103 protein-coding genes (1 of these 103 running past the window's edge) are annotated in these 115343 nt (G+C 55.4%); 39 read left to right on the top strand and 64 right to left on the bottom strand.

Features of this window, described 5'->3' with window-relative positions; translation table 11 throughout:
* On the top strand, window positions 1–324 hold the end of the coding sequence (locus tag EYQ49_03820; GenBank protein HIG25012.1) for a hypothetical protein. The gene continues 1248 nt to the left of window position 1, outside the view; 324 of the gene's 1572 nt are visible here — the last part of the coding sequence; the start codon falls outside the window, past its left edge; the stop codon is at window positions 322–324.
* A 39-nt stretch (window positions 325–363) separates the two neighbouring features.
* Here EYQ49_03820 and EYQ49_03815 read toward each other — a convergent pair whose 3' ends face one another.
* On the bottom strand, window positions 364–1578 hold the full coding sequence (locus EYQ49_03815) for an acyl-CoA dehydrogenase (protein ID HIG25011.1): 1215 nt from the start codon (window positions 1576–1578) through the stop codon (window positions 364–366).
* A 9-nt stretch (window positions 1579–1587) separates the two neighbouring features.
* Window positions 1588–2760, bottom strand: coding sequence for an MFS transporter (locus EYQ49_03810; GenBank protein HIG25010.1), 1173 nt, complete (start codon window positions 2758–2760; stop codon window positions 1588–1590).
* A gap of 42 nt (window positions 2761–2802) precedes the next feature.
* Here EYQ49_03810 and valS point away from each other — a divergent pair, with 42 nt between their 5' ends.
* Window positions 2803–5436: a valine--tRNA ligase gene (valS, locus tag EYQ49_03805; protein ID HIG25009.1), complete on the top strand. Its 2634-nt coding sequence runs from the start codon at window positions 2803–2805 to the stop codon at window positions 5434–5436.
* Between the two features lie 14 nt (window positions 5437–5450).
* Here the strand turns inward: valS and EYQ49_03800 are convergent, their stop codons facing one another.
* The 3 genes from EYQ49_03800 to EYQ49_03790 are packed head-to-tail and all read right to left on the bottom strand — an operon-like array spanning window position 5451 to window position 6914.
* Window positions 5451–5867, bottom strand: a complete 417-nt coding sequence (locus tag EYQ49_03800; GenBank protein ID HIG25008.1) for a hypothetical protein — start codon at window positions 5865–5867, stop codon at window positions 5451–5453.
* Entirely contained in the window at window positions 5857–6399 is a 543-nt protein-coding gene (locus EYQ49_03795) for a hypothetical protein (GenBank protein HIG25007.1), read from the bottom strand. Before EYQ49_03795 ends, EYQ49_03800 begins: the two co-directional genes overlap by 11 nt.
* Window positions 6400–6407: 8 nt before the next feature.
* Window positions 6408–6914, bottom strand: a complete 507-nt coding sequence (locus EYQ49_03790; GenBank protein ID HIG25006.1) for a hypothetical protein — start codon at window positions 6912–6914, stop codon at window positions 6408–6410.
* A 91-nt stretch (window positions 6915–7005) separates the two neighbouring features.
* Between EYQ49_03790 and EYQ49_03785 the strand changes: the two genes are divergently transcribed.
* Window positions 7006–7809 (top strand): enoyl-CoA hydratase/isomerase family protein, encoded by an 804-nt coding sequence (locus EYQ49_03785; GenBank protein HIG25005.1) that lies wholly within the window; start codon window positions 7006–7008, stop codon window positions 7807–7809.
* On the opposite strand, the gene EYQ49_03780 is transcribed toward EYQ49_03785, so the two are convergent.
* On the bottom strand, window positions 7810–8151 hold the full coding sequence (locus EYQ49_03780; GenBank protein HIG25004.1) for a pyridoxamine 5'-phosphate oxidase: 342 nt from the start codon (window positions 8149–8151) through the stop codon (window positions 7810–7812). It abuts the gene before it with no gap.
* 53 nt (window positions 8152–8204) lie between these two features.
* On the opposite strand from EYQ49_03780, the gene EYQ49_03775 reads away from it, so the two are divergent.
* The 6 genes from EYQ49_03775 to EYQ49_03750 are packed head-to-tail and all read left to right on the top strand — an operon-like array spanning window position 8205 to window position 12879.
* Complete coding sequence (locus EYQ49_03775; protein HIG25003.1) at window positions 8205–8594, top strand: MerR family DNA-binding transcriptional regulator; 390 nt, start codon at window positions 8205–8207, stop codon at window positions 8592–8594.
* Entirely contained in the window at window positions 8594–9265 is a 672-nt protein-coding gene (locus tag EYQ49_03770; protein HIG25002.1) for a hypothetical protein, read from the top strand. The genes EYQ49_03775 and EYQ49_03770 overlap by 1 nt, the downstream gene beginning before the upstream one ends.
* Window positions 9262–10041, top strand: coding sequence for a molybdate ABC transporter permease subunit (gene modB, locus EYQ49_03765; GenBank protein HIG25001.1), 780 nt, complete (start codon window positions 9262–9264; stop codon window positions 10039–10041). The genes EYQ49_03770 and modB overlap by 4 nt, the downstream gene beginning before the upstream one ends.
* A complete protein-coding gene (locus EYQ49_03760) occupies window positions 10038–10661 on the top strand; it encodes an ATP-binding cassette domain-containing protein (GenBank protein ID HIG25000.1) in 624 nt (207 codons plus the stop codon). Before modB ends, EYQ49_03760 begins: the two co-directional genes overlap by 4 nt.
* 9 nt (window positions 10662–10670) lie before the next feature.
* On the top strand, window positions 10671–11447 hold the full coding sequence (locus EYQ49_03755) for an SDR family oxidoreductase (GenBank protein HIG24999.1): 777 nt from the start codon (window positions 10671–10673) through the stop codon (window positions 11445–11447).
* A 7-nt stretch (window positions 11448–11454) separates the two neighbouring features.
* Window positions 11455–12879, top strand: coding sequence for an amidase (locus EYQ49_03750; protein ID HIG24998.1), 1425 nt, complete (start codon window positions 11455–11457; stop codon window positions 12877–12879).
* Between the two features lie 59 nt (window positions 12880–12938).
* Here the strand turns inward: EYQ49_03750 and EYQ49_03745 are convergent, their stop codons facing one another.
* The gene (locus EYQ49_03745; protein HIG24997.1) at window positions 12939–14996 is read right to left on the bottom strand and encodes a S9 family peptidase; all 2058 of its coding nucleotides are present in this window, start codon (window positions 14994–14996) and stop codon (window positions 12939–12941) included.
* Between the two features lie 110 nt (window positions 14997–15106).
* Here EYQ49_03745 and EYQ49_03740 point away from each other — a divergent pair, with 110 nt between their 5' ends.
* Genes EYQ49_03740 through EYQ49_03715 form a run of 6 tightly spaced genes read left to right on the top strand, consistent with a single transcriptional unit; the run spans window position 15107 to window position 23631 of the window.
* On the top strand, window positions 15107–16216 hold the full coding sequence (locus tag EYQ49_03740; GenBank protein HIG24996.1) for a zinc-binding dehydrogenase: 1110 nt from the start codon (window positions 15107–15109) through the stop codon (window positions 16214–16216).
* Between the two features lie 3 nt (window positions 16217–16219).
* Window positions 16220–17449, top strand: a complete 1230-nt coding sequence (locus EYQ49_03735) for a mandelate racemase/muconate lactonizing enzyme family protein (protein HIG24995.1) — start codon at window positions 16220–16222, stop codon at window positions 17447–17449.
* A 58-nt stretch (window positions 17450–17507) separates the two neighbouring features.
* Entirely contained in the window at window positions 17508–18278 is a 771-nt protein-coding gene (locus EYQ49_03730) for an IclR family transcriptional regulator (GenBank protein ID HIG24994.1), read from the top strand.
* Complete coding sequence (locus tag EYQ49_03725) at window positions 18275–19816, top strand: methyltransferase (protein HIG24993.1); 1542 nt, start codon at window positions 18275–18277, stop codon at window positions 19814–19816. Before EYQ49_03730 ends, EYQ49_03725 begins: the two co-directional genes overlap by 4 nt.
* Before the next feature lie 45 nt (window positions 19817–19861).
* Entirely contained in the window at window positions 19862–22303 is a 2442-nt protein-coding gene (locus EYQ49_03720; protein HIG24992.1) for an FAD-dependent oxidoreductase, read from the top strand.
* Between the two features lie 2 nt (window positions 22304–22305).
* On the top strand, window positions 22306–23631 hold the full coding sequence (locus EYQ49_03715; protein HIG24991.1) for an aminopeptidase P family protein: 1326 nt from the start codon (window positions 22306–22308) through the stop codon (window positions 23629–23631).
* Here EYQ49_03715 and EYQ49_03710 read toward each other — a convergent pair.
* The 5 genes from EYQ49_03710 to EYQ49_03690 form a co-directional block, all read right to left on the bottom strand.
* Complete coding sequence (locus EYQ49_03710) at window positions 23628–24944, bottom strand: FAD-binding oxidoreductase (protein ID HIG24990.1); 1317 nt, start codon at window positions 24942–24944, stop codon at window positions 23628–23630. The genes EYQ49_03715 and EYQ49_03710 overlap by 4 nt on opposite strands.
* A 135-nt stretch (window positions 24945–25079) precedes the next feature.
* Window positions 25080–25877 (bottom strand): enoyl-CoA hydratase, encoded by a 798-nt coding sequence (locus EYQ49_03705; GenBank protein ID HIG24989.1) that lies wholly within the window; start codon window positions 25875–25877, stop codon window positions 25080–25082.
* Window positions 25878–25929: 52 nt separating this feature from the next.
* Window positions 25930–28026, bottom strand: coding sequence for an ABC transporter permease subunit (locus EYQ49_03700; GenBank protein HIG24988.1), 2097 nt, complete (start codon window positions 28024–28026; stop codon window positions 25930–25932).
* Window positions 28023–29246, bottom strand: a complete 1224-nt coding sequence (locus tag EYQ49_03695; protein HIG24987.1) for an ATP-binding cassette domain-containing protein — start codon at window positions 29244–29246, stop codon at window positions 28023–28025. The genes EYQ49_03700 and EYQ49_03695 overlap by 4 nt, the downstream gene beginning before the upstream one ends.
* A 204-nt stretch (window positions 29247–29450) precedes the next feature.
* Window positions 29451–30512, bottom strand: coding sequence for a hypothetical protein (locus EYQ49_03690; protein ID HIG24986.1), 1062 nt, complete (start codon window positions 30510–30512; stop codon window positions 29451–29453).
* Between the two features lie 262 nt (window positions 30513–30774).
* On the opposite strand from EYQ49_03690, the gene EYQ49_03685 reads away from it, so the two are divergent.
* Window positions 30775–31581 (top strand): SDR family oxidoreductase, encoded by an 807-nt coding sequence (locus EYQ49_03685; GenBank protein HIG24985.1) that lies wholly within the window; start codon window positions 30775–30777, stop codon window positions 31579–31581.
* 17 nt (window positions 31582–31598) lie between these two features.
* Here EYQ49_03685 and EYQ49_03680 read toward each other — a convergent pair whose 3' ends face one another.
* From EYQ49_03680 to EYQ49_03635, 10 genes are all read right to left on the bottom strand, one after another.
* A complete protein-coding gene (locus EYQ49_03680) occupies window positions 31599–32363 on the bottom strand; it encodes an ABC transporter ATP-binding protein (GenBank protein ID HIG24984.1) in 765 nt (254 codons plus the stop codon).
* Window positions 32360–33148 carry an ABC transporter ATP-binding protein gene (locus tag EYQ49_03675; protein ID HIG24983.1) on the bottom strand — a complete coding sequence of 263 codons (789 nt, stop codon included), beginning with the start codon at window positions 33146–33148 and terminating at the stop codon, window positions 32360–32362. Before EYQ49_03675 ends, EYQ49_03680 begins: the two co-directional genes overlap by 4 nt.
* Window positions 33145–34959 carry a branched-chain amino acid ABC transporter permease gene (locus EYQ49_03670; protein ID HIG24982.1) on the bottom strand — a complete coding sequence of 605 codons (1815 nt, stop codon included), beginning with the start codon at window positions 34957–34959 and terminating at the stop codon, window positions 33145–33147. Before EYQ49_03670 ends, EYQ49_03675 begins: the two co-directional genes overlap by 4 nt.
* Window positions 34956–36083, bottom strand: coding sequence for a branched-chain amino acid ABC transporter permease (locus EYQ49_03665; GenBank protein HIG24981.1), 1128 nt, complete (start codon window positions 36081–36083; stop codon window positions 34956–34958). Before EYQ49_03665 ends, EYQ49_03670 begins: the two co-directional genes overlap by 4 nt.
* 160 nt (window positions 36084–36243) lie before the next feature.
* A complete protein-coding gene (locus EYQ49_03660) occupies window positions 36244–37107 on the bottom strand; it encodes a Fe-S-binding domain-containing protein (GenBank protein ID HIG24980.1) in 864 nt (287 codons plus the stop codon).
* A complete protein-coding gene (locus tag EYQ49_03655) occupies window positions 37104–38819 on the bottom strand; it encodes an NADH-quinone oxidoreductase subunit E (GenBank protein ID HIG24979.1) in 1716 nt (571 codons plus the stop codon). Before EYQ49_03655 ends, EYQ49_03660 begins: the two co-directional genes overlap by 4 nt.
* A 67-nt stretch (window positions 38820–38886) precedes the next feature.
* Window positions 38887–40788: a formate dehydrogenase gene (locus EYQ49_03650; GenBank protein HIG24978.1), complete on the bottom strand. Its 1902-nt coding sequence runs from the start codon at window positions 40786–40788 to the stop codon at window positions 38887–38889.
* 65 nt (window positions 40789–40853) lie between these two features.
* A complete protein-coding gene (locus EYQ49_03645; protein HIG24977.1) occupies window positions 40854–42101 on the bottom strand; it encodes a DUF971 domain-containing protein in 1248 nt (415 codons plus the stop codon).
* Between the two features lie 8 nt (window positions 42102–42109).
* Window positions 42110–43048, bottom strand: coding sequence for an L-carnitine dehydrogenase (locus tag EYQ49_03640; protein ID HIG24976.1), 939 nt, complete (start codon window positions 43046–43048; stop codon window positions 42110–42112).
* Window positions 43045–43941, bottom strand: coding sequence for a 3-keto-5-aminohexanoate cleavage protein (locus tag EYQ49_03635; GenBank protein HIG24975.1), 897 nt, complete (start codon window positions 43939–43941; stop codon window positions 43045–43047). Before EYQ49_03635 ends, EYQ49_03640 begins: the two co-directional genes overlap by 4 nt.
* Window positions 43942–44094: 153 nt before the next feature.
* Between EYQ49_03635 and EYQ49_03630 the strand changes: the two genes are divergently transcribed.
* The 3 genes from EYQ49_03630 to pabB are packed head-to-tail and all read left to right on the top strand — an operon-like array spanning window position 44095 to window position 48319.
* Window positions 44095–45300: a hydroxyacid dehydrogenase gene (locus tag EYQ49_03630; protein HIG24974.1), complete on the top strand. Its 1206-nt coding sequence runs from the start codon at window positions 44095–44097 to the stop codon at window positions 45298–45300.
* Window positions 45301–45302: 2 nt separating this feature from the next.
* On the top strand, window positions 45303–46541 hold the full coding sequence (locus tag EYQ49_03625; GenBank protein ID HIG24973.1) for a DUF1015 domain-containing protein: 1239 nt from the start codon (window positions 45303–45305) through the stop codon (window positions 46539–46541).
* On the top strand, window positions 46538–48319 hold the full coding sequence (pabB, locus tag EYQ49_03620) for an aminodeoxychorismate synthase component I (GenBank protein ID HIG24972.1): 1782 nt from the start codon (window positions 46538–46540) through the stop codon (window positions 48317–48319). The genes EYQ49_03625 and pabB overlap by 4 nt, the downstream gene beginning before the upstream one ends.
* Window positions 48320–48324: 5 nt before the next feature.
* Here pabB and EYQ49_03615 read toward each other — a convergent pair whose 3' ends face one another.
* From EYQ49_03615 to EYQ49_03590, 6 genes are all read right to left on the bottom strand, one after another.
* Window positions 48325–49302 carry an electron transfer flavoprotein subunit alpha/FixB family protein gene (locus EYQ49_03615; GenBank protein ID HIG24971.1) on the bottom strand — a complete coding sequence of 326 codons (978 nt, stop codon included), beginning with the start codon at window positions 49300–49302 and terminating at the stop codon, window positions 48325–48327.
* Window positions 49299–50066, bottom strand: coding sequence for an electron transfer flavoprotein beta subunit/FixA family protein (locus EYQ49_03610; protein ID HIG24970.1), 768 nt, complete (start codon window positions 50064–50066; stop codon window positions 49299–49301). The genes EYQ49_03615 and EYQ49_03610 overlap by 4 nt, the downstream gene beginning before the upstream one ends.
* 8 nt (window positions 50067–50074) lie before the next feature.
* Window positions 50075–52591, bottom strand: a complete 2517-nt coding sequence (locus tag EYQ49_03605) for an FAD-dependent oxidoreductase (GenBank protein ID HIG24969.1) — start codon at window positions 52589–52591, stop codon at window positions 50075–50077.
* Window positions 52592–52761: 170 nt separating this feature from the next.
* Window positions 52762–53568 carry an SDR family oxidoreductase gene (locus EYQ49_03600; GenBank protein HIG24968.1) on the bottom strand — a complete coding sequence of 269 codons (807 nt, stop codon included), beginning with the start codon at window positions 53566–53568 and terminating at the stop codon, window positions 52762–52764.
* A gap of 58 nt (window positions 53569–53626) precedes the next feature.
* Window positions 53627–54454, bottom strand: coding sequence for an EamA family transporter (locus EYQ49_03595; GenBank protein ID HIG24967.1), 828 nt, complete (start codon window positions 54452–54454; stop codon window positions 53627–53629).
* Window positions 54455–54479: 25 nt separating this feature from the next.
* Window positions 54480–55232: an IclR family transcriptional regulator gene (locus EYQ49_03590; protein ID HIG24966.1), complete on the bottom strand. Its 753-nt coding sequence runs from the start codon at window positions 55230–55232 to the stop codon at window positions 54480–54482.
* A 202-nt stretch (window positions 55233–55434) separates the two neighbouring features.
* On the opposite strand from EYQ49_03590, the gene EYQ49_03585 reads away from it, so the two are divergent.
* The 9 genes from EYQ49_03585 to EYQ49_03545 all read left to right on the top strand — a co-directional run bounded on the left by EYQ49_03585 (window position 55435) and on the right by EYQ49_03545 (window position 65558).
* Window positions 55435–56136, top strand: coding sequence for a cobalamin-binding protein (locus EYQ49_03585; GenBank protein HIG24965.1), 702 nt, complete (start codon window positions 55435–55437; stop codon window positions 56134–56136).
* A 36-nt stretch (window positions 56137–56172) separates the two neighbouring features.
* Window positions 56173–56793: a DUF1638 domain-containing protein gene (locus EYQ49_03580; protein ID HIG24964.1), complete on the top strand. Its 621-nt coding sequence runs from the start codon at window positions 56173–56175 to the stop codon at window positions 56791–56793.
* A 4-nt stretch (window positions 56794–56797) separates the two neighbouring features.
* Complete coding sequence (locus EYQ49_03575) at window positions 56798–57115, top strand: hypothetical protein (GenBank protein HIG24963.1); 318 nt, start codon at window positions 56798–56800, stop codon at window positions 57113–57115.
* 12 nt (window positions 57116–57127) lie between these two features.
* Complete coding sequence (locus EYQ49_03570; protein ID HIG24962.1) at window positions 57128–58018, top strand: methyltetrahydrofolate cobalamin methyltransferase; 891 nt, start codon at window positions 57128–57130, stop codon at window positions 58016–58018.
* 1 nt (window position 58019) lies between these two features.
* Complete coding sequence (locus EYQ49_03565; protein ID HIG24961.1) at window positions 58020–60014, top strand: DUF4445 domain-containing protein; 1995 nt, start codon at window positions 58020–58022, stop codon at window positions 60012–60014.
* Between the two features lie 13 nt (window positions 60015–60027).
* The gene (locus EYQ49_03560) at window positions 60028–61566 is read left to right on the top strand and encodes a trimethylamine methyltransferase (GenBank protein HIG24960.1); all 1539 of its coding nucleotides are present in this window, start codon (window positions 60028–60030) and stop codon (window positions 61564–61566) included.
* A gap of 144 nt (window positions 61567–61710) precedes the next feature.
* On the top strand, window positions 61711–63408 hold the full coding sequence (locus EYQ49_03555; protein HIG24959.1) for a formate--tetrahydrofolate ligase: 1698 nt from the start codon (window positions 61711–61713) through the stop codon (window positions 63406–63408).
* A 1-nt stretch (window position 63409) separates the two neighbouring features.
* Window positions 63410–64288: a 5,10-methylenetetrahydrofolate reductase gene (locus EYQ49_03550; GenBank protein ID HIG24958.1), complete on the top strand. Its 879-nt coding sequence runs from the start codon at window positions 63410–63412 to the stop codon at window positions 64286–64288.
* 46 nt (window positions 64289–64334) lie between these two features.
* Window positions 64335–65558, top strand: a complete 1224-nt coding sequence (locus EYQ49_03545) for a cytochrome P450 (GenBank protein ID HIG24957.1) — start codon at window positions 64335–64337, stop codon at window positions 65556–65558.
* On the opposite strand, the gene EYQ49_03540 is transcribed toward EYQ49_03545, so the two are convergent.
* The 11 genes from EYQ49_03540 to EYQ49_03490 all read right to left on the bottom strand — a co-directional run bounded on the left by EYQ49_03540 (window position 65536) and on the right by EYQ49_03490 (window position 77400).
* Entirely contained in the window at window positions 65536–66948 is a 1413-nt protein-coding gene (locus EYQ49_03540; protein HIG24956.1) for a DHA2 family efflux MFS transporter permease subunit, read from the bottom strand. The genes EYQ49_03545 and EYQ49_03540 overlap by 23 nt on opposite strands.
* Before the next feature lie 43 nt (window positions 66949–66991).
* Window positions 66992–67630 (bottom strand): hypothetical protein, encoded by a 639-nt coding sequence (locus EYQ49_03535; protein ID HIG24955.1) that lies wholly within the window; start codon window positions 67628–67630, stop codon window positions 66992–66994.
* A gap of 97 nt (window positions 67631–67727) precedes the next feature.
* A complete protein-coding gene (locus EYQ49_03530; GenBank protein HIG24954.1) occupies window positions 67728–68852 on the bottom strand; it encodes an ABC transporter substrate-binding protein in 1125 nt (374 codons plus the stop codon).
* Complete coding sequence (locus EYQ49_03525) at window positions 68849–69649, bottom strand: ABC transporter permease (protein HIG24953.1); 801 nt, start codon at window positions 69647–69649, stop codon at window positions 68849–68851. The genes EYQ49_03530 and EYQ49_03525 overlap by 4 nt, the downstream gene beginning before the upstream one ends.
* The gene (locus EYQ49_03520; protein ID HIG24952.1) at window positions 69649–70431 is read right to left on the bottom strand and encodes an ABC transporter ATP-binding protein; all 783 of its coding nucleotides are present in this window, start codon (window positions 70429–70431) and stop codon (window positions 69649–69651) included. Before EYQ49_03520 ends, EYQ49_03525 begins: the two co-directional genes overlap by 1 nt.
* Window positions 70431–71291, bottom strand: coding sequence for an ABC transporter permease subunit (locus EYQ49_03515; GenBank protein ID HIG24951.1), 861 nt, complete (start codon window positions 71289–71291; stop codon window positions 70431–70433). The genes EYQ49_03520 and EYQ49_03515 overlap by 1 nt, the downstream gene beginning before the upstream one ends.
* Window positions 71288–72286: a TIGR03842 family LLM class F420-dependent oxidoreductase gene (locus tag EYQ49_03510; protein HIG24950.1), complete on the bottom strand. Its 999-nt coding sequence runs from the start codon at window positions 72284–72286 to the stop codon at window positions 71288–71290. The genes EYQ49_03515 and EYQ49_03510 overlap by 4 nt, the downstream gene beginning before the upstream one ends.
* A 13-nt stretch (window positions 72287–72299) precedes the next feature.
* On the bottom strand, window positions 72300–73787 hold the full coding sequence (locus EYQ49_03505; protein HIG24949.1) for a CoA-acylating methylmalonate-semialdehyde dehydrogenase: 1488 nt from the start codon (window positions 73785–73787) through the stop codon (window positions 72300–72302).
* Between the two features lie 18 nt (window positions 73788–73805).
* On the bottom strand, window positions 73806–75218 hold the full coding sequence (hydA, locus tag EYQ49_03500) for a dihydropyrimidinase (protein ID HIG24948.1): 1413 nt from the start codon (window positions 75216–75218) through the stop codon (window positions 73806–73808).
* Between the two features lie 25 nt (window positions 75219–75243).
* The gene (locus EYQ49_03495) at window positions 75244–76533 is read right to left on the bottom strand and encodes an aspartate aminotransferase family protein (protein ID HIG24947.1); all 1290 of its coding nucleotides are present in this window, start codon (window positions 76531–76533) and stop codon (window positions 75244–75246) included.
* Window positions 76534–76557: 24 nt separating this feature from the next.
* Window positions 76558–77400, bottom strand: a complete 843-nt coding sequence (locus EYQ49_03490) for an acyltransferase (GenBank protein ID HIG24946.1) — start codon at window positions 77398–77400, stop codon at window positions 76558–76560.
* Between the two features lie 111 nt (window positions 77401–77511).
* Between EYQ49_03490 and EYQ49_03485 the strand changes: the two genes are divergently transcribed.
* Window positions 77512–78861, top strand: coding sequence for an aminotransferase class I/II-fold pyridoxal phosphate-dependent enzyme (locus tag EYQ49_03485; GenBank protein HIG24945.1), 1350 nt, complete (start codon window positions 77512–77514; stop codon window positions 78859–78861).
* A 312-nt stretch (window positions 78862–79173) separates the two neighbouring features.
* Entirely contained in the window at window positions 79174–79521 is a 348-nt protein-coding gene (locus EYQ49_03480; protein ID HIG24944.1) for a hypothetical protein, read from the top strand.
* A gap of 180 nt (window positions 79522–79701) precedes the next feature.
* Here the strand turns inward: EYQ49_03480 and EYQ49_03475 are convergent, their stop codons facing one another.
* Together EYQ49_03475 and EYQ49_03470 are read right to left on the bottom strand one after the other, a co-directional pair.
* Window positions 79702–80868 (bottom strand): DNA recombination protein RmuC, encoded by a 1167-nt coding sequence (locus EYQ49_03475; protein ID HIG24943.1) that lies wholly within the window; start codon window positions 80866–80868, stop codon window positions 79702–79704.
* A gap of 331 nt (window positions 80869–81199) precedes the next feature.
* Window positions 81200–82078: an alpha/beta fold hydrolase gene (locus EYQ49_03470; GenBank protein ID HIG24942.1), complete on the bottom strand. Its 879-nt coding sequence runs from the start codon at window positions 82076–82078 to the stop codon at window positions 81200–81202.
* Window positions 82079–82126: 48 nt separating this feature from the next.
* On the opposite strand from EYQ49_03470, the gene EYQ49_03465 reads away from it, so the two are divergent.
* Entirely contained in the window at window positions 82127–83524 is a 1398-nt protein-coding gene (locus tag EYQ49_03465) for an indole acetimide hydrolase (protein ID HIG24941.1), read from the top strand.
* Here the strand turns inward: EYQ49_03465 and EYQ49_03460 are convergent.
* The 13 genes from EYQ49_03460 to EYQ49_03400 form a co-directional block, all read right to left on the bottom strand.
* Complete coding sequence (locus EYQ49_03460) at window positions 83521–84150, bottom strand: class I SAM-dependent methyltransferase (GenBank protein HIG24940.1); 630 nt, start codon at window positions 84148–84150, stop codon at window positions 83521–83523. The genes EYQ49_03465 and EYQ49_03460 overlap by 4 nt on opposite strands.
* A 22-nt stretch (window positions 84151–84172) precedes the next feature.
* Window positions 84173–85027 carry a tryptophan 2,3-dioxygenase gene (locus EYQ49_03455; GenBank protein HIG24939.1) on the bottom strand — a complete coding sequence of 285 codons (855 nt, stop codon included), beginning with the start codon at window positions 85025–85027 and terminating at the stop codon, window positions 84173–84175.
* A complete protein-coding gene (locus EYQ49_03450) occupies window positions 84966–86315 on the bottom strand; it encodes an FAD-dependent monooxygenase (GenBank protein HIG24938.1) in 1350 nt (449 codons plus the stop codon). Before EYQ49_03450 ends, EYQ49_03455 begins: the two co-directional genes overlap by 62 nt.
* The gene (kynU, locus tag EYQ49_03445; GenBank protein ID HIG24937.1) at window positions 86312–87607 is read right to left on the bottom strand and encodes a kynureninase; all 1296 of its coding nucleotides are present in this window, start codon (window positions 87605–87607) and stop codon (window positions 86312–86314) included. Before kynU ends, EYQ49_03450 begins: the two co-directional genes overlap by 4 nt.
* Window positions 87600–88586: an amidohydrolase gene (locus EYQ49_03440; GenBank protein HIG24936.1), complete on the bottom strand. Its 987-nt coding sequence runs from the start codon at window positions 88584–88586 to the stop codon at window positions 87600–87602. The genes kynU and EYQ49_03440 overlap by 8 nt, the downstream gene beginning before the upstream one ends.
* An 8-nt stretch (window positions 88587–88594) precedes the next feature.
* Window positions 88595–89134, bottom strand: coding sequence for a 3-hydroxyanthranilate 3,4-dioxygenase (locus EYQ49_03435; protein HIG24935.1), 540 nt, complete (start codon window positions 89132–89134; stop codon window positions 88595–88597).
* Window positions 89135–89144: 10 nt separating this feature from the next.
* Complete coding sequence (locus tag EYQ49_03430) at window positions 89145–89597, bottom strand: RidA family protein (protein HIG24934.1); 453 nt, start codon at window positions 89595–89597, stop codon at window positions 89145–89147.
* On the bottom strand, window positions 89594–90367 hold the full coding sequence (locus tag EYQ49_03425) for a 4-oxalocrotonate decarboxylase (protein ID HIG24933.1): 774 nt from the start codon (window positions 90365–90367) through the stop codon (window positions 89594–89596). Before EYQ49_03425 ends, EYQ49_03430 begins: the two co-directional genes overlap by 4 nt.
* Window positions 90364–91389 carry a 4-hydroxy-2-oxovalerate aldolase gene (gene dmpG, locus EYQ49_03420; protein HIG24932.1) on the bottom strand — a complete coding sequence of 342 codons (1026 nt, stop codon included), beginning with the start codon at window positions 91387–91389 and terminating at the stop codon, window positions 90364–90366. Before dmpG ends, EYQ49_03425 begins: the two co-directional genes overlap by 4 nt.
* Complete coding sequence (locus EYQ49_03415; protein ID HIG24931.1) at window positions 91386–92324, bottom strand: acetaldehyde dehydrogenase (acetylating); 939 nt, start codon at window positions 92322–92324, stop codon at window positions 91386–91388. Before EYQ49_03415 ends, dmpG begins: the two co-directional genes overlap by 4 nt.
* On the bottom strand, window positions 92321–93016 hold the full coding sequence (locus EYQ49_03410) for a 2-keto-4-pentenoate hydratase (GenBank protein ID HIG24930.1): 696 nt from the start codon (window positions 93014–93016) through the stop codon (window positions 92321–92323). Before EYQ49_03410 ends, EYQ49_03415 begins: the two co-directional genes overlap by 4 nt.
* A 111-nt stretch (window positions 93017–93127) precedes the next feature.
* The gene (locus EYQ49_03405; GenBank protein ID HIG24929.1) at window positions 93128–94273 is read right to left on the bottom strand and encodes an acyl-CoA dehydrogenase; all 1146 of its coding nucleotides are present in this window, start codon (window positions 94271–94273) and stop codon (window positions 93128–93130) included.
* A 9-nt stretch (window positions 94274–94282) separates the two neighbouring features.
* Window positions 94283–95806, bottom strand: a complete 1524-nt coding sequence (locus EYQ49_03400) for an acyl-CoA carboxylase subunit beta (GenBank protein ID HIG24928.1) — start codon at window positions 95804–95806, stop codon at window positions 94283–94285.
* A gap of 96 nt (window positions 95807–95902) precedes the next feature.
* Here EYQ49_03400 and speB point away from each other — a divergent pair, with 96 nt between their 5' ends.
* Genes speB through EYQ49_03385 form a run of 3 tightly spaced genes read left to right on the top strand, consistent with a single transcriptional unit; the run spans window position 95903 to window position 99272 of the window.
* Window positions 95903–96859: an agmatinase gene (speB, locus tag EYQ49_03395; protein HIG24927.1), complete on the top strand. Its 957-nt coding sequence runs from the start codon at window positions 95903–95905 to the stop codon at window positions 96857–96859.
* 2 nt (window positions 96860–96861) lie between these two features.
* Window positions 96862–98064, top strand: a complete 1203-nt coding sequence (locus tag EYQ49_03390) for an MFS transporter (GenBank protein ID HIG24926.1) — start codon at window positions 96862–96864, stop codon at window positions 98062–98064.
* Window positions 98061–99272 carry an aspartate aminotransferase family protein gene (locus tag EYQ49_03385; GenBank protein ID HIG24925.1) on the top strand — a complete coding sequence of 404 codons (1212 nt, stop codon included), beginning with the start codon at window positions 98061–98063 and terminating at the stop codon, window positions 99270–99272. The genes EYQ49_03390 and EYQ49_03385 overlap by 4 nt, the downstream gene beginning before the upstream one ends.
* Window positions 99273–99290: 18 nt before the next feature.
* Here EYQ49_03385 and EYQ49_03380 read toward each other — a convergent pair whose 3' ends face one another.
* Both EYQ49_03380 and EYQ49_03375 read right to left on the bottom strand, forming a co-directional pair.
* A complete protein-coding gene (locus EYQ49_03380) occupies window positions 99291–99761 on the bottom strand; it encodes an Lrp/AsnC family transcriptional regulator (protein ID HIG24924.1) in 471 nt (156 codons plus the stop codon).
* A complete protein-coding gene (locus EYQ49_03375; GenBank protein ID HIG24923.1) occupies window positions 99751–101139 on the bottom strand; it encodes an aspartate aminotransferase family protein in 1389 nt (462 codons plus the stop codon). The genes EYQ49_03380 and EYQ49_03375 overlap by 11 nt, the downstream gene beginning before the upstream one ends.
* Window positions 101140–101619: 480 nt before the next feature.
* Between EYQ49_03375 and EYQ49_03370 the strand changes: the two genes are divergently transcribed.
* Complete coding sequence (locus tag EYQ49_03370) at window positions 101620–102741, top strand: hypothetical protein (protein HIG24922.1); 1122 nt, start codon at window positions 101620–101622, stop codon at window positions 102739–102741.
* Here EYQ49_03370 and EYQ49_03365 read toward each other — a convergent pair.
* The 6 genes from EYQ49_03365 to EYQ49_03340 all read right to left on the bottom strand — a co-directional run bounded on the left by EYQ49_03365 (window position 102738) and on the right by EYQ49_03340 (window position 108110).
* Window positions 102738–103193, bottom strand: coding sequence for a septum formation family protein (locus tag EYQ49_03365; GenBank protein HIG24921.1), 456 nt, complete (start codon window positions 103191–103193; stop codon window positions 102738–102740). The genes EYQ49_03370 and EYQ49_03365 overlap by 4 nt on opposite strands.
* Window positions 103159–103977 carry a xanthine dehydrogenase family protein subunit M gene (locus EYQ49_03360; protein ID HIG24920.1) on the bottom strand — a complete coding sequence of 273 codons (819 nt, stop codon included), beginning with the start codon at window positions 103975–103977 and terminating at the stop codon, window positions 103159–103161. Before EYQ49_03360 ends, EYQ49_03365 begins: the two co-directional genes overlap by 35 nt.
* The gene (locus tag EYQ49_03355; protein HIG24919.1) at window positions 103974–106361 is read right to left on the bottom strand and encodes a xanthine dehydrogenase family protein molybdopterin-binding subunit; all 2388 of its coding nucleotides are present in this window, start codon (window positions 106359–106361) and stop codon (window positions 103974–103976) included. The genes EYQ49_03360 and EYQ49_03355 overlap by 4 nt, the downstream gene beginning before the upstream one ends.
* 12 nt (window positions 106362–106373) lie before the next feature.
* A complete protein-coding gene (locus EYQ49_03350; GenBank protein ID HIG24918.1) occupies window positions 106374–106826 on the bottom strand; it encodes a (2Fe-2S)-binding protein in 453 nt (150 codons plus the stop codon).
* 296 nt (window positions 106827–107122) lie between these two features.
* Window positions 107123–107710: a carboxymuconolactone decarboxylase family protein gene (locus EYQ49_03345; GenBank protein ID HIG24917.1), complete on the bottom strand. Its 588-nt coding sequence runs from the start codon at window positions 107708–107710 to the stop codon at window positions 107123–107125.
* A gap of 154 nt (window positions 107711–107864) precedes the next feature.
* Window positions 107865–108110: an NrdH-redoxin gene (locus EYQ49_03340; GenBank protein HIG24916.1), complete on the bottom strand. Its 246-nt coding sequence runs from the start codon at window positions 108108–108110 to the stop codon at window positions 107865–107867.
* Window positions 108111–108228: 118 nt separating this feature from the next.
* Between EYQ49_03340 and EYQ49_03335 the strand changes: the two genes are divergently transcribed.
* Genes EYQ49_03335 through EYQ49_03320 form a run of 4 tightly spaced genes read left to right on the top strand, consistent with a single transcriptional unit; the run spans window position 108229 to window position 112016 of the window.
* Complete coding sequence (locus EYQ49_03335) at window positions 108229–109380, top strand: hypothetical protein (GenBank protein HIG24915.1); 1152 nt, start codon at window positions 108229–108231, stop codon at window positions 109378–109380.
* Window positions 109381–109384: 4 nt separating this feature from the next.
* Window positions 109385–110542, top strand: a complete 1158-nt coding sequence (locus tag EYQ49_03330; protein HIG24914.1) for an acyl-CoA dehydrogenase — start codon at window positions 109385–109387, stop codon at window positions 110540–110542.
* The gene (locus tag EYQ49_03325; GenBank protein ID HIG24913.1) at window positions 110535–111326 is read left to right on the top strand and encodes an enoyl-CoA hydratase/isomerase family protein; all 792 of its coding nucleotides are present in this window, start codon (window positions 110535–110537) and stop codon (window positions 111324–111326) included. The genes EYQ49_03330 and EYQ49_03325 overlap by 8 nt, the downstream gene beginning before the upstream one ends.
* Before the next feature lie 6 nt (window positions 111327–111332).
* Window positions 111333–112016, top strand: a complete 684-nt coding sequence (locus EYQ49_03320) for a nitroreductase family protein (protein ID HIG24912.1) — start codon at window positions 111333–111335, stop codon at window positions 112014–112016.
* Between the two features lie 37 nt (window positions 112017–112053).
* Here EYQ49_03320 and EYQ49_03315 read toward each other — a convergent pair whose 3' ends face one another.
* Both EYQ49_03315 and EYQ49_03310 read right to left on the bottom strand, forming a co-directional pair.
* Window positions 112054–114138 (bottom strand): amino acid permease, encoded by a 2085-nt coding sequence (locus EYQ49_03315; protein ID HIG24911.1) that lies wholly within the window; start codon window positions 114136–114138, stop codon window positions 112054–112056.
* 47 nt (window positions 114139–114185) lie between these two features.
* Window positions 114186–115163, bottom strand: a complete 978-nt coding sequence (locus tag EYQ49_03310) for an alpha/beta hydrolase (GenBank protein HIG24910.1) — start codon at window positions 115161–115163, stop codon at window positions 114186–114188.
* Window positions 115164–115343 lie beyond the last annotated feature (180 nt).

Here is a 115343-nt window from a genome sequence, read left to right as displayed (position 1 = left end):
GTCCTACAAAGCAACCGAAACCCGGGCGGATTTCGCGAATGGTGCAAAGACGGCGGCCCGCTGGTGTGGCCTCATAGCCCACAAAAATATTCGGCAAAAGAATCAGAACAAGTCCACCATCGAGACGATCTCTACCAGCACCGTGTTTTACCCGTTGATACCCGTGTCGACCCATCGGGCACCATCTTCATGGAAGCCCACCTCAAAATTGCCGGCGGCTTACTTGGCCCACGGCTTTACTTTTATGACGACACCAGCGGCCTCACCGGCAAAGTGCACGTCGGCTACATCGGCGCCCACCTGCCCACCGCACGCTTCGACTAGCCACTGCGTCATGTCGTCTCAGAGACGACATGACGGGGATTACTTGATGCGGATACCTGAAATGGCTCGACTGATCACCAGTTGCTGGATCTGCTCGGTGCCTTCAAAAATATCGTGGATCTTGGCATCTCGATGCCAGCGCTCTACCGGGTACTCCCGGGTATAGCCGTAACCACCCAAAATTTGAATAGCCCGCTCGGTCACCCAAGTAGCAGTACGGCCCGCTTTCATTTTGGCCATAGACCCTTCGGCGTTAACAAAAGCCCGCTGCTTACCCAACCAGGCGGCTTTCCAAACCAGCGCCCGAGACGCTTCGATCTCTGTAGCCATATCGGCCAACATGAAAGCAATACCTTGGTTTTCGATAATGGCTCGACCAAAAGCATGGCGCTCTTTGGCGTACTCCAACGAATATTCAAAAGCCGCCCGAGCCACCCCGATGGCCTGCGCACCCACTGCCGGGCGGGTGGCCTCAAAAGTTTGCATGGCGGCTTGCGAGTTGCCGGGCTTACCCTCTCGCACTCGAGCCAAACGCTCATCAAGTTTTTCTTTGCCACCCAACAAACACCGGCCCGGCACCCTTACTTCTTCCAGCACTACCTCAGCGGTGTGGCTGGCGCGAATCCCGTGCTTTTTATATTTTTGGCCTTGGCTTAAACCCGGCGTATTTGGCGGCACGATAAACGAAGCATGCCCCTTAGCGCGCAGCTCCGGGTCAACCACCGCTACCACCACATGAATGTTGGCAATCCCACCATTAGTGATCCACGCCTTGGTGCCGTTAAGCACCCACTCATCGGTGGCTTCGTCGTACACCGCACGAGTGCGATAAGCCGCCACATCCGAACCAGCATCTGGCTCACTGGCACAAAACGCACCAACTTTTACATCCTGCGCATCGCCGTAGCACTGCGGCACCCACTCCATAACTTGGTCACGAGTCGCCGAAGCAGCAATACCGGCAGCCGCCAAACCGCTGCCCATGATGGCCATGCCAATACCGGCATCACCCCAAAAAAGTTCTTCAATGGCCATCGGGGTGGTGATGCCCGTTTTGTCGTTCATCATCCCCTCAGCTAAAAACTCCCAGCCATACAAACCCACCTCGGCCGCCTGTTGCACTATGGGCCAAGGAAACTCTTCACGTTCATCCCATTCATGGGCCGCCGGGCGGATCACATCAACAGCAAACTCGTGGATCCAGTCACGCAACTGGGTTTGGTCATCGGACAATTTCATCGAAAATTCAGTCATGCCAAGACCCTACGACGCAGAATTGCTTTTTACTTCAGCAGGAACCAACCCCACGGCCACCACGGCCAACAAAGCGGCCACCCAATAAGGAGCCTCCGTTGAGGCTCGACTAAACAACACGCCAGCCAACAAGGGGCCCGCCACCCGCCCCAAAGCCCCCGCACTTTGTTGAACCCCCAGCGCAGCACCACGCCTGGTTTGCCCTACTGCGGTCACCGTGGCCGCCGACAATGACGGGTTGAAAAGCCCTTGACCTAAAACCAGCGCCACCAAAGCCAGCGTCAAGCCCACCCAAGCACCACCCATAGCCAGCAAAGCCATACCCATAGCCATCAACCCCAACGCCAGACGCAACACCGAAAAAGAATCCATGCGGGCATTTACGGGGCCCACCACTCGGGTTTGCACCAACACCAAACCCAAACCAATTAAAGCAAACAAGCCATAAACCGAAGGATCATCAAGTTGTGGGAAACGACGTTCCAGGAACAACGCAAAAGTCGCTTCAAACCCGGCGAAAGCCACCATGGCGATCAAAGCCAGCAGAGCCAAACGCCGCACCTGACCAGCAGAATCTTTTAGACCAGAAAAAAACTTTTGACTACTTTTAGCCGTAGCCACCGGCTTTTGGTTAGGGAGACGGACCAAAGCCACCAACGCATTGACCGCGGCCAACCCAGAAGCAATAAAAAACGGTAACTGTCGCCCCCCCAACGCAGCAAACGAACCCAACAATGGGCCGACCACAAACCCCACACCAAAAGCTGCCGCCAACAAACCCAACAACCGAGGGCGGTCTTGTGGCTCTGCCATGTCGGCCACCGCCGCTTGGCCCACCGCATACGACGAACCCGAAGCCCCATCAAGCAGACGGCCGGCGAACAACACCCACAGGACCCCAGCCAAACCCGTTACCAAACTGCCCAACGCTGAACCAATCAGTGCCGCGATAAGCACCGGTTTACGACCAATGCGGTCCGACAGACGACCCCACAGCGGTGCTGCCACCATTTGGGCCGCCGAAAAAGCCGCCAACAAAGCCGCCGCCAACAAAGGTGAAGCACCAAAATCTTCGGCGTAAAGCGGCAACACCGGAATAATAATGCCGAAACCCACCAAGTCCATAGCCACGGTGGTCCAGATAACACCGAAACCTGGCGGGCGTGAAGAAGAAGAAGGCATGGCACCGGAGGCTAGCCGCCGCTCCGGTAACCTCAAGGCTTCATGAACGATTACTTTCCTAACCCATCACGGCCCGCCACCGTCCCTCCCAAGCCAACCCTCGAAGGGATTGAGCAAGAATGGGACGTCGCCTGGGAAAACCAGGACACTTTTCGCTTTGACCGCAGCAAAACCAGAGCCCAAGTGTTCTCCATTGACACCCCGCCACCCACGGTCAGCGGTTCGCTCCACGTGGGCCATGTTTTTTCCTACACCCACACTGACACCATCGCCCGCTACCAACGCATGCAAGGCAAAGAAGTTTTTTACCCCATGGGGTGGGACGACAACGGCTTGCCCACCGAACGCCGGGTGCAAAACTATTTCGGCGTGCGCTGCGACCCCTCGTTGCCTTATGACCCAAATTTCACCCCTCCCGAAGATGCTGGCGACGCCAAAGTCATAAAAAAACGCCGAGACCACGACATCAGTCGACGCAACTTTGTTGAACTCTGCCACCTACTAACTCAAGAAGACGAAAAAGTCTTTGAATCTCTCTGGCGACAACTCGGGTTATCCATTGACTGGAACCTCACCTACGCCACCATTGATGACCGATGCCAACGCATGGCCCAACGAGCTTTTTTACGCAACCTTGAACGCGGCGAGGCCTACCAGATAGAAGCCCCTTCACTTTGGGACGTCACCTTCCGCACTGCGGTGGCGCAAGCCGAACTCGAAGACCGCCCCCGCCCCGGCGCCTACCACCAACTGCTCTTTCACCTGCCCGAAGGTACCCCCAGCCACCAGGGCCAACCCCACCTCCAAATTGCTACCACCCGGCCTGAACTCTTAGCGGCCTGCGTAGCCCTAGTGGCCCACCCAGACGATGAGCGTTACCAACCCCTGTTCGGCACCACGGTGACCACCCCAATATTTGGTGTTGACGTACCGGTCTTAGCCCACGAACTAGCCGACCCAGAAAAAGGCACCGGCATCGCCATGATCTGCACCTTTGGCGACACCACCGATGTGATCTGGTGGCGCGAACTCAACCTGCCGGTACGAGCGGTCATCAACCGGGACGGGCGCTTTTTAGCCGACCCACCACAAGGGGTCAAGAGCACGGAGGCACAAGAGGCGTACGCCCGACTGGCGGGCAAAACCGTGTTCTCGGCGCAAAAAGAAATGGTAGAAATGCTCACCGCTTCTGGTGAAATGGTTGGCGAACCGGAACCCATAGAGCACCCGGTGAAGTTCTTTGAAAAAGGCGACAAACCACTAGAGATCGTGACCAGTCGCCAGTGGTACATCCGCAACGGCGGCCGCGACACTGACCTGCGGCAAAAGTTAGTAAACCGGGGTGACGAGGTGACTTGGCACCCGGCCTACATGCAAACCCGCTACACCAACTGGGTAGATGGCCTTAACGGTGACTGGTTGATTAGCCGTCAACGCTTCTTCGGCGTGCCTCTGCCGCTGTGGTACCGCTTGGACGACCAAGGCGAACCGCTCTACGACCAAATCATTACCCCCGACCACGACACCTTGCCCATTGACCCTTCGTCGCTGGCTGCCCCCGGCTTTGATGAAAGCCAGCGCGGCCAACCCGGCGGTTTTGTGGGCGACCCCGACGTGATGGACACTTGGGCTACTTCTTCGCTGAGCCCACAAATTGTTTGTGGCTGGGGCGAAGACGACGACTTGTTTGCCCGCACCTACCCCATGGACTTACGGCCCCAAGCCCACGACATCATTCGCACCTGGCTGTTCTCGACCATGGTGCGCTCCCATTTTGAAGAAGACACCGCCCCTTGGCGTCACGCTTCGCTCAGCGGTTGGGTGCTCGACCCGGATCGTAAAAAAATGTCGAAATCCAAAGGCAACGTGGTGACCCCCATGGGTTTGCTAGAACAATACGGCTCAGATGCTGTCCGCTATTGGGCCGCCAACGGCCGCCCCGGCACCGACACCGCTTTTGACGACGGGCAGATGAAAGTCGGACGGCGTTTGTCAATCAAGATCCTTAACGCCAGTCGCTTTGTGCTGGGTTTTGGTGCCGACGACGACCAACCGCTGATTGTTGACCCGGCGGTCATCACCCATGCTTTAGACCAAGCCATGTTGGCTCGTTTGGCTGACCTTGTTGAAGAATCCACCACGGCTTTCGAGGCTTTCGATTACGCCCGGGCCTTGGAACGCACCGAAGCATTTTTCTGGTCTTTTACCGATGACTACTTGGAGTTAGTAAAGACCCGGGCCTACCAAGGCGAGCATGCTGATGCCGAATCGGCTCGCCATGCATTGCGTTTAATCCTGTCTACTTTGCTGCGTCTCTTTGCCCCTTTCCTGCCTTTCGTAACCGAAGAGGTGTGGTCTTGGTGGCAAGACGGTTCGGTGCATCGCCAGACTTGGCCCGCCAGCGAAGCTTTACGACCCATAACTGACGGCACCGACGCTGCGGTGGCTTTGGTGGCCGCCGAAGCACTAGCGGAAGTACGCAAACACAAGACCCTGGCCCAACGCTCTCTGGCCACCCCAGTGATCGCTTGCACCATCACCGTGCCTGCCGATCGTTTAGCGTTTCTAGAACAAGCCTTAGATGACGTTACCTTGGGGGCCCGAGCCACCAACATCACTTTGGTAACGGGCGACCAACTTTCAGCCCAAGTAGAACTCGAAGGCCTCGTTGAGTAGGCCGACGGAAACGTTCACCTTCTCCTAATATCTCGAAAGAGATCAACGAAGTATCCACCTACGGTGACCGTGGTCCACGAGACAAACAAAGTTATTGAACCCACGAGAACTGCCTCTTGATACACCGAAAACACGCCAAGCCCTGATTCTCGCTGAACAAATCTTCCCTCAACGAAAAGATAAAAAATGGTTGATAAAAACCACGGCACAAAAAATTTAACCCACGGCGGCCGTTGCCGTATCGTCCCCACCACCGCCACAAAAATAAGTCCCCCCATTAAGCCCTCCCACACCCCCATGGTTCGCGTAATCAACCGCCACTCTTCAATAGAGCGCTCCACCAACACCTTGGTAACCAAATAAATAGTTGAAGCCACCAACGAATAGACCAACGACTCGCCAACCAGTCGCCAACTCGCCTTACGGACCATTGTGATGAAAATCCACTGAATAACTTAGCGAAGCGGCGGTTACTGCCACGTTGTAAACCACCGCTTTTGCTAAACAATCTGGGAGGAAGGCCGCCCAAACACCGTTTAAACGGTCCCAACAAAGAAACCTGATGTCATCTTCCAAACGCTGATTAGAGGCAAAGATCGTCCCACTCCTCCAGGTATCTAAAGTGGGGTCAATAAACTCTTCAATCCCATAGAATTGCTTCCAGTTAAAGTCATGGCGCTCACAGGCTTTCCACACTGACACCACGCGAGATCCTGAAACTGCCCACCAAGAGATCGGGTAAGAAAACGTATCTGGCGAGTTGCTGCACCGATCAGATCGCCAATCAAAATACCAGTAAGGGTCTATCCAGTTGTTTCGGTGTGCCTGAAATCCGTAAACGTCTAGGGTGCTTCCATAGACCCCACCCACATATTTTGCTTCGTTATATTGATCAGCGCCGGAGGGTTCTTCACATGCCGTGGCCGCCAGCATGAAAGGCAAGCCAACAACTGCAACTTTCAATAATCGCACTACTTAGCGACCTCACTGGGCGATAAGCCAAACACCTCGGGGTGTTCTCTAATGAACTGATCAATACGCTCGTTGCGTTCATTTTCGTAATCTTCCATAGACCCGGCCTTTTCTGTTTCTTTTGTACAGGTCCGGTCGGTTTCTCGCAGTTTTTCATCCGCAGTATCGGCCACTACCGCTGGGTTTACCTCGGCGTAGCCGGCGGCATCCATGCATTCTGCATAAATTTCCATGGCCTTCATGAACACCACCAAATCTGCAGACGACATCTCTACCCCTTGCAGGACGGTGAGGTATTCATTCAAAACCTCCATCATCTCCGTGGGGTCGGAACCGCTTTCTAGCCCCACAAACGCTTCACGAGGGTCCACCAAAAGTTTGTCTCTGGTTTGCTCGAGCACCGTCCTTTGTTCGGCCTCAGACGAATCGCCCAAAAAAACAAACGCCCCCGCTACCACCAAACCTAAAGCAACAAAACCTAACAAACCCCGAGGAAAAACTTTCATTCCCCACCATAGCCCAACCTCTAAACGTCATCTCTGGTATCTCTTTAACGCCAACTAAGCAACCAGGAACTTTCTGGGCCACACTTGGGTCATGACCCACAACACTCCCCCTACCTTTGAACACCTCGCCGTTACCTGTGATGGACGCCGCGGCACCTTAACCCTGACCCGGCCCGACTCACTAAACAGCCTGACCAACGAGGTTATGGCCGAAATAATTGCCGCCGCCGACTGGTTTGACCACCAACCCAACCTGCGGGTAGTAGTCGTCTCTGGTGAGGGCCGGGCTTTTTGCTCTGGGTTTAACGTCACCGCTTTTTCTACCGACGAGCCCTCGCCCGCCGGAGGCCGGACACCCGCTGACACCGGCCGCCTGATGGCCGATGCTTTAGAACGCATGTCGCCGGTGCTTATTGCTCGCCTGCACGGCCATGTTGTAGGTGGCGGGCTCGTGCTGGCTGCCGCTTGCGACCTACGAGTTTGTGCTGACGACGTCCGTTTTTTGATCCCCGAAGTAGACCTCGGCATCCCCCTTGCTTGGGGCGGCATCCCAAGGCTGGTGCGAGAGATAGGCCCCGCCCTTACCAAAGAACTGGTCATGACCTGTCGACCATTTGACGCCGCCGAAGCCAAAGCGGCCGGGTTTTTAAACACCGTGGTGCCTGTTGAAGAACTTGACGACGCAGTTGAGAGCTTGGCCGAAGCTGTCGCTTCCCGACCTCGGGCCGCTGTGTTGGCCACCAAACGTCACACCAATGCGGTGACCGAACAAATGGTGGGCCTAAGTCGTTCCTGGTCAGACGCCGACGGTTTGGCCATCGCCCTCCGGGACCCCGAAAGTCGGGCCGCCCAAGAGGCTTACGTAGAGAAACTTAAAACCAAAAAACGGCCTTAGCTAGCACCCCAATGAAGACGGCGGGCGATGGAGAATGCCCGATACGAAAGAAATAGTTACCTCGGTGGGTTCTTCAGCAGACACCACCGAACCGGTGCCATCAACCAACATGGAATGCGCCCCCACACCGGGTGGCGGAAAAATCAAAGTCACCGGGCCGCCGCTCGCTAAGTTGCGTAGCGTGCCCCCGCCCGGGGTGCAGCGGATCTCCCGGCCCTCCATGGCCACCGGCACGTGCACCACCTTGGGGGTGCCGTCACTCCCTACCGTAATTAAAAAACAGTCGTTGCCGTAGTCGTCTAAACGAGCCGGAAGTTGTTCAATGGTCACAGGAATACTCATAGATAAAGTCTACAACATTGCTGTTTGCAAGTTTTTGGCCTAGATTTTCTTGCATGAACCAATTTAAAATAGGTGAGGCAGCCCAACTACTTGGGGTCAGCGCCGACACCATGCGCCGTTGGGTAGACAACGGCCGATGCAAAGCACAGCGTTCCGTTAGCGGACATCGCCTCGTTAACGGCCCCGACCTGGCCCGCTTAGCCCAAGAACTCGCCGAGGCGCCCGATGACGCCGACCGAACCATGTCGGCCCGCAACCGTTTTACCGGCCTAGTAACCAAAGTCACCAAAGACACCGTTATGGCTCAAGTAGAGATGCAAGCCGGCCCCCACCGAGTGGTATCGCTGATCTCCGCCGAAGCAGTAGACGCGCTCGGCTTGGCCCCTGGCGTTCTGGCAGTTGCCGTCATAAAAGCCACCAACGTGGTCATCGAACGCCCCTAATGCGCAATATTTTTCTCTTATTTCTGCTAGTCGCCGGGTGCGGCAGCAACCAAAGCGATGCCCTCACCGTCTTTTCGGCCTCTTCTTTAACCGACGTGGCCCCCGCCCTTCTCGCCCAATCCGACCAAGCCGGCACGCTGGTGTTTGGCGGCTCCAATCATCTGGCCGTCCAAATAGCCGACGGCGCACCCGCCGATGTGCTGCTTACCGCCGACCTTTCATTGCTGAGCCTCGATGCCGCAACCCACCACACCTCGGCCTTTGCCCAAAACCATCTGGTGTTAGCCGTGTCCATCGGAAACCCCTCCCACCTCACCGGACCGAAAGACCTTGCCCGCCCCGAATTAGCCATAGCCATCTGCGCAAAAGAAGTCCCCTGCGGAAAAGCCACCCTGGACCTCAACTACCCCATAGCGGTCGACACCTACGAAACCAGCGTGCGTTCCGTGGCCACCAAGTTGGCCATGGGAGAAGTGGACCTCGGCGTGGTTTACGCCACCGATACACAAGCCCAACCCAGCATCGAAACCCTCTGGCCCCTTGAAGCCACGTGCCCATGCGTCACCTACCACGCCATAGCGCTCACCGAACAAGGAGTACCTTTTGTAAAATCCTTGGGGAAAGAAAAGGCCCAAGCATTGCTAGCCAGTTACGGGTTTTCTCAGCCATGAAACGCTTCATGGTTTCTGTCGCAGGGCTCACCGTAGCTCTCCTTGCCCTCCCCTTGGTGGGGTTACTTCAGCGCATGCCGTGGTCGTCGCTGGGCAACCCGCTTACCAACCACGGCACGCTTGAAGCGCTAAAAGTTTCACTTACCGTCAGCCTGTTGGCCACCATCATGGTTTTTCTTCTCGGCACCCCGCTGGCCTGGGCCATAGCTCGAGTTTCGGTACCGGGTCGACGATTCATTCGAGCCCTCATCATGTTGCCCATGGTGCTGCCCCCTGTGGTGGGCGGCACCGCTCTGCTTTTTGCATTAGGGCGACAAGGGTTGGTTGGTCAATGGCTCAACCAGTGGTTCGGCATCACCTTGCCTTTCACCTTGGCCGGTGCGGTGGTAGCCGCCATTTTTGTGGCTTTGCCCTTCTACGTCATCGCCGTTGAAGGGGCGTTACAGTCGGCAGGCCAACACCTTGAAGATCTCGAAGACATGGCCGGCACCCTTGGGGCCAGCCCATGGAATGTTTTGCGCCGTATCACCTACCCCCAAGTATTGCCCGCCATGGGCGCTGGCCTCGCTTTAGCTTGGGCACGAGCTCTCGGCGAGTTTGGCGCCACCATTACTTTTGCTGGCAACCTTCCCGGCCGCACCCAAACCTTGCCTCTGGCCACCTTTTTAGCTTTAGAAAACAACCCCGAAGAGGCCCTTGTTTTAAGCCTGATTTTACTGGTGGCCTCCCTCGGGGTACTCATTGGTTTGCGCGATCGCTGGATGCCCTCCTCATGACCGCCCTCACTCTGGTCGGAGAAACCCGCATCGGCACCTTGGAATTAGCCGTTGACCTGCAAGTCGAAGCCGGAGAAACACTGGCCATCTTGGGGCCCAACGGAGTAGGAAAAACCAGCCTGCTTCGGGTAATAAGTGGGCTCTTGCCCCTCACTACAGGGGCCCTTTACCTGAACGATCAAGTGGCCGACCAACCAACAAGTAAAACTTTTTTACCCCCGCACCTTCGCTCTGTGGGGTGGGTACCTCAAGGTCGATTACTTTTCCCCCACCTTACCGTTGTCGAAAATATTGGCTTTAGCCCGCGGGCCACCCCCGCTCGGGTGGCGCAACTCATTGAGGCTCTCAGCCTCTCCGCATTGGCCGAACGTAAACCCGCAGCTTGTTCAGGCGGGCAAGCCCAACGAGTTGCCGTAGCCCGGGCCTTAGCCGCCGACCCTCGCATTTTGCTCCTCGATGAACCCTCCACCGCCTTAGACACTGAGTCGCAAGAACTCATCCACCACGTTCTTTCTTCTCTTGACCAGGTGGCGACTTTGCTGGTGACCCACAACCTTGACGAGGCAAACCGTCTCGCTGACTCCACCGCCACCTTTTCTAATGGGGTACTCAGCAAGTAGGTTTTACTTATGAGCCCCACCCATGCCCTCGATCTTTTTCGCCTCGACGACCGCGTGGTCATCATTACCGGGGCCAGTTCAGGGCTCGGCGAACGTTTCGCCCGAGTGGTGGCCGGGGTAGGCGCCAAAGTGGTGCTGGCCGCTCGCCGAGTGGACCGATTGGAGCACTTGGCCGCCGAACTCCCCGACGCCCTCGCCGTGCCCTGCGACTTGTCTGCCCCCGGTGCTCCACAAAACTTGATCGACGCCGCCTTGACCCACTACGGGCAGATCGATGTGGTGATCAACAACGCAGGTATCTCTCGAGTAGTACCAGCCCTCGATGATGACCTTGATGATTTTCGCCGAGAAATAGAAATTGACCTCATCGCCCCCTACGAGTTGGCTCGGCGAGCAGCTCGCTGGTGGGTTGACAACAACCACCCCGGAGCGATCATTAACTTGGGTTCCGTCCTTGGGTTAGTAGCCGGAGGAAAACTCCGGGTACCCGGTTACGCCGCCGCCAAAGGCGGGCTGCACCAACTGACCCGAGAACTCGCCGTGGAGTGGGCAAGAAAGAGCATCAGGGTCAACGCCCTCGCACCCGGATGGTTTGAAACCGAAATGAACTCTGACGACATGTTTCACTCCGATACAGGAAAAGCATATGTAGCGAGCGGCGCACCTATGGGGCGAGGAGGCCAAGCCCACGAACTCGACGGAGCACTACTGTTATTGGCCTCCGACGCCGGCTCCTACCTCACCGGGCAAATACTTACCGTTGACGGCGGATGGACCGCCGTTTAACCTCACCATGGTGTTCGACCGCCAACTGCTCAGCCATGATGCCCTCGGCCTCTCTGCGCTCGTTCGAAGCGGTGAGGTCACCCCAGAGGAACTCTTAGAGGCAACGACCGCCCGCGTTGAACGCCTCGACGGAATACTAAAAGCCGTCATAACCAGTTGCCCAGAGCGAGCCCTAAACCACATAAAACAAAGAAATCCTTCAACACCTTTCGCGGGCATACCCACCTTTCTAAAAGATCTCGTTGACCTTGAAGGGGTAAGGCGCACCGACGGTTCACGATCCATGCTGAACAACATCAGCACAGAATCAGCGGCCTGGGTTACCGCAGCCGAAGCAGCAGGACTCGTAATGGCCGGCAAAACCAATACCCCAGAATTCGCCTCTATGACCGTGACCGACAACGACGCATTCGGCGCCACCCTTAACCCATGGAACCCAAACCTCTCTGCAGGCGGATCCAGCGGAGGCGCAGCAGCGGCAGTGGCTGCTGGCTACACACCAATTGCGCACGGTACCGACGGTGGAGGATCAAACCGAATCCCCGCATCTTGGTGTGGCGTATTTGGGATGAAACCCAGCCGAAAACGTTTAGCTTCCGGCGAGTTAGACGGTTCTCACCCAGTATTTAAAACCCACTCAACCCTCAGTCGCACGGTGCGCGACAACGCTGCCGTGTTTCTTTCCACTCAAAACACCAGCCAAGGCCCGCAAAAAAACCCCTACCCGATCCTTAGCGCATTCAACCCACTTGGCGCCCGACCGCTACGCATCGCCTTCACCCTCGAAGACCCATTTGGCGACCAACCCGACCCAGCAATCCGAACCGCTTTAGAGAACACTGTCCAACTCTGTGAAGCCCTCGGCCACCAAGTAACCACGGTCAAACACCCAGTAGATGGCGAGAAATTTTTTGCTATGTACTCCGGAATATTCCTAAGCCGCACCACCGGATTAATCGAAATGATCGAACAAGCAAGCGGGCTTCCTATTGAAAAATCCGGCCTCCTCACCCGTTGCACCATTGACTTCGTACGCAGCGGCGATGCGCTTCCCCCTGGTGCTGCCCAAACAGCCGAAGCCGACCGAATTGTTTTAGAAACAACCATGGCCAAGTTCTTCACCGACCATGACGTTTGGCTAACCCCAGTCACCCCTCACCTACCAACGACTGCCACCGATTGGCTTTCCTCTCACCCCTTCGACGAGCAACGCACCCAATGGTCAATGGGGTCACTACCCATCGCCAACGCCATCGGAGGGCCAGCCATGTCGGTTCCCCTGTGGTGGGATGAAAACACCGACCTTCCCATAGGCTCCCACTTTTCAGCCGAACCAGGAGCCGACGAAATGCTCTACGCTCTCGCCTTTCAACTCGAAACAGCCCGACCGTGGGCCCACCGATGGGCTCCCACCTCAGCCAAATACCTTTAAGAGCTCTCGTCAACAATTACTGAACCGCAACCGGCTTGCGTTGCAGTTTAAAACAATGCTCACCCTGGGCTCGTTTCCCCGCCAGCATCGAGCGACCGGCGGAGAAAATCTAACTGAACCAGCAGCAAATTTTCGGCGACTTCTTCTTGCGGGGTCATGTGGGTAACCCCCGACAAGGGCAACACTTGATGCGGCCGGCCGGCAGCCAACAAGGCTTGCGAAAGTTTCAAAGTATGGGCCACCACCACATTGTCATCGGCCAAACCATGTATAAGTAGCAACGGGCGGGTCAGTTTGGCGGCTTCACGGCAAAGGTCGGTGCGTTCGTAATTTTCTGGCTCGCTATCGGGATGCCCTAAATATCGTTCGGTGTAGTGGGTGTCGTAAAGTCGCCAATCAGTAACCGGTGCTCCGGCTATCGCAACATGAAAAACATCTGGTCGGCGAAGGACCGCCAAGGCCGCTAAATAGCCGCCGAACGACCAGCCTCGTATCCCCACTCGGTGGAGGTCAAGTCGCTCATCTCGGTTCGCCAAGGCTTGCAGCGCATCCACTTGATCATCAAGCACCGGGCCCGCCAAATCGCCGCGCACTTCTCGCTCCCACTGTGGCCCTCGACCGGGGGTTCCTCGGCCATCGGCCACCACCACGGCAAACCCCTGGTCGGCAAACCACTGAGAAGTCAAAAACTGACCACGAGATCGTTGCACCCGTTGTGCATGGGGGCCACCGTAGGGGTCGAGAAGAACCGGCAATGGAGACCCGTCATGGTCGCCGGGGAACAACACTGCAGCATGAATGTTTCGTTCCCCCACTACATAAAAACTCGGGGCAGGTGACACCAATGGCTCTTCGGCAAAGGAGGCTACGGTGTGCCCGCTTACCCTCAAAGAAGAACCAGCAAGGCTCGTTTCATGCCGGGCTATTACTCCGCCGGCAGCCACCGCCCAACACACACCTTCAGTAACGGACACTGGCTCAACAGACCCGTCCTTACCCACGGTTACCACAGCAACATCCAGCGGATTAGTTGAGGACGCCACCATCAACCGGTTGTCTACCAGACCCAATACTTGGCGTATTTGCCGGCCGGGGGGCGACAAGGTTTGCCCGTCGACAACCAAGCACCGAGTGTCTTGACGATCTTCCACAGTGAGAAGAGACCCCTCCCACCAACGAGGTACCCCGGGAACCAACTCCACCCACTGTTCGTCGGTGACTCGGTATCGTTCCTCGGTTTCGCCGGTGCTGGGGTCCATCGTGAGCACTGCCATGGTGCGCTGATCACGGGTCTGCACGGCAAGCAATGGAAGACCATCGGTGTCCCAACGCACTGATGAAAGGTACTCAAACTCTTCGCTAGCCCAGTCAACATCTTTTCGGGTGCCGTCAAGCCTTACTACGGACAGGCCCACTTTGGCATTGGCGGTACCGGCGGCCGGGTAGCGCATGGGTTGCGGTGATTCATGGGGAGCCACCGGAGCAGAAACCCACCATTGTTCAACCGAAGCTTCTTCAACCCGAGTCACCAATAGCGACCCACCATCCGGTGCCCACCAATGCCCTCTGCTGCGGCCCATTTCCTCGGCGGCCACAAACTCTGCTGACCCCCAAGACACTGTTTCGGTCGTACCAGAAATCAAACCATGGTCACCGTTTGCACCGGTGATGCGTAAGCCTTGCCCAGACACATAGGCCACTGCGGTTCCATCAGGGCTAAGCCGTGGATCAAAAACTGGACCCCGTGTAGCGAGTTCCACCACTCGGGTTTCTTCAACATCAACGAGGAATACTCGTCCCGCTAAAGCAAAACATGCCCTGCTGGCATCGGGCAAAGCATCATAAGCCACAATGCCTTCACCCACTTCTCGAGCTCTTTCTCGACGAGCCGTCTCGGCCGCCGAATTAGCCCCCTCTTCTAAGAGTTTTGCGGGGTCAACCACCAAACGCTCTTCGCCGGTTTGTGGGTTCATTGACCATAAAGCATTTATCGGGTCGCCGCCTCCAGCGGACCGTAAAAATAAGACTCTTTTGCCAGTATTTCCCACGGTGACCGTGCGCGGCGCTCCGCAACTAAACCGACGAGTGCGAGCATGTTGTCGAGGAAAAGTATCCACAACCTATGGTGCCACATCTCTCACCCCCGCGCCATATGGGGTCTGGCCCAAGTGTCGCAAAATAAGGGTGGGCTAGACGGGCGGTAAAGGCGAGGGTATTATTCGCAACAATGAGAGAAGACTCGGGCACTAAAATACTGGCTGCGGTACATCGCTCAGTTGGCCACCCAGCCACTCTAGAAACGGTGAACCTGGCCAAACCAGAGGACAACGAAGTCCGGGTACTCGTCGATGCATGCGCTATTTGCCACTCTGACCTGATGTTCATTGATGGCGGATGGGTTACTGAATTTCCCACTGTTTTTGGTCACGAAATTGCTGGCCGAGTCGTCGAGACTGGCTCGTCGGTTACCGGCCTGACTGCCGGCACTCCGGTGGTGGTTTCACTCATCGCCACCTGCGGGCAATGCCTCCCCTGCCAGCAAGGCCACGATGTGGCCTGCGAAAACCCGCCCCCCAGCAATCCCCTCACCGACGCAAACAATCGCACCGTTACCAAGGGCCTCAACACCGGAGGATTCGCCGAACAAGTGGTCGTACACCGCTCCCAAGTAGTGGCCGTCCCACCCGAAATGCCCGCCACCTCAGCCTCGCTCCTCGGGTGCGGGGTGCTCACCGGAGTCGGGGCCGCTCGCAACACCGCAAACATCCAACCAGGAGAAACGGTAGCCGTAGTGGGCTGTGGCGGAGTCGGCATGGGGGTCATCCAAGGCGCCCAGTTAGCCGGAGCCACCGTCATCGTGGCCCTCGACCCCCAAGCAGACAAACGCTCCCTGGCTCTCACCATGGGAGCCACCCACACCGCCGACCCTCTAAACCAAGACCCGGCAGAAGCCATTAGCCAAGCCACCGGCGGACGCCTTGCCGACCATGTTCTTCTCGCCACCGCCGCCCCAACCGCCCTAAACAGCGCACTGGCTTTGCTGGCTCCCATGGGAGCGCTCACTCTGGTCGGTATGCCCGCCGACGGCGTGACCCTGACCATTGACCCCAGCGCCTTGGCCGGCTACAACCAACGCATCCTCGGCTCCAAAATGGGTACCGCTCGACTCAACCGAGACATCCCCGCCCTCGTAGCCGATTATTTTGCCGGCCACCTAAAACTTGACCAACTGGTGAGTTCTACCTACCCTCTAGAAGACCTAGAACAAGCACTGGACGAAGTACGCAGCGGTTCCGCCCTGCGCACGGTCATCGTGTTCAACCAACCCGAGGCATAACCCATGAAAATCACCGAAGTCGAAACCTTCGTGGTAGGCAACCCGCCACCCCGCCACGGCGGCCGCTACTTCATTTTTGTTACCTTGACCACCGACCAAGGGGTCAAAGGCGTCGGCGAAGCTTACGTAGCAACGGTTAACCCTCACCTGGTAGCCGACATGATCCAAGACGTAGCTCAACGCTGGCTAGTTGGCCACAGCCCATTCAACGTGGAATCTTTTTGGCGAAGGGCCTACACCAGCGGTTACAGCGGCCGCCCCGACCCCACCCTCTGCGGGGCAATCAGTGCCCTAGAAATAGCTTGCTGGGACATCATGGGTAAAGAAACCGGCCGCCCCGTTTACGACCTACTAGGCGGCCGAGTGCACGAAGGGTTGCGCTCCTACACCTACCTTTATCCGCCCAACGAAGACGCCTACGCCCCCAAAGACGGACCGAATCTTTACGTTGACCCAGCACAAGCAGCGGAACAAGCAATAGTTGAACTTGAGAAAGGTTTTACGGCAATCAAATTTGACCCCGCCGGCCCTTACACCGCTTTTGACGGCCGGCAACCTTCCCTTGAACGCATCGATTTGTCGGCCCGCTACACCGCAGCTCTGCGAGAAACAGTAGGCACCCGAGCCGACTTGTTGTTCGGCACCCACGGGCAGTTCACCCCCTCCGGAGCGCTCCGCCTCGCGCAGCGCCTCGAAGCCTACGACCCCTTATGGTTTGAAGAACCCGTCCCGCCCGACCATGTTGAAGGCATGGCTCAAGTAGCACGCGGCACCAGTATCCCAATAGCCACCGGCGAACGCCTGACCACCGTTACCGAGTTCGCGGCGGTACTCCAGGCTGGCGCAGCACAAATTTTGCAACCAAATTTGGGTCGCAGCGGCGGCATTTTGCAAGGCAAGAAGATTGCTTCGCTGGCCGAGGTTTATCAAGCCTCGTTAGCTCCTCACTGCTACTGCGGCCCGGTGGTAGCGGCGGCCAACATTGCTTTAGCGGCCTGTTCGCCGAACTTTTTAATCCTCGAATCCATCGGCACCTTTGACGGATTCCACGCCGAGTTATTAGAAACACCTATCCGGTGGGAAGAAGGCATGGTCATTCCGTCAAAAGAACCAGGCCTCGGGGTGACCTTGAACGAAGACGTGGCTCGAGCCAACCCATACAACGGACACGATTTACATCTTGAACCAGCTGTCGACCCTCCTCCCGTAACGGAAAATCTCTCCACCCCTTAGTTCCCGCATAGTGGGAACCAGTTGACAGATTCCCATACACCGGTAATCTTTGCAGATCATGACCGCCGTGCAAAGCGTCGAACGCTCCCTCCACCTGCTGCGAGAAATCGCCGAAGAACCGGGACGCCTCGTTGAACTCGCCGACCGCGTCAACCTGCCCACCAGCACCACAGCCCGACTACTGGCCACCCTCGAAACCAACAACGCCATAGAACGCAACAGCGACGGCGTTTACCGCATCGGTGGGCTCATAAAAACCATGGGACGCGTCGCCGAACCTGGAATCAACCTCGAAACAGCCGCCCAACCTCACCTCCTTGACCTCTCCAGCCAATTCGACGAAGCAGCCTGCATCGCCGTACTCATTGGCCGTAACACCGTCACCACCCAACAAGTAGATGCCCCCAAACCCGTCCAAGCAGAAGACTGGACCGGCACCCGAGTCCCCCTCCACGCTGGATCCGCCGGACTAGTCATCATGGCCACCTGGAACGACCAAGAAGTGGCCACCTACCTCCAAGGCAACCTCTCCACCCACACCGAACACACCGTCACCGACCCAGACACTTTACTCAAACGCATCCACCGCGTTCGCCGCATCGGTGCCGTCTGGACCCACAGCGAATACGTGCCCGGCCTCTCTAGCTGCGCCGCAGCAATCTGCGGCCCCAACGGCCGAGCTATCGGCTCCCTTTACGTTTATGGGCCAAGCTACCGTTACCCCCTTTCTGGAGAAGCCCGCACCGTGGCCACCACCATCCGCGACCGGGCCCGTCAAATATCAGCCAGCCTCACCCAACAACCAGAAATAGTAAAAAAAGCCTCATGACCGAACCCCGCCGTACCCGCCGAGGCGCTCGCAGCAGTCGTTCCAAAACCGTTGATATCCTGGCCAAACAGCCCCCCTTTGAACAACCACGCATGCGTTTCGACCCCCTGCGGGCCGTCTCCGAAGACGAACTCGAAGCAATTCACCAAGCCTCACTTCGGGTACTAGCCGAAACCGGTATTGACTTTTTAGACGAAACAGCCCGCCAACAACTCGCCGACGCCGGGGCCGAAATAGACGGCAACCGGGTCCGTTTCAGCCCTGAACTGGTCATGCAACTCATGACAACCGTGCCCGAACAGTTCACCCTGCACGGGATACGCCCCGAACGAAGCCTCCAGATGGGCGGCAACGCCATCGCCGTTACCTCAGTGGCCAGCCCCCCTTTTGTTACCGGCTTAGGGCGCGACCGGCGAGACGGCAACCGAGAGGACTACCGCAACCTGATCAAAATGAGTCAAGTCATGAACTGCATCCACACCTCGGCCGGCTACCCAGTGGAACCCATGGACCTCCACCCCTCAATACGGCACCTTCAAGCCACCCACGACATGATCACCCTTTCCGACAAGCCACCTTTCGTATACAGCATCAGCCGACCCCGCAACCAAGACGCCATCGAAATGACCCGCATCGCCCGCGGCATAGACCACGAAACCATCAACCAAGAAACCTCTATTCTCTCCGTCATCAACACCAGTACTCCCCTGCGCTACGACACGGTGATGCTGCACGGCATTCAAGAAATGTCGGCCCGCAACCAAGGGATCGTCATTACCCCCTTCACCCTGGCCGGGGCCATGGCCCCCATCACGGTGGCAGGCGCCCTCGTGCTCCAAAATGCCGAAGCCCTCGCCGGCATGGCCTACACCCAAGTCGTCAAACCGGGCGCACCGGTCATCTACGGAGGGTTCACCTCCAACGTTGACATGCGCTCCGGGGCCCCCGCTTTTGGCACCCCCGAATACTGGAAAGCCTGCCTAGTGGGCGGGCAACTCGCTCGGCGCTACAAAGTGCCCTACCGGTCATCAAACGTCAACGCCTCCAACAGCGTGGACGCACAATCAGCCTACGAAAGCGTGATCTCCCTATGGGGAGCCGTCATGGGCGGAGTCAACCTTTTACTCCACGGCGCAGGCTGGCTCGAAGGCGGCCTCTTAACCTCCTACGAAAAAATGGTTATCGACGGCGACATCCTCAACATGATTTCCGAAATGCTCAAACCCATCACCATCGATGACGCCACCCTGGCCGTAGAAGCAATCGCCGAGGTCGGGCCCGGTGGCCACTTCTTCGGCACCAGCCATACCCAAGAGCGCTACACCACCGAACACTTTCAACCCATGGTGTCCAGTTGGAAAAACTTCGAAAGTTGGGACGAAGACGGGCGCATCGAAGCCCCCGAGCGATCCACCAAAATCGCTCAACAAATGATCGACGCTCACCAAGAACCCCCCATGGAACCGCAAATACGAGCAGAACTCGACGAATTCGTAGAACGCCGAATCGCCGAAGGCGGCGTCGAAACCGATTACTAGCCCTCAATCAGCAAACAACTTTTATCTAAGCAAACGGAGAACGACATGAAAACCCATGCTCAAGCAGTAGTTATCGGCGGCGGCGTCGTCGGCGCCAGCATCCTCTACCACCTCACCAAAAACGGGTGGAACGACGTGGTGCTCGTAGAACGCAAAGAACTCACCGCTGGCTCCACCTGGCACGCCGCCGGTGGCATGCACACCCTCAACGGCAACCCCAACGTGGCCGCTCTACAGCGCTACACCGTGCAGTTATACAAAGAACTTGAAGAAATTTCTGGCGTGGACTGCGGCCTCCACCTCACCGGCGAAATGATGCTGGCCGACACCGAAGACCGCATGGACTGGCTCCGCATGACCCACGCTCGCGGCCAATACCTGGGTATGGAAACCGAAATCATCTCGGTTTCTGAAGCCAAAGAAATGCTGCCCATCATGGACGAAAAACACTTCGTAGGCGCCCTCTGGGACCCCGTGGGCGGCCACGTAGACCCCTCCGGCGTTACCTATGCCTACGCTAAAGCTGCCCAAATGGCCGGGGCAGAAATCTATCGCAACTGTTGGGCCCAAGACCTGGTGCAAAAAGCCGACGGCACCTGGGACGTAGTAACCGAAAAAGGCACCATCAATACCGAAAACATCGTCAACTGTGGCGGCCTGTGGGCCCGCGAAGTAGGCCGCATGTGCGGAATTGAGCTCCCAATTTTGGCTATGGAACACATGTACCTCCTCACCGAAGAGATCCCCGAAATCAAAGACTGGCTCGACGCTACCGGCGGCCACGGGCGCGGGGCTGTGGACTTCGGCGGCGAAATCTACCTCCGTGCCGAAGCCGGAGGCCTGCTGCTCGGCACCTACGAAAAAGCTTGCGTCCCTTGGTCAACCAAAGAAACCCCTTGGGACTTCGGGTCGCAACTCCTTACTCCCGACATCGAACGGCTCGCCCCCTCACTCAAAGTTGGCTTCGACCACTTCCCCATTTTTAACGACGTGGGCATCAAGCAAGTAATAAACGGCCCCTTTACTTTTGCCCCCGATGGCAACCCAGTTATCGGGCCGGTACGAGGGCAACGAGGCCACTGGGTCGCAGCCGGCATCATGGCTGGTCTAAGCCAAGGGGGCGGCGTTGGCCTGACCATGGCCAACTGGATGACCTCCGGCGACCCGGGCCACGACATTTGGGGCATGGACGTCGCTCGCTTTGGCGACTGGACCACCCCCGGATACACCCAAGCCAAAGTCATGGAAAACTACAGCAACCGTTTCCGCATTGCCTTCCCCAACGAAGAACTCCCCGCCGGGCGACCCTTGCATACCTCACCCATCTACGGCCGACTCAACGACGCCAACGCCGTATGGGGCGCCGGCTACGGGTTAGAAACCGCCTTGTGGTTCCAACGCCCTGGCGAAGAAGCGGTAGAAGACGTGACCTTCAAACGCTCCAACGCTTTCAAGGTCGTTGCTGAAGAAGTGTCCGCCGTACGCAACGGAGTGGGGCTCATCGAAACCACCGGGTTTGCCAAACATCAATTCAGCGGCCCCGGGGCACGAGAATTTCTTGACTACCTCATGAGCAACACCATCCCCAAAGCGGGGCGCATGGCCCTAACCCCCATGCTGAATCATCAAGGCAACTTGATCGGCGACTTCACCGTGGCCACCTTGGCCGACCCATTTGACGGTAGTGAAACCTTCACCGTGTTTGGCTCTGGCGTAGCCGAGGGCTACCACGAGCGCTGGTTTATTGAACACCTGCCCCAAGACCGGTCGGTCACCTACCGGGCACTGAGCCACGAAATGACCGGCCTTTCTATCGCCGGACCAAAGGCACGAGAAGTACTGGCCGCAGCATGCGACGATGACGTCTCTAACGAAGCATTCCGTTTCTTAGATTTCCGCCGCCTCAACATCGGCATGATCCCCACCATGACCGGCCGCATCACTTTCACTGGCGACTTGGGTTACGAAATCTGGGTTCCGGCCTCTTTGCAGGTGCAACTCTTTGACCTCCTTATGGAAGCGGGCGCTGCACACGGCATCAAGCCTTTTGGCCTTCATGCCTTGAACTCCATGCGTTTCGACAAAGGGTTCGGTTCCTGGGGCACCGAATTTCGCCCTGTTTACACCCCTTGGGAAGGCGGCTTAGGCCACTTCGTGAAACTCAACAAAGGAGATTTCATCGGCCGAGAAGCCGCTACACAAAGCCAAGAAAACCCGGCACGTCAACTCTCCACCTTCACCATTGAAGCAGTAAACGCCGATGCCTTAGGCGACGAACCGATCTGGCACAACGGCAAAGTTGTGGGCTGGCTTACCTCCGGGGCCTACTCGCATGGCTGCCAGGCTTCTATGGCTCTGGGTTATCTGCCTACAGAGCTCTGCCAAGAAACCGAAGGATTCGAAATTGAAGTACTGGGTGTCCGCCGCCCCGCTACTCGGTTGGACGAACCACTCTTTGACCCCTCTGGGTCACGCATGCGAGGCTAGTTTTGCCCGCCCCCCGCACCGCTGGCGCCCAAGCTCGTCTTCGCCAAATGCTTGACGACCCTGCCCATCAACGGGCCGGAGGCGAAGGACACCGGGTGGTTATGGGACCGGGAGAACCAGCCTTAAGTGAATGGTCCGCTGCGGGGCTCACCCTGCCCGACCTCACTGCGTTAAGGCACTACCGGTTGGCGCGTATCCGTGAACAACTGGTAGCCAACGACCTCGCGGGGGTGCTGCTTTTTGACCCCCTGAACCTGATGTACGCCACCGATGCACCAAACATGCAACTCTGGGTGGCCCATAATCAGGCCCGCTGGGCATATGTGGCTGCCGAAGGACCCATGGTGCTTTGGGAGTTCACGGACTGTGAGTTTCTCTCCGCCCATAACCCTTTGATCACTGAGGTGCGGCCCATTACTTCGTTTACTTATTTTTTAGCAGGGCAACGAGCTGAAGAACAAGCAAACCGCATGGCCGCCGAAATAGCCGACCTCGTACAAACCTACGGCGGAGGCAACAAGCGGTTGGCCGTCGATGTCACGCCTCCACTGGGTTCCGCAGCGCTCATAAACGCTGGCCTGACGTTGACCGATGGTATGCAAGTAATGGAACGAGCCCGAGCCATCAAAGGGCCGGACGAGCTCTTAGCCATGCGCTGCGCCATTGAAGCCACAAGGATCTCTTGTCAAAAAATGTTTGATGCTTTGCGTCCAGGTATTTCTGAACAGGAACTTTGGGCCGTGCTCTGGGCCGAAATGCTCACTCGGGGCGGTGAATGGATGGAGTGCCGACTTTTAGCAGCCGGGCCCCGCACCAACCCCTGGTTTCAAGAATGCTCCAGCCATGTCATCTCCGAGGGAGAACTCGTCGGCTTCGACACCGACCTCGTGGGCTCTTACGGCATGATGACCGACATTTCTCGTACTTGGCGATGCGGCGACGGCGACCCCACCCCACAACAAAACTTCGTCCACCAAATAGCCGTTGAGCAGATGGAACGCAACATCGAACTTCTTACCCCGGGGCGTTCCTTCTACGACCTAACCCACAAATCCTGGGTGCCTTCCACCGATGACTACCGCCACTATTCGGTGCTTTACCACGGGGTCGGGCAATGCGACGAATGGCCTTCCATAATGTTCCCCTCCAGTTGGGACCAGTTTGGCTACGACGGGGTGCTCGAACCCGGCATGGTGATGACCGTGGAATCCTATGTAGGGCCTTATGCCGGAGGCGAAGGTGTAAAACTAGAAAACCAAGTGTTGATCACCGAAACCGGTTACGAAAACCTCACTCCGTGGTCGTTAAGTTTGACGGAGTTTTGTTAACCGTTGACCGAAAACGATGAGTCGGGGTTGATCTCTCGGTTGCGAGAGAAAAAGCCCAAGTCCATTTCCAACCCGGTGTAGCGACCCTTTACTTTGAGCGGTTCAGCGTCATGGTCGTGCCCGGCTTCTACTGCCGTAATGAGTTCTGCCATACAGTGCCCGGCCACCCCAGCGTTTTTGTATTGGTTGCCACTGGTTCCGATAGCAATATAGAAACCGTCAAGATCGGTGCGGTCGTAGATAGGGATCCAATCATCGCTGACGTCGTAGAGGTCAACTACCCCTTTCTTTTCGTGGGGCAGGCCGAGCCCTTCAACACGTTTAGCGCAACGCAACACCTGGGCTTCCCATTGATCTTGGTGAATCTCTTGATCGTAGTTATCTGGGTCTACCCATTCTTTTTCATCGCACTCTGGGTCTTCGCTGCCTATCAGAATATTGTTGCCCGTTTCTGGGCGAAAGTAAACCGCTGAGTCTCCATCTGAAACATGCATACCGTCGGTTTCAAAGTTGAAGCCTTCGGGCGAAGGGACGTGGTGCACTTCGTGACGCAATGCTTTGGTGCCGATGTTCATGGTGCTGGCTAGGCCAGCCAAGTCGTTTATCAAATAAGAGTGTGGCCCGGCCACGTTGACCACTACCGGGGCGGTGATTTGCGTACCGTCATCAAGTTCAACCCCCGATACGCATCCCCCCTCTTGGTTGATAGCCACAACTTGGCGATTAAAGACAAAAGTCGATCCTTTTGCTTCGGCAGCCCGTTGCAAATTATGGGTAGAAAGTTGCGGGTCGCTTACATAACCCGAGTCGGGGGTGTAAAGCGCACCAATGATCCGCTCGGTTGGTTCTACCCAAAAAGCATCATCATCGGGGCGAGCGGTTGGGCCAAACACCCCGTCGGTCAGCAGAGGGAGCCGCTCTTGTAATTTCTCCACGCTCCAATGTTCATGCGGGATGTTCAACGACTCAAGAAGCGGCACAACTTTTTCATGATGACCGCCGGGGGCTTCAATCATGACCGTACCGGTTTGGTGAAAGGCCACCAAGCCAGATTCGTCAACACCGGGGCCTCCTAAATAGTTGCTCCAGTCAACCCAATAGTGCATGCCTTCATAAGCCATAGTAACTCCCTGATAGGTGGAGTAACTGAAGCGCACGATGGCGCAGGAGTTGGAGGTAGAGCCATAACCGGCGGCCGGCAACTTATCTACGCTGCAAGTTTTCCATCCTCGCTGCGCCAACTCGAACGCTACAGCAGCACCGATAACACCGGCCCCAATGATTACTGCGTCGTACTGATTTTCTTCAGTCATGAATCTCTCTCCCTCAAATGCTTATGGACAGAGCCTGACAGACCCACCAGCAATCGGCACCTTAAACGCTAAAATTCCCACCATTCGGCAAACCAACCTGCTTACCTCGGGTCTGACCCCAGGTAAGCAGGTACCTTAAGAGCCGGTGAATTTGGCGGACCGTTTTTCGAGCCACGCTTGGCCTGCTTCACGAACATCGTTGGTGGCAAAATTGGTTGATTGTGCCTGGCCTTCGGCTTCCAACGCTTGGCTCATAGAGGTCTGCGCTCCGTTGTTCAAAAGGGCTTTGCTCATAGAAAGCGCCAGCGGCGGGCCAGCAGCAATTCGTGTCACCACATCGTTAACGTAAGCATCCAACTCGGCTTCCGGAACCACCCGGTTCACCAAACCAATGCGATCGGCCTCCGTGGCGTCAATCACCTCAGCCAGCAAAGCCAACTCTTTGGCCCGATGCAAACCAACCCGGCGGGGCAAAACCCAGGACCCGCCAAAATCAATAGTTAGCCCCCGGCGGGCAAAGATTTCAGAAAAACGAGCCGTGTCGGCGGCATAAACTAAATCACACCCTAAGGCCAGGTTGAGGCCCGCTCCGGCCGCCACTCCGTACACCTTGGCAATAACCGGGTGTTGGATTTCATGCAGGGCCTGCGCTGAAGCTTTGATCATACGTAAGTTCCGCAGCGGGACCGAAGGCTCTTCACCGGTCGCTCGAGCAGCTTGCGCGCCTACATCAGCACCTGAGCAAAAGTTTCCCCCGGCGCCGTCAATCACCAGCACCCTAATTGACGAGTCGGCGTTTACTTGGCGGCAAATTTCACCAAAGTCAGCAAACATTTTGCTAGTCATGGCGTTCATTGTTTTTGGCCGGTTAAGCGTGAGGGTAACGATGTCGCCCTCACGCCCTACCAAGAGTTCTTCGGTACCTTTAATCATGAACAAAATCTAACATTGCCCATCTCGAAAGCTTCCATCGGCCCCATAGCAACTAGGCGGATGTTGCCAGAACTTTTTTAATTTCTGGAGACAAATGAGCATCGTCGTAGACCTTATTGCGATGGAACTCTTTAAGTAGCGACTTTGAGGTAGCCAGCAAAAAGAACCCTCCCAGCATGGTTAAAAAGGCCCCGGTGCCGGTCACAATGAGGTTCTCTCCTACTCGCAAGAGCGCTCCCACCCAAATGACTCCGATCATTGTTACTCCGAGGCCCACGGCGGCCACCAAAGCGCTCCAACGCCAACGCAAATGTTCACTGGTTCCAAATACGCCCGCAGCAGGGAAAATCATTAATGCTCCGATGATTCCGCCGACCAAAGTAAACCCTCCCAGGCCACCCCCGTCTTCGTTCCATCCGTCCAAGATAATCAAGCTGCTTAACCGGGCTTCGTTGTATATGCGGCCTACGGCCAAAGTATTCAAGGCAGCCGAAGAAGGATCGTCCACTGCTTCTTGTCTTAGTTCCTCCACCCTGACCTGTTGGTCTTCTGTCAATTGGCCCGACAAACGTTCATCAAAGGTCCAGCCTGAAATAGTGCCAATGCTGATCATTATCAAAGCAAAGAACCCGGCAACGACCTTGCCCCAAGAAACATTAAGGGTAAGGGGCCGCAATGCTGCGTACTGGCCCGCCCAAAGAGCATAAATTGAGCCACCAACCGCGGCCCCCGATGCCAGCAAAGCAACGTAGATTCCTATGCCGTAACTGTAACTAACCGTATCTGGAGCAGTTCGAACAAGGAAATAGGTTAAAGCCGAGAAAAACATCGCTGCCGAAAGAAGTACCGCACCATCGGGGCTAAACCACCGTGACCCACTCCCCGGCTGACGCTCAAAAACAATCGCTATAAGGAGCAACAACACCCCACAAGCCAGTACCGCATAACCGGCCATTGAGCCTCCCGAGGCGGCCAATCCGTTAAATGATTCCCCGGTTAAGTCAAGGTCACTAAAACGAGCATGGCCGCTCAAACGGCCTGCACCGCTACCCCAGGTAAGGAATACCGAAACCACCGCCAGCAAGCCACCGACTCCCGCTATACGCATACCCACTTTTTCGGCCGCATTGGCCGGAGCATCGTTATCAGCGTTTGAAGGCTTCGCTGCGGCACTCTCGCCACTCGGCAACAATGCTTCTGGGTCAGACCGATGTGACCAGGCACGATGAATACGAGAAAAAAGGTTGCCGGTGTCTCCCTCTTCTGGTTGAGAAAGGCGGTCCAAAATTACCGCCACCAAAAACAATGCCAAGCCTGAAGCGGCCGAAGCCGCAATATCAAAGTTTTGCACCGCCTTGTAAACCAAACGGCCTAAGCCGCCCGCTCCCATGATGGCCACAATGCCGATCATGGCGATAGACATCAAAAGAGTTTGGTTTAAGCCAGTCATGATCGCTTGGCGGGCCAAAGGCAACTGCACATGAGTGAGGACGCGAAACTCCGAAGCACCAAAAGCTCGACTGGCTTCCACCACCTCTTCGGGCACCTGTCTGATCCCCAGGTTGGTAAGGCGTATCAACGGAGGCAAAGCAAAGACCATGGTGACCATGGTTCCCGGAACCACCCCGATGCCCCAGAAGAAAATAACCGGCAACATGTAGACAAAAGCGTGGACCACTTGCATGGCATCCAAAATTGGTCGCACAGCATTCCACACCGCATCTAGGCGGCCAGAAGCAACCCCCAAAGGAATACCTACGAGGGCGCAGAGCAGGACCGCCACCAGCACCATGCCCACAGTTCGTACTGTTTCTAGCCAATATTCGGTGCCCAAAAGCCCGCAAAGTGCCAGAGCCAAACCGGCATAAACCCCAATTTTAGGGCTTCTCACCAGCGAGCCAATAATGGCGATAGCCAAGACAACCCAAATCCACGGAATGACCGCTAAAAAATTATCTACAAAGTTTTTCAGCAGGAAAGTAAAGGGCCACTCAATGGCGTCAAGTAGCCAAGTCATGTTGGCGTCAATCCAGTCAACCATTTGGTCAATCCACTCTCCAAAAGGGATCTCCCACTGGTCAAGAATATCTGAGTCAAAAACGCTAACCGATCCAGCCTTCGTCTGCATTACCGCTAACAACCGGATCATAGAAATACCTCCCGCTCGAATCCATCTATAAGTTGCTCTACCCGACCCATTTCTTCCATAATCTCTCGCGGTTCAAGTTCGCCGATCAAGCAGCCTTTTTCGTTTATGACGGCTATAGGGAGGCCACGACCGCCCGCCGCATAATTCTCATTCAGGCGTTGAGAAGCCAAAGTGGTTTCATAATCGGCCCTTAAAACATCCCTCAAGTTCGTCGTCCCCTGAGCCAGAGCCACCCCAGCATCGGCCTTCGTTAAAAGACCAGTAGGTCGCCCGTCGGTATCGATCACAAACCCGCCGTCACGCTTACCAAGAGCGGTCACCGCCTCGGCCACTGTGCTGTTGGAATCTATAATCATTGCTTCTTTCATAACCTCGTCAACGGCTATGACCCGGCCCTGATCTACATCTTGAACAAATTCGGCTACATAGGCGTTGGCCGGCTCGGTCAGGATTTCTTCTGGGGTACCGATTTGTACCACTTTGCCGTCACGCAAAATACAAACCCGGGTACCGATGCGTAATGCCTCGTTGAGATCATGAGTAATAAAAAGAATGGTCTTGTGGAGTTGACTTTGGATAACCATGAGTTCGTCTTGCATTTGCCGACGAATAAGCGGGTCAAGAGCACTAAATGCTTCATCCATAAGCAAAATTGGTGGGTTGGAGCAAAGCGCACGAGCTAAGCCCACCCTTTGTTGCATGCCACCCGAAAGTTCAGAAATGTTGTTGTTGGCATAAGCCTCTAAGCCCACCATGGCTAAGGCCTCCATCGCTGCTACCTCACGTTCACGGCGATCAACGCCTTGCACCTTAAGCCCATAACTGGTATTTTGGATAACGTTTATATGAGGGAATAAGGCAAAGTGTTGAAACACCATGCCCATTTTCTCTCGACGGAATTCCTGGAGGGCTTTACCCTGCAAGGCTTGAACATCCACACCTTCTACGGTTACCGACCCGGAGGTGATGTCGTGCAGTTTATTTACCGTACGGATAGCCGTGGATTTACCAGAGCCAGACAAACCCATTACTACAAAAATTTCGCCACGCTTTACATCAAAGGAAATGTCAGACATACCCACCACATGACCAGAGAGACGCTGAACCTCATCTTTGTGCACACCCGCACTACTCAAGTCAAATGCTCGACCTCGGGGATCTGGCCCAAAGATCTTGTAAACATTTTTCAGAGAGATTGTCGTCTCGCCGGCTTCACTCATTTTTCCCCCAAGTAGTAATTTTCGTTAACGGCGCTGGTGGTCAGATAGGTCGTGGTTAGCAGAATAGCACTCTGCCTGTGACTGATGACACACCATATTTACATTTTTTTCTTCTCCCACAATGCAGGAGCGTTTAAACGCAAAGTGGAGCGAGGCCGTAAAGCCTCGCCCCACTTCGTTTAAATAAACACCTAGTTACTCGAACTAACCTTTGGCCTCCGCTACCCAGCCGGCAACTAAGTCAGCGTTATCGGTCATCCACTGCGTAGCAAGTTCTACTACATGTGCTTCAGAAGCATCACCATTGGATTGTTCAACCTGAAGGATTGAAATATCAAGAATGGATGGACGAATAAGAGGGAACAAAGCCCGCAAGACTGGGTTGGCATCCAGCGTCGCGGTGCGAGCGCTGACCTGAATATCGGCAGCTTCCCAACCAAGTTGGCAAGGCTGGGTGCAGGTGTCTGCGCCCAAACCAGTGAAGCCTTCACCCTGTGCGTGGTTTTCGCCACCAGTTTTACCTAATGGGTTTGAATCATCGAGGACGTTCTCTACAGAAATCCACAAGACATCAACACCGGGAACCATCTCTACTACGTAAGACGCAGGCGTCCAGGTGTAGATAATGGCTGCTTCGCCGGCGTTTACCCGACCGACAAACTCAGCAAACATTGCGTCATAATCAGCTTTGGTCTCAACCAAGTTGTCCCAACCTGAGAAAGCAATCATGTTCTCAATGATGTCGTCGCAAGTCCAGTCCTCAGGGCAGCCCAAGATCTCGCCAACGCCGTCACCATCAGTGTCGAGGTCCGAGTACAACGCTTCGTCGCTGTTGATCTGGTCAATGGAAACAACGTTGTTTTCTTCAGCCCATGACTTAGTAACCAAGAAACCCTGAACACCCGAGTCTTGGAACAAGCCGTCCATTGGTTCTACATGGTCAGCGACCAAAGAACCGTCAGGTAATTCGTTTTCGTACCAGGAGAAGTGACCTGGGTACCAAGAGTTGGCCCAAAAGTCACAAGTACCATCAGCCATGGTCAAGTAGGCATTAGCTGGTCCAAGTTCAATTACCGATGGATCTGAAACCGTAAATCCAGCTTCTTCGACAATTTGGCGAACGATCTCTGCTTGAATGTAACCAGAGGCCCAGTTGGCGCGACACATGGTCAACTCGCCGCCGGCCTCATCATCCGATCCGCAAGCACCCGCGATTAACGCGAAGCCCAGCAGAACGGCAGTCAAAAGACTTACACGTTTTTTCATTATAAATTACCCTCCATAGTGGTTATGACGCACACCCTTTGCTAAATCGATCTGCTTTTCGGCGAGACCCAGCTATCGCAGCGATGTGACCGTAGACACTCTAGTTGATTTTTTTCCAAATGGAAAGTGGTAAACAACTTTTCCCACAATGTGAAAAATGCTGCCCATTGTTGCTTTCGCCCAACAGCGCCCCCTACTTCTCTTCTTGGACCTATCATGCGCAGAAGAACCTAACTCGCTCAATGATTAAGGACAGCACATCATGACCTATAGCCATCAAGGGAAAGTCGTCTTGGTAACCGGAGCCGGAGCAGGCATTGGGCAAGCCATCGCCCAACGTTTTGCCGAAGCAGGTGCACATGTTGTCGTTAACGACGTAACCCTCGCTACCGCCCAAGCCACCACCGGCGTCATTACCGCCGCCGGGGGGACCGCATTGGCCATCATGGCCGACGTTTCAAACAGTCAGCAGGTTGCCGAAATGTTTGACCAAACCCTCGAGGCCTTTGGCACCCTCGACGTTTTGGTGAACAACGCTGGCCTAATCGGCCCCATGCGCCACTTCTTTAACGCCGATGAAGACTGGTGGCGCAAAATAATAGACGTCAACCTCACCGGCCACTTTCTTTGCTCTCAAAGAGCGGCCCGCATCATGGCCAAAAAAGGCCACGGGGTCATCATCAACATGTCTTCGGGTGGCGCCACCCGAGCCCACCGAGCTTTTTGCGCTTACGACGCCTCCAAAGGTGGGATTGAAGCCCTCACCCGAGCCATGGCCCTCGACCTTGGCCCCTACGGAATTCGCGTCTGTGCCCTCATGCCGGGCTCCATAGACACAGAAAACATGGATGAAGCCGCCCGTCGGCTTCGCGGAGAAAACATACCTTTGGGCTACCCCGGTACTCCCGACGACATGGCCGGTCCAGCCTTATTCTTGGCTTCCGACGACGCCGCCTACATCACCGGCGATGTACTAAAAATCGACGGCGGCATGCTCTCACAACAACGCTCGGCCACCGTAGACATCATGCCCCCCAGTGGCTTTCCTAAACTCGAAGACCTGGACTAGCCAAGGCTCAGCGGCCTTTAGGCCTCACCGAGGTAAGCAGCCCGCATTTCTGGATTAGCCAGCAACGCTTCGGCAGAATCATTCAACACCACCATGCCGGTCTGTAGCACCCAGCCACGGTCAGCGATAGAAAGCGCCATGTTGGCGTTTTGTTCCACCATAAAGATCGCCATGCCTTCGTTGTTGATTTTCTCAATCAACTCAAAGTTTTGTTGCACCAAAGCCGGGGCCAAGCCCATTGAAGGTTCATCCATCAACAACACTTTAGGGCGAGACATCAAAGCACGACCAATGGCCACCATCTGCTGCTCGCCACCAGAAAGAGTCCCCGATTTTTGCGTCAAACGCTCTTTTACACGAGGAAAAAGATCGTAGACATATTCGAGGTCTTCTTTAATCCCGTCTTTATCGTTACGCAGGTAGGCCCCCAACATGAGGTTCTCCAGCACCGACAGGCGTTTAAAAAGGCGACGGTTTTCGGGGACCATGGTCACCCCGTTAGACACGCGGTAACTGGTCGTCTGGTTATTTACCACTTCGCCATTAAGCACCACTTCACCCGATGTTGGTTTCACCATGCCCAAAAGAGCCTTTAGTGTTGTGGTTTTGCCGCTGGCGTTTCCGCCCAGCAAACAAACCAACTCTCCGGGGTAAATTTCAAGGTCTACATCTTTAAGAATATGGACAGCCCCGTAATGAGTATTTACCTTACGGAATTCTAAAAGAGCCTGCCCTTTGTCAGAAGACGAAGGGTTTGTTGAGGTGCTGGTTTCTGTGCTCACGATTTATTCTCCACAGGGCGGCCAAGATAAGCCTCGACCACATCGGGGTTAATGGACACTTCGTCATAACTTCCTTGGGCAATTGGTACCCCATGATCAAGAACAACCACTCGGTCGGAAACATCACGCACCACCCGCATGTCGTGTTCGATCATGACAATGGTGAAACCCCACTCAGAACGCAAGCGGCCAATGAGTTCCGTCAACTCGGCCGTTTCTTTGGGGTTCATCCCGGCAACCGGCTCATCAAGAAGCATCAACCGTGGGCGAGTAGCCATCGCTCGAGCAATTTCCAAACGACGACGGTTGGCGTAAGACAACATAAAAGCAGGTTGATCAAGCCGATAGCCAACAAGGCGAGAACCAAAGAAACTTAAAATCTCTTTAGCATTCTCGCGAATCTCTTCTTCTTCTTTTTTGAAGGCCTTGGTTTGGAACAACGCCCCAATCACGTTTTGGGAAGTACGGCAATGCTGAGCCACCATGACGTTTTCCAGAATGGTCATGTTAGGGAAAAGGCGCACATTCTGGAAAGTACGAGCAATACCTAAGGACGTCACCTGGTTGGGGTCAAGGCCACGGATTGACTCATCTTCAAACAAAATGTCTCCCGAAGTGGGCTCCACCAAACCAGAAATCGTGTTGAAGAAGGTGGTCTTACCCGCACCGTTAGGGCCGATGACGCTAACGATTTCCCCTTCATCAATATGAAAGTTCAAACCCGACAAAGCATCCAGGCCGCCAAAGGTCACCTGAAGCTCTCTAATTTCAAGCAAGTGGCTCATACAGATGCCCCCTCTCCCTCGGCCGACGTAGTCTGCTCATCAGACCCCTCGGCTTCATCGTCGCCCTTAAACCAGGCATCCTGCAAGAACTCGTCTTGGTGGAGTTCCTGGCTTCGTCGAGCACTCGGCACCAAACCTTCTGGGCGCTTCAACATCATAAATACCAGCAAAGCCCCGTAGATAAGCAACTTCAACTGACCGAACTCTTGGAGTAACCCAGGTTGCCTTGGGCCACCTAACACCCCAATCAGCACAAAGGATCCGACGAACACCCCGGGGATGGAACCCATGCCACCCACAATTACCACCACCAAAATAATGATGGAAACCAAAATCATGAAGCTGTTAGGGAAGACCGAACCAACACGAGCCACCATGACCGAGCCAGCGAAAGAAGCCAAAATTGCTCCCACCACAAAAGCCATAAGTTTTGAGTTCACCGTGTTAATACCCATAGCTTCTGCCACCTGCTCATCTTCACGAATGGCCATCCAAGATCGACCCAAGCGAGAGGCCTGCAGCCGCCACGAAATGTAAACTGCCAAAGCGCTAAATACGAGGACTAGGTAGAAAACCCCCTTCGGGTCGGTCCCTGAAATAGTAAGGAAACCCAGATCAACACCGGGCACGTTGGTAATCCCCTGCGCCCCACCAAAATAAGGCTTCAAGAAGTCGGACATGAAGAGCAAACGAATGATCTCACCAAAGCCCAAAGTCACAATGGCCAAATAATCACCGCGCATACGAATAACTGGTGCCCCAATAGCCAAACCGGTTATACCGGCCAGCACCACCGCGATCAACATGGCCGGCACAAACCCAATTTCTGGAGCAAACCAAGGCGACTGCGGCGAGGTAAGCACCGCAGTTGCATAGCCACCGACGGCGAAGAAAGCTACGTAGCCAAGATCCAAGATGCCGGCCAAACCAACCACAATGTTCAACCCCAAAGCCAAGAGAAGAAAAATACCCACGTTAGCCAGCAAGGAGTTGACGTAACCCCCGGCAAACATAGGCAATATCACTACCGCAGCAGTAACTAAGGCAAAAAGAACCATCGACTTCTTCTTACGTTGCACCTCGTCAAGGGCACGGAAATTCGCTTTAGCTTTTTTGATCCGGCCTTTTGACAATACAGAAACGGCCGCCATCAAAATAGCCACAATAATTGCTGACTTATTCGTCAAACCCCCACGCTTGGCGTAGACCAAATCCACCAACCATTCCAAACGAAACCCTTCAGAAAAGTCGTCAATAGCGTCTTCTAAAATCGCGATAGAGATCATGCCCAGGATCGCTGAAGAAACAATGCGCCTCAGCAACGGAGTGAGTACATGGAGTGACGCACCGGCCATGCCTAAAAATGCACTGGCTGCCATCCAGCCCAAAATACCGGTGCCGACGCCCCGGCCCGTAGTCAACAATTCAAGAAGGTTCGGGCCCCAGTTCACCAACGGGTCGGTGATATCGAAGTTGTCCATGCCCAAAATGAGCAGAACCAAGCCGAAGCTACCGATCAGGCCGGTCACTAAACCGGTCACTACATCACGTATGCCCGGACGAGAGACCTCCATACCTTCAAGCGCAATATGCGTCGAAGCCACAAAGCCGAACATCACTGGAATCCAGAACAAAGAGACATAACCCAGGCTCAAAGTGGGGTTAATGATTAATCGCAGGTTCAACTTTGCGGGCATGCCGACCAATGAAATAAAGACCAACGTAATGGCACAAATTGCGCCCCAACGAAATATGTTTCGCCAGTCTTGGTCAAGTATTTTGGCGGCAGGAGCCATCTTAATTTCCGTCATGGCCGGTCCTCCGATGAAAGTTGCTCTCCGAAGAGCCCGGCAGGCTTAAACAAAAGCACCATCACCAATACGGTGAAAGCCACGGCGTCCTTTAACTGTGTCACCCCGGGAACCCCCAAAGGTTCAAGAATCATCATCGGAGCGATCGACTCTGCGGAACCCAAAGCAATTCCGCCGGTCATGGCCCCTCCAAGGTTGCCGATACCCCCCACCACAGCAGCGGTGAAGGCCTTAATACCAGGCAAGAAACCGGTCATGGGGTGTACCGCCCGGAACAACAAACCGAACATGATCCCCGCTACACCTGCCATGGCCCCGCCCACCCCGAAGGTAGTCACGATGATGCGGTTGACATTAATACCCATAAGTGAAGCAATTTCTTTGTCTTCGGCCACCGCTCGCATGGCTTTGCCGGTTTTAGTGCGTTCCACCAAATACCAAAGACCCGTCATAGAAACCACGGTCACCAGCAACACCATTAGTTTGGTGCCAGAAATTTCAAAAGTAAGAATTGAATATTGCTTCGACAACCACTCAGGCAACTGTGGGTAACTGCGAGTAGACGGGCCGAAGAAGCCCAGCACGGCGTTTTGCAAAAAGAAAGACACCCCGATTGAAGTAATCAGGGGAATCAAGCGAGGCGAGTTACGCAACGGCCGGTAAGCAATGCGCTCCATCAAAATGGCCGTAGCGGTAGCTACCGTCGTGGCCAGCAACAACACAATGACCAAGCAAAGCAAAAAGTTGCTTTCCCACATGCCGTTAGCAGCGAACTTGTGTGAAGCGATATAGCCGGTATAAACACTCACCATGAAGACTTCGCCGTGAGCAAAGTTAATAAACCCTAAAACGCCGTAAACCATGGAGTAGCCCAGCGCAATCAAACCATAAAGCACACCCTGAGAGAGGCCAGAGATAACCAAGCCTTTGAACTGGTCGGCGGTAAGCGCCCGAGCGCCCGGGTTGCGCCACTGAGCGAAAGCATTGGAAGGGTCTATCTGTTGAGCGATAAACGCCACCACCCCGACAACCACCAAACTCACTAACAAGGTTTTAATGACCGTCAAAAAACGATCAACCACTGAAACCCGACTTATTGACTTTCGTTCCTGAACAGCAGTCACTGTTTTATTACCCTCCGGCTACCCGATTGATGTGCCGAACTTCTTTGTTCGAACCATTGAACCCGTTCACTTTCGCTCGACTCTCGCCGTCAAGCAATGTGACCCACGGCACCCTAGCGGGTAAACCGACGGCCCCACGGCAATTTCCACAAACTTTGGCTCATGGTTGAGCGTGTTGCCACCCGAAACGACCCTTAATGCAGAGATGGCCCGAGGTGACCGAGTGATCAGCCGGCGAGGTGACCTTGACAATACGGTCGTCTTGCACATGGAGTTCTAAATTGCAGCCCACGCCACAGAAAGAACACACCGTGGTGGTTACCTCTTGTGCTGCTTGATCCCATGTGCCCTCTTGGCGCATATCATGTTCGGTTTTAAACACCAAAGCCCCGGTAGGGCACACCCCTATGCAGTTCCCGCAATAAACACACGCCGAATCAGGCAGCGACTTATCGAACTCTGTGGAAATATGGGCATCAAACCCACGGCCTGCCGTGGCAATAGCAAAAGTGTGTTGGGCATCATCTCCGCAAGCTTCCACACACTTGTAACACAAAATGCACCGCTCATAATCTCGGACATAAAGGTCATCTTCTACCTTGACCGGTTGAGCCACCGTAGCCCTTTCGTCTACCGGCCCCATGCGGTCCGGGTCGGCCCCGTAGTGATCCATCCAAGCCAAGACTTCAGGTTCGGAACGATCCATTTCTACCGACGAAGCCAAAAGCTCATAAACCATGCGGCGACTGGTACGCACCCGTTCACTATCGGTAGCCACCACCATGTTTTCTTCTACTGGGCGCGAGCACGATGGCACCAAAGTGCGTGAACCTTCCACCTCAACTACACACACCCGACACACATTTACCGGCGTAAGGTTGGCCGCCCAACACAACGTGGGGGTATCAATCCCCTGTTTGGTACAAGCATCCAAAATGGTTGACCCCTGGGGTACCCGTACCTCTTGTCCATCAATGACGCACGACACCAAAGGTCGTGGCGCATTTACTGGCGTTTCGTTCATTGAGTTACCTCCAACAAACCCAAGGCCATGGCTGAGCGCACGGCCGACGCAGCGGCCTGGCCTAAACCACAGATAGATGCATCTTTCATTACTGCTTCAAGATCGCCAAATAACGCCTCATCGGTGGGCAGGGCTTTGCCCCGACCCAACCGGACCAGCACCTCTTCTTGCCGAACCGTCCCTACCCGGCAAGGCACACATTGCCCACAAGACTCGTCACGAAAAAACTGAGCAATACGCCGCACCGTGTCTACTAAGTCGTCTTGGGCCGTAAAGACCATGACTACCCCGGAGCCCAAAGAAACCCCGGCAGCTCGGGTGTCTTCCAAGGTAAGGGGTAAGTCCAATTGCTCAGGGCCCACAAAATTGCCGGCCGCTCCCCCCAACAAGACCGTCCGAATGCTGGCCTCGTCGGTCACCCCACCAGCGGCCTCAATGACCTGACGCAAGGTCACCCCAAACTCGTGTTCATACGTGCCGGGGGTTACCACCCGGCCACTTAAACAAAACAAGCGGGTGCCCGGCGACCCTTTGGTACCCGAAGCGGCATAAGCCGCTCCGCCCAAAAGTACTATCGGCAGCACGTTAAGCAGGGTCTCTACATTGTTGATCGCTGTTGGTTCACCAAACAAGCCGTGAGTAGTGGGAAACGGTGGCTTGTTACGAGGCTCACCCCGGAACCCTTCAATGGAATTAAACAATGCCGTTTCTTCGCCACAGATATAGGCCCCTGCACCGAGACGCAGCGTTACCGTAAATTTGTGGCCAGAACCTGCCACATCATCACCTAAAAGCCCCGCAGCATTAGCTTGGTTAATGGCTTCTTGCAGGCGTTGTGCCGCCACTGGGTATTCGCCCCGTAAATAAATCCACCCTTGTTGAGCACCCATCGACACCCCAGCAATGGTCATCGCTTCTAGCAAAGCAAACGGGTCGCCTTCCATGACCGTGCGGTCCTTGAAGGTGCCCGGTTCTGATTCATCGGCGTTACAGACCACATGCCGAGGGCGGCCTTGCTGGTCGGCCACGGCGCGCCATTTCACCCCGGTAGGAAAAGCCGCTCCCCCGCGACCAGAAAGCCCGGCGGTAGTTATTTCTTCGATGACCCGGTCGCCGCCGAGCTCCAAGGCTGCGCTAAGCGCCCCATAGCCGCCGTGCTCTCGGTAACTCTCAAGAGACTGCGGGTCCACTAATCCAATCCGGGCCAGAAGCGGCAAACCTTCTTGGCCTTGTTGGGGAAGGACCACCGAAGCGGCGGAATCTTGAGCACCCAACGCTGCTTCAACATTTTGCTTAGTGGCTGCCACCACGGAGAGGTCTTGTTGCCCAATACGTTGCACCAACACTGCCGGACCCCGCTCGCACTGACCCAAACATGGGCTGGCCTTTACTTGTTGACCAACCGCGGTGAGGTCATCCATAAGGTCGGTGGCGCCAAATAACCGGCAAGCCACGTCATCGCATACATGGATGAGGTCATTGTTTTCTGGGCTCTCTTGACCCAACAAATGGTAAAAAGTAGCCACCCCGTATGCCTCAGCCGGCGGCACCTCAAGCATCCGGCAGACATAGTCAAGCCCCCCAGGGCTCACCCACCCAGCAGCGTTTTGCAAAGCATGTAGGGCCGGCAACAACAAGGTGCGGCGCTGGTCAGCCCGTTGACGGCCGCCCACCACGTAGCGCTCATCAAGATGCAAGGTGGCCGGACCCATTAAGGCCACCACCTCATCTACCGCTTGCTTTTCAGCGTCCGTTGGAGTCTCGGTACTAAAACGAAGGTCAGACACGGGTGGTCTCGGCAATCTTTTCTACCCGAATAGCGGCCGCTTTAAATTCGGCCGTCCCCGATTTGCTGTCGTACGCATCGCTGGTCAGTTGGTTGATGTCGGCCAATTCGGGAAAATGAAAGGTAGTGAAAGCCAAACCGGTTTGCAGCGAGGCATCAATATCAATGGTCATCTCAATAGAACCTCGGCGCGACGACACTTGCACTCGGTCACCGGCCTGCACTCCTAAAGCCAAGGCGTCAGCAGTAGAGAGGTCTAAGGCCTCACCGGAACGAATCGGCGAGTTGAAGTTTTCGGTTTGCACCCCGGTGTTGTATGAATCCAAGGCCCGCCCAGTGGTTAGGCGCAACGGAAACTCTTCGGTAAGGGCATCCACCGGAGGCTGATGTTCTACACAAGAAAACGGGGCTCGCCGGCCGCTGATGGGTCGCTCCCAAAGCCGACCGTGCAAAAAACGACTCCCGGGGTGATCTTCGTCGGGGCAAGGCCACTGCAACCCACCCTCCTCAGCTAAGCGTTTCCACGACATGCCACCGTGCATGGGTGACACCGTGCGGAGCTCTTCCCACAGTTCTTCCGCCGTGGGATAACCCCAGTCCTTGGCCCCCATGCGTGCAGCCAAATCTGCAATAATGTCAATTTCTTGACGAGCCTGCCCCGGAGGGGTAATAGCCGCTCGGGTTCTTTGCACCCGCCGCTCGCTAGAGGTCACCGTTCCATCGGACTCTGCCCAACCCAAAGCAGCCGGCAAAACCACATCGGCCAGTTGTGCCGTACGGGTCATAAACACGTCTTGAACCACCAACACATCAAGACCCTCCAACATGGCTCGCGCATGCTTGGCATCGGCCTCAGAGTCAGCCGGGTTTTCGCCAATTACCCACACGGCCCGTAAATCTTTTGTGGCCATGGCCTCGAACATTTGCGTAAGGTTTAACCCCACTTCGCCAGTAAAGGTAGTGCCCCAAACTGTTTCGAACCGGGCCCGCAGGGCATCGTCGGCCACATCTTGAAAACCGGGGAGTTTGTTGGGCAACGCACCCATGTCTCCTCCACCTTGCACATTGTTTTGCCCCCGCAACGGCACCAGCCCTGAGCCCCAACGGCCCACGTGCCCAGTAAGCAGCGACAGGTTGGACAAAGCCAACACGTTGTCCACCCCGGTGTGGTGTTCGGTGATCCCCAAGGTCCACATAAGTTGAGCGGTAGCCGCCTGGGCGTAACCGTGTGCTAAATCGGCGATTGCTTCTGCGGGTACCCCGGTTATTTCCGCGGTGTAATCCAGCGTCCATGGTTCGACAAAAGCGGCGAAAGCTTCGAACCCTTCGGTGGCGTGTTCTACAAACTCGTCGTTAACTAAGCCGGCGTGAATAATCTCTCGGGCCACCCCATTAGCTAAAGCAATATCAGTGCCCACGTTGAGCCCCAACCAGGCATCGGCAAACTTGGCCGAAGCGGTACGCCGCGGGTCAATAGCCCACATGCGCGCTCCGTTGCTAATGCCCTTTAAAAGATGGTGAAAGAAAATCGGGTGGGCGGCCCGAGCATTGGAGCCCCACAGCACGATGGCTTCAGTTTCTTCAATCTCTTGATAAGAGGAGGTTCCACCCCCTGCTCCGAATACTGTCGCCAGACCGACGACGCTAGGAGCGTGTCAAGTTCGATTACAACTGTCAATGTTGTTGGTCCCGATGATCGTTCGAGCGAACTTTTGGGCGGCGTAGTTCACCTCGTTGATGGTTTTTGAACAACAAAACATGCCGAAAGCATCTGGCCCATGTTGATCAACCACCGAGCGAAAACCGTCAGCCACCCGATCTAACGCTTCATCCCATGTGGCTTCACGCAATTGGCCATTTTCTCGCACCATCGGGGTGGTTAAACGCTTGCCCATAATCTTCCAATCTTCGTTGACCGGCGGGCCGAGGCCCTTCAATGTTGCCGCAGACTAGCGCAGAATTAAACCCGGGGGGCCTTTTTCTTACTCTCAAAAGAAGAAAAAACTTGTTCTTGTTTCTCATGGCGTTCCAAAAGGCGAATGCTGGAACGCAGTTCGTCTCGATCGAGGTAACAGCCCCGCAAATGCCGGTGTCCACTCCCTGTTTCGAAAGCCGTACGAGCATGCAGGGCCCGACGATTATCAAAAATTAAACAGTCGCCTGGCTCGAGACGGAAATGAATTTGAAAACGTTCGCTGTGGCTTATTTTTTCAAACAACTGGTAAGCGGCATACATTTCTTCTACTAAATCAAACGGGGCAATCAATGGGCCCCGTAACCAACTCCCGGCCCGAACCTCAAAAAGGTGGCCATCGGCGTCAAGACCAATCATCGGGGCGCGCCACCGATAATCGCTGGTGCGACTGCGGTTGGCAAAATCCCACGGAACGGTGGTCAACAAAGTGAACGCCCGAGGGTCCACTTGACGAATTTCTTCCGCCACTCGAAACCCATCTACCAAAAAACTGAAACCACCCTCCACGCTGTTCGCCAAACAGTGCAATAACTGCAACCCCGGTTGATACTCGCGGGTCGGGAGATCAGTATGCGGGGGAAGCCCGATGCCGGTATTGGAGTTACTTACCGGGTCAGCTTCTACCTTCACATCAAAAAGTCCACCAAAGTTGGTGTGGCGCACCACCCCAATGCGGTCTGCGACCTGCCCTACTGCTTCGGTGGTGGTAGGCACCCCGTGCAGTAAGGCACAAGCATCGTCACGGATAGCTTTTAACCATGCCAACTCAACGCTTTGGTCGATGCAAACCGCATCCCAGGCAAACCCGTCCGGGCGTTGACGAGTTGAGCCATCCCACACGGTGGGGGAAACCCAGCGGTCGGCTTGGCTCTGGGCCGAGGAGCAGTAAGCCCGCAACCATCCTGGGTGAAAAACGCTTCGATGTTCTTCGGGTGCCCACTCCACCACCAAAGCACCTTCTTTGTTTAACCCCACCGTGGCCGGGTGCAAATCAACGGGTGCCTGAGAAACTTCGTAGGTTTGTTCCATGGTGTAGTGGTGTACACAACACGGGCAATTATCGCGTAGCCACAGAGCATGAAACTCGCTGACCCGGCTGTCGCTCCACCGCAGCGTTACTTTTTGGCCAGCCACTTCCGCCGCAGTTAGGTGGTGTTCTATGGGGTAAAGCGAAAAATCCCCGGTGGGCAGGTTATGGGGTGCCGCAAGCAGCGCCCGGTCTTCAGGTTCCATCTGTTCTCCTAATCTCCTGCTCGTAAGGCTTGTAAAATCTTGACCAAGCCACGGTCTCGTTCTTCGACCAAGTCGGCCACCGTGCGGCCTGCCGCCTCATCAAGGCAGCCTTCAACCACTGCGTCACGAAGTTCAGTCGTGAGTTCAGGAGCCACCAGCCTGGTCCACGGCGACTGCAGGGACGGCCCAAAGTGGTCAAGCATGTGGGCCATGCCGCCCTCCCCGCCCGCTAAATGAAAGGTCAACATGGGGCCCATCAAAGCCCACCGCAGCCCCGGGCCGGCAGTAATAGCTAAATCTAATTGTTCGACTGTGGCTTCACCGTTGGCCACCATATGGAGCGCCTCACGCCACATGGCTTCTTGTAAACGGTCCGAGACAAACCCTTCGACTTCTTTATCTAAGCGCATCACCGTTTTCCCGGTGGATTCATAAATTTTCACCGCTCGGTCCATAGCGGCGCTGGAGGTTTGCGGTCCCGCCACCACCTCTACTAGGGGCAACAAATACACCGGGTTGAAGGGATGGCCCACCACCACGCGTTCCGGGGCATGCCGGCATTGCTCCGTCATATCGCTAATCAAATACCCTGAGGTGGATGAAGCAATAATCACTTCCGGACCACATAACTGGTCAAGTTCGGCCAGCAAACCTTGTTTCAGTTCCAAGCGTTCGGGAGCGTTCTCTTGCACCAGCAGGGCTCCGCTTACCGCCTCCTCAGTGGTGGCACAAAAAGTTACCCTGCTGCGGTCAGCGCCCGCAGCAAGACCCAGTTGCTCCATGGCCGGCCACGCTAAATCTAAAAACTCTTCGAGGCGCTGCTCGCCTCCCGGAGCCGGGTCCCAAGCCTGTACGTCGTACCCCTGGCCTAGAAAATGTGCTGCCCAGCCGCACCCAATGACCCCCATGCCAATGCAGGCCACGGTTGACGAAGATTGATTGCTCATCGGGTCAACTGCAACGTTTCACGAGCCTCGGCCGCTGTTTGCGCCCGAGCCCCCATGAGTTCAATGATATTCACCGCCTTAGCTACCAACTGTTCATTGGTGGCTAACACGCCACGCTCCAAATAAAGGTTGTCTTCGAGGCCCACCCTTACGTGGCCGCCCAACATGACGGACTGAGCCACCATGGGCATTTGCATCGCTCCCAAACCAAAAGAGGTGAACTCGGCTTGTTCTGGCAAACGATTTACCATGGCTTGCAAAATACCCACATCCATAGGGGTGCCGTAAGGAATAGACAAGCAAAGTTGCAACCAGTACGGCGCATCAACCAGCCCCTCAGCAATCATGGTTTCAGCAAACCACAAGTTCCCCGTATCAAAAACTTCAAGCTCCGGTTTTACCCCAAGTTCACGCACCCGTTCGGCCATAATGCGCAACATGTCCGGTGTCGAAACATAAACCGCATTCCCGTCACCAAAGTTGAGCGAGCCACAATCCAACGAGCAAATATCCGGGCGGATAGCTTCCACATGAGCTAACCGCTCGGCCCCACCTACCAAGTCGGTCCCGGGTTGCCAATCCATAGGGTCATGATCGGGACCCACGTTGAGGTCTCCACCCATACCGGCGGTCAAGTTGACCACCACCTCTTGATTCTCGGCGCGGATGCGCTCTACCACCTCTTGGTAGTAAGCCACCGTGCGGGCCCCTTGGCCAGTTTCGAGATTGCGTACGTGACAATGCACAATGGCCGCACCGGCAGAGGCGGCCGCTAAAGCCGAATCGGCGATGGCTTCGGGGGTTACCGGCACATGAGGGCTTTTGCCCGTAGTGTCTCCCGACCCCGTAACTGCACATGAAATAATGACCTTCCGGTTCATGGACCGACCCATCACAACTCCTCGCTTTGGGGGTTTTCGCCGAAGCAAAACCCGTTCCTCTTGCCATTGTTCGTTCGAGTGTCTAGAGTTTCTCTAACCCGATCCGCAGAGACTACCCCGCTTCCCGCATCACGTGTGCCGGGAGCGGCGTGTCAAAGGAACCTTATGAAAATTCTTTTCGCAGACGCTCTTCCAGAATCTTACGTTGATGCCCTCCGGCAAAGGGGGGACGATTGCTTGGTTAACACAGATCTCGGCCCCAACGAGCTTTTTGGAGCACTCGATGGGATGGATATTTTGATCGTCCGCAGTACCGAAGTCACGGCGGCCGCCATAGAAAGCGCCAACCAGTTGGGGCTTATTGTGCGGGCCGGTGCGGGCACCAACACCATTGATTGCCAAGCGGCTGCCGATGCCGGGGTGTATGTCTGCAACGTGCCGGGAACCAACTCGGTGGCCGTAGCAGAACTCACCATGGGGTTGCTGGTAGCCATTGATCGTCATATTGCCCAAGCCACCGCCGATCTCCGCAACGGTCAGTGGAACAAAAAAACTTACAGTAAAGCCGACGGCTTGCTCGGCAAAACGATGGGTATTATCGGTCTCGGGGAAATCGGCTTGGCGGTGGCCGAACGGGCCCGATCCTTTGGCATCACCGTGGTAGCGGAACGAAAAACCAACCGATCTGCCGGCGTGGAAATGCGCATCCGCTCTCTGGGCATCCGGTTAGTTGACGACCTCTCTGCGTTGCTTGACGAATCTGACATTGTTTCGCTCCATGTCCCCGGAGGGCAAGCCACCCAAGGGTTGGTCGACGCCGACTTTTTGGGCCGCATGAAAGACGACGCTATTTTGCTCAACACCAGCCGAGGAGAGGTCGTGGATGAAGAAGCTCTACTTCATGCGCTAGAAACCACTGGTTTGCGCGCTGGTCTCGACGTCTTCTGCAACGAACCGGGTTCAAGTACCGGCTCCTTTGCTTCGGCGGTTGCTGCTCATCCCAAGGTGACCGGCACCCACCATATTGGTGCCTCTACTCAACAAGCTCAAGATGCCACATCGGCGGGAACCATTGACGTTATTGAGGCTTACCGCAGTGGTGAACTCATGAACTGCGTCAACATGGCTGATGCCCGGGTTGGTACTTACACCATCACCATTCGCCACTTCGACCAGGTCGGCGTACTCGCCGAAGCTTTACGGGTGCTTCGAAACGCCCGGGTAAACGTACAAACTATGCAAAATAAGGTGTTCCTTGGTTCGAACGCTGCGGTGGCTTTAATAGATGTGGGCGGTGAAATTACCGACGAAATTTCCCAAGAACTCAACGAACTTGACAACGTTATTCAAGTTCAGATTCGCAAGCGATAAGCATGAGCGTACTTCGCCCCTTCCCTGGCCTTTTAGTAAAACCCGAGTGGGCCGACCGGGTAACTACCGGCCCTTACGATGCTTACTCCCCCGCTGAGCGGGTGGCCATCATCGCCGACAACCCCTACAGTTTTCTTCACGTGACCCGTTCACGTGAAGACCTTCCTTTAGAACAACGTGACGATATTGGCAACCTGTTGGCCAGTTGCGCTGAAGCCATGCAACGGTTGCATGATGCTGAGGCTTACCGCTGTTACGACGAACTTTCGTTGTTCCTTTACCGCATGACCATTGACGGTCATCAACAAACCGGCATCATGGGTTTGGTGCCAGTAACCGAAGACGACGACCGGAGGATTTTGCGCCACGAAGCGGTGCGCCCTGGTCGCACCGATTTACTGGCTCGCCATCTTGTTGAAGTTGGGTCTTCATCAAGCCCGGTTTCGTTGACCTACCGCAGCGATTCAGCGCTCGAAAAAGAAGTCCATCGTTTGTGTAATAGCGAACCCGCCCTTGTTTCAACCAGCGATGGTGTCGATCAAGAAGTGTGGGTGGTTTCTGGCCCAGAGGCTCAACATCTGGCTGATTTGGTTGGAGACCGCACCCTTTATGTCACCGACGGGCACCACCGTTTAGCGGCCGCCGCTACCGCACGTGACCTTTTTGACGGAGTTGGTGGCCCGCTGGATTGGACCCAAGTGGTTTTGTTCCCCGACACCGAAATGCTGGTCTTGCCTTTTCATCGGCGTATCCACGACCGCCAAGAGCGCACCGCTCAGCAACTTTTCGCTGACCTTGCAGTCATCGGAACCCTGATCCCGAAAGAAAATGCTGAGCAGGCCCGCCCAGAACACGGTCAAGTTGGGATATTCATCAACGGCTCATGGTTCTGCATGGACCTTCCGGAAGCCCGTGGAGCATTGGCTGTTGACCAACTCGACGTTTCCCGTTTGCAACACGGTGTGTTGAACCCGGTGTATGACATCAAGGACCCTGGGAATGACCCCTCCATTGATTATCTTCCCGAACCGGTTGGTTTGTTTGCTTTAGAGACCCGTTGCTTAGATGACAACGCCACCGGGTTCGTCATGCACCCCACCTCGGTCGCTGAGTTAATGGCGGTGGCCGATACTGGCGAACGCATGCCGCCAAAATCCTCTTACTTTGAACCCAAACCTCAGTCAGGGGTTTTCATTCGTTGCTTGGATCGTGAACCGGGGTGGGAAGCCCCCTACGGATGAGCCAAGCGGCCGTCCGGCAAGCGTTGTTGCAATACCCGCTTGACGGGGTACGGCAATGGTTGTCTTTTACCCAACCGCTTTATGTCATCGGAGCCGACGAACTCCACGAGGTTCCTTCAGCATTAGCAGCCGCTGAACAGGCCGTTGCTCAAGGTAATTGGGTGGTAGGCATGGTTTCTTACGATGCGGGGCCAGCCTTTGACCAAGCCGTTCGGTCTGCCCGAATGCGGCGGGTTCCGCTGGTTTCTTTTGGCGTTTTTTCTGCCCCACAACGGGAAGACCCACCTACCCAAAGTGGGGGCTACCAAGTTGGGCCATGGGTGGCCAATCGGTCTCAACCGGCCTACCTAACCACCATTCGTACTATCCGAGAGCTCATTGGGGCCGGAGAAACTTACCAAGTCAATCATACGGTGCGCTTACGGTCGCCTTTTTCTGGCGATCCGAGAGGGCTGTTCGGTGATCTGGTGCGTGCCCAACAAGCCGACCATGCGGCTTATCTGGACCTTGGTGACCGTGCGGTGTGTTCGGTTTCACCGGAACTCTTTGTTTCTAGAGAAGGGCGCCAACTCACCGCCCGGCCAATGAAAGGCACCATCGGCCGCCACCCTGATCCTCTTTGGGATGCCTTGGCCGCTGAACATTTGGCCCGTTCCGAAAAAGATCTAGCCGAAAACACCATGATTGTCGACATGGTGCGCAACGATTTGAGCCGCATCGCCGATCTTGGTTCCGTCAAGGTTTCAGCTTTGCACACCGTAGAGAGTTACCCCACCGTGCATACCATGACCTCAACGGTGACTGCCGAATCGGATGCTTCGGTAGCGGAGGTGTTTAGTGCTTTGTTTCCTCCGGCTTCTATTACCGGGGCACCAAAAGTACGCACCACGGAGATCATTGAGGCCCTCGAAGGCGACGGCCGAGGGGCCTACACCGGGGCTATCGGGGTTATGGCTCCTGGCGGTGACTTCGAGTTCAACATTGCCATCCGCACCGTATGGGTAGATCTCGCCCAAGGTCGAGCGGAGTATGGGGTAGGGGGTGGCATTGTCTGGGATTCCGACCCCGATGAAGAGTGGCGAGAGGTTGAACAAAAGACTCGTGTCCTGAACCGGGCCCGCCCTGATTTTCGCTTGTTAGAAACCATGCGCTGGGACCCCACTCATGGCGTTGATTTACGCTCGTTGCATCTTGAGCGTTTGGTTGCTTCAGCGCAACACTTTAGTTTTGACTTAGACCTTGAAACGGTCAACCATGTTTTAGATGAGGTGGCCGCTGAGGGGCCCCACCGTTTGCGTTTGCTGGTGGCTCCTGACGGGGCGGTCGAGCTTCAAGTTTTAGACCTTCCGTTGACTGAAACTGAGCCGTGGTTGGTGCCTTTTAACACCCATCCGGTGCTTAGCGAAAACGAATACCTTTTTCACAAAACCACTTATCGAGATGTATTTACTCAAGCCCGGGAACAGTTCCCTCAAGCCCCTGATGTGGTGCTTTGGAACGAGCGGGGAGAACTCACCGAAACCACGACCGGGAACTTAGTAATTGAGATTGACGGACGGTTGGTGACTCCCCCGATCTCTTGTGGGCTACTACCTGGCACTTTTCGAGCGCATTTGCTGGCCCAAGGGGTCATAAGTGAAGCTCCTATTTTACGTACTCAGGTGACCGCAGAGACAAAAGCATGGATGATTAACTCGGTACGCCGCTGGGTGCCGGTGGTCTTTGATTTTTCTTCTCGCTCTACAGAGAGCGCTAAAAAATCCTCTCGGCAAAGCTGAACGCTTTAACCTTTGCGGCGTTCGATTTCTTCTAATATTGCTGGTATTACTTTATGCAGATCGCCGATTACCGCGTGACCGGCTTTGGTCACCATATTGGCTTCGGCGTCGGTATTGATAGCCAAAATGTTTTTGGCCGCCATGGCGCCCACCCAATGCTGGATGGCGCCTGAAATACCGTTAGCGATATAAATTTGCGGGGCAATTCGGGTACCGGTTTGTCCAACTTGGTCAGAGTGAGGGCGCCAACCGTTGTTGGTAACCGCTCTTGAGCAGCCCACAACCCCACCTAATGCTGCGGCCAATTCTTCAAGGGGTACGAAAGCGTCGGCAGAGCCCACCCCGCGACCGCCACCTACCACTACCGGGGCGGTGGCCAAAGTAATTCCTTGGGTGAGTACCACCCGGTCGGTTACCACGGTGCGAGCCAGAGCGCTCTCTAGTTCAGGTGTGAACACGGCCACGGCCCCAGCAGCAGGATTGGCGGCCGGGGCGGCTTCACAACTGTGATGGGTCACCGAAACAATTTTGACGCCGTCGGTTTCCAAGGTGGCGTCTTCAAGCAACGAGCCACCCCACTGCACACGAGTCATTTCCCATTGCTCAGAGTTCGGGGTTACGTCTAGACAGTTGGCGACGAAAGGTACGTCTAAGCGGGCGGCTACCTGGGCCATTACCTCGTTGCCTCGGTCGGTGCCGCAAGCCATCGCTGCGGAAACATCGACGGATCGAACCAATTGAGTGAGCGCTTCGCCCCAAGCTTCAGGGCCGAAGTCGGTCAAGATCTCGTGGTTAATCACGTGTATGGTTTCGGCACCGTAGGCCGCCAACTGTGGGCTGGCTTCTTGCGCTCCTTGGCCTATGACTACGGCGTGGCAGGCCATACCGGCGGTGGAAGCCAACTGACGCCCAAAAGTCAGGGCCTCTAGTGAGGCCTCGGCCAAGATGCCGCGATCGTGATCGCAAAGAATTAACAGGGTCATGACAGCACCCCAAGTTCTTCTAACAAGTCAACAACGGCCGGGGCCGCCTCGGGGCCTTCGCCAAGAATTACTGTAGTGGAGGCCGCTTCTTCAGGGCGATGCAATCGGCGTCGCTTTTGGCCGCCCGGTTCGGAGGTAGGTTCGGTGGCTTCTATTACTGCTTTTTTCGAAGCCAAGCGACCCTTCATGGTTGGGTAACGAGGCAAGTTGATACCTTCTTTAATACCCAAAACGGCCGGGGTGGGTATTTCATAAACTTCGAAACCTCCGTCTATTTCACGACGAGCGGTGACCGTGCCTTCGGCTACGTCTATGCCTTTAATACCGTTGACAATGGGGCGGCCCAAGGCGTGAGCAACGCGTACCCCTACTTGAAACCCGCCGGCATCGGCAGATTCGTTGCCGAAAAGTACCAAATCGAATGGCCCTTCGGCCTCTTCAAGGTCGCTGATAGCTTTAGCTAAGGCCGCTGCGGTGCGTTGGGCATCCCAGTCCACTTCGGTTATAGGCAATAAGACGAAGTGGTTTGCTCCCACGCTGGCTGCGTAGCGCAATTGTTCTTCGGCTTCGGCGGGTCCCAAGGTAAGCACCGTGACCTGGCCTTCGTGGGCTTCAGCAATTTGTACTGCTTCTTCCAGCGCACATTCTTCGTGGGGGCTGGTGGTAAAACCAAGGTGAGCGGAATCCACTGCTTGTTCATCGGCCGTAATATTGATGCGTGCTCCGGGCGCCGGCACACGCTTAACACAAACCAAAAGTCGCATGATGGCTCCTAGGACTTGAGACGAGTGTTTTCCGGATCAAAGATGGCACCGGTAGAGCCCACCTTGACCGGGAACAGTTCGTTCATGTACATGACCTGCAGATCGGTACCGGGTGCCGCCAGTTCGGTGGGCAAGTAGGCCATAAGCAGGTGCTTGCCAACAGAGGGACCAAAGCCGGCTGAGGTTACTCGACTGGCTCGCCCGTGGGAGTCCACAATGCGACCGCCATCTAACGTCAAGATGGGTTCGTTCCCACCCTGCATAAAGCGTTGGTGGCCTTGGCTATCGGTTTGGTCTTCTACGGTCAGGGTGCACATTGCTACTTCAGTGGTCCCTTCACGGGCCGCTAGGTAGGCCTCTTTACCAATAAAGTCGGCGGCTTTTACCTTGGGGCGAGCCAACCCGGCTTCTAACGGGTTGTATTCGCTTTCCAATTCGGCGCCCATCAGGCGGTAACCCTTTTCTAAGCGTCCGGAGCTGCCGTAAACGCCGCCGCCGGTGGGGCGAATACCTTGGTCGGCGCCAGCGGCCATGAGGGCATCCCACAAAGCGGGCCCGTTGGCCCAGTTGGTGTAGATTTCCCAACCGGTATCGCCCACGTAAGAAACTCTAAAGAGGGTGCAGGGCAGGCCAGCAATTTCTACGTCTATGACCGAGCCGTAAGGTGATCCGTTTTGTGAAAGGTCAGCATCGGTGAGTTGGCCTAACACGGTCGGGGCGTTGGGGCCCCATAAACCTAAGGTGGTGACCTGTTTGGTGATGTTGGTGAACTTCACCGAACCGTCGAGGGGCATGTGGCGGTTGACCCAGAAAGAGTCACGGCCGCCGTCGAATACCCCGGTGACGATGCGTACCTTGTCTTGGGCGGTGCGCATCATGGTGAGGTCAGAGTGGAAACCGCCGTCGGGGGTTAGCCACGGGGTGTAGATAGAGCGGCCTACGGCGACGTCTACTTTATTTACGGCGAGGTAGTCGGCGTACTGGACGGCCCCCGGGCCTTCGAGTTCGTAGATTTGGAAGGCGCTGAGGTCTACTAGGCCGCAGTTTTCTCGCAGGTTGAGGTGTTCGCCAACGGTGATGGGGCTCCACCACCGGTTGTCCCATTCCACGGTGCGTTCCGAAAGGTCGTAGCGCTCGACAAGGTCGGCGTTGGCGCCGTACCACTGGGGGCGTTCCCAGGTGCGGGCTTGGAAAAACATGGCGTCGAGGTCTTCTTGGCGTGAGAAATAGGGGCCGACGTCGATGTTGCGGCGCCCTTCCCATTGCTCGGCGGGGTGCACGATGCCGTAGGTTTTGATGAAGCTTTCGTCGGCTCGTGACCAGATGTGTTCGTCGGAGCGTTCGCCTTCGTAAAAGCGAGCCAGGTCTGCGCCGTGGGCGTCGATAACTCGGGGGTAGCCGTAGGTCATCCATTCGGCGACTACTTGAGCCATGCCGGGGCCTTCTTTTACCCAAACGGCGGCCGCTGACCAAAGGTTACGTACCTCAATAGTTTCGCCGAGGCAGGGCATGCCGTCGGGTGTTAAAGACAGCAAACCATTGATGGCGTATTTTATTTCGGCGTCGCCAAGCATGTCTATGAGTTCGATGGCTGTTTCCATTTGGTCATCGAAGTCATCGGGGGTGAAGGGCATTTCGGTGGGCGATAAGGCGGCTTCTTGGTTGGAGGGGATTTCATCGGGGTGATGCAAGATGGCCCGGTGGCCGTAGGAGCCGACTTCCATGGAGCCTGAGGATTGGCGCTCGTAACAGAAGGTGTCCATGTCGCGCACGATGGGGTAGCCGATTTCGTTGTTGGTTTCGGCCAAGATGTCCATGGGGCCCACGTCGGCCATTTGGTGCACGGTGGGCACCAAGGGGATGGTGGCTCCGGCCATGTTGGCGATGCGGTTTGACCACACGCCGCAGGCCACGACCACGTACTCGGCTTCGATACGGCCTTTGTCGGTGACTACGGCGCTCACCGTGGTGACGCCGCCTTCGCCTTGGGTGGTTTCGATGTCCAGAACTTCGGTGTTGGCGAATACTTGACAGCCGGCGGTTTCGATGGCTTCTTTGCGCATTACGGTGCCGGTTTCTAGCGAGTCAACGACCGAAACGGTTGGGCAGTAGAAACCGCCCAAGATGACCTCTTCGTTGATGAAGGGAACGAGTTCTTTTACTTCGGCTGGGCTGAGTAGGTGGGCTTCGATACCCCAGGCTTTAGCGGAGGTCATGCGGCGGTCAAGTTCATCCATGCGTTCTTGGGTACGGGCGACTTCGATGCCGCCAGAATCTACTGAGAGGTCCATGTCTCGGTATTGGTCGGCGCTTTGCTCGCCTAGCAGGGCCATTTCTTTATTGTGGTCAACCGGAAAAATGAAGTTTGAGGCGTGGCCAGTGGAGCCGCCGGGGTTAGGAAGAGGCCCTTTTTCTATGAGAACAAGGTCGGTCCAACCCAAGCGGGCCAAGTGACCTACTAAACAGTTGCCGACGATGCCGGCCCCGATAACCACGACTTTGGCGTTAGTGGGAAATTCGCTCATTGAAATACTCCAGTAGGCAGCAGAGACCGACTGTGAGAGGCGACTCTGGTTAGGTTATTTGCAAGATAGGGCACGTGAGCACATAGCCGGTGTCCTGCGGGGATCTTAATCCAACAAAAGTAAAAGTCAACCACATAATGGGAAGCCTGACCACCTAGCGGGAAACTTTTTTATCGGCGGAAAACGGTACGCAGGGTTTCCAAACCACCATCAACCGAGATGACCTGCCCGTTAACAAAACGCGCCGCCGGTGAAGCTAGAAAAACTGCCATAGCAGCCACATCCGCTCCTTCGATAAACGACCGCATGGACACTTGGTCCTGGTAACGCTCACGAATAACCGTTTCAGAGAGACCCAGCGCAACAGCTTCGGCAGCGATTACTCGATCCATGCGGTCACCACCCACCGAACCCGGGCATAAGGTATTCACCCGAATATTGAACTCACCCAACTCCATGGCCAAGGTGGCGCTTAACCCCACCACCGCCCATTTTGAAGCGGCGTAAGGGCTCCGCAAGGGGTAGCCCACTAAGCCCGCCGTGGAAGCCGTATTCAAAATAATTCCGGACTCTTGGGCTCTCATCAACGGGATGGCCCGACGGCAACAAAGAAACATGGAGCGCACGTTGACGGCCATCGTTCGGTCCCACTCGGATACCTCAAGTTCCTCTAGCGCCCCGGTTGGCCCAGCGATGCCCACGTTGTTGCACAACACATCTACCCCACCCATGACCTGCACCGCTTCGTCAAAAAGTTGATCTACCTGGTCAGGGTCCGACACGTCTGCGGCGGTGGCCGTAACTCCGGGAGGAAGGTCGTGGAGTTGCCCCGGCAAGTCAGCAACATGCACTTGAGCCTCATCGTCTAAAAAAGCAGTCACCATGGCCGCGCCAATACCTGAGGCTCCTGCCGTAATCAATACCCTTTGCTGCCCAGTAGTTGAACTCTCAGCAGAATCTTTGTTCGCTCTCGTCATAGATGAATCCTATTCCCTGCTTGGATCCAAGACCGTTGATCCTAAAAAGATGGCGTCCTTAGCCAAAGACAATGAGGGTCAGCGAACCCATAGTGCCCAACAGCCCTAGCCATTGCCAGAGGCGTAGAGTTTCTCCCCGAAAAAGCCAACCACAGGCCACGGTGACGGCGGCGTACTGCGTACCGGCGGCAGCAACTGGGGCGAGGTCGCCATGTTGCAAGCCGTAAAGAAAAGACAATGCGCCTAGCCCGCCCCAAAAAGCGCCCAGGCTGGCTAGCCCAATCGCTCGTCGATCTGGAAATATCGAAACCGTGGCCCGTTTGCTCAAAAAAGCAAAAACTCCAAAACCCACCAACCTTTGCGAAACCATCGGCCAATGCCCGCTCTCTGGAGAGGCCAGGTCAAGCACCACGAAAAGAGCGGCGTAACTGACTCCGGAGAGAGCACTAAAAAGCACGCCCTTTTTTAAGTCGCCCGTAAAATTCGGATCAAAGGTAATGAGCAGTACAGAAAGCACTCCCAAAGCAATGCCACCTAATACTGCTGATGACGGAGCGTTTCCCCAAAGTAAAGAAAACACCGTAGGTAAGGCCACTGAGAGAACAGCAGCCGGAGGGCCCACGACTGCCACGTTGGCCGACTGGTAACCCAAGTAAAGCGCGCCCAACGCAGCCACTCCGATAAACCCGCTGGCCGCTCCGATCAACAAGTCAACGGTTCGCCACTCGCTACCCGCTACCGCTGCTGCGGTGAGAGCAAGAAAAAAACCGCCAAAAAGGAACGCCCCTAACGACTGACTGATGGTGGCACGGTCTGAGGAGTTGCGGGTGAAATGATCGCCCACCCCGACCCCTAGTGCTGCTGCTACTCCATAAATCGCCGACATGTTTAACCCGGCCTTTTCATGTTTTTTAAGGGTGGTATCCCAAGGCTTCAGAGATAATGGCTGCTACTTGAGCTAACCGCTGGCCAATGATTTCTTCCATGGTTTCGTCGGGAAAACGATAGGCCGGCCCGTGACTATGCAACGCACCCATCACCACGCCAGTGTTGTTGTAGAGCGGGGCAGCCACCGAGTTAATGCCTTCAGAGAATTCTTCGTGGGCCCATAGGTAGCCCTGACGGCGAGCAACCTCCAGGCGTGGACGAATCTGCTCAGGGTCGATCACCGTTTTTGAGGTAAAGCGATCAAGCGGCCGATCCAGAAATCTGTCTACTGCATCGTTTGGCCATTGAGACAAAATGACCAAGCCGGCAGGCACCACATGCATGGGTAAACTCACCCCGGTCCAATCTCTTATCTGAACCGGATGGGGAGAATCTGCCTCACCGATATAATGCACGTCATAACCGGCGGGTATAGACAAGCCAACCGTTTCGCCCAGAGCCTCTACGAGGTCAAGCAAATGCGGTTGAGCAACGGCCAAGAGGCTTTGTGTGGGGTCCACGGTGGTGGCCATGGTCAATAAAGCCGGGCCGATTTGGTAAGTGGTGTCGTCGGCTGTGCGCACGATTGCCCCTAAGTCTTCCAAGGTGTAAAGCAACCGAGCCACCGTGCTGGTGGGCAGATCTACGCTGCGGGCCAGGTCACTTATGCCGGCTGGTTTTCGCGTGATTTCTTCAAGAAGGGAGAACGCCCGATCAATGCTTTGTACAGTTTTCATATTTTGCCTCTTTGGGTAACTTTTGGCTGCTTGCCACCATCCGGGAAGTATGGAGATGATGGTGGACGCTTAGTGAAAAGATGAGTAGAGTTCCCACCATATAGGTATTTCCCGCATTATGGGAACATTGCAAAATTCACCACTTTGTGGGTTCGTCTCATAAAGCGGCCAATAGGGCACGTCCCTTATCTACGGAGGAACCATGGTAGAAGAACAACCCGAAGAAGAAATCATCTTAGCCGACCTGTCCGACGAGGACCTCGCCGCCCAAATGCATGACGACCTTTACGACGGACTGGCCGACGAAATTGCCGAAGGCACCAACATTTTATTAGCCCGCGGCTGGGAACCCGGACGGGTACTCAACGACGCCCTAGTAGAAGGAATGCGCATCGTCGGCATCGACTTCCGCGACGGCATCCTCTTTGTCCCCGAGGTACTTCTCTCGGCCAACGCCATGAAAGCCGGCATGGCCATCTTGCGCCCCCTGCTGGCCGAAACCGGCGTAGAACCGATTGGCAAAATCGTTATCGGTACCGTCAAGGGAGACATCCACGATATTGGGAAAAACTTGGTGGGCATGATGCTCGAAGGTGCCGGCTTCGAAGTTATCGACCTGGGCATCAACACCGATGTTGAAGAATTCCTCGGCGCTCTAGATGAACACAAGCCAGATTTCCTTGGCATGTCCGCTTTGTTGACCACCACCATGCCCTACATGAAGGTCGTTATCGACGTCCTCAAAGAGAAAAGCCTTCGCGAGGAATACATAGTCATCGTAGGCGGAGCCCCCCTCAACGAAGAATTTGGCGAAGCCATCGGAGCCGATGCTTACTGCCGAGATGCTGCCGTGGCCGCCGAAACCGCTCAGCGCCTTATCGCCGAGCGCCGCGCCGCTGCTTAACCCTAAGCCATGACCTCCGAAAGCCCAGCCGGGCACATGACCGGCGAACGCACGCTCATTGTGGCTTGTGGGGCCTTATCGCGTGAACTCTTGCAGGTGATAGAGGTCAACAACCTGCCGGGGGTAGAAATAGCGTGCTTGCCCGCCTCTTATCACAACACTCCAGACAAAATTCCTGACGCCGTGGCCCAGCGAGTACGTGCCGCCGCCGGACTTTACGACACCATCTACGTGGGTTATGCCGATTGCGGCACCGGCGGCCGCCTCGACGCAGTCTGCGAAGAACTCGGCGTAGAACGCCTCCCTGGTGCCCACTGCTACGAATTTTTTGCCGGCCAACAAACCTTCGCCCGACTCCACGACGCCGAACCAGGCACCTTTTACCTCACCGATTTTTTAGTCAAACACTTTGACCGCCTGGTCATCAAAGCCCTCTGGCTAGACACCCACCCCGAGTTGCTCAGCGATTACTTTGGCAACTACACTCGTTTGGTTTACCTCGCACAAACTGATAACCCAGACTTGGTGGCTCAAGCCGAAACCGCCGCCCAACGGCTTGGCTTACGTTTTGAACTTTGCCCCACCGGCTACGGAGAACTTGCCACCAGCGTGGTTGAACTGAGTTCCCCCAACCGGCAACCCATAGGAGCGTATTAACACCATGGCCACCGCATTGGTAACTATCTTTTGGCGCGATATCCCAGCGCAGATAACCGCACAAAAAGGCCGCACCCGAGAAAAAGGGCTCCTTGACGCACGTTTTCAGTTAGCCATTGACCAAGCGGCCATGGTGGCGGGCCTTACTGGGATCGACGATTACGTCACCCAATGGCGCCGAGAAAGTCAGCCTTGTAGTGCTGACTTGGCTCAAGAAGTCGCTGACGCCCTGATTCGTGTTGACATCGATTACCCGGCCGAACGAATCAAAAAACTTGTACGCTCCGGCGGCCTTGAACCAACAGAAGATCAAAACTCTTAAGAGGAGAACCTCATGACCGACACCATTCTTAGTTCAGCCAGCAAAGAGGTCGCTATCGGCTTCGGTCGGCCATTCGTCATGATTGGCGAACGCATTAACCCCACCGGGCGCAAACTGTTGGCCGAAGAAATGAAAAACGGTGACTTCAGCCGAGTGGCCGCTGACGCTATAGCCCAAACCGAAGCCGGCGCCCACATGCTCGATGTCAACGCCGGCATTCCCCTCGCCGACGAGCCCGCTCTGTTAGCCCAAGCTATTCAACTCGTACAATCGGTGACCGACCTCCCTATCTCTATTGATTCCTCAATCATTGAGGCCCTCGAAGCAGGCCTCGGGGTCTACCAAGGAAAAGCCTTGGTCAACTCAGTGACCGGCGAAGAAGAAGTCATGGAGCGCGTGTTGCCTTTGGTGGCCCGCCACGGCGCAGCAGTAGTCGCAATATCCAACGACGACACTGGAATCTCCGAAGACCCCAACGTACGTTTTGCCGTAGCCAAGCGCATTGTTGAACGGGCCGCCGACCATGGAATCCCCGCCTGTGATGTGGTCGTTGACCCTCTGGTAATGCCAATCGGCGCCATGGGCACGGCCGGCCAGCAAGTTTTTGCTTTGGTGCGGCGCCTTCGTGAAGAGCTCAAGGTCAATACCACCTGCGGAGCCTCCAACGTCAGTTTTGGGCTACCCAACCGGCACATAATAACCGGCACCTTTTTGGCCATGGCCATGAGTCACGGCATGACCTCGGCCATCATGAACCCCATGCACGCCGAAGTTAAATCAGCAGTAATGGCCGCCGACGTTCTGGCCGGAACCGACTCCGACTGTGCCGCCTGGATACGCGCCAACCGCGATCCCAACGCCCCTACCCGCGAACGCCGTGGAGGGCGTCGCCGCTCATCTTGACATGACCGCCGTCGACGACCACCTCGTTGTTTTTACCCCCTCAGGACGACGCGGCCAAATAACTGCCGGCACCACGGTGCTCGATGCAGCTCGACAACTCGGCGTAGACCTCGACTCTGTCTGTGGAGGTCGTGGCATCTGTGGACGCTGCCAAGTGGAACCGATGTTTGGCGAATTTTCTAAACATGGCATCACCGCTCAACGACAACACCTTTCGGTTTCTTCCATCATGGAAACCAACTATCAGGGCCGCCGTCCCCTCCTGACCCAAAACAATTTGGCTTGCGCCGCCACCGTTTGCGGCGACCTTGTTATTGATGTGCCCACCGAGAGCCAAGTCCACCAGCAGGTCATCCGGAAAGAAATAGACCTTGGCCGTCTCGAACTTGACCCAGTTCTGGTACTTCGCCTAATTGAGATAAAGGCCACCAACAACGACAACCCACAAGAACTCATCCTTGAGGCACTTGAAGAGCAATGGGGACTCACCACCCTGACCATTAGTCCTCTTGTTTCGCAAGAACCAATTTCTTCTGGACTTTGCACGGTGGCCATTCGAGACGACCACCAAGTAGTAGCCCATTGGCCGGGGCTAAAAGACCAAGCACTTGGCATAGCGATAGACGTTGGCTCGACCACCATCGCCGCCCACTTATGCGATCTGGCCACTGGTGATGTGCTGGCCACCGCAGGCACCATGAACCCACAAATTCGTTTTGGCGAAGACCTCATGAGTCGAGTCTCTTACGTCATGATGAACCCCGGCGGAGACACCGAAATGACCACCGCCGTACGTCAATCTCTTAACGACCTCATTGGTGAGCTTTGCCAACAAATTGATGTGTCGCCTCACCATGTCTTAGAAATGGTTCTGGTCGGCAACCCGGTTATGCACCACTTATTTCTCGGCATTGACCCGATACCCCTTGGCCAAGCACCGTTTATTTTGGGTATCGAAAAAGCAGTTGACCGCACCCCGCAAGACCTTGATCTTGACATTCACCCTGCGGGACGCATCCATGTGTTGCCTTGTATCGCCGGTCACGTCGGGGCCGACACAGCGGCGGTCATCTTGGCCACCCGGCCACAAGACAATCCCAAAGATCAGGTCACCTTGGTGGTTGATGTGGGCACCAACGCAGAGATTTTACTGGCCGGCAAAGGCCGCCTGTTGGCCGCCTCCAGCCCAACTGGCCCGGCATTTGAAGGGGCACAAATTACCGCAGGACAACGAGCCACCCCCGGGGCCATTGAACGGGTACGCATCGACCCCGAAACCGGTGAACCTCGTATTCGGGTACTGGGGGTTGACCCGTGGTCGGACGAACCAGGGTTTGTTGAAGCCGTAGCACCAACAGGAGTAACCGGCATCTGCGGCTCGGGAATTATTGAAGTAGTAGCCGAGCTTTTTTTGGCCGGGCTCATGGACGCCGATGGGGTGATCGGCGGAGCAGGCACTCGCCCGAGTTTTCGCATCGAACCCGACGGTCGCACCATGCGCTACGTCTTACATGATCCACAAGACGGCAGCCCTCCTTTAGTTGTTACCCAAAACGATATTCGAGCTATCCAACTGGCCAAGTCCGCTCTTTATGCCGGGATCCGGTTGCTCATGGACCATCTCGAAGTAGATCACCTTGATCACATTGAGTTAGCTGGTGCTTTTGGAAGCCATATAGACACCTTGCGGGCTACAGTTTTGGGGCTTATCCCTGATTGTCTCCCCGACCAAGTGCGTTCGGTGGGTAACGCCGCCGGGGCCGGTGCAGTCATCGCCTTGCTCTCCGGAGCCGCCCGACAAGACATTCAACGCATAGTCACCGAAATAGAAAAAATCGAAACAGCCACCGAACCAGCTTTTCAAGCGCATTTCATTGACGCCATGGCTATTCCTCACCGCACCGCCCTTTACCCCGGCCTGTCTACGCGCATGACCTTGCCCGAACGAACCATTACCGAGACCGGCCCAAGGCGCCGTCGCCGGCACACCCGTTGAAAGGAAGACCCCTATGAGTGAAACTCCCCGTCGTCGATCTGGCGGCCGCTCGGCTCGCCAGGCTGCTCGCCGCGAAAACACCGCAGAGGTCAAGCCCTACCTCACTCGCTCTATTGCCCCGGTGGAGTTAGTTCCTGAAGAAGGCCTGATTCAAATTGAAAAAAACGCCGACACCATTTTGGAAGAAATTGGTATTGACTTTCGTGACTACCCTTCGGCTCTTACTTTATTAAAAAATGCTGGGGCCTCAGTAGATGGCGAAAGGGTGCGCTTTCCCCGGGGCATGTGTCGAGAAATCATTACCGCTAACGCACCAAGCATGTACACCCATCATGCTCGCAACCCAGCGCGAAGCGTGCAAATCGGTGGCGACGCCACAGTATTTGTCCCTGCTTATGGGCCGCCCTTTGTACGCGACCTCGACCAAGGCCGCCGCTACGCCACCATCGAAGATTTTCGAAACTTCGTCAAGTTGGCTTACCTCAGCCCTCACATGCACTCCACCGGAGGAACGGTTTGCGAGCCGGTAGATATCCCCGTTTCTCACCGCCACCTCGACATGGTTTACGCCCATTTGCGTTACGGCGATAAACCCTTCATGGGTTCGGTTACTGCGGCCGAACGAGCGCAAGATTCTATTGACATGGCCAAGTTCGTTTTTGGTGATGAGTTTGTAAGCCAAAACACGGTGATGACCAGCCTCATCAATGCTTCATCGCCTTTATCATGGGATGCCACCATGTTGGGAGCGGCCGAGGCCTACGCCAAAAGCATGCAGGCCACCGTCATCAGCCCCTTTATTTTAGCCGGCGCCATGGCCCCAGTAACGGTGGCCGGAGTCGCCGCACAGACCCTGGCCGAGGCCTTAGCTGGCATGACCTTCGTACAATTAGTTAACCCCGGGGCACCGGTGGTCTTTGGCTCGTTTGCCTCCTCCATGTCTATGCAAACCGGCGCCCCCACCTTTGGCACTCCCGAACCAGCCTTAGTGCTTTTTACCATCGGCGCTTTAGCTCGACGTTTGGGTGTGCCATTTCGTTCCGGGGGCAGCCTGTGTGGATCCAAAATTGCTGATGCGCAAGCAGCGGCCGAAAGCATGGCCACCCTCTTGCCATCCTTATTGGGTGGAGTAAACTTTATGTTGCATTCTGCGGGCTGGCTCGAAGGCGGGCTCAGCATGGGTTACGAAAAGTTCATCATTGATGCCGACCAATGCGGGTTGATGTCCAAGTTGGTGGCCGGTGTTGACCTCAGCGAAAACGGCCAAGCCATGGATGCAATCCGCGAGGTAGGCCCGGGGCAACACTTCTTGGGGGCCGCTCACACCTACGCCAACTTTGAAACAGCCTTTGCTCGCTCGGAGATTGCCAACAACGACAGCTATGAGAAATGGGAAGAAGACGGCAGTTTGGATGCCGCTCAACGGGCCAACGCTATTTGGAAAAAGCAGCTCGCCGAGTATGAGGCTCCTGCTCTAGATGAGTCCATTGACGAGTCTTTGTTAGATTTCATGGCCCGGCGCAAAGAAGAGATTCCCGACAGCTTCGTTTAAAAATTCCCACTAAGTGGGATGTGTATCCCGCTTAGTGGAAATCTTAAGAAAAAAGAACTACACTCGTTAAACCAGTCAGGCCACGCCTGAAAGGCTTAATAACCGTCCTGCGCCTTAGTGCCCTGAAGATTCGAATTGAGAACAATGCCGTTCCCCTCTGACCTAAAAATCGCTCGCGCCGCAAAGTTGCGACCTCTCGTTGATGTCGCCACCGATGCGGGGATCCCCACCGAATATTTAGAGCCCTACGGTGATAGCACAGCCAAGATAAAACTTGAAGCCATTGAGGCCATGAGCGACCGGCCTAAAGCTCGTTACGTAGTGGTCTCCGCCATTACCCCCACTCCCCTCGGCGAAGGCAAAACCACCACTGTGGTCGGCCTCGGGCAAGGGTTCAGCCATATCGGCAAAAAAGCCACCATTGCCATTCGGCAACCATCTATGGGCCCCACCTTCGGCATTAAAGGTGGGGCCGCCGGGGGCGGTTACAGCCAGGTCGTTCCTATGGAACTCCTAAATTTACACCTCACCGGCGACACCCACGCCGTTACCGCCGCCCACAACATGTGCTCGGCCATGCTCGACGCTCACCTTTTTCACGGAAACAAAAGCAACCTTGACTTGCATAACATCACTTGGCGACGCGTAGTCGACATTAACGAGCGTGCTTTACGCAACGTGGTCATCGGCTTAGGCGGGCGCCTTGACGGCATACCCCGCGAAACCGGCTTTGATATTTCTGCCGCTTCAGAAGTAATGGCCGCCCTCGCCTTGTGCACCTCACTCCAAGACCTCCGCACCCGCATGGGTCGCATCGTGGTGGGCTACGACAAAGATGGCAGTCCAGTAACCGCCGAAGACATTGAGGTAGCGGGCGCCATGACGGTGATCCTACGCGAAGCCATCAAACCCAACCTGATGCAAACCCTTGAAGGCACCCCTGCTTTAGTGCACTGCGGCCCTTTCGGCAATATTGCCACCGGCAACTCATCTATCGTGGCCGACCAAATCGGTATCCACACCGGGGACTTCTTACTTACCGAAGCAGGCTTCGGTGCCGACATGGGCGCCGAAAGGTTCTTCAACATCAAGTGCCGCTACTCTGGCATCGCCCCCGATGCCGCGGTGCTGGTGGCTACCGTTCGTGGCCTCAAAGCCCACAGCGGTAACCACAAAATTGTGGCCGGCAAGCCACTTCCCGAAGCCCTCTTGGCTGAAAACCCCGATGAAGTGCATCAAGGTGGCGACAACCTGCGCAAGCAACTGGAAAACATGCAAATCCACGGTGTTTCCCCGGTGGTAGCCATCAACGTTTTCCCCGGCGACTACGACGCTGACATTAAAGCCATTGAAGAAATCGCCGACGAATACGGTACTCGAGTAGCCATCACCACCCACTTTGCCGATGGCGGAAAAGGCGCCGCCCAACTGGCCGAAGCGGTAGCCGAAGCAGCCGATGAACCCTCCAACTTTAAGGTTCTGTACCCCGACGAAATGTCTATCCGGGACAAGATTCGTACGGTGGCCCAAAAAATCTACGGGGCCGACGGTGTGGACTTCTCGGCCAAAGCCAACAAACAAATTGACACCTACGAAGCAAACGGCTTCGGCGAACTTCCGGTTTGCATCGCCAAAACACATCTCTCCATCAGTTCTGACGCTTCCCTTAAGGGCGCCCCCACCGGCTGGACCCTGCCCGTACGCGAAGTACGGGCTTCGGTAGGCGCCGGTTTTGTTTACCCCATTTGTGGTGACATGCGCACCATGCCGGGCCTTGGCTCAAGCCCCGCGGCGGCCAGAATTGACATAGACGAAAACGGTGAAATCGTAGGGCTCAGCTAATATGGGTGGCGCAAAAGCACTCCCCCGCAAAACTCGAGGCGACCAAACGGTTCAGCACCGGTTATTGGAAAACATGACCTATGAGTTGATTCCGCTTAAGAACGTACGCGACCAAGAAGCATTTTTGCCCGCCAACTCCACTATGTCGGTGACCTGCTCGCCCGCAAAAACCATTGACGACACCCTTGACCTTTGTGCCGAATTTGCCGCCCAAGGGCACACCACCATTCCTCACTTCGCCGCTCGCATGGTGGAAAGCCAAGAACATGTGGAGCACATCGTAAAGCGAGTCAACGAACAAGGTATAAAAAAGGTTTTCATTATCGGCGGAGACGCCGACCAACGCGGCCCTTTTTATGATGCGGCCAGCTTCATGCGGGCCTTTTTTGCCCTTAGCCCCAACATCGACACCGTAGGCATTGGCTGCTACCCCGACGGACACCAGGGCATTCCCGACCAAGCGCTTCTTGACGCTTTACGAGAAAAACAAACCCTTATCACCGAAGCCGGTTACCACGGGTATATAGCCACGCAAATGTGTTTTGACCCCAACAAAATCAAATCTTGGCTTAGCGAACAACGAGCCACCGGCCTCACCTTGCCCTGCCATATCGGAGTGCCGGGGGCCATTGACCGCACCCGACTAATAACCATCTCTTTACGTCTCGGCATTGGCCATTCGGCCCGTTATCTCAAAAAGAACAACTCCTCGGTCATTCGCCTCCTTTCACCAGGTGGCTATAACCCCAGCAAACTCCTTGCTCAACTCTCTAACCACGCCAACAAGCTCAACATCACCAACATCCACTGCTTTACCTTCAACGCCGTGGACACCACCGAAGACTGGCGCCTAAAAACCCTCGCCAAAATAAAAAACTAACTTGGCCAACTCGCCATCAAGGAAGCGAACTCGGTAGCGTTTGGCTATGACCACCACGCTTAACCCGCCTTCTTGGAACCCCTTCGACGCAGAGTTTATGGTCGACCCCTACCCGACCTACGCCCGCCTCCGCACCGAAGATCCCGTGCACCGCACCCCACTGGGCATCCTCATCTTGTCAAGATACGAAGACGCATTCCAGTTGCTTCGCGACCCCACCACTTCTGTACAACGCTTCGAAACCGACCGGGAAATCCCCGAACACATGAAGGCCCTGCAAGACCGACGCGAAGAGCGCGGGCCATCAATTTTGGGCCTCGACCCACCCGACCACACCCGCTTACGTAAATTGGTACAACGCACCTTCACCCCTCGGGCCATTGCTCGCATGCGGGACCAAACAGCAGTCATCGTAGACGAGTTACTTGATGAGTTAGCCGACGCCGACCACATTGACCTCATCACTGAATACGCCTTCATTATTCCCTTTATGGTTATCCATCGCATGTTGGGACTTCCCGATACCGACATCTACATGGTGCGCCAGTGGTCGCAAGATTTAGCCCGCACCCTGGAACCCTTTCTTACCCCCGAGCAAGTAGACGCCGCTATAAGCAGCGGTAAAAAAATGGATGAATACTTGCTTGATGCCATCGCCCAGAAACGCAAAAATCCACAAGGTGACCTATTAACTGCGCTGGTAGAAGCCGAAGAAGAAGGCGACCGCCTCGACGAAGAAGAGCTCTTATCAATGACCGGCCTACTCTTTGTAGCCGGCCATGAAACCACCGTCAACTTGATTGGCAACGGGACCCACGCTCTCCTCAGTCACCCCGATCAAATGCGCCTCGTGCAAACCGATCTCTCGGTTGATGAAAACATGGTCGAAGAACTCCTTCGCTACGACAGCCCAGTTCAAACCTCGGGCCGGCGCCTCACCCAAAACACCACAATAAGCGGAGTAGAAATAGCCGCAGACCAGATGGTCCTCACTGCCCTCGGGAGCGCCAACCGAGACGAAACCTTTTGGGGACCCACCGCCAACGACCTTGACGTCACTCGCCCCGAAGCAGGCCGTCACCTTGCATTTGGCAGCGGCATTCACCATTGTCTCGGCGCAGCCTTAGCCCGCATGGAAGGCGAAATCGCTATTACCCGATTGCTCCGCCGCTTCCCCGACCTGGCGCACCACGGGGACCCCGTCATGAATGGCCGCATCATTTTGCGGGGTCGAGAAACCTTCCCCGTTAGCTTGGGGACCCCTGCATAAGTTCCTTTTTAGAAGGGCAAGCGAGCGCACAGAAAATCGACCCACTGGCAAAAGTTACCGCCATAAACAGCCAGGTTCGATCAAAAGCCACCAACGGCCCTTTACTAGTTTGCGAAGTGAATACCGCTACCGCTATGGCGACCCCGGCGGCAAAGCCCATCGACGAGCCCGTGCGCAAAGTTGCACTGGCCGTAGCAAAACGTTGCGGAGGAACATTTTTCATCCCCATAGAAGAAAAAGTAGCGAACGAACAGGCCACCCCGATGCCCAACATAAGGTGAGCCGGAAGCAAAGTAGAGAAATACCCGCCCTCTCCGTTCGCCCGGATAATAAGCCACAGGGGGCAACAAGCGGCCGAAGCGCTGCCGATGACTACCAGCGTTCGGTGGCCCACCCGATCAGCGACTGACCCAATCGGCCCACCCAGCAGCGCTGCTAAAGCCGGGCCAGGTACCACGCCGAAACCTGCCGCTAACACCGACCAGCCCCAAAGTTCTTGGAGAAGCAGTGTGTTGAACAGCACCGTGGCAATAAACGCCGTGGAGAATAATGTTTGCCCCACCGCCGCCGACCAAAAAGCACGGATCCGAAATAAGTTGAGGTCCAGCAACGGGTACGGGTGCGTGGCCGACCGGCGAATCAAAACCAAAACCAACAAAAGCCCCACCAGCGCCGTAGCTAACGTAGAAGGAGAGCCATACCCCCACTCCCCGCCCTGCACTACAGCCACCAACAAAAGCGCTACGCCTAAGGTGCCGGCAGGAACCCCTAACGAATCAAAGCCATCTTCGGCATCCGGGTCGCTACTTTCGTGAACAAACCGTGGAGTCAAAACAAAAATGACCAAACCCACCGGCACGTTGACAAAAAATACCCACCGCCAATTAAAAGCATCAATCAAAATTGCCCCCATGGTCGGGCCAATCGCTGCCCCTAAGGCCGCGGAGGCACCCCAAATACCGATAACCATGGAGTGCCGGTCGGGAGGAAACTCAGGAAGAATCATAGAGAGCGAGGCGGGACTCAAAATAGAAGCCCCTACGCCTTGCAGCACCCGAGCAGCAATAAGAAAACCAGGGCTTGGCGCTACACCCGACAATAAAGAGCCAACCATAAAAACCGCTACCCCAATAAGGAAAAGCTTACGGCGACCTTTTTGATCGGCCAGCCGACCCGAAATTAACAAAAATGCCCCAACGGCCACTGAGTAACCCGAAAGCACCCAAGAAAGGCCCGCTTCGCTCGCCCCTAAGTCTCGACGAATAGAAGGAAACGCCACATTGACAATAGAGATATCTATAACGGTAAGCAATGCCGCGAGGGTGGCCACGCTAAGGGCCAACCAGGCTCGCCGTTCTACCGGTGTTAACTGATCAATGTTTCCGCCCATATACAAGACGCTAGAAGATGGCTACCCGAAATGCCTAGATGGGCTAGCGGCGATATACCCCAAAGCCGGTGAGTTCAACCCAACCGGGCCAAACCCGGTGGCTAAAGAACTGGTAAGACGGCCCTACTCCTAAGGCGAAAACCACCGTACCTACCCCATAGGACCCTCCCAGCAAGATGCCCAAAACGAGAATTCCTAACTCAATGCTGGTGCGCGCTAGGCGAGCGCTGCGCCCTGAATCCATTAAAGCGGTCATCATGCCGTCTCGTGGGCCTACCCCTAAACCTGCCCCTAGATAAAGCATGGAGGCGAGCCCCACCATGACTGGAGAACCAAACATCAACAACAAGCGAACCCACATCGTTGATGGCATGGCAAAAGCATCCATTGTTGCATCAACCACCACCCCAATGATGACCACATTGGCCAAAGTGGCTATCCCTAATGGTTGACGAAAAGCCACCAAAAGAACCAGCATCAACACCCCCACGCCAATGATTACTGTTCCCACTGATCGGTCGATTTGATTGGCTAACCCATCATGAAAAACATCCCAAGGGCCCACGCCAAAATCAGCCAGAAAAAGTAGTGAAATACCTGCACCAAAAAGAACCAACCCTGCAAGCATTGACAAGAGGCGGCCCGCGAGCGGCCCATTAGGCCGTGGGAGACGTTTTTCCATAGAAGATTAAGCCTTTCCTTAAATGGGTAAGCGCGCAAAAGCGGGCGGGAGAGCCAGAAACCTGACCCTACCGCCCGCTTAGTGCGTCAAGCGAAGATTATTCGCCGCCTGCGTTCAAGGTAATGGTGGCTCGTGTCCAACCATTGCCCTTGGTATCAATGTCCTTAGCTTCCAAAATAGCTACCGCAGCTTCGGCATACTCTGAGGTGTAGGCACCCGAGTCCGGAGCAGCAGCCAAAATGGATTCTGAAGTAGCAACGCTGATGGTTTGATCCCATTGCGCTGAATCCATGACTCCTACGCCACCAGCCGATGGCCAAATGAGACCGTTGATCTCATTCATTTGCCAAGCCTGGTGTGAAGCACCCAGTGCTGAACCATTGTTCAACACAATGTCAACACATGCTTGTGCGTTGTCACGGCAGTAAGCCCAACCTTCAAGGGAGCCGGCCACAAAACGAGTGGTGATGTCGGCGTAAGCCTCGTCGGAAAGACGGGCACCGTCAGCCCAAATAGCGTCTTGCAACATGGCGGTACCGACATCGTTCCAGTTGATTACCGAAAGGTCATCTGCGGTGTATAACTCGCCGGTATCCGGGTTGGTGGCTTCCAATACCTGTGCATATTCGTTGTAGATCATGGCTTGAGAGGCATCAATTTCGCCGGTCAACAAAGCCAGCATGTCAAAGGACTGTTGCACCAAGGTGAAGTCGGTTGCTGGGTCTAAACCAGCGCTGCGGGCGCCAGCCAGCAACTCGAACTCGTTACCCCAACCCCAGTTACCAACGGTCTTGCCTGCCAAATCGGCAGGGGTGTTGATACCGGAATCAGCCCATGAAACCTGCAAGGTACCGGAGCGCTGGAAGACCTGCGCCACGTTCACGATGTCCATGTCGCCTTCGCGAGAAACCAAGGCTTTTGGTACCCATGAAATAGCGAAGTCAACGGCGCCCGAAGCAAGTTGCTGCTGAGGCACGATGTCTACACCACCTTCAAGGATGGTCACGTTAAGGCAGTAGTTAGCGTAAATGCCACTATCAACCGCTGCGTAGTAACCAGCAAACTGTGCTTGAGTAAGCCATTGCAATTGCAAACTAATCGAATCAACGGTCTCGCAGTCGCCAGTGCCTACCGCTACGTCGTCAGAGCCGCAAGCTGCAGAAAACAACGACATGGCGGCCAGTAATGCGAGGATACGCATTGTTATTTTTTTCTTATTCATTTTCCCCTCCCGGGTTTATTGTTGGTTATTTCGACTTGGGTGGCCATACGCCACGGTGTGCTCAGGCGTTCGATGAGCACGGCTCCGGCAAAAAGAGCAAGACCAAAAGCGGAGGCCACGGCAATAGCGGCCCAGGCCACGTCATAGCGGGCGAAGGCGGCATTTGAGGTGATGACATTGCCGATGCGGTCTTGTGGGCCACCGAAATATTCGGCCACGATGGCGGCAATCACCGAAAGCGGAGCGACCACTCGCAAAGCGTTGGCAAAAAATGGAAGAGCATTAGGAACGCGCACCTCACGGAGAATAGTCCATTCGCTAGAAGCGTACGAACGCATCAGTTCAATTTCATCAGGGTGCACCTCAGTTAGTCCTTTAGCGGTATTAATAAATACCGGAAAGAACACCACAGCAATTACCACGGCTTGGTTGCTAACTACTCCAGTAATACCAAACCAAGCATTAAAAATGGGAGCCAAAGCGACAATAGGGGTGGCGTTCACCGCCACCGCTAACGGAGTCAGCCCCTCGTTAAGCGAGCGGAAGCGATTGGTGACAAAGGCCAAAACCACCCCAGCGAGTACACCCAACACCAGTCCGCTAAAAGCTATGCGCCCAGTTTCCCAACCGGCATGACTTAAGACAGGCCACTCGGCGAACAACTCAGCCCAGATCGACGATGGCTTGGGAAGCAAAAACTCTCTAATCCCAAAAACTATAATCATGCCTTCCCACAGCAATAAGCCCCCTACCCCCGTCAACAAAGGGGGCCAAAGAGCCGACCAGCGAGAGCGCATTATTGAGCGGCCTCCACGGCCCGAAGTGCTTCACGGATTTTTGTAGCCGTAGAAAAAAACTCTGGGTTTTCACGAGTATCTTCTGTGCGCTGCCCAAGATCTACCTCAATTATTGAATGCACCCGACCAGGGCGTGGTGAAAGCACCACCACGCGATTAGACAAAAAAGCTGCTTCGGGGATGGAGTGCGTAACAAAAACCACGGTGGTACCTGTTTCTTCCCAAATGCGCAGCAATTCAATCTGCATGTGTTCCCGGGTCATCTCGTCAAGGGCGCCAAAGGGTTCATCCATCAGTAGCAATTTCGGCTTGAAAGACAAAGCCCGAGCGATAGAGACCCTTTGCTGCATCCCGCCAGAAAGTTGGCGTGGGTAATGGTTACCAAAATCAGGCAACTTAACAAGGTCTAACATTTCTTTTGATCGGGCCGCTCGGTCGGCTTTTGACCAGTCACGTAACTCCAACGGCAACTCAATGTTGGCCGCTACCTTGCGCCAATCAAACAAACCGGCATGCTGGAACACCATGCCATAGTCCTGGTCCATGCGGGCTTGGTGGGCTGATTTTCCAAACACACTGACCGCTCCCGCTGAGGGTTCCAATAAGTCGCCAATGAGACGAAGCAAAGTAGATTTACCGCACCCTGAGGGCCCAATTAAAGAAACAAACTCACCGGGCTCAATGTTGAGATCAATACCAGAAAGGGCCGCTACCTCATCGACGCTTCCCTCGTTGAAGACTTTTCCTACCTCAGTTACTGATACTGCGTGTTCGCTGCTCACTAAATAACCTCTCTGGTGCGCCGCATAACCCAGCGCTCAGTCAAATTGATAAGACCAAATACAGTTAGGCCTAAAAAAGCCGCCCCGATTACTGATGCATAAAGCCGTTCGGGCGCCACGGCATAGCGTTGGGCGTACTCCAAAATGGCTCGCCCAAGGCCTGTTTTGGTGCCAATGGATATTTCACCCACAATGGCCCCCACGATGCTTAGGGTGCCAGCAATTTTTAAAGCCGGAAAAAGATAGGGACGGGAGGCTGGTAAGCGCAACTTAAACAAAGTAGTGCGCCACGAAGCGGCATAAGAACGCATCAACTCAACATGGTCGGCATCTGGGGATTGCAAACCCCGCAGTCCGCTTACCGCTACGGGGAAAAAGGTTAGGTAGGTGGAAATAAGCGAAATACTCAACAAGTCAGGCATGTTTTGTTGACGGCCCCAAGTAACCACCAACGGAGCTAAAGCAATAAGCGGAATAGTTTGTGACACATTTATCCACGGCAGCAACCCCTTTTCAGCCACCTTCCATCGGGTCATTAACACCGCTAAACCCATGCCGATAGAAAGCCCCAACACGAAACCAATAGATGCCTCTTGAAAAGTAAACCATGCCTTTTTCAAGAGGAACACATACATGGGCAGGGTGTCTCGACCGTCTCGAATGTCGGTGGTCAACTCGCCAAGAATGTCAGCGGCATGCGGCATGATGATGTCGTTGGTGGCGGTTGGTAAACCAAAATTGGTGCCCGGCCAGTGATCATCGGTTTGTTGGCCCATCCACTTATAACCCTCCCAGAGGGCTACCACCACGACCAAAGCCACCACCACGGTCAACACCAGGCGGAGGCGTTTGTTGATCACTGAAAAGCCGGAATAATGTGTTGGCCGTAAGCGTTTAGCGTCTCTTCTTTTTGGTCGTGCATCAGGTACACCGCAAACTGGTCAACGCCCAAAGCACGGAGTTCTTCTAAACGCTCAATGTGCGCTGCCTCGTTGCCCAAAATACAGAAGCGATCCAAAATCTCGTCGGGTACAAAGTCGGTATGTTCAGCACCCGCCCGACCGTGGTCGGCGTAGTCGTAGCCTTTGCGGCCTTCGATGTAATCGGTCAGGGCTTGAGGAACCATGGAACTGTCGGCGCCATAACGACCCACCAAGTCGGCTACGTGATTACCCACCATGCCGCCAAACCAACGAACTTGGTCTCGCTGGTGGGCGATGTCGTCACCCACATAGGCCGGTGCTACCACACAGAAAGTGATGGAATCCGGGTCGCGGCCTGCTTCTTCAGCGGACTGTCGAACGGCGCCGATGGTCCAGGCCGCTATTTGTGGGTCGGCTAACTGCAAAACATACCCGTCGGCTTGTCGGCCACAGAGCGCCAAGGCTTTAGGGCCATAGGCAGCCATCCAGACGGGCAGCGACCCTCCTTGGCGCCAAGGAAACGAGAGGGGTGTTCCGTGATAGTCGACTTCTTCGCCTTCGGCTAAGGCTTTGATGACCTTCATGGATTCTTCCAGAGTGGCCAAGTTGCACGGCTTTTTACCAATAACCCGCATAGCGGAGTCGCCTCGGCCGATACCACAAACGGTACGTTCGCCGTACATGTCGTTTAGCGTGGCGAACAACGAGGCGATAACCGTCCAGTCTCGTGTACCGGGGTTGGTGACCATCGGGCCAATGATCATTTTTTCGGTAGCGGCCAACATGGCGCCATAAATCGGAAACGGCTCTTGCCAAAGCACGTGGCTGTCGAAGGTGTACCCGTGGGTAAAACCTAAGGTTTCAGCCAAACGAGCCAACTCAACCACCCGAGAGGCCGGGGGGTCAGTTTGAAGTACTACACCAAAATCCATTACTAGTCTCCGATCAATCGTTTTGGGGGAAGCCCAGGTCAACGCTGCTGGTTGCGGGGTCGGGCCAGCGGCTGGTTACCACCTTGGGGCGGGTGTAAAAACGCATTCCCTCTGGGCCATACATGGTGGTGTCGCCAAAGAGTGAGTCTTTCCAACCACCAAACGAGTGGTAACCTACCGGTACAGGAATAGGCACGTTAATACCCACCATGCCTGCGTCGGCATCTTGTTGGAACTGACGAGCTGCTCCCCCGTCTCGGGTAAAGATGGCCGCTCCGTTACCGAAATCATTGTCGGCAATCATTTGCACGCCTTCGGCATAGGTGTCTACCCGGACCACGCAAAGCACTGGACCAAAAATCTCGTCGGTGTAAACGCTCATATCGGTGGTGACGTTGTCCAACAAAGAAACACCAATAAACGACCCGTTGCCTTCAAAGGCGAAATCTCGTCCATCGACCACCACATCGGCGCCTGCTTCGGCACCGGCGGCGATGTAACCCGCTACCCGGTCACGATGCTCACAGGTGATTACCGGGCCCATTTCTGAGGCGGGATCATCACCGTGGCCAATAACCAACTTGGACATGCGTTCTTTAATGGCCGGAACCAATTGGTCGGCTACGCCACCCACAGCCACCACCACTGAAATAGCCATGCAGCGTTCGCCAGCTGAACCATAAGCGGCAGAGACTGCGGCATCGGCGGCCAAATTGATGTCGGCATCGGGCAACACGATCATATGGTTTTTGGCGCCTCCGAGGGCTTGTACTCGTTTGCCGTGGGCGGCCCCGGTGGCGTAAACATATTTAGCGATGGGGGTTGACCCGACAAAGCTCACTGCTTTGATATCAGGGTGTTCCAGCAAGCGGTCCACTGCTACTTTGTCGCCGTTAACCATGTTGATGACCCCTGGAGGGAAGCCGGCTTCTTGGGCGAGTTCAACAATGAAGCGAGGAGCAGAAGGGTCACGCTCTGAAGGCTTCAAGATGAACGTGTTTCCGCAAGCCACGGCATTCGGGATCATCCACAAAGGCACCATTGCTGGAAAATTAAATGGGGTTATTCCCGCACAAACCCCCAACGGCTGCCGCACTGAATAAACGTCTACTCCCGTTGAGGCGTGTTCGGTGTGGGTGCCTTTAAGCGCATCGGCTACGCCGCAAGCAAACTCAATGTTTTCAATGCCTCGTGCTACTTCGCCACGGGCATCGTCGCCTACTTTTCCGTGTTCGGCGGTTAAACGACGAGCAATTTCGTCAGCGTTGGCTTCCACAAGGTTGCGAAAGTTGTAAAGCAACTTGGTACGGCGAGCCACCGACACGGTGCCCCACTCTTGAAAAGCTGCTTTAGACGAAGCGACTGCTTGGTCGACTTCTTCGATTGATGCCAAGCCGATCTGGCCGGTTTGTTCACCGGTCGCCGGGTTAAACACTGGTGCGGTGTTTCCCGAAGTGCCCGGTTTGGCTTGGCCATCAACGAGGTGATGAATTTCTTGCATTGGTGCTCCTGAAAATGATTAGTGAAGGTAAGTAGACAAACCACGTTTAAGGTAACTGCCGTCACCTTTTCGGCCGTGATAAGCGTTATCAGAAATAATGACCTTGCCTTTAGACATGACGGTGTCGACTTTGCCGGCAATCTCTATGCCTTCGTAGGCCGAGTAATCCATGTTCATGTGATGGGTGTCTACCGAAATGGTGCTGGTGGCTTGCGGGTCGTAGAGCACAATGTCGGCATCTGAACCGGGGGCGATAACGCCCTTTTGCGGGTAGATACCAAACATGCGGGCCGGGGTAGTGGAACAAGTTTCTACCCAACGCTCGAGGGTCATTTCGCCCATAACCACACCCTGGTAAATGAGGTCCATGCGGTGTTCAACCCCGCCGATTCCGTTGGGGATAGCCCGGAAGTCATCTACCCCAAGGTCTTTTTGATCCTTCATGCAGAAAGGGCAATGGTCGGTGGCCACGATGGACAGATCGTTGGTGCGTAGGCCCTTCCATAAATCGGTTTGGTGGGAGTGGTGCTTGGTGCGCAGGGGCGCTGAACAAACGTAACCAGCCCCGGCAAAACCTGGAGCACCGAGGTGGTCTTCCAGGTTGAGGTACAGGTATTGCGGGCAGGTCTCGGCAAAAACGTTGTGGCCTTTGTCTTTTGCCGCAGCCACGGCTTCGAGTGCTTCGCTCGATGAAAGGTGCACAAAATAAACCGGAGCGCCAGCCACCAGGGCCAATTGAATCGCTCGGAAAGTGGCTTCACCTTCCAACAACGACGGGCGGGTCAACCCGTGAAACACCGGGCCAGTATCGCCACGAGAAGCTGCCTGTTCGGCCAACACATCAATGGCAATACCGTTCTCGGCGTGCATAGAAATAAGCGAGCCGTTGTTGGCCGCTACTTGCATGGCTCGCAAGATTTGGCCATCATCGCTGTAGAAGACGCCGGGGTAAGCCATGAATAGTTTGAAACTGCTAATGCCTTCGCCGACCAAAGTGTCCATTTCTTTTAATGACGCTTCGTTAATGTCGCCCAGAATCATGTGGAATCCGTAGTCCACGGCGCATTCACCTTCGGCTTTTGCGAACCAGGCCTCTAGCGAATCGCGTACATTTTGGCCATAGGTTTGAACAGCAAAGTCAATAATGGTAGTGGTTCCGCCCCAAGCAGCAGCACGGCTTCCCGTTTCGAAAGTGTCGGAGGCGGCGGTTCCACCGAAAGGCAATTCCATGTGGGTGTGGCTGTCGATACCGCCGGGTATGACGTATTTACCAGTGGCATCGATAACCTCTTCGGCGCCGGCTTCGGCAGCTAATGCCGTATCCGAACCGGGTTGCAATAGCGCCACAATGGTTGCTCCATCCACCAACACTTCTGCTGCGTGGCGGCCGGTAGCGCTAACTACGGTTCCATTTTTAATGAGCTTGGTCATGATTTCCCCTCTTTGTCTTGGTTTATTAATCCAATGCTTTTATACAGTCAACTAAAATGTCGCCTGCTTCGTCAATTTCTGCTTCGGTCACCGTCATGGGTGGAGCGATACGTAAAACGTTGCCGTAGAGCCCGCCCTTACCGATTAACAGGCCAGCGACACGAGCTTGTTCAATGATTTGACTAGCCGCTTCAACATTAGGCTCTAATGAGCCGGGCTGCACGGTCTCGATGGCTTGCATCAATCCGCGACCACGGAGTTCGGCCACTACGGTGGAGTCATCAACTGCTGGTTGCAGTTTGGCCACCAAGCGCTCACCCATACGTTTCGAGTTGCCTTGAGTGTCGTTGTCCAACATGTAGTTGATGGTGGCGAGGGCACCGGCGCTACTCAGCGGGTTCCCGCCGAAGGTCGAAAGCGAGTTGCCGGGCAAAGAGTCCATCAATTCGGCGCTAGCCACTACCCCGCCTAAAGCCAAACCGTTGCCCACCCCTTTGGCAAAGGTCAAAATGTCGGGAGTAATGCCGTGAGCTTGGTAGCCCCAGAAATGGTCGCCGGTGCGGCCCCAGCCGGTTTGGACCTCATCAGAGATAAAGAGCACACCGCGGTTGTCGAGTTCTTTTTTCATGGCGCCAAAGAAACCGTCGGGTGGGGTGGCAAAGCCGCCCACTCCTTGAATGGGTTCAGCGATCATGGCCGCCACGTCACCGGAGGTCATCATGTCAAACACTTGGGTCAGGTCGTCGACACAGGCTGTGGTGTAAGCCTCGTCATCGAAAGCCCGGAAAGGGCTCCGCAAGCGGTAGCCGCCGTGGACGTAATTGACCGAGAGCCCGCTCACGCTGGTGGGTGACCAAGACCGTTGCGCAGTAATGGCAATGGTAGTAAACGACCGGCCGTGGTAACTGTTGCGCATAGCCAACACTTGGTTGGACTTCCGATAAGTAGTGGCCAGCATCAAAGCAGCATCATTGGCTTCGGTTCCCGAGGTGGTAAAAAATACTTTGGCATCGGGAATACCCGAAAGGTCAGCAATGAGTTCAGCCAACTCAATCATGGGTTCCGAAAGATAAAGCGTTGACGAGTGCAGGGTTTTGGGGGCCTGCGCTTGAATAGCTTGAGTGACCTCTGGGATGTTGTAACCCAGGCTGGTGGTCAAAATACCACCAAAGAAGTCGAGGTAACGGTTGCCTTCCACATCAAAAACGTGGCGTCCTTCACCGCTATCCAAAGAAATAGGAGGGTTGTAGTACTGGGCCAGCCAAGACGGCAACACCGCCTTATGGCGTGCTAAGAGTTCTGCGTTGGTAGCCATATTTTTCTCCGATGGGTCGTTGAACTACGGTTGAACCAGTGGGTCGTACATGTCGGGGCGGCGGTCACGGTAAAAGGCCCATTGGTTGCGGGTTTCTTCTACTTGGTCAAGGTCAAGGTCTCGTACGATGAGTTCGTTTTCGGTTTCTGAACAAACATCGCCCACGTACTGGCCTCGGGGGTCGACAAAATAAGTGGTGCCGTAGAAATCGTTTTCACCCAAGTCTTCAATTCCTACCCGGTTAATGGCGCCCACGAAGTACATGTTGGCCACCGCAGAAGCGGGTTGCTCAATTTGCCACAGGTACTTAGAAAGTCCACGACTGGTGGCCGATGGGTTAAAGACCATTTGGGCACCGTTGAGGCCCAAGGCACGCCATCCTTCGGGGAAATGACGGTCATAACAGATGTAAACGCCCACTCGGCCTACTGCCGTGTCGAACACCGGGTAGCCCAAGTTGCCGGGACGGAAGTAGAACTTTTCCCAGAAACCTTTGACCTGCGGGATATGGGTCTTGCGATATTTGCCTAGGTAGGTGCCGTCAGCGTCGATGACCGCTGCGGTGTTATACAAAAAACCTTCTTGGGCTTTTTCGTACATGGGCAAAATCAACACCATGTTGTGTTTAGCTGCAAGTTCTTGAAAGCGTTTGGTGATGGGGCCGTCAGGAATGGCTTCGGCGTAGTCATAAAAAGCGGCGTCTTGCACTTGGCAAAAGTACGGGCCGTAGAACAACTCCTGGAAGCACATAACTTGCACCCCATTGGCTGCTGCCTCGGCTACGTATTGCTCGTGAAGTTGAATCATTGATTCTTTATCGCCGGTCCACGCTGCTTGGACCATGGCTGAACGAACGATGTTTGTCATGGGTTTCTCCTCAAAATGTTTCAATCGGGTCTTGCAACATCATTTTCTTTCTGACACACTATGTGCCAATCGGCACACACACAATACCCATTTAGTAACAATCAAAAAAATATGCACAACCTCCTCAACATCATTACCAACTCCGTCACCGACAAAAGCCCGGCGGGTATCGCCGCCGCCGTGGGGCGTTTAATTAGCTCCGGCGAGGTCAGCGGCAACGATCGGCTTCCCACGGTGCGCTCCGTCGCTCAAGCCCTAGGCATTAGCCCTTCTACGGTGACCGATGCTTGGCGTCGTTTGCAGCATGCGGGGCTGGTCACTACTGACGGCCGGCGCGGTACCTTTGTTCGATCGCGCCGTCAACCAGACGACCCTGGCCGTTTTTGGCAAGTCCCTGTTGACCCCGATACTTACCAATGGGATCTCAGCACCGGCACCCCCGACCCCAAATTGCTGCCCTCGCTAGAAACCGCCCTCGCCTCTTTACGCAACGAACTACCCGTTTCGAGTTACCTTGATTGGCCAACCCTTCCCGCCCTGAATGATTTATTGGTTGAACAATGGCCGTACCCGGCCCAATTAATCACCGTGGTTGACGGAGCCATGGACGGTTTAGATCGCATTATTACCAGCAACATAAACTTCGGCGACCGGGTCATCGTTACCGACCCCGGGTTTCCACCAGCCTTAGACATGCTGGAGTTGGCTGGTGCTGAACTCCTCCCAGTGGCCATGGCAAAAGACGGACCCGACCCAGAGGCCTTTGCCGCAGCCCTTGAACTTGACCCTCAAGCGGTGCTCTTACAACCTCGGGCCCACAACCCCACCGGTTGGAATCTTTCTGCCCAACGAGCCGACCAATTAGCCGAACTTCTTGAAGGCCGTGATTTATTAATTATCGAAGATGACCATTCTGGCGAAGTTGCCGGGTCTGACCTCAACTCTTTGGGGAGCCGACTCTCCAACCAGGTAGTACACATTCATAGTTTTTCCAAGGCCTACGGCCCCGACCTTCGACTGGGCGCCGTAGGTGGCCCAGCCAAAATCATCAATGCGCTCATTCACCGCCGCCAACTCGGGCCAGCCTGGAGCAGCCGCTTATTACAGGGGGTTCTCCTTCACTTACTTACCGACCCGGCAGTGGCTCAACTGGTAAACACATCCAGCCATACCTACGCCCAAAGACGCTCGGCGCTGGTGGCGGCACTCGCTGAGCAGGGGGTCAGCATTCCCGGAGAGTCAGGTTTCAATCTTTGGCTGGAGGTCGCTGACGAATCCACGGCCCTCATCAGCTTGGCTTCTCACGGCATTGGGGCCGCCCCAGGGAGCCCTTTTTGCGTAAATAAAAAAAGCGACCACCTCCGTTTAACGGTGAGCACAGTAGACGGGGACTACGACCAGTTGGCAAAATTGTTAGCCGAAGCGGCCCGGGCTTCCGGTGGGCGACGCATCAGCGCCTAGCCTCTAGTCAGCACCAACTTTTCACCCCGCTTAAACAACGAGCTCGATTGTTGGGTATTGATCTTGTTTCGACCGACGAGAACAACGGTCCGCTCTTTGACTGGGATGGCACGTAGATTCAGTGGTCTCAACTTGCATCAATTTCTCGGCCAATAAACTGGGCGGCCATCGGCATACCTTACTTCCCGCGCTATGGGCCCACAGTTGGCACCTTTACGTGCTGCACTTACCTCTCAAGAACAGCGCTGGTTTGACTATGCGGTGGCCACCGAAATTGAACACTGATGACCTGCCCACATTGATGAGTTGGCCATGGCTACTTCATGGGAAGAGGACCAAACGCGAGGAGGCGGCGCCGTTTCGGTGGGTGGCTATCTTCCTTTGTTTCAAGACACGAACACCGATCTTGACATTCGGCTCTCCACGGCAGTTTCGTCAATCAATCATGCTGCCAGCGAGGTTCAGGTGGCAACAAACAGCGGGGAATTCACTGCAGATTCGGTGGTAATCACTTTGCCGTTAGGGGTGTTACCGGCCGGTACGGTTTCGTTTAATCCTGCGTTGCCCCTTAAACAACAATCAGCGGTGGACAACCTCGGTATAGGGCTCATCAACAAAGTGGTTTTAAAATTTAAAAACCGTTTTGGGATACCGGACTGACCTCATTGGTCACATGCCGAATCAACGTGGGCATTTTGTTGAGTGCTACAACGCTATGAAATGGACCGGTAAACCGATTTTGGGTGGCTACAACACTGCTCGGTCAGCCACCAAAATAGAGACTTGGAGCGATGATCAAATAGTTGAAGAAGCGCTTGCGGTAATTAATACTTGGCAGTTTTAGTCTTCACCGACCGGGAGCGCTAGCTCTTCAGACTGTATTTTTTGCGGCAATGCTTCCAATGCTTGTGGGGTAGTCAACTCGTCGCTTCCCACCCCCAGTTCGGGGAACTTGCGCAGCGAAGGCATGAGACGCCCATCTACTGAACCCACCAGTTTGTTGTAGGCATTGACCGCAGTGCTTAGGCCTCGCCCGGTTTTGTCTACATGCTCAAGCAACACACCGACCCGGTTATAAAGTTCTTCGCCCAACTCGGCAATCTCTCGAGCGTTTTCTGAAATACGGGCCTCTTGCCACCCGCGATGCACAGCCCAAAGTAAAGCCAACAGGTTCACCGGCGAAGCCAACAACACCTGCTTGTTCATGGCCTCAGCCAACAACTCGGGACGGGCCCGAGCAGCATCGGCCAGAAACGATTCACCAGGCACAAACAAGATGACGTACTCCGGTGCAGGGCCATCGTTGTGCTCCCAATATTTTTTAGAAGCCAATTCATCTACATGTTTTTTCAGAGCGAGGGCATGGGCCTTAAGTTCTAACTCCACCACCGCGGGGTCAGTAGCTTCTTGGGCTCGGGCGTAAGCCTCAAAAGGGGTTTTGGCATCAATAGCGAGATGAGCACCATTAGGTAGCCGTACCCGAACATCGGGACGCACCCGATTACCTTCTTGGTTTTCTCCTTGTTTTTGTTCTTCAAAATCGCAATAGGCCGTCATGCCGGCCATCTCAATCACATTGCGCAGTTGTTGTTCGCCCCAGGAACCTCGGTAGGTCGGTGAGCGCAAGGCCTGCGACAAAGTCACCGTGGAGGTATTCAACTCGGTGATCTTGGTGCCCATTTGTTTCATCAGCTCATCAACGGCCCCTTTGCGTTCTTTGTTTGATTCCTCCAAGCGCCCAACCTCCTCGGCCAGTTTTTTCATTTCGGCATCAAACGGCGCTTGAAGGCCTTGCATTTTTTGGTCAGCCAAGGTGAGGAACTGTTTGTTGTTTGATTCGAGGGCCGCCGTGGCCACCTCGGACATTTGCGCTTTTACCTCCGCCCCAATGTGGTGGGCTAACGCAGCGTTATCCAACGGAGGGCCGCTGGGTTCTGAAGATTGCCGCAAAGCCCAGACCACTGCGACAAGGGCAACCAACAAAGCAATGACGGTAATGATTTCCATGCCTCAAAGGTAGACGCGGGGTGTGACAATGTCGGGGTATACCTAGTTTTTAGTCCAAGTAGCTGGGTTTATAGTCACGGCGAAGCTCGATAAAGGCTGGCCCTGTTCTTTTCGTAGGGCATTGGCTCGAGCTATCAAAGCAAGTTTCGCTACGGCCTCTCGGCCGGGTAGCCCCACCGAAGAGAACCCGCCTTATTCGTCTACCAATTGCACCCGGTAATCCCGAACAACCTTGGTATCCCAAAACGCCTCATCATCATGCAGGCCTAACTTCGCCTAATATCTCAAACCCAAACTGCGGATCCATGGTCTGACCCAGGCCCGTAGAAGATTAAGCTTCAGCTCGGGCGAACAGGGTGGCCATAGCGTTAATCATGGTGGGCCAAGCCGCTTCGGGAAGTTCATGACCCATGCCATCGATCCACACCAACTCGGCACCCGGCACGGCATCGGCAGTTTCTTGGCCACCTTGCGGAATAACCAAACGATCACCTGTGCCATGAATTACCACCGTCGGAAGATCAACCTGTTGCAAGCCCTCGGTGCGATCGCCGTCAGCAACAATAGCTGCTGTTTGCCGCACCTGCCCCTCCGGGTGCCAAGCTCGGTCAATGCCTTCCGCCACCCGTAGGCGCACCTCATCCTCATCAAAAGGAAACCCGCCGCCCGAGAAAAGTCGGGCTGCCTCAATCCCTGCCACGATGCGCTCTTCGCGAGTTTCTGGGGCTTCACCCATCAACGCAGCCGAAACCTCATCGTCACCAAGAATAAACCGCGGCATAGAGAAAATAGACGTTAACGAGCGAGCCCGCTCTGGGTGGTTGATTACCAAACGCTGGGCAATCATTCCGCCCATGGAAGCCCCCACAATATGCGCCGTCTCATAACCCAAAGCATCAAGCACCCCGATCGAATCAAGCGCCATATCTGCTAACACGTACGGGGCATCAACCGACTCACCGGCTACAGCAGCCCCAAAGATTTCCATCATGTCGGGGTCACCAAGGTGATCCAAATAACTTGATAAACCAATATCTCGATTATCAAAGCGAACCACCCGATAACCCTCATCCGCTACCGCTTGGCAAAGTTCTGCTGGCCAGGTGATCATCTGCGCACCCAAACCCATGATGAACAGTACGGGGGGCGCCTCAGCGTCTCCAAAAGTCTCGTATTCGAAAGTCAAGTTGTTGGCTTCTAACTGTGGCACGGTTACTCCAAGTGGTGTGATCAATGGTCTTAAGGCTATGTTCTCTAAATGAGCGAACAACTATGGCAGCGTACGGCCGGCGAGCTCGCCGACCTTATTTCATCTAAGCAGGTATCAAGTCGCGAAGTCATTGATGCCCACCTTGACCGCATTGGACAGGTCAATGGCCACCTCAATGCCGTGACCGTCACTTTGACCGAACGGGCCCAAACGGAGGCGGATGCTGCTGATGCGGCTATCGCCGCCGGCGAAGACCTCGGCCCACTCCATGGGGTCCCGTTCACCATTAAAGAAAATATTGACGTGGCCGGCACCGCCACCACTAGTGGACTCCCCGTCTTTGCCGAAATGGTTTCCGCGGTTGATGCCCCACTGGTAGAGCGCATGCGTAATGCCGGTGCCGTGCCTTTGGGTCGCACCAACCTGCCCGAACTAGGCTTGAGGGTTTCCACCAACAATCCCCTACGAGGCCTCACCCGCAACCCATGGCACCCCAACCTGACCGCGGGTGGTTCCAGCGGCGGCGAAGGCTCAGCCATTAGTTCAGGCATGTCCCCCATTGGCCTCGGCAACGACATCGGCGGTTCGTTGCGCAACCCAGCCTTTTGTTGTGGCATCGCCTCGTTAAAACCTACCCACGGGCGTCTGCCCCACTTTAGTTCTTTCGAACACGACCAAAATGATCCGCTTTCTTTCTACCTCATGGGCACCGATGGCCCGATGGCTCGCTCGGTTGACGACCTTTGGACAGCTATGGCCATCCTCAACGGTCGGGACTCTCGCGATCCTCGCTCAGTAACCGTAGCCATGGAAAGCCTCGAGGCTCCCCGCAAAGCGGCCATTTTGCGTGAAGTGCCCGGGGGCCCTTGTGACCCGTGGGTTACTGATGCCGTCAACAAAGCTGCCGATGCTTTGGTCGCTGCCGGATGGGAGATCACTGATGCCACCCCGCCGGAGATGGAACGCTGCCAAGAAGTCTGGGGCCACCTACTGTCCCTTGACATTGGAGTGATAATGCAAATGGCTCGCCCCATGCTTAGTGAAGGTTTGGCCGACAGCTTGGACGAAATGGGCGAAAACTTTCCCAGTGAAAGTATGCCGCCGCCCTTAGTGCAAGCCGAGTTCGTACGCCTCAGTCGCTTGTGGAGCACCTTCTTTGATGAAAACCCCGTGGTTATCATGCCCACCTGGACCACTAAACCTTTTGAACACGATGCCGACTTGGATTCAATGGGCATCCCCGGTTTGACCAACTTGTTGCGCTGCATTACCCCACCCAATATTTTAAACCTACCGGCCGCTTGCGTGCCGGTAGGGGTAAGCGAAGGTTTAGCGCAAGGCGTGCAATGCGTGGCCGACCGCTGGCGAGACGATTTAGCCCTAGCCGCTGCCGGGGCCATTGAAGCCCAACTGGGGATTATCACCCCCATTGACCCAGTGGTCTAAAGAGTTTTTGCACCCTGAATCAGTTTGACCGGTACCCCAGCCATGGTGGTCAACTCGCCGGTGGCTTCAATGCCTCGGGCGGTCAACGAAGCAGCGATTTCATCAACCACCACGTTGGTGAGTTCGTCTTCGTGCCCACTGTGGGTGGCGTACAACGGGTGGTCAGGGTGGGTGAAATCTTCATCAAGTAAAATAATGCGGCCACCAGGGGCCAGCACCCGAGCCAGTTCGTCGAAAGCCGCTTCGAGATCTACCCAATGGTGAATAGCGTTGACTGTCCATGCTGCGTTAATGGCGCCATCTTCGGCGGGCAGGTTCTCTGCCACCCCATCGGCCACGGTTATACGACTGCGGGCTCGTTGTCCCAATCGACGAAAAGACAACATCTTTCGCATCATCGGTGAAGGGTCCACGGCAATAACTGTGGCCCCTTTACGAGCCGCCACCACGGTAGCCGGGCCCATACCAGCACCTATATCAAGCACCGTTTCGCCGGCCTGCACGTTTACTAAAGCGGTGACCGCCCGGTTGGTATCAGACTGCCAAAACTTGCGGATCTGCCGCAACCAATGCAGGTTGGCCCGTAAGCCTTTGTCGTGTTCGTGTACATGCTGATGATGGCCCATTCCTCCAGCCTAGAACTCGAATTTAGAACTCGGTGCGGATAATCCAAAGGTCTGGGAAGACGGGGTTAAACAAGGTGGCCTGCAAATATTCCACCCCTAATGACCCGCCGCTGCCCATCTTGGCCCCAATGGTGCGCTGTACCATCTTTACATGCCGGTACCGCCACTCTTGTAACCCCTCATCAAGGTCGGTGAGGGATTCACAAAGTTGGGCGATGTCCGGCCGGTTGCGGTAAGCGTCCAGCAAGATGGCCTGCACCTCAGGTGAAGATTCGGTGGGTTGGGTGACGTCACGGTCCAGGATTTCTTGAGGCACTGCCGAACCTTCGTTAGCCAGGTAACGCAAAAAGGCGTCCCATAGGCTGGGGGCGCCAAAGCGGTCTTCAAGGCGCCGCAACTCTTTGGGCCGGTCGGCAAAGTGGGCCAGATGCTGCGGATCTTTTAAGCCCAGCAGGTACTCCAACTCCCGAAACTGGGCCGACTGAAAACCACTGGCCGAATCTAAAAAATCCCGGAAAGAAACAAACTCCAGCGGAGTCATGGTCTCCAGCACATCAAGTTGCCCGACCAAGGTTTTAAAGATTTTCAAAATACGTTTCAGTTGATGCGAGCCCCGGGCGGGTTCGCCTTCGGTGATGTAGACCGCCAACTGGTCGGCTTCATGGAGCACCTGTTTAAACCAAAGCTCATACACCTGGTGGATGATGATGAACAGCATTTCGTCGTGTTCAGGCCCATCCGAGAGACACTGCTGAAGGTCCAGCAGTTCATCTATTTTGAGGTAATCACCGTAAGTGAGGTCCATGCTTTTCTCCTTAACTGGGTAGCGGTTCGAGGTCAGCCACCAAGGCAGCGGCGGTTTCCCAACACACCTCATCCACTGTGGCAATCCCGGCCGTGAGTTGATCTAAAATCTTTCCCTGAGCCCGAGCCCGGCTTTGGGCCACCGCGTACGGAACGGTGCTGAACATGACCATGCCGTAGCGCGGCACAAACGTTTCGGGCCAACGTTTTTCCATTTCTAGGGCCAACGCTCGCTTCAGCACGTAGCGCTCATCAACCACGCTGGTGCTCATCTCAACATAATTGTCGACCGCCATGTCAGCAATGGCGTCGGTGTCTGGTTTGCGGCTTTGTTCAAAAGCGGCAAAGGCCGTTGCCCAATCGTCAGGGTGCTCTTTGAGAAAACGGTCGAGTTCAATACATGATTCAAACGCCGCATTCATGCCTTGACCATGAAAAGGCACCACCCCGTGTGAGGCATCACCCAGCAAGACCGCACGGTCTTGAAAAGCCCACCCGGTGGTGCGCACGGTAGCCAACAAGCCCAAAGGGTTGGCGGCAAACTGGGCGGTCAGGTCGGGAGCCAGGGCCGCAAAGTCTGCGAAGTGCTGGGCAAAGAAGTCGGTTACTTGTTCGTCGGTAACTAGTTGTTCAAAGGTGTTGCCCGGGCCTTCCACGGGCAAATATATGGTGACGGTAAAAGAGCCGTCGGGGTCGGGCAAAGCGATCAACATAAAGTCTTTATGGGGCCAAATATGTAAGGCCGCTCGCTCGATAAGAAACTCCCCGTGGGGGCCGGCGGGCAAAGTGAGTTCTTTGTAGCCGTGCACTAAAGGCTCCAAAGTTAGTTGACCCCCGTTGGCTTCCAACACCGACTCTCGCACTGCCGAAGCCGAACCGTCGGTGCCAAATACCATGACAAAGGGAACCTCCACCGTTTCTTCACCTCTGGTAAAGGTGAGGAGGTTCTGGTCAAAGTCCACGCCCCGGCAACGCATGTCGAAATGAATGGTTACCCGGCCGGTGGCTTCAGCGGCGTCAAGCAACACACTGTTCAGCGCCGTACGGGACACCGAGCTGATGTATTCATGGGGGCGGCTTCCATAAGTTTGGAGCGATGTTTGCCCGTCTTCGTCGTGGATCATGCGCCCATACATCGGAATCAGCGAGGGCTCCACCTCTTCCATAACCCCAATGGCTTTCAAGGCCTCAATGCCTCGAGTGGCCAAAGCCAGGTTGATGGAACGCCCGGCCGAAATATCGGTGATGCGCATGTCGGGGCGGCTCTCGTAGACCGTGACGGTGTGGCCTTGCCGAGCCAACAAAACGCTCAGCATGGACCCCGCTGGGCCAGCCCCAATAATGGTCAGGTGTTTGCTCATTGCAGCATTTCTTTAAGTATTTGCACAAAGCGATAAATATCAAGAAACGTGTTGTAGAGCGGCACGGGGGCGATGCGGATCACATCGGGGTAACGCCAGTCGCAAGCCACCCCTGCGGCTTCCAATGCTTCGAAGACTTCTCGTCCGGGCCGATGCCCAGGCATGACCCGCAAAGAGAACTGGCAGCCTCGTTGTGCAAGGTCTTGCGGGGTGATGTTTTGTATTTCTGTTGGCAATTCTTGGGCCAACAAGAAATCCAGGTAAGCGATTTGTTTTTCGGTTTTTTCTCGCAAGGGGCCCATGCCGCCTGCTCGGGTAAAGACTTCTAGCGATGACCGAATAGGCGCCATGGCAAACACTGGTGGGTTTGAGGTTTGCCACCCCTCAACGGTGGGTATGGGGTCAAATACGTTTTCCATTTCGAAACGGGTGGCCTTGTTGGTGCCCCACCAGCCTTCGAAACGCGGCAGGTCGGTGCGGGTGATGTGGCGTTGATGCACGAAGCATCCGGCGGTGGCTCCGGCCCCCGAGTTGAGGTATTTGTAGGTGCACCAGGCGGCAAAGTCGGCATCCCAATCATGCAGTTCTAACTCAATGTTGCCTACCGCATGGGCCAAGTCGAAGCCCACCATGGCTCCCACGGCGTGGCCTTGAGTGGCGATGCTTGCCATGTCGAACACTTGGCCGGTGTAGTACTGCACGCCGGGGAACAACACCAAAGCCAGTTGATCGCCGTGTTGTTCTATGGCCGCGGCGATGTCTTCTTCTCTTAGGCAGTCTTCTCCGGGCCGGGGGTCCACGGTGACCAGTGCGCCGGTTGGGTCGAAGCCTCGTTGCCGTATTTGAGATTCCACGGCGAAATGGTCCGAAGGAAAAGCGTGCCCTTCAATAAGGATTTTGAACCGCTGAGCGGTGGGTTGGTAAAAACTGACCATCAACAAATGCAAGTTGGTGGTCAGGCTGTTCATTACCGTGACCTCTTCGGGTTTAGCGCCCACCAGTTCGGCCATGGGGCCAGCCAACGACTCTTGATAAGAGGCCCACGGGTAGTCGGGCTCTTGGTCGGTCACCTCGTGGCCTCGCACTCCCATCTTGCCCCATTTGGCAAACTCTGCTTGCAGATATGCGCCGGTTTGGGCCGGCGGTATACCCAGTGAGTTGCCCACCAAATAGGTTTCGGTTTCTCCTTCTGGGGTGACGGGCAACACGAACTCGTGGCGAAAAGAAGCCATCGGGTCTTGGTCGTCAAGGCGTTGGGCGCAGGCCTCGGTGAGGTCAAAAACTTCAGTCATTTCCTACTCCAAAAAAGTTTGCCGCATTGTCGTAAAGCACTGCTTGGCGAGTTGCGTCGCTAAATAATGGTGACTCTTCGATCATCTTGCCGGGGTGGATTTCTCCCAAAGGAAACGGGTAGTCGGAGCCCATAAGCACCCGCGACTCCCCCATTACATCAAGCAGGAAACGCAAAGTGGTGTCATCAAACACCGCTGAATCCACACTAAAGCGCTCCACATATTCTGAAGGAGGGCGCGGGCAGTCTTGGCGCACAATGTCCCGACGATGCCAAGCGTTCTCTACCCGCCCCAGTTGTTGGGCAAAGTTGCCGCCCCCGTGAGCAAAGCAGATTTTTAGGTCGCGGGGCAGGCGTTCAAAAGCCCCCGACAGAATCAGCGACAAAATAGCTAAATGAGTTTCGGCCGGCATGCCCACCAACCATTGCAACATGTATTTCGGCATCCGTTCTGCCGCCATCATGGACCACGGGTGCACCAGCACCGGAATACCTTCACCAGCACAATGCTCAAGAAAAGCCAACATAGTCGGGTCATCGAGGTTGCGGCCTTCCACATGGTTACCGATGTGCACCCCGACATGGCCGGCGGTCACCGCTCGAGAAACCTCTTGACATGCTCGATCGAGATCTTGTAGCGGCACCTGGCAGAGAGGGCGCAAGCGTTGAGAGTCGGCAGCACACATTTCTAACGCCAAATCATTTATTTGTGCAGCCCACTGGGTGGTTCGGTCGGGGTCACCCACATAGGAAAAGAGAATCGGCGTAGCCGAAATGACCTGAATGTCCACCCCGTTGACGTCCATCTCGGCCAAACGGGCATGCGGATCCCAAAGGGGAGCGTGGACCGGGCGGTATTCCCGATCACCGGCCATAATCATTCCCGCTTGGTCGTTGTCTACCCGCAGCCAAGGGGCATCTTCAACACCTAAAACTTGGGCTTCTTCCCGGCTGACCTCAGGAAAAAAATGCGCATGAATATCTATTTTCACGCTTCATCCCGGCTGGGGTGCAGGTGGCCGCACGAACCACAAGTGCGCTTTTCTTCACTGTCATAAAAAGCACTAAACAGCGGTGGGAGGTCATCCACGATGGAGTTCAAGATGACCTCCGCTCGATAAACCAAGGCAAAGCACTGTGGGCAATACCACTCAAAAGCGTCCGCTGCGCCGGGAGGCCGAGCCGGTTCAATGACCAAACCCACGCTGTTAGCGTCCGGGCGTTGCGGCGAATGACGAGTATGCGCAGGCAAGAAAAACACTTCGCCCTCTTTGATCTCAATATCAATCGGGGGTTGGCCAGATTCTTCGACTATCCGCAAGAACATGTCACCTTCGATTTGGTAAAAGAACTCGTCTACCGGGTCATCGTGATAGTCGGTGCGCACGTTGGGCCCGCCCACTACAAAAGCCATCAGGTCGCTGTTTTCCCAAATCAACTTGTTGTTGACCGGGGGCTTTAAGAGGTCACGATGATCGTCAATCCAGCTTTTAAAATTGAAAGCCTTCAAACTTCTTGCGTCAGGCATGGGCTACTCCTTATTTTTCTTGCGGGTGGTAAGCGACGGCTTTAATTTCGATACGGATCAGCGGGTGAGGTAACTGATGCACAGCCACCGTGGTACGGGCCGGGCCGTCGTGATCAAAAAACTCGCCGTACACCTCGTTGTAGCCAGCAAAATCTTCCATATCAATCAAAAACGACGAGATCTCCACCACATTGCTGAGGTCTGATCCGGCGGCATGCAAGGTGTCGGCAATATTTTCGATCACTGACCGAGTCTGAGCTTTTATGTCGAAAGTGGTTTGGCCAGCAGAGTCCACTTCCGCACCCACAAAAGTGTCGTCGGGGCGGCGAGAACTGGTGCCAGAAACAAAAATAAAATCCCCGGCACGGCGGTAATGCGGGTACTTGCCGCGTGGTTGGGCTTTGCCGGCAATAACCCCCGAATCTTGGACTCCAGAGTTGCTGGTTGAGGACTGGTCGCTCATGAGCCCACTACCCGAAAAGAAATTTCGCCCAAATGCTGCACAGCCAAGGTGACCGTGCTGTTTGCTTCTAGCGGTACCGCTGCCGTAGCGGCCCCCGCTAACAAGATGCTGCCGGCTGGGAGTTCGGCACCGCATTCTTTGGCTAAGCGGGCGGCATCTATCACCGACTGCAACGGGTTGCCGCTAATGGCGGCGCTGCTCCCCACCTGCACTTGTTGCCCGTTGACGCTCATGACCATGCCCAAGTTGGTGGTGTCGTCAAGTAAGTCGGTTTGATTTTGCCAAGGCCCCAGCACATAACCCGCTGACGAACAGTTATCGGCCACTACATCGCTTAACGAAAACTTGAAGTCTCGGTAACGAGAATCAATGATCTCGAGCGCCGGAGCCACCGCATCAACGGCCAACCGGGCTTCGCCGAGCGAGAGGTCCCCAGACACGGTTTTTCCGAGACGAAAAGCCACCTCAGGTTCTACCCGCGGGTGCACATAGGCGGTCAGGCCGGTGGTGCCGCCGTTATCTATGGCCATGGCGTCGGTGAGCACACCAAAGATGAGGTCATCGACCCCCATTTGTTCTCGTTTGGCGGCCGAGGTAAAGCCCATCTTGACCCCGGTAAGGGTTTCGCCACGGTTAACTCGCAGCGCCAATAAAGCCGTTTGCACCTGGTAGGCCTCGGCGATGTCTAACGGTTCGGCGAGTTGGTCAATAGCGGTTGCTTGAGCCTGGGCCGCATCTAACCGCTCGGCTATTGCTTGAATCTCAATCATGCTTGTTCCTTTTTGGCCACCATGTCTAAGGCGATATCCATCAACATGTCTTCTTGGCCCCCAACCAAACGGCGGCGGCCGGCTTCCACCAGCACCTCACGGGTTTCTAGCCCGTGGGCGGCCGCTGCTCGTTCGGCGTGACGCAAAAAGCTGGAGTACACCCCGGCATAGCCAATAGACAAGGTTTCTCGATCTACCCGTACCGGCCGGTCTTGCAACGGGCGTACCAAATCGTCGGCAGCATCCATCAAGGCAAAAAGGTCACACCCGTGGTTCCAACCCAAGCGATCCGCAGTAGCGATAAAAGCTTCTAACGGCGTGTTACCCGCGGCCGCCCCCATAGACGCCAACGAAGCATCAACCCGGGTCACCCCGTGTTCTACGGCGATCACTGCGTTGGCTACCCCAAGAGCCAGGTTGTGATGGGCATGCATCCCTCGCTCAGTTTCCGGTTGCAGCACTCGATCAAAGGCTTCGAAGCGGGCCGCAATGTCGTTCATATGCATAGCACCAGCTGAATCAACCACATAGACGCATTGTGCTCCCGCATCTTCCATTATTTTGGCTTGTTGAGCTAAAGGCTCCGGGTCGTTCATGTGGGACATCATCAAAAAACCCACCGTGTCCATACCCAAGTTGCGGGCTTCGGCTAAATGCTGGAGAGCCACATCGGCTTCGGTGCAATGGGTGGCCACCCGCACCGAGGTGGCCCCGAGGTCATGAGCTTGACGGAGGTCATCAATGGTGCCGATACCGGGCAACAAGAGCACCGTGATACGGGCTTGGGTGACCACCTCGGCCACTGCGCTTATCCATTCAGCGTCGGTGTGCAGGCCAAAGCCGTAGTTAAAACTTGACCCGGCTAAGCCATCACCATGAGCGATCTCAATGGAGTCCACCCCGGCGGCATCAAGCGCCGCGGCGATAGACCGCACAGTGTCGAGGTCATATTGATGATTAATGGCATGCATGCCGTCACGCAAGGTGACGTCAGAGATGTAAAGACGGTCAACGACAGTCACGAGGATGCTCCTTTTCGGGCCGCCACTACTTGTTCACCGGTGCGTAAAGCCGCCGAGGTCATGATGTCTAAGTTCCCGGCGTAAGAAGGCAAATAGTGGGCGGCGCCTTCCACTTCTAAAAACACCGTGACCTTCCAGCCTTCGCTAAACGTGCCGATACCCGGCAACAACAAAGGTTCTTCAATAGCTTCAAACTGTACGTCTTGTTTAAGCCGGTAGCCGGGCACGTAAGCTCGCACATCGGCCACCATGGCTTCCACCGCTTGACGCATCGCTCCTTGGTCGCCGGGTCCGGTAAGGCAAAACACGGTGTCGCGCATGGTCAGCGGTGGCTCCGCCGGGTTCAACACAATGATGGCTTTTCCGTGGGTGGCGCCGCCTATTTTTTCTATTGCCCGCGAAGTGGTTTCGGTGAACTCATCAATGTTGGCTCGCGTACCGGGGCCAGCCGAGCGTGAAGCAATGGAAGCCACGATCTCGGCGTAATGCACTTCAGCATGAGCCGCCAAAGCAGCCACCATAGGAATGGTTGCTTGTCCGCCGCAGGTCACCATGTTGAGGTTGGGAGCTTCAAGGTTGACATCAAGGTTGACTGGCGGCACGACATACGGGCCGATGGCCGCTGGGGTGAGGTCGATTACTTGTTTGCCGTGGGTGGCCAGCACTGCGGCATGGTGGGCGTGTGCCCCGGCTGAGGTGGCATCAAAAACCAGCGAGATATCGGCGAACTCATCTAAAGCCACTAGGCCGTCGATCCCTTCGCTGGTGGTCGCCACCCCCATGCGTTTTGCGCGGGCTAAGCCATCGGACTCCGGGTCGATGCCCGCCATGGCCGTCATCTCCAAAGATTCTGAGAGTCGCTTAATTTTGATCATCAGGTCAGAGGCAATGTTGCCCGACCCGATGATGGCCACTTTGGCTGCTACTTCACTCATTGAAAACTCACGCTTACCTCTCCTACCCCGTTGATATCTATGTCATAGGTTTCACCAGCGACGGCGACCACCATAGGCCCCAAAGCACCGGTCAACACAATTTCTCCCGCTCGCAAAGGCACACCAGTACTGGCTTGGTATTGGGCGAGCCACGCGGCAGCGTTCAGCGGGTGACCTAAGCAGGCGGCTCCGACACCGGAAGAAATAATTTCCTCACCACAGGTAATTTTCATGCCACACAGCAGCAAATCAAGTTCGCCGAGTGCTCTGGGCGTGCTGCCCAACACGAACCCGGCTGAAGAACCGTTGTCGGCCACCGTGTCATAGATTTTGATGTCCCAGTCAGCAATGCGACTGTCCACAATTTCTATAGCCGGCACCACGTAGTCCACTGCTTTTTCTATTTCGGCCACCGTGGGGGCAGGGTTTTCAAGGTCGTGGGCGAGAACTAAAGCTATTTCAGCTTCAATCTTGGGTTGCAAATAGCCGTTGAGATCGACGGCGGCGCCATCGGCTACTTGGGTGTCGGCAAATAACACCCCCATGTCGGGTTGGTCAACGCCGAGTTGTTGTTGCACCGCTGGCGAGGTCAAACCAATTTTGCGTCCCACTGGCTCTCGGCCTTGGGCTACCCACCAAGCGGTGTTGAGGTCTTGGATGCGGTAAGCGGCGGCCACGCTGACTTCAGGCATGCGGTCACGCAGAGGCAAAAGAGCAGAAGCCGTGTAAGCCTCGCGAAGTAAGGCAGCCAGCCCGTATTCACTTTCACTCACTTCTAAATATCTTTTCTCTACACCACCTCGTTACTTTGAGGCGGATTCACCAAGTCCTAAATCCCGGCTAATCACCATACGCTGTATTTCGCTGGTGCCTTCGCCAATTTCTAAGATCTTACCGTCCCGATAATAGCGTGCCACAGCAGTCTCATCCATGAAACCGTAACCACCAAAGATTTGAGTAGCTTCTCGGGTAGCAGTAACCGCCGCCTCGGTGGCATGCAACTTGGCGATAGCGGCTTCACGCTTGTAAGGCCGACCCGCATCACGCAACCCGGCTGCATGGTAGGTAGCGAGGCGAGCGGTATGTAACGAAGTGGCCATGTCGGCACATTTAAAGGCCACCGCTTGATAAGAACCAATGGTTTTACCGAAAGCTTTACGCTGGTTGGCGTAAACCACACACTCTTCAAGGCAAGCGGAAATAAGGCCAACGGCTAACGCAGCAATAGCCACCCGGCCGTCATCCAAGGTGGATAAAAACTGAGCGAACCCTCGGCCGGGTTTACCCAACAAGTTGGCTTCAGGCACCACACAGTCGTTGAACACCAACCCGTGGGTGTCTGAGGCGTGCCAGCCCATCTTGCGATACGGAGGTTCAACAATAAAGCCTTCGGTGCCCGATGGGATAATGATGGACGAGATACCCTCGCTGGTTCGAGCGGTCACCGTGACCAACGAGGTGATGTCGGTACCCGCATTGGTGATAAATGTTTTGGCACCGTTTATCACCCAATGGCCGTCTACTAATTCGGCTCGGGTGGCGGTGGCCCCAGCGTCAGATCCGCCGTCGGGTTCGGTGAGACCAAAGGCCGCTAACCGGCGCCCGGCCACGAGATCGGGCAGCCATTCTGCTTTTTGATCGGCGGTGCCGTATTCGGCCAAGGGGCGTGCCCCCAACGAAACTGCGGCTTCCAAGGTGATGCCCATGGACTGGTCCACTCGACCAATTTCTTCAATGGCGATGCACTGGGTGGTCAAACCGGCGCCGGCGCCTCCCCACTCTTCGTCAAACATGATGCCGCACAAGCCGAGGTCGCCCATGGCCCGCACGGTGTCAGTGGGAAAAATATGGTCGCGGTCCCATTTTTCAACGTGGGGGCGTATTTCTGCTTCGGCGAACTCTCGCACTACGTGGCGAAATGATTCTTGTTCTTCGGTGAACTCCAGCATGGCTGCTCCTTATACCGGGGGGACGCCGTGGCGGCGGCGTGAAAAGTGGCGGTCTTTGCTGGCCGCCAGGGCCAAGCGCAAAATAAGTTCTCGGCGCAGGTCTTCGGGTTGCACCACCGCATCTACGACCAGGTCGGCAGCGAGACGCATCAGGTCGACGTCTTCATCGTATTCATTGCGCCGTTGTTCAATAAAGTCTTCTTGTTCTTGTGGGTCTTCTATGGCGGCAATTTTGTTGGCATACACGGCGTTTACGGCAGCTTCGGCGCCCATTACGGCGATCTCTGCGGTGGGCAAAGCCAGGCAGGCATCGGGCCCGAACCCGGGGCCAGCCATGGCATAAAGCCCTGCGCCGTAGGCCTTGCGTAAAATAACCGACACGGTGGGCACGGTGGCTTCTGACACCGCAGTAATCATTTTGGCGCCGTGACGAATGATGCCTTGGCGTTCTACTTGGGTGCCGATCATGAACCCCGGTACGTCGGCGAGGTAGATGAGTGGCACGTTGAAAGCATCGCACCACCAAATGAAACGGGCCGCTTTGTCGGCTGAGTCTACGAAAAGTACACCGCCGGTTACTGCCGGGTTGTTGGCCACCAAACCCACGGTGTTGCCAGCCAAGCGAGCAAAACCCACGACGAGTTCGGGGGCAAAGAGCGGCTTGATCTCGAAAAACGTGTCGGCGTCTACCAGGCTTTTAATTACCCGCCGTACGTCGTAGCCCTCTTTGTCGTCGGTGGGGATGGTCTGAGCGGTGAGCGGGGTGTCCGGTTCGGCGGGGGCGGCGACCGGTGGGGCCTCTTCCCAACTGGTGGGTAGGTAAGAGAACAGCCAGCGTGCTTGGTCAATGGCATCGGTGTCGTCGACGGCCAAGTTGTCGCCGCAGCCCGAAACGGTGGCGTGCATGCGGGCCCCGCCCATTTCTTCTAGCGTGACTTGTTCGCCCACCACCATTTCGGCCATGCGCGGTGACCCCAAATACATTGAGGCGTTGCCTTCTACCATGATCACGGCGTCGCAAAAAGCCGGAATGTACGCTCCGCCAGCTGCTGAGGGGCCAAACAGGCAACAGATTTGCGGCACCCGGCCCGATAAAGCCACTTGGTTGTGAAAAATGCGTCCCGCTCCTCGGCGGCCCGGGAAGAGTTCTACTTGGTCGGTGATGCGGGCCCCGGCGGAGTCAATGAACCAGAAGATCGGCAGGTCAGTTTCTAACGCTCTTTCGGTTAGGCGAATAATTTTTTCGACGGTCCGTGCCCCCCAGGAGCCGGCTTTTACTGTGGGGTCGTTAGCTACCACCAAGGCGGGGCGTCCCTCTACTAGCCCTCCTCCGGTTACCACGCCGTCGGCCGGCAGATTTTCTGCCAAGGCATTGGCCAGCAGACCGTCTTCGATAAAAGTCCCTTCATCGAACAACAAGGCGACACGCTCTCGCACGGGGAGTTTGGCGTCACGGGCTAAACGCTCAGCACCTTTTTCGGTTACTGCTTGGGCTTTTTTTGTCGCTTCTTGAAATTTGTCGCTCACCAGAATCCTCTCACTCAGGTTCGCAGTCTGCCATAGGAATCCGATGCCTGCATTACCGTATCTTTGTGGCAGACTGCCTTTCAGTAACCCGTTGGAGAAGCCATGGCTGATAACACAAACCCTCAACCTTTGGGCGGGAATGAAATGCCTCGTTACGGGGGCATCGCTACCTTCATGCGCTTGCCTGGCCAGAGCGAACCCAAAGACCTGGACATTGCTGTGGTAGGGGTGCCTTTTGATATCGGCACCTCGAACCGACCCGGCGCTCGTTTTGGCCCACGAGGTATCCGTGACGAGTCGGTGCTCTTGCGGCCCTACAACATGGGCACTCGGGCGGCTCCTTTTGACTCTTTACGCATTGACGACATCGGCGATGTGGCTTCGAGCCCTTTTGACCTTTTAGCAGCCATCGCCGCTATTGAAAAACGTTTCGACCAGTTGCTGACTCATGATTTGATTACTGCCACCATGGGCGGCGACCACACCATTGTGTTGCCTATTTTGCGGGCTATGGCCAAAAAGCATGGGCCGGTGGGGTTGATACATATTGATGCCCATACCGATATAAGCGACACCATGTTTGGGTCCAAGATTGCTCACGGCACCCCGTTTCGCCGGGCGGTAGAAGAGGGCCTGTTGGATTGTTCTCGGGTAGTGCAGATCGGCATGCGGGGTACCGGTTACACCGCTGAAGATTTTGACTGGTCTCGCAAACAGGGCTTTCGTGTGGTTCAAGCTGAAGAGTGTTGGCACAAAAGTTTGACCCCGCTGATGGCCGAGGTGCGAGAGCAGGTGGGCGATGGCCCGGTTTATGTAAGTTTCGATATTGATGGGTTAGACCCGTCGTTTGCTCCGGGTACTGGCACCCCGGAGGTTGGTGGGCTTACCATGCCGCAGGCGTTAGAGATTGTGCGCGGTTGTCGCGGGTTGAACCTGGTGGGTTGTGACTTGGTGGAGGTGGCTCCTATTTATGACACTTCGGGCTTAACGAGCTTGACGGGCGCCAACTTGTTGTACGAAATGCTGTGCGTCATGCCCGGCGTGGTTTACCGAGACTAGTTATGGCCACCGCCGAGCGTTCCGGGCCGAGTTTGGCTCCTTACTATTTGATTTTGTTTGGCCTCACCGCTGGCTTAGGTGGGGTAGTGGTGTTGTTGGCCGAACTTAAAAATGAGTTGGGGTTCTCCAACTTCGGCATCGGGTTAGCTATCTCTTCGGGCTTCGCTACGGCCTTCGTGGCCAGTTTACTGATGGCCCCCTTGGCCGATCGAGGGCGAGCCCCCCTTATGTTGCGAACATCTTTAATTCTGGGTGGGCTTTCTTTAGTGACCTTGGCGGTAGGAGACGAACTTTGGCATTACGTTTTGGGTCGTTCGCTTTATGGTTTTGCTTTGGGCACCGGCGGCCCGGCAGTGCGCCGTACCGTTATTGTGGCCGACCCCAAGAACTTGGGCCGTAATCTGGGCCGCTTAGGGGCCTTCGATGTGGCGGGATTTATGGTGTCTCCGCTGCTGGTTACCGGCATTACTGCAGTGGCGGGGTTTCGTGCTTCTTTTTGGGCCTTAGCGGCATTTTTGTTTCTTTTGCTCCCTGCTTCTTTTAAAGCACAAACAGACAGCGCTCCCCAAGACACCGAGCGTCTTGGTCTCTCTGGGCTTTTACGTATTCGCCGGCTCGTTGGCGCTCTCGTTATGGCCGCCGCTTACTTTGTTTTCATCGGAGCTTTTGAATCGGTGTGGATACTCGAAATGGACTTCCGCGGCGCTGACCAAACCACCATCGGTATTGCTTTAACGCTGGCTGCTCTTCCCATGCCGCTTCTTTCGCCCCTCGGTGGGGTTCTGGCCCAACGTTACGGAGCGCGCCGTTGGGCGGTGGGCACCATGGCCGGCATGGTAATCATTATCTTTTTCTATGGTTTGGTACCCGGGGTGTGGTGGCTGGTGGCCGTCACCACCCTTACCTCAGTAATCGAAGGTTTTGGCTTCCCGACTATTCCCATGTTGGCCTCGGCCGCCGTACCCGAAGAACGCCAGGCGGCCGCTCAAGGCTTGCTCAGCGCCGTTGAGGTAGCCGCCGGTGCTATTTCTTCGCTAACCATTGCTTTTATTTATGGGATGAGCGGCGACACTATTGCGTGGACCGTCACGGTCATTACTATGGCCGTACTGCTAATAATCGGGACGGTGTTAACCCAACCCGAAGATCATAAACGGGTACGCCCTGGTGTGCCTACCGAACCATTGAGGAGACTTTACGAATGAGCGGAGCACTACTTCACCCCTTTTCCCTAGCAGCCCAAGATGAAAGTGATTACATCAACATCGTCCGCGGTGAGGGTTCTACTGTTTACGACGAGGCGGGCAACGGGTACATCGATGGTATTGCCAACCTTTGGCTCTGCCAGGTAGGTTACGGACGCACCGAGATTGTCGACGCCGTCACCAATCAAATGAACCAGATTCACGGCTACAACACTTTTGCTCCGTTTACTAACGATCCGGCTCGTCAGGTAGCAGACATGATTGCTGAACGCTCCCCCCACCCTGATGGGCGCGTGTTTTTGGGTTGTTCTGGTTCGGAAGCGGTAGACACCGTGCTCAAGATTGCTCGGGTGGTTATGCAAAACCGCGGGCAAAGTGACCGGCAAATTATTGTTAAACGCACCAACGGTTACCACGGCACCAACTGGGGTGGCACCTCAGCGCAGGGCATCGCTTTAAACCGAGAAGGCTGGGGCGATTTGGTTCCTCATTTCATGGAGGTTCCTCACGACGATCTTGAAGCGGCCGCCTCGTTGTTTGCCGAACACGGTGACCGCATCGCTGCCGTTTTAACTGAACCGGTGCAAGGGGCCGGCGGGGTGTACCCACCAGTTGACGGCTACCTCGAAGGCTTGCGCCGCTTGTGCGACCAGCATGGGGCGTTGCTTATTTTTGACGAAGTAATCTGTGGCTTTGGCCGAACCGGTTCTTGGTTTGGGGCACAAACCTTTGGCGTTACTCCTGACCTGATGACTTTCGCTAAGGGCGTAACCTCGGGCTACTTGCCGCTTTCTGGGGTCATTGTTTCTCAAGAACTCTCAGAAGAGCTTTCAGAACCGGGCTACCTGTTGCGTACCGGCTACACCTATTCCGGCCACAACGCTGCTTGTGCCGCTGGCGTGGCCAACATCAACATCATGGAACGTGAAGGTCTTGTTGACCGGGCCGACCATATTGGAGCAAAACTTCAAGAAGGGTTGGCTGCATTGGCTAGCGACGGGCTCATTGATTCATGGCGAGGCATGGGTGCCGTCTACGCCGCCGAACTCAACCGAGATACCGTGCCTTTGCGTAACGCCATGATGGCCAATGGGGTCATTATGCGCCCTATGGGCACTTGCCTGGCTATCTGCCCACCGCTGGTTATCACCGATGAGGAAATCGGCAAGATGATTGATGCCTTGGCCGAAGCAGCAAAAACTGTTTAACGGTTTTTTTCGAAAAACTCAACCGGTTCCCCAACTGAAGGTCATTTTTTCCATACGCAAGACGGAGAAAACTTCAGTGCCGGTAACTCCGGGTAGCCCGAGAATCTGGTCGTTGACTAAAGCCAACAGGCTTTCGTTGTTGGCGCACAACACTTCGGCTAACACGTCGTAACGGCCGGCTGTTACCAGCACGTATTCGGCTTCTTCCATGGCCCCGATGGCTGCCGCCACTTGGCGCACGTCGCCCGAAACAGTGACCCCCACCATGGCTTGGGTGGTGAGGCCCAAACTCAACGGGTCGGTTACCGCCACTATTTGAATAACCCCGCGTTCGGTGAGCCGGTTTACTCGTTGGCGTACTGCTGCTTGCGAGAGCCCTACCTTGGGCGCCAATTGAGAAAAAGCCATGCGGCCATCCACTTGGAGTTCGCCAATGATGGCTTTATCTATCTCATCAAGTGAAAATATTTCGCCGCTTTTATCTGGCATTTGACCAGCGTTCCATTTCGGCCATGGCTTCGGTGAGGGCCTGACGCAAGGTGGTGCTGATGAACGCAAAATCATCTGGGCCCGAGATAAGCGGCGGAGAGAGTTGGATAACCGGTTCGCCACGATCATCGGCTCGACAGATAAGCCCCAGTTCAAGCAATCGGTTAGAGAAGAACCCGCGTAGTAAATGCTCACGCTCGGCATCACTAAACGACTCCCGGGTGGCTCGGTCTTTTACTAACTCGATGGCATAAAAGTAGCCAGCGCCTCGCACATCACCCACGATGGGCAGATCGGTGAGTTCTTCTAACGAGGCCCGGAAGGCCTCTTCGTTGTTGCGTACATGGCCGCAAATGTCTTCTTTTTCGAAGATCTCCAAGTTGGCCAGGGCTACCGCACAACTCACGGGGTGGCCAGCGAAGGTGATGCCATGCAAAAAAGCTTCTCCGGTGCCGACGAAAGGCTCCGATACTTTATCGCTGACCAGCAAAGCACCTAACGGCGAGTAACCCGAGGTAAGGCCTTTAGCGGTGGTGATCATGTCGGGCTGGTAGTCGTAGCGCTGGCAACCAAACATGTAGCCGAGGCGACCAAAGGCGCATATGACTTCGTCGGAAACCAGCAACACACCGTATTTGTCGCAAATTTCTCTTACCCGAGCGAAATAGCCGGGAGGGGGTTCAAAACAACCGCCAGCATTTTGTACTGGTTCAAGAAAAACGGCAGCAATGGTTTCGGGCCCTTCAGCCAAAATAGCTTCTTCAATGGCATCAGCAGCGTGCAGGGAACAATGAGGCTCGTCTTGGCAAAGGGGGCAACGGTAGTGGTTGGTTTCGGGAACTTTTATGGCTCCAGGAACCAGCGGCTCAAACATAGTTTTTATGGAATCTAAGCCGGTAATTGACAGCGCCCCCATGGTGGTGCCGTGGTAAGAATAATTGCGGCTTATCACCTTGGTGCGTTCCGGTTCGCCTTTAAGTTTGAAGTATTGTCGAGCGAGCTTCCAGGCAGACTCCACGGCTTCTGAACCACCGGTGGTAAAGAACACCCGGTTGATGTCACCAGGTGCCAGTTCAGCAAGTTTGGCTGCTAGTTCAATAGCGGTGGGGTGGCCGTAAGTCCAGATGGGAAAGTACCCCAGAGTGGCTGCTTGTTCACCCGCGGCACGAGCCAACTCTGTGCGGCCGTGGCCGAGTTGGCTTAAGAAAAGGCCAGAAAGGCCATCAAAATATCGGTTACCTTCGGTGTCCCAAAGGTAACAGCCGTCGCCGCGTTCAATTATCCGCATGCCGTCCACCGAATTGTTGAGTACCGTGAAGTGGCCCCAAAGGTGTGCTTCTGCTTTTTCTACTAATTCTTGATGATCGGTGATGGGCATACTTTTTCTTTCTCTTTGGTGCAAAAAATTAGAAGGGGCTAGTCTCCGAACATGACTGATACTACTGATTCCGTTGCTATCGCGCCAGTAGCGCAACGGAATCAGTCAAATTTACTTGGGTTAGCGATGATTTCTATTGTCTGCGTCAAAAAGGCTTTCCTCAAATGACCGCCGAATCAACCATTTTCACCAACGGGGTTATCCATAGCATGGACCCCGCCCAGCCATCCCCCGACGGGTGGAGGTCCGACAAGGTCGTATCTTGAGCACCGGTCACGGTGCCCCGCCTGCCCTGGGTCGGACATAAATCACGCTCATGGGAACCCGAACCTTTTCGCTGGCTAGGCATGAACACCGGCATCGCCTTAGCGAACCGGGTCGACGCCAGAGAAGCGCAAACTGGGCGGATGACTTGGCACACCAAGGCCATGAGTTACTTAGTGGGGTGACTTTTTCTCTTTAATAAGCCATCATGGGGGCATGACCGCACTTCCCCTGCGGGCCAGCATGGTGGCGCTCATAGTTTTTGGGGCCGCCTGCGCCAGCCCTTCTGAACCCACGCGCCAAAGCGCGGGGCAAGCACTAACCACCACAATCCCCCTTGTTCTAACTACAACCTCAACCAGCGCGGCCCCGATGTCTACCGCCCCGGCCAACACAACCACCCCAGCAACTACGGCCCCACCGGTTGCCACCGCCACCGTACCTGCTGTTGTCATACCCCCGACCACCGTTGGGTTGGTCGCCACCACCGCTCCCCCCACTGGGCCAGTGCCCCATTGGACAGAAAGCCTCCTCAGTCAACTAGTGGTCAGCGAAGCCCCTCCCCCCGTTTCTTATGACCGCGACCACTGGGGGCCGGGGTGGGTCGACACCGATGGCGATTGCCTCTCTACCCGTCATGAAGTACTCATGTTGGAGTCGGCCAGCTCAGTGTTTCTTAACGACAGCGGGTGTTTGATCGCTGGGGGAAGCTGGTTTGGGGCCTTTACCGGAACATGGTTTACCGACCCGAGCGACCTTGATATTGACCATTTTGTTCCTTTGGCCAATGCGCACCGTTCAGGTGGGTGGGCTTGGGGCGCCGACACCAAGCAGCGTTATTACAACGACCTTTCTGACCCCAGCCATCTTATTGCCGTGTCGGCTTCTGCTAACCGGTCCAAAGGGTCACGAGGGCCAGAAGATTGGCGCCCTCCAGACAGCAGTTACTGGTGTACCTATGCCGACACTTGGGCCGACATAAAAATTCGCTGGTCGCTCACCGTGACAGCCACTGAACTGGTTGCTTTAGAAGACATGCTGGCCACCTGCTCAAGCGAACCGACGGTGCTGAACGAAACCCCAGCCGTCATAGACCTCGGCCCACCCATCGACTTAGGCGAACCTGTTGAACTCGGACCAACCACCAGCACCTCAACCATCCCGTCCGAAACCAGCCAGCCCGCCAACCCGGGCAACGCCATGAACTGCAGTGACTTTGCCACCTATCAACAAGCACTAGCTTGGTACGAAACTTATGCTCCGTGGTACGGCGATGTCAGCCGCTTAGATGGCGACGGTGACGGTGAGCCGTGCGAATCGCTTCCCGGTGGGCCTTAACGCCCAGAAGCACGTGCCGTACCTGTTTTGGTTTCACCGTTCATGTCAAACAGGTAACACACCACTTCTCGATCGTCAAGCTCGGCCCAGGTCTCTTGAGAAGGCCGCAAGAAACCTACTTCGTAGATGGAAAACGAGTAATCAACACCTACATAACTGTTGAAATTGTCGAAACACAGCATCGCTGAGTCTTCGTCCACAGTCACCAAAGGAAAATCCCCATCAGGTAATTCTGGCAAAGCAAATATTTCATTGAGATGCGGTTCGGTGCAGTCCACAATGCCAACATTGGAAACATCAACCGCCCCAACGTCATCAACAAAACACTGACCGACACCCAGAGAAAATACGTTCCCTTCTGTAGTACAAGCCCCGGCTAGCAACGCAAAACCCAGCGAAACTAAAAAAGGCGATGTATCAAGCGACACCCGCTTCTCGTAACGCTCGACCAGTCAGCACTTGAACCAAATGTTCACGGTAAGCAGCATCCCCATTGTTGTCTGAAGAAGGGTCTGTGCCGTCTGGTGCACTGGCCGCCGCATCGGCCGCCGTCGCTCCACCGGCCACCGCCGCTTCAACCCCTCCAGCCCGCAACGGAGTCGCCCCCATGTTGACCAAAGCAACCCCGGCGCCACCCTCAGCCACCATGGCTCCCACAATGGCCCAATCTTGGGCTCGCCGGTTGAACTTTTGATAAGCCCAACCACCGGTAGAAACCGGCACCTTAATTTCCGTCAATATTTCATCATCAGCCAAAGTGGATTCAAAAAAACCGGTGAAAAACTCAGTGACTGGTATCTCACGGGTTCCGTTTGGCCCCGAAGCCACCAGAGTCCCCCCCAGCGCCAACACGGCCGCCGGCAGGTCCGAAGCCGGATCGGCATGAGCTAACGAACCGCCAAGTGTTCCTCGATGCCTAATGGCCGGATCACCCACCACCGAAGCCACATGAGCCAACAACGGGCAAACCGCGGCGAGTTCTGCTGAATGCTCCAGAACACTATGGGTGGTCATGGCTCCAATGGACACCGTGTCGCCTTCAATGGAGATACCAGAAAGTTCAGTGATGCCCGCCACATCAACCAGCATGGAAGGCGCCGCTAACCGCAAGCGCATCAAAGGAATCAGCGACTGACCACCGGCCAGCAACTTGGCTTCATCACCGTGCTCCCCTAACGCAGCAATCGCTGCTTCAACAGAGTCGGCTCGGATGTATCCAACGGCGGCGGGGATCATGACACACCTCCTTGAGCGGCCTCAATAGTTCGCCTCACCCGCATGGGTGATGCTGGCATAGCCATTTCGGTCACCCCGAGATGCCGTAAAGCATCTACCACGGCGTTCATCACCGCCGGGGTCGAAGCGATGGTCCCCGCTTCGCCAATACCTTTAACCCCCAACGGGTTAGTAGGCGATGGGGTCACTGTATGGTCAAGTTTCATGTCGATCGTTTCGGCGGCCGACGGCACCAAATAGTCACCTAAGTTGGTAGATCGGCACTGCCCGTCTTCGTCATAAACCGCTTCTTCCCAAAGGGCTTGACCGATGCCTTGCACAATGCCGCCGTGTACTTGGCCTTCGACAATCATGGGGTTGATTTGATTGCCGCAATCATCAACGGCCGCATAGTCGATGATCTCAACCTCACCAGTTTCTTCATCAATCTCCACCAAAGCAATATGTGCCCCAAACGGGAAGGTGAAGTTTGGCGGGTCCCAAGTGACTTCGGCTTGCAGGTTGGGTTCTAACCCATCGGGCAAATCATGGGCGGTAAAGGCGGCAAAGGCCACGCCGGCTAAAGGAACTTCAGCCCCCGGGGTACCTTTTACGCTAAACACGCCGTTGGCCAACTCAAGGTCGTCAGCGTTGGCTTCAAGCATGTGGGCAGCAATAAGCGACGCTTTTTCCACCACTTTTTCGGTAGCCATCCAAATAGCAGTACCCCCGACCGACAAAGAACGAGAGCCATACGTATCCAACCCCAGCGGTGAAATGGCCGTGTCGGAGTGCAACACCTCAACGTCATCTGGGTCCACCCCCAAACGGTCAGCGACAATCATGGACCAAGCGGTCTCGTGTCCTTGGCCGTGGGGGGTGGCGCCAGTGACCACCTGAACTTTGCAGGTAGGAAGAATGCGCACGGTGGCAGATTCCCAACCACCGGCGCCGTAGTTCAGTGATGCCAATACCCGGCTCGGGGCGAGGCCACACATTTCAACGTAGGTAGAGATACCTAAGCCAAGATGAGTTTTTGATCCAGTCGCTCGGCGCTCGGCTTGTTCGGCCCGGCGATCCTCCCAATTAATGAGTTCTTTGGCACGGTCTAAAGCGGGTTGGTAGTCGCCCGAGTCAAAAACCAGTCCGGCCGGTGAGTCGTAGGGGAACTTCTCGGTGGGGATGAAGTTAAGTGACCGAATCTCGTCGGGGCCGACGCCCACCTCAAGAGCCAAAACATCCATAGCCCGCTCAATGGCATAAGTGGCTTCTGGTCGCCCAGCACCACGATAGGCATCGGTGGGGGTCAAGTTAGTAAACACGCTTTTGCAAGTAAACGAATAAAGCGGCACGTCGTAAAGGCCGTGGAAAAGAAAGGCCCCCAACAGCGGCACTCCGGGGGTGATTAGCTGTAAGTAAGCCCCCATGTCGGCCAACAAGGTGGCTCGAACGGCCAGAAGTTTGCCGTTTTCGTCGGCCGCCAGCTCAATGGTTTGGCGTTGCGCCCGCCCCTGAATGGTGGCGGTAGCTGCTTCGGTACGGCCTTCGGTCCAACGAATTGGTACTCCATGGCGCAGGGCCAGCGTCAAGCAAATAATTTCTTCGGGATAGACACCCAATTTACAACCGAACCCTCCACCCACTGCAGGAGCGATTACTCGCAGTTTGTGTTCGGGAATACCTGCGGTGAGGGCGGCCATCACTTTCAAAATGTGCGGGATTTGGGTGGAAGAGTAAAGGATCATGTCGCCGTTATGTGGCGAAGGCACCGCCGCTACCCCCCGAGGTTCCATGGGCGCCGGAATCAACCGTTGATGCACATAGGTTTCGGTGATGTGATGAGTGGCGTTGGCGAAAGCCGCTTCAACCCCTTCAGGGTCAGGGATGAGTGGCCATTCATAGGAAACATTGCTACCCAGGCCTTCATGGATCACCACTTCATCGGTCACGGCATCTTCTATCGAAATCACTGCGGGCAATACCTCATAGTCAACAACTACCCCTTCGGCGCCATCGGCCGAGGTGTAGCGTGAACTAGCTACTACCACAGCCACGATGTCACCCACATGGCATACTTTTCCTTGCGCTACCGGCCAATAATCGGGGCTTTTCATGTCATCGGTGACTGGCCAGGCGCAGGGCAACGGCGCCTCCCAGAGATCTGCCAAATCGGCTCCGGTATAAACCGCTTCTACCCCTTCGGTGGCCAGAGCGGCTGAAGTGTCAATAGAAACAATGGTGGCGTGAGCGTGGGGGCTACGCACACAGTGAACCCAAAGCGCACCGGGCAGCGCCAAGTCATCCATGAATTTTGCTTCACCGGTGAGGAGCGCCGGGTCTTCTTTACGAAGCCGGGGTTGGCCAATAATCCCGGAGGTGGTGACAGTGTCATCAGTAACGGTCATTTTGTTTCTCCCCTATTTACCGACCGACAAAACGGCCTTGACGATATTTTGATAACCGGTGCAGCGGCACAAGTTGCCCTCTAAACCTTCTCTTACTCCTTGACCGTCCAGGTCGGGGTATTCCTCAACCAGCGATACCGAAGCCAACACCATGCCGGGGGTGCAATACCCGCATTGCAAGGCATGGCATTCATGGAAGGCCTGCTGCATGGGGTGGAGTCCGTCTTCGCCGGCGAGGCCTTCAATGGTGGTAATTTCAGAGCCTTCGGCTTGTACTGCCAGCAGGTTGCACGATTTGGCCGATTGGCCATCAACCAAAATGGTGCAGGCCCCGCACGAACTGGTATCACAACCAATGTTGGTGCCGGTTAAGCCCAGTTGGTCTCGAATGAAATGCACCAAGAGAGTGCGTGGTTCCACTTCTTCGCAATACTCGGTGCCGTTAATGGTGAGGGAGATCTGCATCTCAATCCCTTTGTTTCACGAATGCCCGCCTCCGGCAACGACGCCGAAATCCCCCGGAACACCCGAAGGACGATGATGCCACACCTTGGGCTAATGCGCAACTGTCATGGCTGATTGGCCGAAACTAGGTCTCTCTTACTGCCACACCCGCAGAAAAAATGAACTCCCACTAAGGCGGTGACCGCTTTTAAAACCCCGTACTGTGGGGTCGCTCTCGGTGAGTGGTTTGGCGAAGCGATCGTTGTTGGAAGTGCCTCGCTAACCGGCTTCTTCGGCTTAGAGCGGAGGCTCTTTTCTTATTGGTGCTTGCTGGGTTCCCAACCATTTGGGGTGAGGTGCTGAGCGGCAAAGGTTTTGGGTTCTTCTTCCAGCGTGGTGGCCATGGTGTCGTTCCAGCGATTCAAAAACCCGAAGGTGGCGACCACCGCCACCATTTGGGTTACCGCCTCTGGTGGCCAATGTTTAGCCAAATCCTCAAAATGCTGACCAGTGGTGGCGTTAGGTACCGCTGCCGCATCTCGAGCTAACCGCAAAGCAGCACGCTCCGCTTCATCAAATTGATCATCAGTTTCGAATTCCCAAACGGCGGCTATTTTTTCTACAGCCACTCCAGCCCGGTGAGCACCGGATGCCGTGTGGGCCTGGCAATAACGACAACCCGAAGCGTTGCTCGCCACATGAGCCACCATCTGCACCAGAGCAGGGGAAAGGTGGCCCGCCCCAAAAGCCGCAGCAGCCAGCGCCCCGAAAGATTCGGTTAAGCCAGGGAGACGAGCCATGGTCCGCATACTGGCCGGCACAAAACCCATCACCGATTCAACCAACACAAATTGTTCCGCCAAATGCGGCAAAGCTTCCTGTGCCACTGGTTCAACTCGTGCCATTACCCCTCCTCGTGATGTGGGGCCTGTCCCCACATGTCGGGCTTTCTCAAAGTATTCTACAAAACCCTTTATTTAAACGGCTTTAGAGCAGGCTCTACAAAATCTTCGTGATGTGGGGCCTGTTCCCATATCACGAAGATTTGAAACATTTGAGTTAGTTCTCGCCCGGTTCGTTTATCAGCGCCAAAAGGTCGCCAATGCTGGGGTTGACCATGTTGCGGTCACCCAACGAAACCGTGGGAACAATCTCGTTGCCTCCGGTTACCGAACGCACAAAAGTCGCCGCCTTGGGGTCTTCCCAAATGTTCCGGGTTTCAACCGCTAAGCCTGCCTCTTCGATGCCGCGCATCAAGCGCATACAAAATCCACAACCAGGCCGCCAATAAACAATCGGAGTCATACCGTGAGGATAGAACCACCAGCGGTAAACACTACCGCTGCTCGCTTCAGGCAAGCCTCCTGTGCCGTCACCGTTTCTTAAATTTGCACCGCTAAGAAGCGTCACGTAGTTTCTTTCCATGGGTGACCCTTTTCAAGCAGCAAGAGACCTCGGCCCCTCGTTGGCTAAGCGAGCGCAACGCATTGAAAATAATCGCTCGTTACCCCAAGACGTGGTTGACGATTTAACGAGTGCTGGGCTGTTTCGGCTTTTCACCCCAGCCAGCCTCGGAGGGCCAGAAGTTGATGTAGCCACCGGGCTTAACATCATTTCGGAGGTGGCACGCTACGACGGGGGAACCGCATGGTGTGTCATGATCGCTGCTACTACCTCCCTGCTAGCCGGCTATCTTGATGAGCCTTTCGCCCAAGAGATTTATGGGCCCGCCGATTCTTGCACCGGAGGTTTTGCTGCTCCGTTCGGCAAAGCAAAAATTGTTGATGGAGGCCTGCAGGTCTCCGGCACTTGGGCTTGGGGGTCCGGCACCCAACACTGCACCTGGGTCGGCGGGGGTGCCCTTTTAGTCGACCAAACAGACACCCCCATCAAACGGGCCGATGGTCTCTACGCCCCTTTTGTGTTTTTTAAGCGCTCCGACGTTCAACACCTTGACACTTGGCGAGTTACTGGCCTATCCGGCAGCGGGTCAACCGATTACCAAGTAAGTGATGTCTTTGTCCCCGAGGGCCGTTGGGTGCAACTTATGACAGCTACCCCACGTCTGGATGGGCCGCAATGGCGATTTCCTTTCTATGGGATACTGGCCATGGGAATCGCCGCCGTAACTGTTGGCTTACTCGATGGTGCAGTAGAACGATTCGCCGAACTGGCCACAGAAAAAAAACCTGCCGGTTCGGGACGAACGCTGGCCGAACGCGCCTCCGGGCAAATAACAGTCTCCACTGCCGAAGCCACCGCACGCTCGGCTCGAGCCTTCTTGCATGACGCCGTGGGGGAAGCTTGGGGCATGGCGCTCACCGGCCAACCGCTCACCGTTGAGCACCGGCGCTCCCTTCGCTTAGCTGCCTGTGACGCCACCCAGCGGTGCGCCGATGCGCTGACTCACCTTCAACGAGAAGCAGGGGGAAGTGCGGTGTATCTGAACGAGCCACTTCAACGCATAATCCGTGATGGCCAAGTGGCCGCCACCCACGCCATGGTTGCCCCGAGAATCCACGAGCTAACCGGCCGCCTTCGTTTTGGTCTCCAAACCGACACCACGTTTCTCTAAAAACATGGACTTTTCACTTCCCGCCGATAGCGATCCTCGCCGCATCGAAATTCGCGGGTGGCTCAATGCTCACCCCTCCCCCACACGACAAGATCTCGCTCAGGCCGGCTTCATAGCCCCCCACTGGCCCGACCCGTGGGGGCGCAGCGCCGGCGCCGAAACACAGTTGCTTATTGATCAAGAGCTTCAAACAGCCGGCGTTGTCCTCCCCAACGTGTCCATCGGGGTGGGGTGGGCCGGGCCGACCATCTTGGCCGGAGGAACCGAAGAGCAAAAAGAACGTTTCCTTCCCCCCATGTTGGCCGGTACCGAAACGTGGTGTCAACTTTTTAGCGAACCAGAGGCCGGATCCGATTTGGCGTCTTTACGAACTAAGGCCATACGAGATGGCGACCATTACCTCATAAATGGGTCCAAACTTTGGTCTTCTCAAGCAGAGACCAGCGACTGGGGTATTCTGCTGGCCCGAACATCAAGCGAGGGCCCGCCCCAAAAAGGGATCTCCTACTTTCTCCTCGACATGCGCACTCCGGGTATAGAGATCCGACCGGTGCTTGAAATGTCGGGAGGGCGCCACTTCAACGAAACTTTTTTCACCGATGTTCGAATACCCCTTGACTGTTTGGTGGGCCAAGAAAACCAAGGCTGGTCGTTGGCCAAGGTCACCTTAACCAACGAAAGGGTTTCTCTTTCCGAAGGCGGCGTGTTGTGGGGTTTAGGCCCCAACGATGATCAGGTACTTGACAAATTGCGATCATTCGACAGCCCCAGCCCGGTAATGCGCCAACGAATCGCTGATCTCTACACCGAGATGGTCATTCTGAAACTTCTCAACCAGCGCATTATGAGCGCCCAAATGGCCGATGGTGATCCGGGCCCTTTGTCGTCGCTTCGTAAGGCCCTAGGTGACCGGCATGGTCAAAAAGCTATGGCCCTGGTGGCCGACTTACGCGGCGCTGCTCCACTGCTTGATGGGCACTACCCCTATCACGAGGAAGAAGACCTTTGGCCGTGGGGGTACTTTTTTTCTCCGGCCTTGACCATCGGGGGCGGGACCAGCGAAGTCCAACGCAATATTATTGGTGAGCGTATTCTTGGTCTACCTCGTGAGCCTCGGCTATCTAACTACCCGAACCCCCACCCAAGGAAATCTGATGATTGACTTTGAATTTCTTCACTTTGAACGCCACCAAGATGTGCTGGTGGTAACCATCGACAACCCCGCTGACCCGCTCAACAAGGTTGACGAGCAGATGCATCATGAGCTCACCAATTTGTTTAAATATTTGCGCAACGAACGAGAGGCCCGAGCGGTCTTGCTGGCCGGAAGCAAGAAAGCTTTTACCGCCGGGGGGGATTTCGGGTGGTTTCCAAGTTTTTCAGAGCCGGGGTATGCAGCCAACCTTCGCCTAGATGGAAAATCTATTATTTGGGACCTGCTAGACCTTCATCTTCCGTTGGTGTCAGCGGTAACCGGACATGCCATGGGTTTAGGGGCCAGCATCGCTTTGCTCTCCGACATCACCGTCATGTCCGAAACGGCTCGTCTGGGCGACCCTCATGTTCAGGTAGGCATTGTGGCCGGTGATGGGGGAACCATTGCTTGGCCTCTGGCCCTAGGCCCACAATTGGCGAAACGTTTTTTGCTTACCGGTGACCCCCTCACGGCCGTCGAAGCAGAACGTTTGGGGCTCATCGTTGAGACGGCTTCCGATTCAGATGCTTGTTTGACGGCTGGTCTTGCTTGGGCTAAACGACTGGCCGGCGGGGCCCCGCAAGCCGTTCAATACACCAAACAGGCTATAAATAGTTGGATAAAACAGACCTGCGGGCCGGCCTTTGACTTAGCTACCGCTTTAGAAACGGTCACCTTTGCTTCGCAAGATTTCACCGAGGCGTTGAGCGCTCTCCAAGAAAAGCGTCCACCAAAATTTACCGGAAAGTAGAAAATAATGACCTTTCAGCCAGGACTCTCCAAAGGTAACGACATTGGCCTCCTTGATGGGCTCATGACCAACCGCGCCATGCGTCGTTATTCTGAGCAGCCGGTAAGCGAAGAAGATATTTGGACATGTCTTCGTGCCGCCGTTCAAGCACCCAGCGGAGGGAACATTCAGCCCTACCAATTTATGGTAGTTCAAGACCCCGCTTTACGTCTCGGTTTGGCTGACCTGTATCGCCGCGGGTGGGACCGTTATGGCCCGGCGGTCGCCCCCCAGGAATTCCCCAATGATCAGGTGCGGGAAAGTTGGGCACGCAACAATCGGGCCACTGAGCACCTTGCCCAAACCCTAGAGCACGTTCCGGTGCACGTTTTAGTGCTTATGCCAACCATAGATATGACCATCTACGACGATGAGGGGGCCATGCCGGTCGGCCCTACCCATGCTTCGGTTTATCCTGCGGTGCAAAACTTTATGTTGGCCGCCCGATCGCTGGGACTCGGCACCTCGTTGACTACCCTGCACCGCATTTACGAAGATGAGGTTCGTCAATTGCTTGGTATCCCCGAGCGTTACGAGGTCTTAGCCCTGCTTCCTTTGGGTCACCCCACCGGCCACTGGGGGGTTGCTCCTCGTTATCGGGGCGCAGAAAAAATCACTTCGTGGGATCTCTTCGGCCAGAAACGCTCGTAGCGGTTTCTACTTTCTTTTGCTTGGGCCTGCTCGAAAACTACCGGGAGGCAGGAATAGGCGCCCCTGGAGCGGGCATGACCTCGGCGGGTCCCACCAAGGTGAGTTGGTCATCGGCTTCTAACACCAATTCATCTTCCACCGGCAACGACACCCCGAAGCGAATCAATGCCGCTACCTCAACACCTTTAGGTAAACCAAGCGCCCCCACTTTTTTGCCGATCAAAGCCGCATCAAGGCCTTCGGGAAACAAGGTGTATTGGGTAATCATGGCCTCGGGCAACAACGCCGACTTGACGGATGCCTCATCCGCCGCCTCGCCCACTTCACGAGCCCCGGTATGCAAGTGGCTGGCTAACTCGCCGGCCAAACGAAGCGACCGGCCCGCGTTAGCCGTGGTACCCGCCAAAAAGAAGAGAGCGTTCACTCGTTCGCCCGAACCCCCCCAAGCAGCCGGAATACGTATACCAGCAGCCGAACGCACGATCACTAACTGGTCGTCATCAATGGCCTCGAACAAAGCCACAGGGGTAGCCGTCGGGTGGTCGCTTGACGGCTGGATCCACAAAGAACCAGTCTCTAAAAAGCGCTCCGTGACTCGTTCTCGCGATAAGCCAATTTGATCCGACAACACGGTGGCCGCCCGATCAGCGGCCTCGGAAATATCTGTGCCCTCGGGGATTGACAACACCGAAGCCCGAGCGATCAAACCGTGGTAGTCGTCAACATCACGCAAGCCGTGGCCGGCCATGGCCGCACTCATCTCACGGTCAAGACCTCTATCGACTTCGGAACCCCACCGCTCAAAAACATGGCGGATAGCGCCGGCTCGTTTGGTGCGGCCCTGAGCGTAAAAGTGATGCCACGTCCAGGCCACCACACTGACTATCAAAACAAACAACTGAGGCACCGGGCCCAACTGCCATATCAAATACACCGACACGGCAAGACCAGCAAACTGCGTAAACGGATACAAAGGCGCCCGAAAAGCCGGGGCGTAAGACTGGATACGAGAAGCCCGCAACACCAAGACCGCCAAGTTAACCAAACCCAAAGTCAACAAAACAAAAGCACTCGCCAACTTAGCTATGGCCTCTGCATCAAAAATCAAGACCACCACCGCAATAGACGAACCGGTCATAACTACCCCCACCGTGGGGGTACCAAACTTACCAATGCCTCCCAAACGGGCGGGCAACAAGCCATCCTGAGCCATGGCCATGGGGTAGCGAGCGGCCGCCATAATGCCGGCATTTACCGCCGAAGCAAAAGCAGCCAACGCAGCGATAACGATAAGTCCTACCCCCAACGGAGGCAGCACGGCCACCGCCGCAGTGTGAATAGGTGCTAAATCTTGATGCAACTGCTCCGGAGGAACCACCACCACCGCCACCAAAACCCCCAAAGTGTAAAGCAAGGTGGCTACCCCCAACGAAAGCGCCATACCTAAAGGAATGCGATGCGAAGGGTCTTCCACTTCCTCCGCTGCACTAGCCACTTTGGTAAGCCCGCCATAGGAAACAAACACCAAACCCACCACGGCCATCACCCCCGATGACCCAGTGGTGAAGAAGGGCTCTAGGTTTGGATCATCAAGACCACGGGCTTTTGTTTCCCAAAGCCCTTCAACCAAGAACCACCCCATGACCGCAATAACAAACGCCACCATGGCCAACTGCACCGAAGCGCTGGCTTTCGAGCCCACCACATTGATGAAAGTAAAAAAACCAATGAGCGCCAAGGCCAACCAAGTGGTGTTGACATCTAAAACCAATACCAAATAAGCACTCATGCCTACCATGGCGAAAGCATCTTTGAGTACCAGAGAAAGCCAAGTGCCGAACCCGGCTACCGTACCCACCGCCGGCCCGAGAGCACGCTCTAGAAAATAGTAAGCCCCGCCCGCTTTGGGAAGGGCCGTAGAAAGTTCGGCCACACTCAGCATGGCTGGCACGGCAAACACTCCCGCTATTAGATAAGCCAATATGGCGGCCGGCCCGGCTTTAGCAGCCGCCAAACCCGGGAGCAAAAAAAGACCCGAAGAAAGCATCGCTCCGGTAGACAGCGAAAACACATGGCGCAAGCCCAATGAGCGGGTTAGTTTTCCTGATTTGTTGTCCGACATTGACTAACCCTAGATGATAAGCGACCTTAGTGCGTTCAAGTCGCCGTTTAAAGCCCGTCGAGGAACTCCAGTAACAAGTCGTTCACCGTCTCCGCTGCTTCTTGCTGCAGCCAGTGACCGGCCCCCTCTAAAATGTGGGTCCCCCGAAGGCCTGGCAAAGTCTCTGGATACCGGCTAATGGCGCCCGCCCCCCATTGTGTGGGGCCGTCTTTTTCTCCACCAATAAACAACGAGGGCTGCCTAATAGCTGCATGATGCCAAGCTCGCAGATCAACCCAGTCATAGTCAATGCACCGGTAGCGGTTGAGCCCACCGGTAAATCCGGCCTTGGCAAACTCTGCCGTGTAGAAGTCTAAATCTGCGTCGGTCATCCACTCCAGTGGGCTGGAGGGATAAGAAAATCCGTCGCTTAGCAAGCCGCCGGGAGGCACGAACCCCATAGATTTTTGCCCCGGTTCAGGTGGCGGGCAGTCCCCTGACGCTGAGAAGTAAAAGCCCGCTAACCAACGGCGGGGGTCTTTTGCTATTTCTGCTTCGGCCTGCCCCGGTTTTTGGAAATAGGTGATGTAAAACTCTTCGGTATCGCTGAAACTGGCGAAGGTCTCGGAAGGCCGGTGATCGTTACGGGCATCATAAGGCACGCTCAGTAATGCCATTGCCGTAAAAACATCGGGCCGTAAACGGGCGGCGGCAGCCGCTATAGGGGAACCCCAGTCGTGACCCACGATGGTGGCCGTGGTTTCACCGAGGGCTTGAACCACCCCAACACAATCGGCAGCTAAATCCACCAACCGGTAAGCGTCGAACCCTTCTGGGGTGGCCGACGATCCATAACCACGCACGTCTATAGCGGCGGCTCGGTACCCGGCAGCTGCCAATGCCGGCAGTTGGTTGCGCCACGAATACCAAGATTCGGGAAACCCATGCACAAACAACACCAGCGGCCCTTCACCCATTTCGGCCACATGCATTCGGTAGCCGAAAGCGTCAACATTGTGTCGTTTTACTTCATTTAAGAAACTCATAGTTTCCTTTCATTGCCGACTCTTGTTTGCTAGCAGCGTGACTGATGCGGGGGTGCTCTGGCAAGCCAGGCCGAGTTGTACTACTCTTTGCCCCAACAAACTAGGGGGGGAAGATATGGAAGTCGGAGAAAGCGCATCAACCGGCGGAAATGTATTAGAAAACCCGAAAGTACGCCTTGG

This window comes from Acidimicrobiia bacterium (assembly GCA_012959995.1).
In the GTDB taxonomy this organism is placed as follows: Bacteria; Actinomycetota; Acidimicrobiia; order Acidimicrobiales; family MedAcidi-G1; genus MedAcidi-G2B.
This window is presented reverse-complemented; position numbering and strand designations above follow the sequence as displayed.

What these genes read in the sequence shown, in the direction of transcription:
- EYQ49_03435 (HIG24935.1), bottom strand. Translation starts at nt 89,134, where the DNA reads ATGCCTGACGCAAGAAGTTTGAAGGCTTTCAATTTTAAAAGCTGGATT.
- EYQ49_03410 (HIG24930.1), bottom strand. Translation starts at nt 93,016, where the DNA reads ATGCCTGAAGTCAGCGTGGCCGCCGCTTACCGCATCCAAGACCTCAAC.
- EYQ49_03685 (HIG24985.1), top strand. Translation starts at nt 30,775, where the DNA reads ATGACCTATAGCCATCAAGGGAAAGTCGTCTTGGTAACCGGAGCCGGA.
- EYQ49_03585 (HIG24965.1), top strand. Translation starts at nt 55,435, where the DNA reads ATGGTAGAAGAACAACCCGAAGAAGAAATCATCTTAGCCGACCTGTCC.
- EYQ49_03810 (HIG25010.1), bottom strand. Translation starts at nt 2,760, where the DNA reads ATGCCTTCTTCTTCTTCACGCCCGCCAGGTTTCGGTGTTATCTGGACC.
- EYQ49_03570 (HIG24962.1), top strand. Translation starts at nt 57,128, where the DNA reads ATGACCGACACCATTCTTAGTTCAGCCAGCAAAGAGGTCGCTATCGGC.
- EYQ49_03345 (HIG24917.1), bottom strand. Translation starts at nt 107,710, where the DNA reads ATGGCACGAGTTGAACCAGTGGCACAGGAAGCTTTGCCGCATTTGGCG.
- EYQ49_03625 (HIG24973.1), top strand. Translation starts at nt 45,303, where the DNA reads ATGAGCGTACTTCGCCCCTTCCCTGGCCTTTTAGTAAAACCCGAGTGG.
- EYQ49_03640 (HIG24976.1), bottom strand. Translation starts at nt 43,048, where the DNA reads ATGAGCAATCAATCTTCGTCAACCGTGGCCTGCATTGGCATGGGGGTC.
- EYQ49_03815 (HIG25011.1), bottom strand. Translation starts at nt 1,578, where the DNA reads ATGACTGAATTTTCGATGAAATTGTCCGATGACCAAACCCAGTTGCGT.
- EYQ49_03785 (HIG25005.1), top strand. Translation starts at nt 7,006, where the DNA reads ATGACCCACAACACTCCCCCTACCTTTGAACACCTCGCCGTTACCTGT.
- EYQ49_03550 (HIG24958.1), top strand. Translation starts at nt 63,410, where the DNA reads ATGGGTGGCGCAAAAGCACTCCCCCGCAAAACTCGAGGCGACCAAACG.
- EYQ49_03575 (HIG24963.1), top strand. Translation starts at nt 56,798, where the DNA reads ATGGCCACCGCATTGGTAACTATCTTTTGGCGCGATATCCCAGCGCAG.
- valS (HIG25009.1), top strand. Translation starts at nt 2,803, where the DNA reads ATGAACGATTACTTTCCTAACCCATCACGGCCCGCCACCGTCCCTCCC.
- EYQ49_03480 (HIG24944.1), top strand. Translation starts at nt 79,174, where the DNA reads ATGGCTACTTCATGGGAAGAGGACCAAACGCGAGGAGGCGGCGCCGTT.
- EYQ49_03695 (HIG24987.1), bottom strand. Translation starts at nt 29,246, where the DNA reads ATGAGTGAAGCCGGCGAGACGACAATCTCTCTGAAAAATGTTTACAAG.
- EYQ49_03335 (HIG24915.1), top strand. Translation starts at nt 108,229, where the DNA reads ATGGGTGACCCTTTTCAAGCAGCAAGAGACCTCGGCCCCTCGTTGGCT.
- EYQ49_03350 (HIG24918.1), bottom strand. Translation starts at nt 106,826, where the DNA reads ATGCAGATCTCCCTCACCATTAACGGCACCGAGTATTGCGAAGAAGTG.
- EYQ49_03390 (HIG24926.1), top strand. Translation starts at nt 96,862, where the DNA reads ATGGCCACCGCCGAGCGTTCCGGGCCGAGTTTGGCTCCTTACTATTTG.
- pabB (HIG24972.1), top strand. Translation starts at nt 46,538, where the DNA reads ATGAGCCAAGCGGCCGTCCGGCAAGCGTTGTTGCAATACCCGCTTGAC.
- EYQ49_03310 (HIG24910.1), bottom strand. Translation starts at nt 115,163, where the DNA reads ATGAGTTTCTTAAATGAAGTAAAACGACACAATGTTGACGCTTTCGGC.
- EYQ49_03730 (HIG24994.1), top strand. Translation starts at nt 17,508, where the DNA reads ATGACCGCCGTGCAAAGCGTCGAACGCTCCCTCCACCTGCTGCGAGAA.
- EYQ49_03325 (HIG24913.1), top strand. Translation starts at nt 110,535, where the DNA reads ATGATTGACTTTGAATTTCTTCACTTTGAACGCCACCAAGATGTGCTG.
- EYQ49_03660 (HIG24980.1), bottom strand. Translation starts at nt 37,107, where the DNA reads ATGAACGAAACGCCAGTAAATGCGCCACGACCTTTGGTGTCGTGCGTC.
- EYQ49_03725 (HIG24993.1), top strand. Translation starts at nt 18,275, where the DNA reads ATGACCGAACCCCGCCGTACCCGCCGAGGCGCTCGCAGCAGTCGTTCC.
- EYQ49_03525 (HIG24953.1), bottom strand. Translation starts at nt 69,649, where the DNA reads ATGCGCTCTCGCTGGTCGGCTCTTTGGCCCCCTTTGTTGACGGGGGTA.
- EYQ49_03635 (HIG24975.1), bottom strand. Translation starts at nt 43,941, where the DNA reads ATGGGTCGGTCCATGAACCGGAAGGTCATTATTTCATGTGCAGTTACG.
- EYQ49_03545 (HIG24957.1), top strand. Translation starts at nt 64,335, where the DNA reads ATGACCACCACGCTTAACCCGCCTTCTTGGAACCCCTTCGACGCAGAG.
- EYQ49_03590 (HIG24966.1), bottom strand. Translation starts at nt 55,232, where the DNA reads ATGAAAACTGTACAAAGCATTGATCGGGCGTTCTCCCTTCTTGAAGAA.
- speB (HIG24927.1), top strand. Translation starts at nt 95,903, where the DNA reads ATGGCTGATAACACAAACCCTCAACCTTTGGGCGGGAATGAAATGCCT.
- EYQ49_03565 (HIG24961.1), top strand. Translation starts at nt 58,020, where the DNA reads ATGACCGCCGTCGACGACCACCTCGTTGTTTTTACCCCCTCAGGACGA.
- EYQ49_03775 (HIG25003.1), top strand. Translation starts at nt 8,205, where the DNA reads ATGAACCAATTTAAAATAGGTGAGGCAGCCCAACTACTTGGGGTCAGC.
- EYQ49_03720 (HIG24992.1), top strand. Translation starts at nt 19,862, where the DNA reads ATGAAAACCCATGCTCAAGCAGTAGTTATCGGCGGCGGCGTCGTCGGC.
- EYQ49_03560 (HIG24960.1), top strand. Translation starts at nt 60,028, where the DNA reads ATGAGTGAAACTCCCCGTCGTCGATCTGGCGGCCGCTCGGCTCGCCAG.
- EYQ49_03755 (HIG24999.1), top strand. Translation starts at nt 10,671, where the DNA reads ATGAGCCCCACCCATGCCCTCGATCTTTTTCGCCTCGACGACCGCGTG.
- EYQ49_03355 (HIG24919.1), bottom strand. Translation starts at nt 106,361, where the DNA reads ATGACCGTTACTGATGACACTGTCACCACCTCCGGGATTATTGGCCAA.
- EYQ49_03320 (HIG24912.1), top strand. Translation starts at nt 111,333, where the DNA reads ATGACCTTTCAGCCAGGACTCTCCAAAGGTAACGACATTGGCCTCCTT.
- EYQ49_03415 (HIG24931.1), bottom strand. Translation starts at nt 92,324, where the DNA reads ATGAGTGAAGTAGCAGCCAAAGTGGCCATCATCGGGTCGGGCAACATT.
- EYQ49_03790 (HIG25006.1), bottom strand. Translation starts at nt 6,914, where the DNA reads ATGAAAGTTTTTCCTCGGGGTTTGTTAGGTTTTGTTGCTTTAGGTTTG.
- EYQ49_03675 (HIG24983.1), bottom strand. Translation starts at nt 33,148, where the DNA reads ATGAGCCACTTGCTTGAAATTAGAGAGCTTCAGGTGACCTTTGGCGGC.
- EYQ49_03495 (HIG24947.1), bottom strand. Translation starts at nt 76,533, where the DNA reads ATGGCTACCAACGCAGAACTCTTAGCACGCCATAAGGCGGTGTTGCCG.
- EYQ49_03780 (HIG25004.1), bottom strand. Translation starts at nt 8,151, where the DNA reads ATGAGTATTCCTGTGACCATTGAACAACTTCCGGCTCGTTTAGACGAC.
- EYQ49_03460 (HIG24940.1), bottom strand. Translation starts at nt 84,150, where the DNA reads ATGGGCCATCATCAGCATGTACACGAACACGACAAAGGCTTACGGGCC.
- EYQ49_03690 (HIG24986.1), bottom strand. Translation starts at nt 30,512, where the DNA reads ATGAAAAAACGTGTAAGTCTTTTGACTGCCGTTCTGCTGGGCTTCGCG.
- EYQ49_03595 (HIG24967.1), bottom strand. Translation starts at nt 54,454, where the DNA reads ATGTCGGCGATTTATGGAGTAGCAGCAGCACTAGGGGTCGGGGTGGGC.
- EYQ49_03800 (HIG25008.1), bottom strand. Translation starts at nt 5,867, where the DNA reads ATGGTCCGTAAGGCGAGTTGGCGACTGGTTGGCGAGTCGTTGGTCTAT.
- EYQ49_03360 (HIG24920.1), bottom strand. Translation starts at nt 103,977, where the DNA reads ATGATCCCCGCCGCCGTTGGATACATCCGAGCCGACTCTGTTGAAGCA.
- EYQ49_03505 (HIG24949.1), bottom strand. Translation starts at nt 73,787, where the DNA reads ATGCAAGAAATTCATCACCTCGTTGATGGCCAAGCCAAACCGGGCACT.
- EYQ49_03645 (HIG24977.1), bottom strand. Translation starts at nt 42,101, where the DNA reads ATGGAACCTGAAGACCGGGCGCTGCTTGCGGCACCCCATAACCTGCCC.
- EYQ49_03615 (HIG24971.1), bottom strand. Translation starts at nt 49,302, where the DNA reads ATGACCCTGTTAATTCTTTGCGATCACGATCGCGGCATCTTGGCCGAG.
- EYQ49_03605 (HIG24969.1), bottom strand. Translation starts at nt 52,591, where the DNA reads ATGAGCGAATTTCCCACTAACGCCAAAGTCGTGGTTATCGGGGCCGGC.
- EYQ49_03600 (HIG24968.1), bottom strand. Translation starts at nt 53,568, where the DNA reads ATGACGAGAGCGAACAAAGATTCTGCTGAGAGTTCAACTACTGGGCAG.
- EYQ49_03385 (HIG24925.1), top strand. Translation starts at nt 98,061, where the DNA reads ATGAGCGGAGCACTACTTCACCCCTTTTCCCTAGCAGCCCAAGATGAA.
- EYQ49_03375 (HIG24923.1), bottom strand. Translation starts at nt 101,139, where the DNA reads ATGCCCATCACCGATCATCAAGAATTAGTAGAAAAAGCAGAAGCACAC.
- EYQ49_03370 (HIG24922.1), top strand. Translation starts at nt 101,620, where the DNA reads ATGACCGCACTTCCCCTGCGGGCCAGCATGGTGGCGCTCATAGTTTTT.
- EYQ49_03315 (HIG24911.1), bottom strand. Translation starts at nt 114,138, where the DNA reads ATGTCGGACAACAAATCAGGAAAACTAACCCGCTCATTGGGCTTGCGC.
- EYQ49_03750 (HIG24998.1), top strand. Translation starts at nt 11,455, where the DNA reads ATGGTGTTCGACCGCCAACTGCTCAGCCATGATGCCCTCGGCCTCTCT.
- EYQ49_03740 (HIG24996.1), top strand. Translation starts at nt 15,107, where the DNA reads ATGAGAGAAGACTCGGGCACTAAAATACTGGCTGCGGTACATCGCTCA.
- EYQ49_03330 (HIG24914.1), top strand. Translation starts at nt 109,385, where the DNA reads ATGGACTTTTCACTTCCCGCCGATAGCGATCCTCGCCGCATCGAAATT.
- EYQ49_03655 (HIG24979.1), bottom strand. Translation starts at nt 38,819, where the DNA reads ATGGGTCCGGCCACCTTGCATCTTGATGAGCGCTACGTGGTGGGCGGC.
- EYQ49_03700 (HIG24988.1), bottom strand. Translation starts at nt 28,026, where the DNA reads ATGATCCGGTTGTTAGCGGTAATGCAGACGAAGGCTGGATCGGTTAGC.
- EYQ49_03610 (HIG24970.1), bottom strand. Translation starts at nt 50,066, where the DNA reads ATGCGACTTTTGGTTTGTGTTAAGCGTGTGCCGGCGCCCGGAGCACGC.
- EYQ49_03490 (HIG24946.1), bottom strand. Translation starts at nt 77,400, where the DNA reads ATGACAAACATCGTTCGTTCAGCCATGGTCCAAGCAGCGTGGACCGGC.
- modB (HIG25001.1), top strand. Translation starts at nt 9,262, where the DNA reads ATGAAACGCTTCATGGTTTCTGTCGCAGGGCTCACCGTAGCTCTCCTT.
- kynU (HIG24937.1), bottom strand. Translation starts at nt 87,607, where the DNA reads ATGACTGAAGTTTTTGACCTCACCGAGGCCTGCGCCCAACGCCTTGAC.
- EYQ49_03535 (HIG24955.1), bottom strand. Translation starts at nt 67,630, where the DNA reads ATGGAAAAACGTCTCCCACGGCCTAATGGGCCGCTCGCGGGCCGCCTC.
- EYQ49_03475 (HIG24943.1), bottom strand. Translation starts at nt 80,868, where the DNA reads ATGGAAATCATTACCGTCATTGCTTTGTTGGTTGCCCTTGTCGCAGTG.
- EYQ49_03485 (HIG24945.1), top strand. Translation starts at nt 77,512, where the DNA reads ATGCACAACCTCCTCAACATCATTACCAACTCCGTCACCGACAAAAGC.
- hydA (HIG24948.1), bottom strand. Translation starts at nt 75,218, where the DNA reads ATGACCAAGCTCATTAAAAATGGAACCGTAGTTAGCGCTACCGGCCGC.
- EYQ49_03425 (HIG24933.1), bottom strand. Translation starts at nt 90,367, where the DNA reads ATGATTGAGATTCAAGCAATAGCCGAGCGGTTAGATGCGGCCCAGGCT.
- EYQ49_03540 (HIG24956.1), bottom strand. Translation starts at nt 66,948, where the DNA reads ATGGGCGGAAACATTGATCAGTTAACACCGGTAGAACGGCGAGCCTGG.
- EYQ49_03380 (HIG24924.1), bottom strand. Translation starts at nt 99,761, where the DNA reads ATGCCAGATAAAAGCGGCGAAATATTTTCACTTGATGAGATAGATAAA.
- EYQ49_03455 (HIG24939.1), bottom strand. Translation starts at nt 85,027, where the DNA reads ATGAGGTGTGTTGGGAAACCGCCGCTGCCTTGGTGGCTGACCTCGAAC.
- EYQ49_03340 (HIG24916.1), bottom strand. Translation starts at nt 108,110, where the DNA reads ATGACTCCGATTGTTTATTGGCGGCCTGGTTGTGGATTTTGTATGCGC.
- EYQ49_03530 (HIG24954.1), bottom strand. Translation starts at nt 68,852, where the DNA reads ATGAATAAGAAAAAAATAACAATGCGTATCCTCGCATTACTGGCCGCC.
- EYQ49_03430 (HIG24934.1), bottom strand. Translation starts at nt 89,597, where the DNA reads ATGAGCGACCAGTCCTCAACCAGCAACTCTGGAGTCCAAGATTCGGGG.
- EYQ49_03735 (HIG24995.1), top strand. Translation starts at nt 16,220, where the DNA reads ATGAAAATCACCGAAGTCGAAACCTTCGTGGTAGGCAACCCGCCACCC.
- EYQ49_03510 (HIG24950.1), bottom strand. Translation starts at nt 72,286, where the DNA reads ATGGATTTTGGTGTAGTACTTCAAACTGACCCCCCGGCCTCTCGGGTG.
- EYQ49_03630 (HIG24974.1), top strand. Translation starts at nt 44,095, where the DNA reads ATGAAAATTCTTTTCGCAGACGCTCTTCCAGAATCTTACGTTGATGCC.
- EYQ49_03450 (HIG24938.1), bottom strand. Translation starts at nt 86,315, where the DNA reads ATGAGCAAACACCTGACCATTATTGGGGCTGGCCCAGCGGGGTCCATG.
- EYQ49_03555 (HIG24959.1), top strand. Translation starts at nt 61,711, where the DNA reads ATGCCGTTCCCCTCTGACCTAAAAATCGCTCGCGCCGCAAAGTTGCGA.
- EYQ49_03710 (HIG24990.1), bottom strand. Translation starts at nt 24,944, where the DNA reads ATGACTGAAGAAAATCAGTACGACGCAGTAATCATTGGGGCCGGTGTT.
- EYQ49_03705 (HIG24989.1), bottom strand. Translation starts at nt 25,877, where the DNA reads ATGATTAAAGGTACCGAAGAACTCTTGGTAGGGCGTGAGGGCGACATC.
- EYQ49_03760 (HIG25000.1), top strand. Translation starts at nt 10,038, where the DNA reads ATGACCGCCCTCACTCTGGTCGGAGAAACCCGCATCGGCACCTTGGAA.
- EYQ49_03770 (HIG25002.1), top strand. Translation starts at nt 8,594, where the DNA reads ATGCGCAATATTTTTCTCTTATTTCTGCTAGTCGCCGGGTGCGGCAGC.
- EYQ49_03465 (HIG24941.1), top strand. Translation starts at nt 82,127, where the DNA reads ATGAGCGAACAACTATGGCAGCGTACGGCCGGCGAGCTCGCCGACCTT.
- EYQ49_03405 (HIG24929.1), bottom strand. Translation starts at nt 94,273, where the DNA reads ATGCTGGAGTTCACCGAAGAACAAGAATCATTTCGCCACGTAGTGCGA.
- EYQ49_03670 (HIG24982.1), bottom strand. Translation starts at nt 34,959, where the DNA reads ATGACGGAAATTAAGATGGCTCCTGCCGCCAAAATACTTGACCAAGAC.
- EYQ49_03580 (HIG24964.1), top strand. Translation starts at nt 56,173, where the DNA reads ATGACCGGCGAACGCACGCTCATTGTGGCTTGTGGGGCCTTATCGCGT.